A 107047-nucleotide genomic window follows, 5' to 3' on the forward strand; every position below is an offset into this window, starting at 1 on the left:
CGGCAGCTCCCAGATCACCGATCTGCAAACGACTTCGTTCGAGGAACCCAATGCGGAGAGCTACCAGTTTCTGGCCAAGACCTTTGTCGACCGGAAACTGGTCGAGTCGACCCGCGGGACCGCGCGTGCCGGCGAGGGAGGCATAACCGTCGAGTTGAAGGAACCGTCCGAAAAGTCGGTCCGGATCGGCAGCGACGTGCTGTTTCCGACGGAGCATCTTCTCTCGATCATGAAGGCCGCCGATGACGGGGTTCACTTCGTCGCCGCCGACATTTACGACGGCGCGGAAACGGGCGAGAAGGTCTATGCGACAACGACGGTGATCGGGACGAACGCCCGCAACGATGTTGCGGCTGACAGCGCCGGAGGCGTGGCGTCGCTTGACGGTCTTGCCTACTGGCCCGTGACGGTCGCCTATTTCGATCCCGAAAAGGACGATGCGTCTGGTGAATTGATGCCGGTCTACCAGCTTTCCTTCAGGCTCTTCGAGAACGGCATCAGCGGCAGGCTGAACCTGGACTACGGCGATTTCACAATCCAGGGACAGATGGCATCGCTCGAGTTGTACGAGGAGACGGAGTGCCCCCGTCCGTGACAGGCCGGTAGAGACGTCACCTTCCGGGGCGGCCTGGGTCCATTCACTTGGAGTCCTTGCCGGCCCGGGCGGCATGGATGAGGCCGAGTTCGACTGCTGACTTGCCGAACTTGTCTCTCAGGCGGTCCACCGCCAGTTCGGCATTCTTGCGCCGTTCCGCCGACGGGTCGACCAGATCCTGCGGGTCGGCCTGATCCGCCGATTCCAGATCGGTGACACCAATCCCGATAAGGCGGAAGCGCCGTCCGTCGGCCTCGTTTTCGAGCAGGCTTTCACCCGAGGCATAGATCCTGTCGGCGAGCTGGGTCGGATCCTGCAGATGGCGGGCCCGGGTGATGGAGCGGAAATCGGCCGTCTTCAGCTTCAGCGTGACACCGCGCCCCGACAGCCCTGCCTTCTTCAATCTGGCCGAAACTTTTTCAGACAGGTCGCGCAGGATCGGCCGCAGCGTTTCGAAACTGGAAATATCCGTTCTGAATGTCGTTTCCGAGGAGACGCTCTTGGCGCCGCGCGACGGTTTCACGTCGCGGCTGTCCTCGCCCTTCGACAGCTGCGCCAGGCGCAGGCCGATCGACCCGTAGCGGCGCGCGAGGTCAGCTGCCTCCATCGTCTGCAACTGACCGATCGTGCGAATTCCGTCCCCGTCGAGTTTTTTCTGAAACACCTTGCCGACGCCCCAGATGCGGCCCACCGGCATGGCGGCCAGAACCTCCCGGGCCTCCGCCGCGCCGATGACGGAAAAGCCGCGTGGCTTTTCCAGGTCCGACGCCAGCTTTGCCAGGAACTTGTTGGGTGCCAGACCGACGGAGGCGGAAATGCCGATGTCGGCTTCCAGGTCCCGCAGGAACCTGGCAAGCGTCTCGGCGGGGCTGGACCGGTGCAGGCGTTCGGTCCCCGTCAGGTCCAGAAACGCCTCATCGATGGACAGGGGCTCCACCAGAGGGGTCAGCGCACCCATCCGCTCCCGGATCTGCTTTCCGACGCGGACATATTTCTCCATGTCCGGCTTCACGACCACGGCCTCCGGACAGGCCTCGAGGGCCTTGAACATGGGCATGGCGGAGCGAACCCCGTAGATCCGTGCGATGTAGCAGCAGGTCGACACCACGCCGCGCTGTCCGCCACCGACAATGACCGGAACGTCCTGAAGTGCGGGATTGTCGCGTTTCTCGATGGCGGCATAAAACGCGTCGCAATCGATGTGGGCGATCGACAGGCTGTCCAGCTCCGCATGGGAGACCAGGCGCGGCCCCCCGCACCGGGGACAGCGCTCGCCCGTTGGCGGCGGCCGGAAGCCGCAATCTCGGCAAAGGGCACGGTTTGGCGGTGTGTCTTGTGTCACGGTCCTGGCTTCGACAAATCTATGCGCGGCGGCTCAATCGGCCGGCTCCGGTCGCCGGGCGCCTGGAACAATACCGCCGATGAAGGCCGACGTCTCCTGCCAATCGCCGGTCACGAGGCTGATGTGCCCGGCCGGATCGACGGTCTCGCGGAACCGGGCATCGGCGATGAACTGGATCTGCATCGCGGAGGGCAGGGACGCGTGAACGGAGGAATGGTTTGTCGGGCTGTCGTCGATGAAGACGACGGGCGCGGGGCGCCCGGCGGCCAGGGCTGCCACGGCCCCGCCCTTGGGACCGGAGTTGGTCAGCACGGGAAAGGTCATGCCCATCTCCGCCAGTCGCTTTTCCCGGACCGGCTTGTTGTGTCCGCCGGGCAGGTTGGTCAGAAGGACGATGTCCCAGTCGCGCGCGAGTGCATGCAGGGCCTCATCTGCGCCCGGCACCAGATCCTGCCGGGGGCAGATTTCGTCGAAAAATACCTGCAGGTGCCGGCGGACGTCCGCCGCCGGCAGTTCCCTCCGCTCATTCCGTGTGCCGATGTTTCCGGTCAGCCGGTATTCGTGCTTCAGGAACATCAGGTCCCTGGCGTGCAGATAGTCTTCCAGATGCGCGATCAGGTGCAGAACGACCTCGTCGACATCGCAGACGATGAGCGGCCGCCTGGAGACGGGCAGAGCGCGGATCTGGCCCAGGACCTCGGGAAGGACCTGTGTCGGCTCAGGCATGGTCTTCCAGTCCGCCGGCAAGCGCATAGCGGGCGGCGGCGATCATGGTAGGCCGGATGCCGGCGTTCTCGCACAGGGCAAGCAGAAGCGGCTCGTCGGTCATGTAGAATTCAAGCACTCCGGCAAGAAATCCCGGTTCTGCCGCCGCCTGTCGAATCATTTCCGGTCCTATTCCCGAAAAGGCAAGGAAACGGCCGATCTGATCCGGGTCCCGGCTCAGGCGCAGAAGTGCTTCCGTGGCAATCCCTGCCGCTTCCTCAGCGGACAATGACTTTCCTTGCATATTTTTCATTGTGTTTTTTTGCCTTTCTGAAACGATTCCGGGTTAGAAGAAACCTAATGCGGACCGGGGATGGGTTCTACCGCGGACAAAAAACGCTGCGACAAGTTAATTGGGGACGGCGACGAGCCGGGTGAAGGGCCAAATCAATGGCAAAAACGGTGTTGATCGTAGAAGACAACGAGCTGAACATGAAGTTGTTTCATGATCTGCTCGAAGCACACGGCTACAACACCCTGCAGACCCGGACCGGCATCGAGGCGTTGAGCCTGGCGCGTGAGCACAAACCCGACCTGATCCTCATGGATATCCAGTTGCCGGAAGTCTCCGGCCTTGAAGTGACCAAGTGGATCAAGGAAGACGAGGACATTGCCTCCATTCCGGTGATCGCGGTCACTGCCTTCGCCATGAAGGGCGACGAGGAACGTATTCGGCAGGGCGGTTGTGAAGCCTATATTTCCAAGCCGATCTCGGTCGCCAAGTTTCTGGAAACCGTCCGCGCCTATCTCGGCGAAGCTTGACGGCCGTGCCGGCCGGTCCTGACCGGAGTTGTGGACACCTGCATCCCGCGCGAGCGAAGGTCTGCCCAAGTTTTTCCCGGACTTCTCTCCGGTCGCAGCTCAATTTTCCGCGATTTTCAGTCTGATTCGGTGTGTCGATTTCCTGTTAAGGTTACGATTTTACTAAAGCTGCATTGTTGCTGTGCATATTTCACAGAAAATATTGCATTCAGGTTGCAATAGGGTAGTGTGACCGCAGATCAGGAGTTTTCCGGATCGCCTCATTGACGAAGTCAAATTTGACTCTGCGTCAATCGGGCAAGACAGTTTCCCCTCGGAGTGCTCAGGTCCGCCGCATCTCCTGGGTCCGTGGGGTAGGTCGGCTGGGAACCGGCCGATGAGTGGCCTCCTCGAATGCCGTGTTCCCGCCGACCACTATTTTTCACCATCATCGCGACCGGATGCCGCAGCCTTGCGGCATCCGGACAAGCGTGCGCGTCGCTCGACGCGCGCGATGCATTCCTGTGCCGAACAACCTGTATCGCATAAAAAAACCCGCCGTCGCCGGCGGGCTTTTTTTTAAATGCGATGAAAGCGGATCTTACTTGATCTTCGCTTCCTTGAACTCGACGTGCTTTTTCGCAATCGGGTCGTATTTGTTCTTGACCATTTTCTCGGTCATCGTGCGGGAATTCTTCTTGGTGACATAGAAGAAACCGGTGTCCGCCGTGGAGAGCAGCTTGATCTTGATTGTTGTCGCCTTGGCCATGGCCTTGGTTCCTGTTCTTTGTTGTCGGGCAAAAGGATCGTGTGGCCAGATGGCTGGCGAGGAATCTGCCCCAATGTCTGAAATCAGCGCGAAACCTACTCATCGCAGCGCGAAAGTCAAGCGCTGACGTTGCCACCGCGTCTTTTTGAAAGGATCTATCCGTCCGTGTCCAGAACGGAGATGTGACGGAGGATCGCATCGACGGCCTCTTGCGTGCTCAATGCAGCGCTGTCCAGTCGCAGACGCGGCTCCGACCAGGGTTCATAGTGCCGTTCCACGACCTGTTGCCAGGTTGGCAGGGTCAGGCCCGCGATATCGCCGGTCCGGGCTTCCACGCGGCTGCGATGAAGATCCGCGTCCGTGCAGACGACTTCGACACTGACGAGCGTGGCGGCAGATGATCGTGCCGTTTCCGCCCAGAGCCGGCGGGAAGCCTCGACCGGGTTCACGGTATCGGCCACGACGGAATGTCCGAGCGCAAGATTGCCGGCGGCGATCGCGGCAATCGCCTGGTATCCCGCGTCCTCGGGCGCATCAAGCCGCAGCATGCTCCGCTTCAGCGCTGCTTCCACGGCGTCGACCCGCAGCAGGATTGCGGGCAGGCGTCGGCAGAGCGCTGTTGCGATCGTCGACTTGCCGACGCCAGGAAGCCCGGAAAAGGAAATCAGATGGGATATGGCCGGACCGTCCTTGTCTGGCGCCTGTCCGAGCTGCGCCCCAGATGCCTCAGATTTGTTCCTTGACGAAGCCGCCCTTGCGGAAAAAATAATAGGGCACGCTGGTGGCCGGAGACAGGTCGGGATCCGCCTCCAGGCGCTCTTCCAGGTCTGCGAGTATCGTTGTGGTGATCATCGGCAGTTCCTTGCCGCGCGCCTCTTCGAGCGTGAGCCAGGCGCAGTCCTCAAGCTCTCCGGAGGGGCCGTGGCCGCCGGGAAGCCGGTCGGCGACGGCATCGGCCCAGACAGCCAGAAAACGCGTGTCGAAGCGGCGTGGACGCTGGGGGGGCGTGATCGCCCGGGCGATCATGCGCATCCCGCCGAGGTCCGGCTGGATGCCGCGTTCCGCGAAGGCCTCGAAGCCGGTCCCCAGATGCAGCGGCGCAGTGGCCGTTTTCCGACCGATGAAGAGGCCGGCCTCTTCGTAGGTTTCGCGGATGGCCGCCAGTGCCAGAGCGCGCACGCGCGCCCCGGTTCTGGCGTTCTTGAGATCCTTGAAGAGTCTGGCCTGCACGTCCGGGTGATAGGGCAGGACGTTCGAGATCCGGCTGTCGGCCGGGTCGACCCGGCCGCCCGGAAACACGAACTTGCCGGGCATGAACGTGTGCCGCATATGACGCCGCCCCATCAGCAGGCGCACCTTTCCGTCGTCGCCGCGATCCAGAATGAGCAGCGTCGCGGCATCCTTGGGCCGGATATAGGGGAAGTCGCCGGCCTTCTCGTCTTTCGCCAGCCGCTGTTCAAACGAACCGGTCATGAAACCCTTTCGGCCGGCATCGGTACCGGTGGCGGCAGATCTTCCTCCGCATCCGGATCGAACCCATGCATGTACAGAGCCCATTGCAGACCGACCAGGGCGCCCTTGATGGGCCGCATCAGGCCCAGACTGAGGGCCAGCGTGAGCGGAAACCAGATCGACATGTGGATCCACAAGGCCGGATGCCACATGACCTCGACGGCCAGCAGCGCCGGGATGATGATGTGCCCGACGATGGTGATCGTGAAATAGGGCGGGGCGTCGTCCGCGCGATGGTGGTGGAATTCCTCACCGCACACCGCGCAGGCATGCCTGGTCTTCACAAATCCGTCGAAGATGCCGCCTTCTCCGCAATGCATGCATTTGTTGGACATGCCGCGCAGAACTGCGGGCAGGACCTTGCGGTGCAGTTTCCTTGGCGCTGCTTCCGGCGCTCTCGATTGTTCGTGCACTTCGTAGTGAATTGTCACGAGGTTCTCCTTCGACCCTTGTTCTTTGGAGAGGTCGTGCTGCGGTTGCCTTTCGGCGGCCCGCGCCGCGCCTTGGGCGCGGCCTTGCGGATACGCTTGCCGGCAATGCGTCCGGGACTGAGCAGTTCGAATGTCAGTGCGCCCGCGAATGGCGCGGCTTCCACCAGTCTGACCTCCACCTGGTCACCAAGTTGGTAGGTCTCGCCGGTTTTGTCACCTATCAGGGCGTGCGACCCTTCGTCATAGCGGTAATAGTCGGCGCCGATGGTCGAGGCGGGCACGAAGCCGTCCGCCCCGGTCTCCTCCAGGCGCACAAACATCCCGGATTTCACCACTCCGGCGATCCTGCCGCGGAACGTCGCGCCGATATGTTCGCTCATCCAGAGGGCAATCAGCCGGTCGATCGTATCGCGTTCCGCCAGCATGGCGCGGCGTTCGGCCGCGGATATTTCAGCCCCGATGGCTTCAAGCCGGCTTTCGATCCCTTCCGGCAGACCGTCCTTGCCAAGTCCAAGGGCCGAAATCAGGCCCCGGTGGACAATGAGATCGGCGTAACGGCGGATCGGCGAGGTGAAATGCGCATAGCGGCGCAGGTTGAGGCCGAAATGGCCGATGTTGTGCGGCGCGTATTCTGCCTGAGCCTGACTGCGCAGAACCACTTCATTGACGAGATTGGCCTGCGGCGTGTCCTTGACCTTGGCCAGGATGCCGTTGAACACCGAAGGCCGCAGCCCTCCGGAAGACGGCAGTTTCATGCTGATCGTGGACAGGAAATCCTTCAGGCTTTCCAGCTTTTCCGGCGTCGACGCATCGTGGACGCGGTAGAGCAGGGGAGATTTCTTCCGTTCCAGCGTTTCGGCCGCGGCGACGTTGGCCTGGATCATGAATTCTTCGATGAGCTTGTGCGCGTCAAGCCGTTCGGGCACGTAGACACTGTCAACCGTGCCGTCTTCCTTGAGCTTGATCTTGCGTTCCGGCAGGTCCAGTTCGAGCGGTTCGCGCGCGTCACGGCCCTTCTTGAGGACGGCATAGGCGGCCCAGAGCGGCTTCAGGACGCCCTCCAGAAGCGTTTCCGTCTTGTCGTCCGTGGTGCCGTCGATCGCCTTCTGGGCCTGAATGTAGGACAGTTTGGCGGCCGAACGCATCAGCACCCGGTGGAAGGTGTGCCCGGTCTTGCGCCCGGTCTTGTCGAACACCATCCGGACGGCAAGCGCCGGCTTGTCTTCCTTTTCCCTGAGAGAACACAGCTGGTTGGAAATGCGTTCCGGCAGCATCGGGATCACCCGGTCCGGAAAATAGACCGAATTGCCGCGCAAGGCGGCTTCCCGGTCCATCGCCGAGCCCGGGGTAACATAATGCGCCACATCCGCAATCGCGACATAGGCAATGTAGCCGCCGTCGTTCTGCGGGTCCTCGTCCGGTTCCGCGTAGACCGCGTCGTCGTGGTCCTTGGCGTCCGGCGGGTCGATGGTGATCAGCGGGATCTGCCGCCAGTCCTCGCGTTTGCCGAGCTTGTCGACCGGTTTCGCCGCCTCCGCCTGTGCCTCGACGCTTGCCGGGAAGACGTGCCGGATGCCATGGGACTGCAGGGCGATTTCCGAGACAGCCTTTTCCGACTTCAAAGAGCCGAAGCGTTCCACGACCGAGGCGCGCGGATGTCCGTAGCGTCCGGATCGGGACACCTGGACGCTGACCAGGTCGCCGTCTTCGGCTTCCTTCAGGTCTGTCGCATCGACATCCAGCTCGCGCTGCTTTCTGTCAATCGGTTCCAGATAGGGCGGCCGGTTTCCGTCACGGCTTCTCAGAATGCCCAGGATCGCGCCCTGACGTTTTTCCAGAACCTTGATGACCCGTGCAGCATGCTCCGCTTCGCCGCCGGCTTCCACGTCGCTCAGCCGGATCAGGGCCCTGTCGCCCAGGCCCGGCTGGGTTGTCTTGGTTTTCCCGGTCAGTATGAGAATTTTCGGCGGTTCGCCGGCGTCCTCATCCCAGTCCACGGGAACACCGAGCAGCTCACCGTCCCGGTCCCTTGCGACAATATTGGCGACAAACACCGGTGGCAGGTCGCCCGGCCGGATCATGCGCTTGTTGCGTTTCTCCAGAAACCCCTCGTCGGAGAGGTCCTTGAGCATTTTTTTCAGGTGTATGCGCGCGCCGCCGACGATGCCGAAATGGCGGGCGATCTCACGTTTGCCCGCGCGTCCCGGGTTGTCGGCGACAAAGGCCATGATATCTTCGTGCGACGGCATCTCGCCAGGAACCTTGGCGTGCTTGCGGGTTGAATGCTTGCGCGGGTTGGCCCGTTTGACGTTCAAGATTCATCATCCCAGGGGACTGCGTCGGACGATGCATCGACAGCGGTCTTGGCCGTCTTCTTCGCTGCGGGTTTCTTGGTCGCGGTCTTTTTGGCCGCCGGTTTCTTTGCAGCCGTTTTCTTTGCCGCCGGCTTCTTGGCCGCGGCCTTGCCCTTGCCACTCTTGGCCGCTTTTTCCGCGATCAGTTCTAGCGCCTTTTCGAGCGTTATCGCCTTCGGGTCGCTGTCCTTGGGAAGCGTGGCGTTGATCTTGCCGTGTTTGACATAAGGCCCGTAGCGGCCGTCATACACGTTCACGGGGCCGCCGCCGTCCGGGTGCTCGCCCAGCTCCTTCAGCGGCGTTGCCGCAGCACCGCGGCGACCGCCGCCCTTGGCGCGTTTCTCCGCAAGCGCATCGACCGCCCGGTTGATGCCAACGGAAAAGACTTCGTCCGGTGTGGACAGGTTCGCATAGGTGCCTTCATGCAGAACGAAGGGGCCGTAGCGTCCGATCCCCGCACTGATCATCTTGCCGTCTTCGGGATGCGGACCGACTTCGCGCGGCAGCGAAAGCAGTTGCAGCGCCTTGTCCAGATCCAGGTCGGCCGCCGACCAGCCCTTGGGCAGCGAGGACCGTTTCGGCTTGGCTTCCTCGCCAAGCTGCACATAGGGACCGAAGCGTCCGTTGCGAAGGGAAACGTCGAGCCCCGTTTCCGGGTCCTGTCCCAGCACCTTCGGACCTTCGTCCGCCTCGCCGCCTTCACCGTTCGGCTTGCCCAGCTGGCGGGTATAGCCGCACTCGGGATAGTTGACGCAGCCGATGAAGGCGCCCCAGCGGCTGACTTTCAGGGACAGCTGGCCGTCTTCGCAGGACGGGCACTTTCTCGGATCGGAGCCATCTTCCTTGGGCGGGAAGATATGCGGACCAAGCAGCTCGTTGAGGGAGTCGATCACCTGGGAGACACGCAGATCCTTGATCTCGTCGACGGCGCCCGAAAAGCCGGTCCAGAAATCCCGCAACACGTCGGTCCACGTAAGTTCGCCGGCCGAAATCTTGTCGAGCTGTTCTTCCAGGCTCGCGGTGAAGTCGAATTCCACATAGCGCTGGAAGAAGCTTTCCAGAAAGGCCGTCACGATGCGGCCCTTGTCCAACGGCACAAGCTGCTTCTTGTCGAGCTCGACATAGTCGCGGTCGCGCAGGGTCTGCAGCGTGGAGGCATAGGTCGACGGCCGGCCGATGCCGAGTTCTTCCATCTTCTTCACCAGGCTCGCTTCGGTATAGCGCGGCGGCGGCGTGGTGAAGTGCTGGCTGGATTCGATGGCGGAGGATTTGTCGTCTACCGAGGCCGCGGTCAGGGCCGCGCCTTCGTCGACAGCAGGCAGACGCTTGGCATTGTCGTCTTCCTCGTCATCGCGGCTTTCCTGGTAGAGTGCCAGAAACCCGTCGAAACGAACCACGGACCCGCTGGCGCGCAGGTTGGCGCGCTTGCCGGAGCCATCTGCGAGAATCTCGATCGTGGTGCGTTCCAGAACGGCCGATTCCATCTGGGAAGCCATGGTCCGTTTCCAGATCAGCTCATAGAGTCTGGCCTGGTCCGGATCGAGAAAGCTCGCGACATCCTTGGGGCGGCGCGACAGGTCCGTCGGGCGGATGGCTTCGTGCGCTTCCTGGGCATTCTTTGCCTTGGTGGAATAAAGTCGGGGCTTTTCGGGAACGTATTTGCTGCCGAAATCCTCGCCGATCACGGACCGGGCGGTGTCGATGGCCTCGCCGGCGATCTGCACGCCGTCGGTACGCATGTAGGTGATCAGACCGGACGTCTCACCACCGATGGAAATGCCTTCGTAGAGTTTTTGCGCCACCTGCATCGTGCGCGATGCGGCAAAGCCGAGCTTGCGCGAGGCTTCCTGCTGCAGGGTGGAGGTGGTGAAGGGGGCCGACGGATTTCGCCTTGCCGGCTTGGAGGCCACACTGTCGACCTTGAAGCTGGCGTTTTCCAGCATGGTTCTGATCGCGGTGGCGTCCGCCTCGTTGGCGATGTCGAGCCGGCCGATCTTCTTGCCGTCGAAACCGGTCACGCCGGCCTGAAACATGTCGCCGCCCGGCGTCTTCATGTTGGCGAGGATCGACCAGTATTCCTGCGGGCGGAAGACCTCGATTTCCATTTCACGGTCGCAGATCAGCCTGAGCGAGACCGATTGCACGCGGCCAGCGGACCGGGCGCCGGGAAGCTTGCGCCACAGGACGGGCGATAGAGTAAAGCCGACCAGGTAATCGAGTGCCCGGCGGGCGAGATAGGCATCGACAAGCGGCACGTCGAGTTCACGCGGATTGTCCATCGCCTCCAGGATTGCCTTCTTGGTGATGGCATTGAAGACAACGCGTTCAACGCGTTTGTCCTTGAGGACACGCTTCTTGCGCAGAACCTCGAGAACATGCCAGGAAATCGCTTCGCCTTCGCGGTCGGGGTCGGTCGCGAGAATGAGGCGGTCGGCATCCTTGACCGCATCGGCGATTTCGCTCAGACGCTTTTGGGATTTCGAATCGACCTGCCAGCTCATCGCGAAGTCGTCGTCAGGCTTCACGGAGCCGTCCTTCGGCGGCAGATCGCGCACGTGACCGTAGGAGGCAAGGACCGTGTAGTCGGGACCGAGATATTTGTTGATCGTCTTGGCTTTCGCCGGCGATTCCACAATGACGACGTTCATTCTTACCCAAATTTTTTTGCCGGAAACGGAGACCCCTGTCCGGTGGAGAAGGTGCTGAAACAGCTTGGCTGATGGCGCAGACGATCACGGATCATGCGCCGCCTGTCAAATGGACCTTTGACTCTTTGCGGTCAAGCCACCCGCTCCACATACGGGTTATCCACTGAGATTCAAGACAAATCGACATTTCACATCAGCGCGGAGATTTTATTGCCCCGATGCCGCTCGATGCGCCCGGCAAGTTCCAGTTCGAGCAGCAGGATGTGGACGGAACGGGCATCTCCGTCCGCGAAACGGATCAATTCGTCAAGATCGACCGGGGTCGGTCCGAGTGCTGCAAGGACACGGTCCCTGAGCCGGGTGTCCGGGTCCGCGGGCACCGGCGGGAGAGGGGACGCGGTCTCTCTCATTTCCCGGGGGGCGAGTGGCAACGTTGGTTCGAGGCGGCCTGCAAGGCTCTCAAGGACGTCGCCGGTCGATGTCACCAGCGTCGCGCCCTGACGGATCAGCCCGTTCGCGCCTTCAGAACGGGGATCGAGCGGTGAGCCGGGAACCGCGAAGATGTCCCGGTTCTGTTCCAGGGCATAACGTGCCGTGTGCAGGGAGCCGGACGCCTTGGCGGCCTCGATGATGATCACGCCCAGAGACAGGCCCGAAATCAGCCGGTTGCGGCGGGGGAAATCCCGCCCGCGTGGTTTCCAGCCGAACGGCATTTCACTGATGACCGCGCCGCCTGCTTCCAGAAGGGCGCCCAGAAGCCGGTCGTGTTCGGGAGGGTAGAGCACGTCTATGCCGCCGGCAAAGACCGCGACCGTGCCTGTGGCGATGGAAGCCTCATGTGCCGCGGCGTCGATGCCGCGGGCAAGACCCGACGCGATGGCAAAGCCCTCCGCGCCGAGGCCACGCGCGAACAGGCCCGCGAGTTTCCGGCCGGAAAGAGACGCGTTCCTCGCGCCGACGACCGCAAGCATCCGCTCCCGGCCGGTCACGTCGCCGCCCTTCACGGACAGCAGCGGCGGCGGCCCGTCGATGTGCTTCAGGTGAGGGGGATAGTCGGGTTCGCCAAGGGCGACCAGGCGGGCGCCAACACGGGCATGCGCCTCCAGTTCGGCTTCCGCATCCTCGCGCGTACAGAGCCGGTAGCTCTTGCCGCCGCCCCGTCTGGACAACTCGGGAAGCAGCGCCAGCGCCCTGTCCGCCGTCCCCGCATGGGCGACAAGCTCCGCGAATGTAACGGGGCCGACATTTTCTGAGCGTATTAGCCGCAGCCATGCGAGCCGTTCCGCCTCTTGGAGGCGGTGTGTTTTACGGGTCGCCGGGCCGCTCACGTGTCTCCGTTGTCGGACGCGGCCGCAGCGTCCGGAACGGGTTTGGACTTCGAACCGATCTTGCTTTCCTGGCCACGCAGGAGACGGCCGATATTCTCGTGGTGTTTGGCCCAGAGCAGGACCGTCAGGACGACGAACAACTCCGCCATCTGGGCGTGATGGAAGACAAGGAACAGCAGAACCGGGGTCAGCAGGCTCATGGACAGCGCCGACAGAGAGGAGTAGCGGAAGGCAAAGGCCATGGCGACCCATATCGCCGCGGCCAGCAGGAACATCGGCCAGAAGACACCGAGCAGAATGCCGAGATAGGTGGCGACGCCCTTGCCACCCCTGAACTTCAGCCAGACCGGGAAGAGATGACCGAGAAAAGCCCCCAGACCCGCGATCAGAGCCATTTCCTGGCCGTAGAAAGTGCCGACGATCAGAACTGCCACGGTCCCCTTGAGCGCATCGCCGACAAGGGTGGCCGCCGCCAGTGATTTCCGGCCCGTGCGCAGGACGTTGGTTGTGCCGATGTTTCCGGAACCGATCTGGCGGATGTCGCCAAGCCCGGCCAGGCGGGTGACAATCAGCCCGAACGGAATCGATCCGAGCAGATAGCCGAAGGCGAGGGCGGCGAGATAGTAGGGCCAGGCGAATTCCCAGCTGATCGGATCGGGCACGCGAAATTTCCCCGGGGTGAGTGCTTTTTCAAATGAAGTTCCATAGCCCGGACCTGGCATTCATGCCATGGCCTTGACCGAAACACCTGTCTTGTTCGTGGCACTGTAGCGGCATGGATCGCCGGATCAAGTCCGGCCTCGACGAAATTGCCGGGCAGGATCAACGCGTCAGCCGTCAGGCATAGGTGTAGACCGTCCTGCCGGCGACCACGGTGCGCAGCACCCTGCCGGAGAACCGGGCGTCCTCGAAGGGGGAATTCTTCGAACGCGACCGGATCGCGCTCTTTTCCAGGACCCAGGGCCTGTCCGGGTCGAACACGGTGACATCCGCCGGAGCGCCCTTGGTAAGACGGCCTGTCTCCAGCCCCAACCGGTCGGCGGGCCGGCAGGTCATCGCGGCAAGCAGCGTGATCAGCTCGACCTGATCGGAATGGTACAGCCTGAGAGCGGCTGCGAGCAGCGTTTCGAGGCCGATGGCGCCATCCTCGGCTTCCGCCCAGGGATGGCGCTTGGTCTCCACGTCCTGGGGATCGTGGTTGGAGCAGATGATGTCGATCGTGCCGTCCGCGACGGCGGCGATCGTCGCCTGGCGGTCGTCCTCGTCCCGCAGCGGCGGCGACATCTTGAAGAAGGTGCGGTAGGCACCGATGTCGTTTTCATTGTGGGTGAGGTGGTTGATCGAGACCCCGGCGGTGATATCCAGGCCGCGCGCCTTGCCGGCGCGGATGACATCGGCGCTGTCGGACGTCGAGATCAGGTTCGCGTGATATTTCCCCCTGGACATGCCGACCAGGCGCAGGTCCCGTTCCAGCATGATGATCTCCGCTTCGCGCGGTACGCCGGACAGGCCCTTCCAGCTTGCGTTCAGGCCGGCGTTCATGACGCCGCCGGCCAGATCCGGATCCTCGGTATGATGGATCACCAGTGCGTCGAAGTCCCTGGCATAGGTCATGATGCGCCGCATCACCTGGGCATTCTTGACGGACTTGTGCCCGTTGGTGAAGGCGACCGCGCCGGCTTCCTGCAAAAGCCCGATCTCCGCCATCTCGGTGCCTTCCAGCCCCTTGGTCAGGGCCGCCAGAGGCAGAACGTTGACGCTGGCCGTGTCGCGGGCCCGCCGGAAGATGAAATCGACCAGGGCCGGGTCGTCGATCACGGGATCGCTGTCGGGCATGGTGCAGATCGTGGTGACCCCGCCCGCGGCGGCGGCTCCCGAGGCGCTTGCCAGGGTTTCACGGTGTTCCGCGCCGGGTTCCCCGACCGACACGCAGAAGTCGATGAGACCCGGGCAGGCGATGGCGCCCTTGCAGTCGACGACCTCTGCGCCATAGGGCGTGCCCTGGTTGGCGGCTTCCGGGCCGGCGGCCAGAATGGTGCCGTCGGCGATGATCACCGAGCCGGCGGCGTCCAGGCCGCGCGCCGGGTCGATCACCCTGGCGTTGGACAGGACCAGAGGTTTGGGTGTGTCGGGAGCCACGGATGCAATCCTCTAGTTGTTCGGCAGGTTGGCCGCGAGCGCTTCCAGAACGGCCATGCGCACGGCCACGCCCATTTCCACCTGTTCGCGGATCAGGCTTTGCGGGCCGTCCGCAACCGAAGGGTCGATCTCGACACCGCGGTTCATCGGACCGGGATGCATGACAAGCGCGTCGTCCCTGGCGAAGGCGAGCTTGTCCGCGTCGAGGCCGTAATAGCGGTAATACTCGCGTACCGAGGGAATGAAGGCCCCGTTCATGCGTTCGCGCTGCAGGCGCAGCATCATCACGATGTCGGCGCCCTTCAGGCCTTCGCGCATGTCCTGGAAGACCTCGACCCCCATTTTGCCGATGCCGGACGGCAGCAGCGTTGAAGGCGCGATCACGCGCACACGGGCACCGAGCGCATTCAGGAGAATGATGTTCGAGCGTGCAACACGGGAATGGGCGATGTCGCCGCAGATCGCAACCGTCAGGCGCGCGATCTTGCCCTTGTGACGGCGGATGGTCAGGGCATCGAGCAGAGCCTGGGTCGGATGCTCGTGCGGGCCGTCGCCGGCATTGACCACCGAGCAGCTGACCTTTCGCGCCAGGAGTTGCACCGCGCCGGCCGCATGGTGGCGCACGACCAGAAGATCCGGGTTCATTGCGTTCAGCGTGGCGGCGGTGTCGATCAGGGTCTCGCCCTTCTTGACCGACGACTGGGACACGGCCATGTTCATCACATCCGCTCCGAGCCGCTTGCCGGCCAGCTCGAACGAGCTTTGAGTCCGGGTGGAAGCTTCGAAGAACAGATTGATCTGCGTGCGCCCCTCAAGGACGTGCTTGCGCTTGTGGACCTGACGGGAAACCTCGACGGCTTCCTCGGCCCGGTCCAGAAGGCCCAGAATTTCGTGGGGGTGAAGTCCCTCTATGCCCAGCAAATGACGATGGGGGAAAGGGGTCTCTCGATGGGAATGTGTCGCGGTCATCGAGACCATCCCTTTATGGGGAATCGGTGTTTCTGACAAGCACCGAATGCAGGTCATGCCCGCTGTCCACATACTGGCGAGCTATTTGAACGGTTGGACAAAAACGGGTCGCCCGCCCAAAAATCCGCGCCGGTTCCGCCGGTGGATGCGGTTTCAGGTGAACAGAAGCAGCGCCAGGGGGATCGAAACCATCGCAACCAGGGTCTGCAATGTGATGATTTCCGCCATCAGCTTGGCATCGCCGCCCATTTGGCGCGCAAGCAGATAGGAGTTGCTGGCGCAGGGAACGGCACTTGCGATGATGACAATCGCCAGCGCCGGGCCGGTGACGCCGAACAGGCTTGCAAAGGCGAACGCCAGAAGCGGCATGAAGACGGGCCGCAGGAAGGTGCCCATGGTCAGGGCCGGACCCGGGCGGCGCAGCGAGCGCAGGTCCAGCCCCGCGCCGACGCAGATGATGCCGATGGGCAGGGCCGCGCGCGCGAAAACAGCCAGCGTGTCGTCGATCACGCCCGGCAGCGCGAGGCCGCTGACATTGAGAAGCACACCGGCGCCGATCGAGATGATGAAGGGGTTGGTGCCGAGGTCCTTCAGGATCCTGGCGCCGCTCGGCGCGGTACCGCTGGCATAATGCGACAGCACCAGGATGCTCAACACGTTGAGCACCGGGATCATGAACACCATCGCGACGGCCAGCATGGCAAGGCCGGTGTCGCCGGCGACATTGTCCGCGATCGCGAGCGCGACCATGGCGTTCCAGCGCAAGGTTCCCTGAAAGATGGAGGTGAACCGGCCCGGATCGATCCCCCACACCCGTTCGATGGCGGGTCGGGCGAGCATCAGCAACACTGCCATCGCGAAGATCGAGGCCAGCAGGCTCGCGCCCATGTTCAGGGTCGGAAAACTGGCGAAATCCGCCTGAGAAATGGTCCGGAACAGCACCGCGGGAAACAGGACGAAATAGGCCAGCCGCTCGACCCCGCGCCATTGCTCGCCTGTGATCAGCCCGGTGCGGGCGATCAGATAGCCGGAGGCGATCACGAGGATCACGGGCATCAGGGCGGTCAGCGTGGTCAGCATGCGGGCGGTCTCGCGATTGACGGAAAACCGGATGTCTCCTGCCAGGGCGGGGACGTCGGGTGAACGCCGGGGCTGGCGGAGGAACGCATTATTCCCGTTCCAACCCCATGAATCTCAGTCGGTCCAGGAAGCCCTGCAGAATGTAGGCGGCGGCCATCTTGTCGACGACGTCGGCGCGTTTTGCCCGGCTGGTGTCGGCCTCCAGCAGCGTGCGGGTGACGGCGGCCGTCGACAGGCGTTCATCCCAATAGGTGATCGGCAGGGACGTCTTTTGAGAGAGGTTGCGCGCGAAGGCGCGGGTCGCCTGGGCCCTGGGTCCCTCGCTGCCGTCCATGTTGAACGGCAGGCCGAGAACGATACCGCCGATGACATGCTTGTCGCAGATCTCAATCAGTTTTTCCGCATCCAGCGTGAACTTCTTCCGCCGGATCGTCTCCATGGGCGAGGCAATGCCGCGGCCGAGGTCCGACAGGGCCAGGCCGATGGTCTTGGTGCCGAGATCGAGCCCGATCAGCCTGCCATTGTCCGGGATGGCGGCAAGGAAGTCGTCAAGTGAAAGTGCGGGGTCGTTGGCCATGGCAAGGCTCTAGCAGGACCGGCGCGTTTGATCCAGCGGGAATGAAACCGCAAGGTCGGGCGCCAACCTTAAACCGCTACGAATTCGGGTTTCAGATAGGCGTGGCCGGCGTCGGTTTTCTGGAGTTCCAGCCAGGCCATCAGGTCCGTAAGCGGCAGACTGCCGGTGAAATACCGGCCTTGCAGGCCGTTTGCGCCAAGGTATGTCGCGAATTCGGCCTGATCTTCCGTCTCGATGCCCTCCGCGATGGTCTTGCATCCCAGTTTTTTCGCCATGTCGATGGTCGACGCAAGAATTGTCCGGACGCGCGGGTCTGCACTGGCGCCCGAGATCAGGGAATGGTCGAGTTTCAGGTAACCGGCCGGCAGGCCGGCAAGGCGGGTGATGTTCGAATAGCCGGTGCCGAAATCGTCGATCGACACCCTGTAGCCCAGTTCGTGAAGACGCGTGAAGGTCGTCAGCGCGCGCTGCTCCGATGTGAACAGGGCGTCTTCGGTCACTTCGATTTCCAACCGGTCGCTTTCGAACCCCACGCTGGACCGGATCGACTCGAGGGCGTCGATGAAATCGGGTGAAATGAAATGGTTCGAACCGATGTTGACCGACATCCAGAGGTCGTGGCCTTGCGCCGCGAGCAGCGCGTGGTCGCGCATGGCCTGTCCGGTGACCCATTCGCCCAGTCGGTTCAACGCTTGCGATCCCTTGAGCAGGGGCACCCAGTAGCCGGGCAAAAGACGCCCGAACTCCGGATGGTCCCAGCGCACGAGCGCCTCGACACTGACCACCTTGCGTCGGGTCGTGCAGATCTTCGGCTGGTATTCCAGACACAGCCGGTCGTTTTCTATCGCCGTGACCAGATCGCGCCGGATTTCCGCCGCCGACTGCCTGTCGATCGCCGGTGAATAGACATGTGTGCGGTTCTTTCCCGCGCGCTTGGCGTGATACATGGCGACGTCTGCACGTTTCGTCAGTTCTTCAAGCTGCAGGCCGTGCTCGGGAAACAGCGCGCAGCCGATGCTGGCACTCGGAGGAACACTGAGGTCGGCGTTCGGCGCTGCAAGTGCCGCCAGAACGGACTTCAGAAAGTCCCGGACCTGGCGATCGGACACCAGGCCCTGGATCAGCATGATGAATTCGTCGCCCCCGATGCGGGCCACCAGGGGCGGCGCGAACGGTCTGCCCGGACCACCGTGATCCACCTGCACGCCGTCAGCCACCTGCAAAAGTGTCGCGGCACAGGCCTTGAGATGAAGATCGCCGGCATGATGACCATGCAGGTCGTTGACTTCCTTGAAGTTGTCCAGGTCGATCAAGACGAGGATGCCGCCACGCTCTGGGTCGCTGGCTTCTGCCAGGATCGGATCGGCGACGGTTTGCAGATGATCGCGGTTCGGCAAGCCAGTCACGTGATCGCTGTAGGCAAGCCTTTCTATCTGTTCGCCAGCCCTGGTCATGCGGGAGACCATCGTGTTGTAGCTGTCGCAGAAGTCGGCGATCTCGGTGAACCGGAACAGGCTGCCGCGTGTGGAGACCGGGGCCAGCTTCTGGTTCCGGGTGCTGGTATGCGCCGCCAGCGCCAGGTCTTCGAGCGGTCGTGACAGGGACCGTGCCAGGAACCAGCCGATCACGATGGTCGCCAGTGCGGCACCCGCGACAATGAGCAACAGGGAGGACTGGTTCCAGGCCACCTTCTCATAGATCTCCGAAACCGGCTGCGGCACCATCACGCCCCAGCCGGGGCCCGCCACCGTCGTGAAACCGGCGATCATCATCTTGTTCACCGCAGGCGAGTAAAATTCCCCGATGCCGGTTTCGCCGTTCATCATGCGCGCGACCGTCGGGATTTCCGAGATATCCTTCCGGCTGTCGACCCATTCCTGCCTTGGGTGGGCGATCACGCAGCCCGACTTGTCGACGATGGCAGCGTGGCCTTTCTCGCCGAAGGTGATGTTCTTGCCGAGGTTGATGAAGTAGTCCGGGGAGATCCGGCCGATGGCATAATGTTGCTCCAGTTCCCGGACCAGGAAAATGGAATTCTGATTGTCGCTCGAGAGCATGACATTGGAGAATACCGGGCGATCCTGCCGGGCGATCTGTTCGAGCCGGGCGAACAGGTCGGCCGGAACCTGGCTGATGATCTGTGACCCGGGTGTCCGGATACTGCTTTCGACCCTGCCGTCCGACTTGTCGGTGATGAAGACGCAGCACATATCGAGCCGGGCGAGCAGGCCGGAAAATTCCTCCGGGCTCTTGCCCAGAACCAGGCTCGAGCTCACGGCCTCGAAAGTGGTGATCAGATTGCGCTGGTAACGGTCCAGAGCAAGGCTGGTCTTGCGGGCGAGCAGGAGGTGCCGGTCCTCGACCTCGGCGAATTCCCGCGACACCGCGTCGCGATAGGACCAGAGGCTGAAAATGAGCGTTGGCAAGAGGGTCGCGACGAGTAAGAAGAAGACAAGATAGCTACGGATCTTCATTCCGATATCCTCTCCCCAGCCGACTCGGATACAGAAACTGTCATTTAGTAATTTCGGTCAGTGTGTCTTTCAACTCAAAGACAGACCTGAACGCGGTCCCGGCAAATTCCGGAACCTGTTTCGCGCAACCGTATCAAACAATGTCGTCCCATGAGAACTCAGCAAAATTTGCATTGTAGTTTATGGCAGAAAATCGGTTCGGATTCCATCAATCGGAAAGATGTCCGGGCTCTTGCATGCGTTCTTGTGGTGTTTTGCCTTTTCCAGGACCCTTTTTTCTTTTCTTATGAGACACGGACCGTGTCCGAACATAGGTAACATGAACACATGAAACTCACATGGTATGGCCATTCCGCCTTCAAGATCGAAATCGAGGGTGCCTCCATCCTCATGGATCCGTTTCTGTCCGGCAATCCGTCTTTTCCGGACCATCTGAGTGTCGACCAGGTTGCCGAGGGGGTGACCCACGTCATTCTGACCCATGGTCACGACGACCATGTCGGCGATGCCGTCGACATTTTGAAGAAGACCGGTGCGCAACTCACCGCCAATTTCGAGATCTGCATGTGGGCGACCCGTCAGGGCGTTGACAACATCAGTCCGATGAACACGGGCGGCATGGTCAATGCCGGCCCCTTCAAGGTGGCGCTGACGGCAGCTGTTCACTCCTCCTCCAAGCAGGGCGAGGGCGAAGCGATCTACCTGGGAAACCCGCATGGCGTGATCGTCGAGGTGCCGGGCCAGAAAGTGCTGTATCACATGGGTGACACGGATATTTTCACCGACATGGGGCTCATCAACGAGATCTACCGGCCACAGATCGGCATTGTCCCGATCGGAGACCGCTTCACCATGGGCGGCAAGGTCGCGGCGATGGCGTGCCGGCGGTTCTTCAATTTCGACACGATCGTGCCCTGTCATTTCGGTACATTTCCGATAATTGATCAGACGGCCGATACATTTGTCGGGGCAATGGGGCCGGATGCGGATAAGATTCGGGAAATTGCACCGGGCACCGGCCTCGACGTTTGAGTCGCCTCGGAAATCGGAACAAACGACGGATGAAATGACAATGTCCCTGTTCAGACTGACTGCTGGTATTTGCCTTGCCACCTTTCTGGCCGCCATCCTGGTCTCCGGACCGGTCCTCGCGGCCGACAAGTCCATAACGCCCGACGGCAAGCCCGCGCCCTCGCAGCCGGCCGCAAAGCCTGGTTCCAAGGCTGCGCTCGATGCGGCGGCCGCGTCATCGACACCTTATGAAAAGGTGGTTGAAATCTTTGCGGGCGACGAGACGGTGGCCGGCGAAAAAGTCGCCTTTCCGCAGCAGAACCCTTCCGTCCGGGCCATCGAGATCACCATGGCACCGGGCGAGGTCACGGCCTGGCATCAGCACCACGCCCCGCTCTTCGCCTATATCCTTGAGGGCGAGATCACGGTGACCTACGAAGAAATCGGCAAGAAGGTCTATCGTGAGGGGGAGGGCATCCTGGAAGCCATGGATGTGACCCATCGCGGCGAAAACACCGGCGCCGTGCCGGCGAAGATCCTAGCGGTGTTCCTGCTGGGAGACGAGGGCAAGCCGACCGTACTGGAGCCGGCGCCCGGGGACGACAAGGCCAAGGTCGAATAGGCGCTTTCCAGCCTCATCGCCCGCATGCCTGACCGATGCGGGCCGTGGTGATGCCGGCAGTTCGATGCCGTGACTGGAACAACTTGCCCGCGTTCAGTGGCACGCGGGCAAGATGCTCGGGTCCAGTTGGACCCCGCCAACAAACCTAGAGCCTGTTCAGCAATGCCGGAGTGGGCCAAGCGTCTGCGGGCATGCCGAGCTTCTGCTGGACATCCTGAATGGCGGCGCGGGTGCCCGAGCCCAGAATACCGTCGATCTTGCCGACATCGTAGCCCTGGTTGCTGAGTTTGGTCTGAAGCTGCTTCATCTGCGCGTCGTTCAGGCCCGGTTCCGGGTTGCCCTGACTGTAAACCGGCGCGCCTGCCAGCCGTGTCGCGAAATAGGCGGCCGTGGTGGTGTAGATGAACGACTGGTTCCATTCCAGATAGATGTTGTAGTTCGGATAGGCAAGGAAGGCCGGACCCTTGCGCCCCTGCGGCAGCAGCAGGGAAGCCGGGAGATTGCCGGAAATCTGCCCCCAGCGCGGCTGTACGCCAAGCGATGCCCACTGGGCCCCGGTCCGGGTCTTGTTGAGACCCGTTGCCGCCCAGTCGAGGCTTTGCGGAACCACCACTTCCTGGAGCCACGGCTCGCCTCGGCGCCAGCCGAGATGCTGGATGAAGGCCCCGGCGGTCATGATCGCATCGGCGGCGCTTTCCTTCAGCTTGACATGGCCGTCGCCGTCGCCGTCCTTGCCGAACTTGATGATGTCCTCGGGCAGCATCTGCACCATGCCGATTTCACCGGCCCAGGCGCCGGTCGTGCGCTGCGGATCGAGATCGCCGTGCTGGACCATTTCGATGGCCGCGATCAGTTGCGGCCGGAACAGATGCGGCCGGCGGCAATCATGGGCCAGCGTCGCCAGCGCATTGACCGTATTGAAATCGCCCTGAACGGCGCCGAAGTCGGTCTCCAGGGCCCAGAACGCGGTGATGACCGGGGCGGGGACGCCGTATTGCGCCTCTTCGCGCTGAAACACACCGGCGTATTTCTTCATGTTGGCGGCGCCGTTTTTCATGCGGTAGCCGGAAATGACGCGCTTGGAGAAATCCAGGAAAGTCATCTTGAAGACACCCTGGGCCCGGTCGCTCGACAGAACCTTGCGGTCGATCCGGGCGCCGGCCAGCGTCCGGTCGGCTGCCTGCGCAGAAAGCCCTTTGGAGACAGCTTCCTGTTTGACACCCTCCAGGAACTGCCCGAAATCGCCACCGCATTGCTGGGCCAGGGCGGGTACCGGAGACATCAGCAGGCCGGTCAGGACGGCAATTGCGGAGGTCGGGAAAAGGCGGGCACGGCTCATCATGAAAAAGTCCTGTCGTTCTGAATGCGAGAGGCAGGCCGAAGCCTGAAAAAATCGGCCACAGTTGACTGTGCTTCGCGCTCAAGGTCAACCGTTCACAGGCCTTTCCAGGGGTCTTCCACGAGGCAGTGTGCCGGCACTGGCCGATCAGCAGGGAGGTTCTACCGGCAGTCGCCCATGCCCGAACCCGCGATGATGCCGCCTTCGGGCGTACGTCTCAGGGGCGCGTTGACGCTGGCTGATGAGCGGCAATCGGAACCGGAAGGTGCCAGGCCGGGCTCGGGATAGTAGGGCGCGGCCGCGGCGCCGGAGGTCTGCTGCTGACACATCTGATAGGCCATGTCGTAGAGTGCCTGCCAGCCGCCGGGCAGGGAGCCGAGATTGTCCAGAACGCCGAGGGCGCCACCGGCGCGCGCACCGCGGCGGGCGCCGCCGGGGCCGCGCCAGGCGCCACCTGCAACCGCGCCGGTCATGCCGCCGGACACCGCGTCGCCAACCATGTCGCCGCTGCCCATACGGGCGTTGGCGTAGTCGGTGGCGTAAATGACGCAGTCGGTGCCGTCCGCCAGGGCTGCCGGTGCTCCGGCACTTGAGGCCACGAGTGCAATCGCGAGGGTGCGGGCGCGGGATCGGCAAGCCATGAACTGTCTCCTGTCGGCAATGCAGCAACCGGGCAGCAACCGGAATGAACAGGAAGCCTCCCGCCTTGGTGATCGCGGCGGGGGCCCGGAATGCGCGCATTCTAGCGGGTTGCGCTTAACAACGTTCTACCGGTATCGGGACAATGTGTCCGAAGTCACTGTGCCTTTTCAAGGAACGACCGGCCGACAAATCCCCGCTGCCCCTGATAGGCGATGCCGCACCACCAGGTTCCGCAGCTATCGTAGGTCACGCTTGTGCCTGCCGGGACAACCGCCAGAACGGCCGCATCATTGTCGTCCGATTGCCGAAGATTGACCGAAGCGGTGATCGTGCCCGTGTTGGGGTAGGTGCCGGTGTTGGGGTAGGTGGCAGGGGCCGGGGAGGCTGCCTCAAGGGGCGGGGCCGTCTTCGTGGTGCTGAAGGCGTCGTCGGCAACAGCGGGTGCCGAAGGAGGGACCTGGCCGGAACCCGCGGCTACCGGTTCCTGTTCGGGCAGTTCTGTCTGCCGGGACAAGGTGGCGACCTGCGTGGGTGTACCGGGGGCCGCGTCCGTCGCAATAGACCGGAGCGAAGGCGGCGTGGCGGTTTGGCCTGCAACCTGCCGGGGCAAGGTCAGCCGCGCCTGGATCTTGCTTGTCTCCTCGATCCCCGGCCGATTGACCACGGAGCCGGCAAAAGCTTCCTGGATGCGGATCTTCGCGTTGGCGATCTGCGCCGGGCTCGGGCCGTCGGTGCGCGCGTTCTGCCGGGTGGAGACGTCGGCTGCGATCAGCCCCTCGATTGTCGGATTTACCGCGATGTCCTGGGGGATGACTGTCAGGGTTCCTGAAGTGCTGCCGGAAAAACCGCCGATGCCCAACAGAACGGCGGTGCCAGCCGCCGCAATCGCAAGAGTGCCTGCGAGCACGACCTTGATACCGGGCCGGCGATGGATGGCGGCCGGCGCCGTATCGGGCACTTCCGGCAAGGGAGCTTCGGATGGATCCGTCTGCGCGTGACGCCTGAGAATTCCCTGCATGTCGAAATCATGAGCGCCCGAGGTTTCCGAACCTTCTACATCTTCTGAATCTTCCGGGCCGTCCGCGAGCCGGGGAGGTCGGCAGGTCGTCGCGTTTTCGTCCTCTGCGCCCGCATGCAGATCCAGGATCCGCGCGGCGAGTGTTTCCGGGAAGATCTTCGGCCCGTAAGGGGAAGCCGCCGGGAAAACGTCGGGGGAGGCCATGGGTCCGGTAACCAGTTTCAGACCGGTTTTGGGCGTCGTCTCCGGGACAGGGGCTGGACCGGTGGCGTGGAATTTGTCGCAAGCCGCGGCTGACACGGGTACAAAATACATGAAACCCTCCTTGTGGTGCGGTTGGGGCGCGCTTGAAGCGGACAGGAGTGTATTAACCTTCGCCATTGCGTCGCGACACGGGCCGGATTGCGGCGGCTCTGGGGAAATTTCGGGAAAATATGACAGGGATGTGATCGGGTTTGCGGCAAGTCGCCTGCCGTTTGCAAAAGCCTAACCGTTGTTTGCCATAATGGCCGAAAGTCGTCCGGCTCAAAGACCGGCCGCGGGCGTGCCGGGCCGGTCGGGATCGGTTCTTCGGCGCAATATTGAACGGGCAGATCATGATGAAACGCGGGCTTTCGCACTTTTTCTCTCTCCTGGCAGGCGCTGCGGCCGGCCTTGTCGTCGCCGGCCAGACTGTTGCCCAGGACATTCCGGAACTGAAGATCGGCCTGATGGCCACCCTGTCGGGACCGGCGGCCATTTACGGCCAGCACATGCGGGACGGCTTCATGCTTGCGGTTCAGCAATCGAATGGAGCGCTTGGCGGCCTGCCGACCAACGTTCTCGAGGTCGACGACAAGCTGGACCCGGACTATGCGCTCGAACAGGCCACGAAGCTTATCGAGCAGAACGGCGTCGATCTCATTGTCGGCGTGAATTTTTCCAAGGTCATGCTTGCTGTTCACGATCCGATCGTGCGCACGAAGACGCTTTTCATCGGCACCCATTCCGGACCGGCGCCGATCGCAGGACGCAATTGCAGTCGCTATTTCTTCTCGACCGCCTCTCAGGATGACCAGGTCCACGAGACCATGGGACGCTACGCCAGTTTGAAGGGCTATCAGCAGGTGGTCACCATCGCGCCGGATTTCGAGGCGGCCCGGGACGCCATCGTCGCCTTCAGGCGGCATTTCAAGGGACAGATCGCCCGGGAATTGTTTCCCAAGCTCGGCGCCACGGATTTTTCCGACGAATTCAAACAGGTCGAGGAAATCGAACCAGATGCGGTCTACGTCTTCATGCCCGGCGGCATGGGCGTTGAACTGGTCAAGCAGTTCCACACCTCCGGCCTGAAAGGCCTCATTCCGTTCCTGTCCTCCAATACGGTGAATGCACTGTCGCTGCCTTACACGTCCGAGATGGCGGAGGGATTGTTTTCGGCCTCTCAATGGGCTCCCAATCTGGACAACCCGGCAAACAAGCAGTTCGTGCGCGATTTCGGCCGGGCCTACAGTTATGCACCGTCGGTCTATGCCGCTCAGGGCTACGATGCGGGCAAGCTGATTCACTTCGCCCTGGAATTGACCGGCGGTATCAAGGACATGGAGGCCCTGCTGTCCGCGATCAGTGCGGCGCCGTTCGAAAGCGTTCGTGGCGATTTCCGGTTCAATTCCAACCAGTTTCCGATCCAGGACTTTTATCTGGTCGAAGGTGTCCGGCGCACAAGCCGGCTTTACGAGATGGAGGCCGTCGCCCGGGTGTTCGACGATGTCGGCGACGCCTTTGCCGGGTCCTGCCGGATGTGACCGGGCCGCGGCACCACGGTCTCCGGTCTTTCTGAAACGCTCGGTCCAGAAACATCTGCCGGCTCTCTTGCATTCTGGACCTCGCGGTCCATATCAGGGACATGACCGAGACAGAGGCACATGCGGGATCAAATAGCGGAGGCGCAACCAGGCGCACTCCCGGACCCGGTCGTCCGCGCAGCTTCGACGAAGCGGCGGCTCTGGACGCGGCGATGCGTGTCTTCTGGCAGAAAGGCTTCGAGGCCACGTCCCTGGATGACCTGACCGGGGCCATGGGCTTGAGCCGCTCGAGTTTCTACGGAACCTTCGACAGCAAGCAGACGTTGTTCCTTCGAGCCCTGGAACACTATTCCAGAAACGGGCTCAGGAACCTGAAGGAGGTCGCGGATACCGCGGAAGGCGACGCGGTGGCTGCAATGATGCAGGCGCTTTCGGATCCGAACGGGGGTCCGAGAGGGTGCCTGCTGGTCAATTGCATCACCGAACTTGCTCCGCACGATGAGAAGGTGGCCGCGATCGGACGCCGTCACCTTGAAAGTATCGAGGAATTGTTTGCCAGGGCGATCGACCCCGATAACCCGGATGCGGTCCGTGACAGGGCAAGCGCCTATTCCTCCCTGGCGATCGGGACGCTCGCGCTGCGCAAGGCCGGGGTCCCCGCGGACAGGATCGACAGAACCCTTCAACAAGCCAGGTCGGTGCTTTCTCCCTGACCGTCCTGTTTCTCAAAACGCACTCCGGAAACACTTGCGTCTAATTTTGGACTGAAGGGTCCGGAAACAACAACCAAGTCAATGACAGTCAGAAGGATGAGTGATCATGTCGGAAGTCAAACTTTTTACGCCCTTCACGGCGGGGGCCATCGCGCTTTCAAACCGTGTCGTCATGGCCCCGCTCACACGCAATCGGGCGCGGCCCGAAGACGATGCGCCGCATGACCTGACCGTGGAATACTATGAGCAACGCGCCGGCGCGGGTCTCATCATCACCGAAGCTTCCCAGATCTCGCCCCAGGGCAAGGGCTATGCCTGGACGCCGGGCATCTACTCCGATGCCCAGGTGGCGGGGTGGAAAAAGGTGACCGATGCTGTTCATGCCAAGGGCGGCAAGATCGTCATCCAGCTTTGGCATGTCGGCCGGATTTCACATCCGGTCCTGCAGCCGGATGGCGTGGACCCGGTCGCCCCGTCCGCGATCGCTGCCGCCTCCAAAACCTTTGACGGTACCCAGTTTGTCGACACACCGACCCCGCGGGCCCTTGAGGCAAGCGAGATCCCGGGCATTGTCGAGGATTATCGCAAGGCGGCCGAAAATGCCAAAAAGGCAGGGTTCGACGGCATCGAGGTTCATGCGGCGAACGGTTACCTGATCGACCAGTTCCTGCGTGACGGATCCAACAAGCGCGATGACACTTACGGCGGCCCGATCGAAAACCGCGCCCGGTTCCTGAAAGAAGTGATGGACGCGGTCGTCGGTGTCTGGGGAGGGGATCGGGTCGGTGTACGCCTCAGTCCGTTCTCCGGTGCAAACGACAGTGCCGATAGCGATCCGCAGGCGACCTTCTCCCATGCGATCAGGCTGCTCAACGGCTACAGGCTGGCTTATCTGCATCTGGTCGAAGGCCAGACCGGCGGATCGCGCGACATTCCCGAGGGAGGCGATCTCTCGGCGCTCTACGGACTGTTCGACGGCGCACATATGGGCAACAACGGATATGACCGGGCAACCGCGATAGATGCCGTGGCGAGCGGGAGGCTCGACCTCGTCGCCTTCGGCCGGCCCTTCATTTCCAATCCGGATCTCGTCGACAGGCTCCAGAAGGATGCGCCGCTGAACGAGTTGGACACGGACACGCTCTACGGCGGCGGTGCGCATGGCTACACGGACTACCCGTCTCTCGCGGAAAGTGCGGAGGCGGCCGAATAAGGAAGCCGGACGAGCGATCTGGGTTTCGGGCCGGCTGACATCCACACTGTCCATGCGGCCCGAAGGACAGCCGGTGCCGATCCTCGGGTCTGCACCGGCTTTCTCTTTCCAGGCGGTCATGACCTGCCTGGCAGTTTCAGGGGGCCGCGCCCGCGGTCCGCTTCGGTGAGCCGGTTCGGGGCGGCGGCATCAAGGCAACCGTACCGGAGCGTACACTTTTCCTTCAATCCGCCCTTTCGCCGGATCGAAAAACCTGTCAAACCCTCCGACAGAGTTACATTCGGGCGCGGTAAGCTCTCCGGACCGGCTTGCTAAGGAAGGCCGGTACCCGAGAGCGGTCAGCACATGTAGGGAGAGACCACTATGCCCCCTTATCGTTCCAGAACGTCGACCCATGGTCGCAACATGGCCGGCGCGCGCGGCCTGTGGCGCGCCACGGGCATGAAGGACAACGATTTCGGCAAGCCGATCATCGCGATCTCCAATTCCTTCACACAGTTTGTTCCCGGTCATGTTCACCTGAAGGACCTGGGTCAGCTGGTTGCGCGGGAAGTGGAAAAAGCCGGCGGTGTCGCCAAGGAATTCAACACCATCGCGGTCGATGACGGCATCGCCATGGGCCATGACGGCATGCTCTATTCGCTGCCCTCGCGCGAGGTCATTTCCGACTCGGTCGAGTATATGGTCAACGGCCATTGCGCCGATGCGCTGGTCTGTATTTCCAATTGCGACAAGATCACGCCGGGCATGCTGAACGCCGCCATGCGGCTGAACATTCCGGTGGTGTTCGTTTCCGGCGGTCCCATGGAAGCCGGCAAGGTGGTTCTTGAAAACGGTGTCGAGAAATCGGTCGATCTGGTCGATGCCATGGTGGCGGCAGCCGACGACCGCATGTCCGATGCCGATGTTCTCGCGCTGGAACAAAATGCCTGTCCGACATGCGGCTCGTGTTCCGGCATGTTCACCGCCAATTCCATGAACTGCCTGACCGAGGCGCTGGGCCTGTCGCTGCCGGGCAACGGCTCGACACTGGCCACCCATGCCGACCGCGAGCGTCTCTTTGTGGAAGCGGGCCACCTGATCGTCGATCTGGCCAAGCGCTACTACGAACAGGACGACGAAAGCGTTCTGCCGCGCAACATCGCCAGTTTCAAGGCGTTCGAAAACGCCATGAGCCTCGACATCTCGATGGGCGGTTCGACCAACACCATCCTGCATCTGCTTGCGGCCTCCCACGAGGGCGAAATCGGCTTCACCATCGATGACATCGACCGCCTGTCCAAAAGCGTGCCTGTCCTGTGCAAGGTCGCTCCGGCGGTCGAGAACATTCACATGGAGGACGTGCACCGTGCCGGCGGCATCATGTCGATCCTCGGTGAACTCGACCGCGCGGGACTGCTGCATGCGGACGTGCCGACGGTCCATGCATCGACCATGAAGGAAGCACTGGCCCGCTGGGACATCCGCCAGACCAATTCCGAAAGCGTGCACCGGTTTTTCAGTGCCGCACCGGGTGGTGTGCCGACCCAGGTGGCCTTCAGCCAGGAACGGCGCTGGGATGACCTCGATCTGGACCGGAAGTCCGGTGTCATTCGCGAACTTGACCATGCCTACAGCAAGGATGGCGGACTGGCGGTGCTTTACGGCAACATCGCCAAGGACGGCTGCGTGGTGAAGACGGCGGGCGTCGACGAGAGCATCCTGAAGTTTTCCGGCCCGGCGCGTATCTTCGAAAGCCAGGACAGCGCCGTCTCCGCGATCCTGACCAACAAGGTCAAGGAGGGCGACGTGGTGCTGATCCGCTACGAGGGCCCGCGCGGCGGCCCCGGCATGCAGGAAATGCTCTATCCGACCAGCTATCTCAAGTCGAAGGGCCTCGGCAAGGCCTGCGCCCTGGTCACCGACGGACGTTTCTCGGGTGGGTCCTCGGGGCTCTCCATCGGCCATATTTCGCCGGAAGCCGCAGAGGGCGGTGCCGTCGGTCTGGTGGAAGACGGCGACATGATCGTTATCGACATCCCGAACCGGGTGTTGAAGGTGGACCTGTCCGACGGCGAACTTGCCCGGCGGCGGGCGGAGATGGATGCCAGGGGCGAAGCTGCCTGGAAACCCGTCGAGAAACGCACCCGCAAGGTGACAAAGGCGCTGCGCGCCTACGCCAAAATGGCCACCAGCGCTTCGAAAGGCGCGGTCCGCGAAGTGGACTGAGTTTCAAAGCATGTTTTTGCTTGAACAGGCGGGTTTCGAGACCCGCCTGTTCCGTTTCAGGGCAGGGCCGCGTCTTCGGCCCTGCCGCACATGACGGCGCACTTTCCCAATCGATCATGCTACGGTTCTGCGATGGATTCTCTTACCCAATTCGTGCTCGGCGCTGCCGTTTCCACCGCACTCCTCGGCAGGAAAATCGGCCCCCGCAAAGCCGCTCTTGTCGGCGGCGCACTCGGCACTCTGCCGGATCTGGACGTGTTCATTCCGTTCGATGATCCAGTCGACAGCTTCGTCTACCACCGGGGCTGGACCCATTCGGTCTTCGTGCATGCTCTTGCCACACCGATCCTGGGGGAGGGGCTGCTGCGTCTCTTCAGGGGCCTGCGCGCGCATCGCTGGCTGGTCTGGACGGCCGTGTTCCTGTGCCTGTCGACCCATGCGATCATCGATACCATGACGGTCTACGGGACGCGGATCTTCTGGCCGGTCTATTCCGATCCGGTGGGCATAGGCTCCGTGTTCATCATCGACCCGCTTTACACCCTGCCGTTGCTGGCGGTGGTGGTGTGGTCTCTCTTCAAAAAGACGTGGACGCCGCGTCTTCGGAACTGGGTCGCCGCCGCTCTGGTCGTGTCGACCGGTTACCTTGCCCTGAGCGCCGTGATCCAGCAGTTCGTGACCTGGAAAGCAAACCGGATCTTCCTTGAAAACGGCACCCCTCCGGACGAGATCTACGCACTCGCCACACCCCTCAACATCCTTGTCTGGAAAGTGATCGGACTTCGGGAAGACAGCTATGACAACCTGTATATTTCGCTGCTGGACGGACCAGGTCCGGCGGAAATCTACACCCATCCTCGAAATCCGGAGCTGCTGTCCTGCCTTGAGGAAACCGGTTCATTTCAAAAACTGAACTGGTTCAGCCGCGGGTTTTTCACAACAGACCTGATTGACGGCAACGTCGTCCTGTCCGATCTGCGCATGGGTTTGACACCGGGCTATGCCTTCCGGTTCGTCATTGGGGAGATGGGCGACGCCGGCATTCGGCCCGCCGGCCCGGAACGGCTGCTGGATACCGTCCGGGTGGAGGAGGGCGACTGGGCCTGGCTCCAGGCCCGCTTGCAGGGCAGGTCGGGCATTCGGCGCGCCGAAGCGGATCTCCCGGACCTGTCCGGCGACAATGTGGTCGCCAGCTGTTCATCGGGTGGACCGGCTGCAGGCTGAAAAGGACGAAAGACCCGCTCTGAGAATCTGGAGCGTGCCCCAATTTTGAGCACGATTTCAGAGCCTCCTCCTAGCTTCTGAGCGACGGCATCAGGTGATTTCCAAAATTAGGCATTGTTTTTCAGGTGCTTGTTTTTTGTCCGCGGCCGGTCTGGGAACGGACCTGGTTGATGAAGAAATATGCAGAATTTTGCCGGTGAAAACATCGGTAGAATTAGCAAGTAAGAATTAACTGTTCCCGGAAATCATGCCTCTGTATTTGTTTGACGGGACAGTTTCATGATCAAGCGGACGGCCGCTGCAACAGCCGGTCTTTGCATCGCCGGATTTATCCAGGCTGACTCGGCCCGCGCTGCGGACTTCGCGGCGTCGGCAACCTTTCAGCAAAGCCTCGATATGGTCTGGGTTCTGTTCGCGGCAAGTCTCGTGCTGCTGATGCAGGTCGGCTTCATGCTGCTGGAAGCGGGCCTGGTCCGGTCGAAGAATTCCATCAATGTCGCGCAGAAGAACCTGCTCGACCTTGCCGTCTCCGTGCTGATCTTCGCGATCTTCGGCTTTTCACTGGCATTTGGCACGGGCGGTGGCTGGTTTGTCGGTTTCGACCCGCGCCTGTTCGGACTTTCGGGTCTCGATCCCTGGGGTCTGACGGTGTTTGCCTTTCAGGTCATGTTCTGCGGCACCGCCGCGACCATCATATCCGGCGCGGTCGCCGAGCGCATGCGGCTGTCGGCCTATATCTGCTGCTCGGTGCTGACCGCCGGGCTCATTTATCCCGTCTATGCGCACTGGGCCTGGGGTGGCGCGCTTTTCGCGGATGCAAGGGCGGTCCTTGCCGACGCCGGGTTCGTGGATTTCGCCGGATCGACCGTGGTCCATGGAACCGGGGCCTGGATCGCTCTGGCCGCCTGCACCATTCTGGGCCCGCGCAACGGGCGCTTTGCTTCCGACGGACAGGTATTCCGGATCCAGGGACACAGTTCGGTCCTGGCCACATCCGGAGCGCTGATCCTGTTCGTGGGCTGGCTCGGTTTCAATGGCGGCTCAACCCTGGCCGCGTCCTGGGATGTGCCGCAGATCCTGGCCAACACGGTGCTGGCAGCGGCGGCCGGAACCGGCGCGGGCTATGTGATGGGTCGGCTGAAGGATCAGGTCATCCTGCCTGAAAACTCGATCTCGGGACTGCTGGGCGGCCTGGTCGCCGTTACGGCCGGATGCCATGTGCTGACGCCTTTGGGGGCGATTGCCGTCGGCGGTGCCGGTGGCACTGTCGCCATCCTCGGTGCCATGTTCCTCGAGCGCAAACTGAAGATCGACGACCCGGTCGGTGCCATCAGCGTCCACGGCTTCGCCGGGGTCGTGGGAACGCTGGGTCTTGCCCTGCTGGCGCCGGTGGATCAATTGCCGCTTGGGGCGCGTCTGCCGCAACTGATGGTCCAGTTCGCCGGGGTCGTGGCCTGTTTCATCTGGTGCTTCGGTGCCGGCTGGATCCTTCTGTCGCTCGTGAACCGGTTGCAGCCCCTGCGCCTGGATGCGGCCAGCGAGGAACTCGGCCTCAACGAAGCCGAGCATGGCACACGCCTGGGCATCGGTCACGTCGAGGACGCGCTCGACCGCCTGATTGCCGGCAAGGCGGACCTGTCCATGCGGCTCGATGTGTCCAAGGGGGATGATTCAGAACGTCTGACGCGCCTGTTCAATGCCCTCATGGACACGGTGCAAAGCGAGGAGCAGGCCCACACAAGGGTCGCGGACGCAAAGCGGACACGCGAGGAGGCCGAACGCCTGTCGGCGCTCGCCAACGCCACGTTCGACGCCATCGTGATCTCGGTGGAAGGCCGGATTCTGGACGGCAACAGGACATTCGAGGAATTGATCGGCTATGACATCAACGAACTCGAAATGCGCGGCCTCTACGAATTCGTCGACAACGAACTTGCCGGAACGCTTGAAGAGCATCTGATCAAGGCCGAAAAGGAACCGCGCGAGGTCACGCTGATCAGCCGTTCCGGCGAACGGGTGCCGGTGGAGATCCGCACGAGGGTGATCTCCTATCGCGGGATTCCGACCCGGGTTTCGGCGCTGGTCGACCTGAGGGAACGCAAGAAAGCGGAAGCCCAGATCCTGCATCTGGCGCAACACGACCCGCTGACGGACCTGCCCAATCGCGCGGTCTTCAACGCCGAACTGAACCAGGCGATCAGCCGCTGCGAGTTGAACGGGCAGTTCGCTGCCCTGCTGCTCATCGATCTGGACCGCTTCAAGGACATCAACGACCTTCACGGCCACCCGGCCGGGGATACCGTGATCCGGGTGACGGCGGACCGGCTGAGGCAGGCGTGCCGGGACGGGGATACGGTCTCGCGGCTCGGCGGCGATGAATTCGCGGTCATACAGAACGGCATCCAGTTCTCGAACCAGGCCGAGGACATGGCATTGCGCCTTGTGCAGAAACTGTCCGAGCCGGTCGACTGCGGCCAGGGTCTTGTCCTGAAGCCGAGCGCGAGCATCGGCATCGCTCTGGTCGGTGGCCAGGATGCCGAGGATCAGGTGATCTCCAACGCCGATATCGCCCTTTACAATGCGAAGAACCTGGGCCGGAACACCTATTGCCTGTTCCAGACGGGCATGGGCGATGAGGTTCGTCAGCGCCGCGCCCTTGAAAAGGATCTGAACATGGCCCTGTCGGACGGGCAGTTCGAGCTGTATTTCCAGCCGCGCATGAGCCTGTCCGCGCCCAGGATCGTCGGCTACGAAGCCCTGATCCGATGGAACCACCCCGAGCGCGGCATCGTCAGCCCGACGGAGTTCATTCCCGTCGCGGAGGCATCGGGACAGATCGTGGCGATCGGAAAATTCGTTCTGGCACAAGCGCTGCACATAGCCTCCCGGACCATCCTGGAAGCAAATATCAGCATCAATGTCAGCCCGGTTCAGTTCCGCGACAAGAATTTTGTCGACGACGTCGAGCGCGCGATCGAGAGCTCCGGGGTGCCTGCGGGCCGCATCGAACTGGAAATCACGGAAAACACCCTGATCGAGGACAATGCCAGGGCGCTGTCCGTCCTGACCAGGTTGAAGGCGATCGGGGTGAAGATCTCTCTCGATGACTTCGGCGTCGGCTATTCCTCCCTGAGTTACCTGAGCCGGTTCCCGTTCGATTGTATCAAGATCGACCGGTCCTTCGTGTCCGAGGCCAAGCGGAACTACGGCTCGCTGGCCATCATCGAAACCGTGGTGCGGCTCGGCAAGGCCCTCAACATGCGGATCGTGGCGGAAGGCGTCGAGGATACGGAAAAGCTCTGCATGCTGGCACAACGCGGCTGCCATGAGGCGCAAGGATACCTGATCGGAATGCCCATGCCGACCAGCAAGCTCTCCCGTGACATCCCCGAAGAGGTCTCCAGGGCGCTCGAGGATCTGAAGTTCGGCGGCTTGCAGGTCTTCGAGGAAGCCAACAAGAAGAATATTGCCAGCTGATCGCTGCCCGGGCGTCGGTCAGAACCATCGCCGACTGCGATGCACCGCAACGCGCTTTGCGGCCCGTGGTGCCCGGTGCGCCTTTTCAGGCTCCCGGGCGGTTCAATAGGGTCGGGAAGTGCGCTAGTTGAGATCGGTTTCGGAGATCGGGATCAGCATGGTCCGGCTCAACAGAGTTTCAGGATCGTGAATTTCCGGAACCTGCGCGCATTCGGTTTGTGGACCGCTGGAAAGCGCCAGCGTTCCTTTCAGGTCCGCGCAGATCGGGATCGCCGCCTGGCGCGTGCCGCCGGCGGCGACCGTCATGACATCCAGCAGGGAACCGTCCGTTTCCTCAAGAGCGATCGAGAAGTGTTTGGCAAACAGGGAAATTGTCCTGTCCGCCGAATAGTTGGCCGCCTGTCCGGGCCCGGAGGAGATCACCAGAGCCTCGGGACGGTCCTTGTGGTCGACGCTGTGGCTTTCCAATAGACCGATATCGACCGCATGCGGATTGTTGGTGTCCAGAACCAGAACGACTTCGCCGGCCGGAATGGCATGCACGAGCGCCGCAAAGGCGGAGGCCGACATCCAGGTGCCGTCGCTGATGGCCTGAACGGTCGTTTCCGGCTTTGCTTCCGCCCACAGTTCAAGCGCGTAACTGCTTGCACTGTCGGCGCTGGCGCTATCCGTCAGGCCGAGCGGCAGGTTTGCATAGATAACCAGGCGATCCCGCGGCCCGAGCGTGTTGGCAAGTTCGGTGGCCTTGAGCTTGAGCGCATGCGCACTGGCGCCTTCATTGACGAGAACATGCCTGTTGGCGGGGTCGGCATCCAGTCTTGGCGCCAGCGACGTCATCACCTTTTCCAGGCTGTGCCGGCACACCTCGACGGATTGAGTGTGCCAGGGCGGGCAGATGCCGATCGCCAGGACGTGGTTCTGGCTTGAAGGCTGGTCCTGCGCCTGAGCAGGCACGGGCGGGGTCACCAGCATGGCGAGCATGACTGGAAGGGGCGCAAGCAGCGCCGCCCGGCGCGAAGCGCGCGTCCGCCCGATCATTCCCCTGTTGGTTTCCGCCATCTGTTCTCCCAGTTTCACCGGATGTTCCATGACGCGGGCGGGAACACCTGAAAGTTGCTCCCGGCCGATCTGATAGAGCATGTCGGCCGCGAGACAATCAACGTAAAATGCAGCATCCTGTTATACATCAGAATTCGGAAAACATACTGACTTCACGTGAAGACGGTCTAAATTGAAAAGCGTATATCCATTGAAATTTGGTGCTGTCTGTTAATCAATATTATTTCGGTTTTACAGAAATTGCTGCCGCTGAATCCTGAAGGCAAGAAAGTCCCTGTCGAAAGCTGCGCGTTAAAGGGCCATGTGGCGTTCGATTGGCGCTCTTAACCTCCGCTGGCCGCCGGCACATCGCGCAAGGCGCCGCAGGCCGGGAAACCTGCGGCTTGCCGATTGGCACTGCGTGCCCAGGCCATCAGAGCGATGCGGCGGCCAGTTCGCTCTTCCGGATCACCAGGCGGCTGACGACGTTTTCCACGATCTTGTAACCGGCTTCCTGGTCCAGCGACATGATCGATTCGGGGTGAAACTGAACTGCCGCGATCGCTTCGCTCTGGTGTTCGATCGCCATGACCACGCCGTCCTCCGTTTCCGCCGTCACCCGCAGGTCCGCCGGCAGCGTGTTTCGCTTGGCAAACAGCGAGTGGTAGCGGCCGACAATGACCGGCGCGTCCAACCCGTCGAACAGCAGCGAATTGCCGGCGACCGTGACGGCAGACGGTTTGCCGTGCATCGGAATGTCCAGTTGGCCCAGCTCCGCGCCGAAATATTCGGACAGGGCCTGAAGTCCCAGACAGACGCCGAAAACCGGCAAGGCACGAGCCCGGGCGCGCCCGATCGTGGCCGCGCAATCGAAGTCCTGCGGTTTGCCGGGGCCGGGCGACAGCACCACCAGGTCCGGATTGACGTCGTGGAAAACATGGTCCGCCACAGGCGACCGGTAAGTGACAACCTCCGCGCCGGTCTGCCGGAAATAGTTGGCAAGCGTGTGCACGAAGCTGTCTTCGTGGTCGACCAGCAGGATTTTCAAACCCTGGCCCGGCTTCTTGTTTTCCCGCTTTTCCGCGGCCCGTGTCGCCAGACCGGCTTCGCGCACCGCCGCGCGCATGGCCTCTGCCTTCAGTTCCGTCTCCGCTTCCTCGTCTTCCGGAACACTGTCGTAGAGCAGCGTTGCGCCGGCGCGGATCTGCGCCAGGCCATCCTTGATGCGCACGGTCCTGAGCGTCAGCCCGGTGTTCATGTCGCCGTTGAACAGCACGGCACCGATGGCACCGCCATACCAGGCGCGGGATGATTTTTCATGGTCCTCGATGAACTGCATCGCCCAGCGTTTCGGGGCGCCGGTGACTGTCACGGCCCAGGTGTGCGACAGGAACGCGTCGAGCGCGTCCATGTCATCGCGCAGGATGCCCTCGATGTGATCCACGGTATGGATCAGGCGGGAATACATCTCGATCTGGCGGCGACCGATGACCCTGACCGACCCCGGCACGCAGACCCGGCTCTTGTCGTTGCGGTCGACATCGGAACACATGGTCAGTTCCGCCTCGTCCTTGGCGGAATTCAGAAGCTTGCGGATCTGGGCCTCGTCCTCGATCGCATTCTTGCCGCGCCGGATGGTGCCGGAAATAGGGCAGGTTTCCACCCGCCGGCCACCGGTCACGCGTACATACATTTCCGGTGAGGCGCCGACCAGGTATTCCGCGTTGCCGAGATTGAAGAAGAACGCATAGGGCGACGGGTTGATCTGGCCAAGGCGGCGGCAGACCGCGGAAGGCGGGTTGGGGCAGGGCTCGTAGAAGGTCTGGCCGGGAACCGTCTCGAACAGGTCTCCGCGGCGGAAGTAGTCCTTCGCCTGGTCCACCAGGCGCGCATATTCGCCCGGCTCGTGATCGCCGCGGCCCGGGTCCCGGTTCGCGGGGGCGTAGGGATGCTGCTCGCCGCTCCGCTCCATGCCCCTGGTTGTCCGGCCGTTCACGACAAAGTCGTATTCCAGCACATGGGCGCGCTTGCCGTGGTGATCGACGATCAGGATCTCGTCCGGCAGGAACAGCACGACGTCGCGCTGGTCGTCCGGCCTTTGCAGTTTCAGATCGATCGGCTCGAACTGGAAGGCGACATCGTAACCGAAGGCACCGTAGAGGCCGAGTTGGTCGTCATCGCAGGCAAACATGTCCCGCATCGCCCGCACGATCGAGAAGGTCGAGGGCTGACGGGACCGCTCTTCCTCGTTGAACAGCCTGTCCGGTGTCTTCACGCTCAGGTCGATCCGTGTATCGCCGGCCTCGAAGGTTGCTATGTCCGGATGGGATTTCAATGCTGCAGCGACAGCGGGCAGCAGCAGCTTGCCACGCTCGTTGAGGGCCCGGATTTCCACCCGCCGGTCGGCCGCCTCCAGCACCAGCGGTGGATTGACCAGGGCCATGTCCCAGCGCGTGTAGCGGCCGGGATACTCATAGGACGAGGACAGGACCGCACCGAGTTCGGTGTCCAGACGGTCGATCCATTCGGACGTTCCCGTTTCATAGTCGGACGGACGCGAGGTTCGCAGGATGGTGATCCCGCTGGCGGTTTCATAGGTCTTGTCGGCCAGCACCGGCATGTTCTTCAGGTCCCGTTCTGGTGGCTGCCTGGAAGCGCCGGCGGCCTTATAAAGCACCAAGGCCGCCAGCGGTATCCCGCGGCGGCCTTTGGTTTGATCTATGTTCCGTTCAGAGCATGACTGATCGCTGGCCGCCTATTTCGCGCCGCGCCACCACCATGCTGCCTTCTGGATCGTGTTCATGTCATGAGGCATAGCCGAAGGGGCCTGAAATGGCAACGGCTTTGTTGGCTGCGCGCGCCTCTCGCCGGGCGCAATCAGGTCTCGGGCGCAGTCGGCGCAGCGGCCGTTTTCCAGTCTCCGGTTCGCAATTGACCGGACCCTCATCTTCGCGCCGGATGGAGGGCTCGGCTGTCCTGAAGTCGCGCGCCGGGGCATTGAGGGTCGTGGTGCTGATCGTCTGGGCATTGAGCGAACAGGCCGCTACAAACGGCTGCGAACAGGCTCAAGCGCATGAAAGCCACCGCGTCCACTTCGATTTGTCGTGTTGCTGTCGGCATTTTAACGAAAGATACCGCAAACTCCACAGATCGAAGCAGGTCAAGCTGGTGCGATTCCAGGTCCCGGCTTGACCGATTGGCAAGGATGCGGTCTTTGCGATGCAACAACACCAGGGAATGCACAGGTGCGTGTCCGGCACCTGTCCGGCGCGTGGTGCCGGTGAAGAGTGCGGCGGACAGGGCATGATGAGGGGCGCATGGAACACTACGAACTGATTGTCATCGGCAGCGGACCGGCCGGTCGGCGTGCCGCGATTCAGGCCGCCAAATTCGGCCGCAAGGTTCTCGTGGTCGAACGCGGGCTGCGCGTCGGCGGCGTGTCGGTCCATACCGGCACCATCCCCTCCAAGACCCTGCGCGAGACGGTCCTGAATCTGACCGGTTGGCGCGAGCGCGGCTTTTACGGCCGGGCGTATCGTGTCAAGGACGACCTGACCGCCGCAGACCTGCGCGCGCGCCTCCACATCACCCTTGATCACGAGGTCGAGGTGCTGGAACACCAGTTTGCCCGCAACAAGGTCGACACGATCAGCGGCGAAGCCCGCTTTGTCGATCCGCACAAGATCGAGGTCGAAGGGGATGCGGGCGAAGTCCACACGTTTTCCGCCGACAGGTTTGTCATCGCGGTGGGCACAAAACCGTTTCGCCCGGACTATGTGCCGTTTGACGGTCAATATGTCCTCGACAGTGACGATATCCTGGACCTGAACGAGCTGCCGCGATCGATTGCGGTCATCGGGGCTGGCGTCATCGGCGTCGAATACGCCTCGATCTTCTCCGCGCTGGATGTGCATGTCACGCTGGTGGAACCGCGCGAGACCATGCTCGATTTTCTGGACAAGGAACTGGTGGCGGATTTCACCCATCAGTTGCGCGACCGCGGCATGGCATTGCGTTTCGGCTCCAAGGTGGACCGGATCGAGAAACACGGACCCGGCAATTGCGAGATCACACTGGAAGGCGGGCGATGCGTGCGCTCGAACGTGGTCCTGTTCGCCGCCGGGCGGATGGGAGCAACGCCCGCCCTCGAACTCGAGAACTGCGGCCTTGAGGTCGACCACCGCGGCCGGCTTCAGGTGGATCCGATGACCTTCCAGACCAATGTCCCGCATATTTTCGCCGCCGGTGACGTGATCGGCTTCCCGAGTCTTGCCTCGACCTCCATGGAACAGGGTCGCATTGCCGCCTGCCATGCGCTCGGCGAAAAGGCCTACGATCCGCCGGAGTATTTTCCCTACGGCATCTACGCGGTCCCGGAAATCTCCACCGTCGGCATGACCGAGGAAGAAATCCGTGAACGCGGCATTGCTTATGAATGCGGCGTCGCCCGGTTCCGCGAGACCTCGCGCGGACATATCATGGGCCTGGATACCGGCCTCCTGAAAATGATCTTCTCACTCAAGACGCGGCGCCTGCTGGGCTGCCATATTGTCGGGGAAGGGGCGACCGAGCTGGTGCATATCGGCCAGGCGGTTCTCAATCTGCGCGGCACGCTGGAATATTTCGTCGAGAACACCTTCAACTACCCGACACTCGCCGAAGCCTACAAGATCGCCGCCCTCGACGCCTGGAACCGCATGCCGCCGCAGGAAGAGTGAGACGGAAGCCGAACGCCGATCCGGAACGCTCTGTCGCCTTTCACAAGAAACAGCTTCAACTTTCGCAAAATGGCGCCGGGCCGTGCGACCGGTTAGCTTGAACAGTGAAGTTTCCTTTCTTTAGGCCCATCCAAGGATCGACGATGCCGCAGACCCTGCTTGTGAAAAACGCCGAGATGCTGGTCACCATGGACGGTGCCCGCCGCGAGATCGCCGGTGGCGGGCTTTATGCCGAGGACGGCATCATCCGGCAGGTCGGCCCGACGCAAGACCTGCCGGAAACGGCGGACCGGGTGATCGACGCCTCGGGACAGATTGTCCTGCCGGGCCTCGTCAACACCCATCATCACCTCAACCAGACGCTCACACGCAACCTGCCGGCGGCCCAGAACACCAACCTGTTTCCTTGGCTGCAGGCCCACTACAGGGTCTGGGCGCGAACCAATCCCGATGCCTCGCGTGCCAGCACCCTCGTGGGTCTCGCCGAACTGGCGCTGTCGGGATGCACCACCGTCTTCGACCACACCTATCTCTTTCAGAGCGGCAACAAGGTCGACTACCAGATCGAGGCGGCACGGGAGATCGGCGTGCGCTTTCACGCCAGCCGCGGTTCCATGTCGCTTGGCGAGAGCAAGGGCGGTCTGCCGCCGGACGATTGCGTCGAGGACGAGGAAGAGATCCTGAAGGACACCGTCCGGGTGATCGACCGGTATCATGACGCCGGCCCGGGTGCGATGACCCGCGTTGTCGTGGCGCCCTGTTCACCCTTTTCCGTCTCCCGGGATCTGTTGATCGAGAGCGCGCGTCTTGCCCGCGACAAGGGCGTGATGCTGCACACCCATCTGTGCGAAACCTCCGACGAGGAACGTTACACGCTGGAGCGTTTCGGCAAGCGGCCGGTGGACTGGATGGAAGGGCTGGAGTGGACCGGTCCGGATGTCTGGTACGCCCATGCCATTCATGTGAATGATGACGAGATCCGTCTGTTCGCGCAGACCGGCTGCGGCGCAGCCCATTGCCCCTGTTCCAACATGCGGCTGGCGTCCGGCATCGCCCCGGTCAAGAAATACATGGCCGCGGGTGTCCGGGTCGGCCTCGGCGTCGACGGCTCGGCCTCCAATGACGGCTCGGGCATGTTGGCCGAGGTGCGTCAGGCGATGCTGCTCGCCCGACTGGAACTGGGCCTGAGGCCGGCGGAAGGGCCGGACCGGCAAGCCCTTCTGCCGCCGTCACATCCTTCCAGGGCCGGGGAATGGATGACGGCCCGCGAGGCCCTGGAACTGGCAACACTGGGCGGTGCCTCCGTTCTCGGCCGCGAGGACATCGGCTCCCTGGCGCCGGGAAAATGCGCCGACTTCTTCACGCTGGACCTGACGACGCTGAGTTACGCGGGGGCTCTCCACGATCCTGTCGCTGCCACAGTCTTCTGCGCCCCGCAGGCGGCGAAGACAACGGTTGTCCACGGGCACGTGATCGTTCAGGACGGAGAGGTGGTCACATTGGACATGGAGCCTGTGATCCGGGAACACAATCGTCTCAGCCTGGCGCTGGCGGCGGGGGAATAGACGGCTTCGCTTCGGAGAGGTTCAGGACCCGTCGGCACGTGTTGCCGGCAAGGTCATCGCGAAGTTCTCTGTATTTGCCATCCCGAACGGCAGCGGGTCGCTCCACGGGACTGTGTTCAGCCGTTCAGCACAACCAGCAATTTTCCGGTGCCTGCGCGTCCGTGACCTCGCCGCCGTCCTGGATCCAGCTGGTGATGCCCTTTTCGACATTGGCAACCCTGGTGAAGCCTGCCTGGCCGGCCAGATACTCGGACAGCATCTGGCTGCGCCGGCCGGTGCGGCAGATGAGGACGAGTTCGTCGGCCGGGCCGGAGATCAGTTTCTGCAGCTCCGCGCCGAAACCGGGGTTCACCTTGCCGTCCTGGTCGAAAAAGGTCAGCAGATGGCTGCCCGGGATGACCCCGGTTTCGCGCCATTCCTCCGGCCGGCGTATGTCGATCACGGTGGTGCCCGCCGCAAGCTTCGCCTTCAGGTCCTCATTGCCGATGTCGGAGAACTTCTTCGCCTTGACGTCAAGTAGCTCGATCTCGAATTTCAGCGTGGCATCGGGCGGGATGACGCCACCGGCGCCCTTTGAGCCATAGGCCATGTCCGGCGGAATGATCAGCTCTCGCTTGCCGCCGACCTGCATGCCTTCGACGCCCTGTTCCCAGCCCGGGATCACCCGGCGCTCACCGAGCGTGAAGGAAAACGGTGTGCCGCGGTCGACACTGCTGTCGAACTTGGTGCCGTCCATCAGCCAGCCGGTGTAATGCACCACCACCGTCTCGCCGACATTGGCCTCCTCGCCGGTGCCTTTTTCGATGTCGCGTATCTGCATCTCTTCCTGGGCGGCGGCGGATACCGTCAAAAGGGCGGGAAGGGCGAGGGCGGCCAGCCATTTCTTGATCATCGGGTCATCACCTGCTTGCGGTCTGCGTCTTTGCGCGAAAAGTTGCCGCCAAGGTTCACGATTGGCGGCGGGATTGCAATTCAACGCTATTTGATGGCGGATCTTTGACAAGAGGACGGGACGACGCAGCCGTGAGAGAACCGGGCACCCTCAGGTGAGCGGTACGTGGATCGGCCCCGGGAAAACCTCATCAGGAGAAGCCGCGGCAGGTCCACAGCCTAAGGCAACTTCTTTTCTCCCGCCGAGCGAAGGAGTTTTTCAAGCAGGCCGGACAGGTGCTGCTGTTCTTCCGCGCTCAGTCCATTGACCGCCCCGTGCTGAACCTCGATATAGTCCGGGATCTTCGTTTTGATCAGGGTCAGGCCTTTCGGGCTCAGGCAGACCGACAGGGCACGGCGGTCGCCCGGATGGGGTGTCCGCTCAATCAGACCGGCCTTTTCAAGCTTGTCGAGACGGGCGGTCATGCCCCCGGAACTCATCATCGTGGTCCGGTACAGTTCGGTGGGGGTCAGCTTGTAGGGCGGACCCGAGCGCACCAGGGTCGCCAGAACATCGAACTCGCCGGTCTTGAGCCCGATCTCCGCATAGGCCGGAGCCAGATAGTCACGGCTCATGACCTGTGCGGCTTCGCTCAACCGGCCGAGCAGCACCATCGGCGACAGCCGGTCACGGACTTCCGGCATTTCCTTTTGCCATTGCCGCCGGGCCCGCTCGGCACGGTCGGTGAGGAGATCTTCCGGATCCCCGAACAGGGCTTCCTTGGAAGGGGCCGGATCTCGTGTTTGCTTGCTCATGGAAAAGTGTCCGATCCAGTCAGTCCGCGCATCCGGGGAACCTGGATCCCGGTATGTGCCGGATGCGGTTCAACACGCTGAAAACAGGTTGTTTCCTTGCCGGAAACCTGACCGCAGCACCGTCGAATGTCAATGAAAATCAAGAATCTTTAAATCAAGAATCTTGAAATAAAGATAAAATAGGTTATCTCATGTCCGAAGCGCGCGGAACTGTGACGGCGCTGACGAATGTCATGAAAGGACAGTGCGATGACAGCCCCGATCAGATCCGTACGGACATTGAAAGCAGATGGTTCCGGTCACGGACAAATTGATACCCCGTCCGGGGCCGTGAAGATGTTTGAACAGCCTGTGGTGCTGCTCCTTGTCGTCGGCAGCTTTCTCGCGGTTTCCACGGTGATTGCCAAGGCGGCACCTGCGGCCGGGTGGCATCCCCTGGCCCTGTTGCAATGGTCCATTCTCGGCGGTGCGGCCGGTCTCTTCGTGATCACACGGCTTGCCATGCCACGATATCGCCGCGCCGGACTGGCGCGCGCACGGCCGGACACAGGGCAACTTGCCGTCTATCTCATTGTCAGCGGGGTGTTGTTCATCGCGCCGAACATGATCGCCTTCTCAGCCGCTCCCAGGGTCGGCGCGGGGTTCGTGTCACTGAGCTTTGCCTTCCCGCTGGTCCTGACCTATGCCTTTGCCGTGCTGCTGCGTCTCGAACGGCTTCAGGCGTTGCGCGGGGCAGGGGTGCTGGCCGGTCTCGCCGGCGCCGTGCTGCTGGCGGTTTCAGGCAAGGACCTTGATGTCGACGCCTCCTGGTGGACGATGTTTGCCCTGACGATCCCGGTTTTCCTGTCCGTTGGAAACATCTACCGGACCCTGCGCTGGCCGGTGGGCGCGCGACCGGTGGATCTCGCTCTCGGCATGATGGCGGCCGGTTTCACCGCGCTCGCCCTGTTCAATGCGATGGCGGGTATCCCGCTGACGCCGATTGCCTGGAGCTTTGACAGTTTCGGCCTCCTGATCGCCCAGATGGCGATCTTTGCCTTGCAGTACGGGCTCTATTTCAGGCTGCAACAGACGGCAGGTCCTGTCTATCTCAGCCAGATAGGGTCAGTGGCGGCTGTGGTCGGCCTCGGTTTGGGGTATCTGGTGTTCGGCGAGGTGCCGGACATGGCGAAACTGGCCGCCGTCGCATCGGTCGGTGCCGGGATCGTTCTTGTGTCCCTGCGCCGTGGCGCGTCCTGATCAGGCGTATCGCGGTCTGCCTACGGCCTCAGCCCCACAACCAGGCCGCACCGCGCACGCCTGAGCTGTCACCATGAACAGCCTTGCGGATAGGTGTTTCGAACGTATCGGAAAAGATGAAGGGCAGCATGGCCGCCGGCAGGTCGTCATAGAGTTCGTCGATGTTCGACATGCCGCCGCCAAGTACGAACACATCCGGGTCCAGCAGATTGGCGGACATGGCCAGGGAGCGTCCGAGACGGCTGACATAAGCCTCGTAGACGCTCACCGCCGTTTCATCGCCGGTGCGTTTCAGCGCCATGATCTCATGGCCCTTCAGAAGGTGTCCGGTCCTGTCCTTGTAGTCGAGCTGAAACCCGGTGCCCGAGCACCAGCGGTCGATAACGCCCTTGTGCCCGATCCAGCTGTTCGGTCCGGGAAATTCCTCCGCTGTCAGCCAGGGCACGGTGATCGCGCCCCATTCGCCGCCAATGCCGTTGGCGCCAAGATGGGCTTTGCCGTCGATCGCGATGCCGGAACCACAGCCCGTGCCGATAATGATGGCATGAACGACATGTTCCCCGGCGCCTGCGCCATCGGTTGCCTCCGAGACAGCCAGGCAGTTGGCATCGTTCTGGATGCGCACGGGCCGGCCAAGGACCGCCTGAAGGTCCTTGTCCAGCGGCTTGCCGTTCATCCAGGTGGAATTGGCGTTTTTCACCAGACCCGTTTTGGGGGACAGTGACCCCGGAATGCCAAGGCCGAGCGTGCCGGTTTCGGCCGTGGCCTGTTCTGCCGCCTCGACCAGATGCCGAACGGCGTGCAGACAGCCGTCATAATCGTCGCGGGGGGTGTCCAGCCGTTGCCGGAACATCTCCGCGCCCGCGTCTGACAGCGCGATGATCTCGATTTTGGTCCCACCCCAGTCAATACCCAGGCGCATGTCAGTCCATCCGTGTTGGCAATTCGAAAGCTGCGGGCCCACCGGCGAGTTCGTGCGCCTGTTTGCCGTAGCTTTTGAATTTGGTCAGGATTTCGGCCATTTCCCGATCATCGAGCAGGACCGGATCTCCAAGGGAAAGCGCGGACAGATACTGGTCCGCCAGATCCTCGACGCCCTCGGCGACCGAGAGTGCCTTCCTGAGCGTCGGCGCACCGGCGATCTGTCCGTGATTGGCAAGGAGGCAGGCATTGCGCGGACCGAGCGCCGCGACCATGGTTTCCGACAGGGCTTTCGTGCCGAAGCTGGCGTAGTCCGCGCACGCGATCCGGTCGCCCCCCGCAAGCGCGACCATATAGTGAAAGGCCGGAATTCCACGCCGGTGGCAGGACAGGGCGGTGGCGCGGGGGCTGTGGCAATGAACGACCGCGCCGCACTCCGGCCTGGCGAGATAGAAATCCAGATGCATGCGCCATTCGGAAGAAGGCAGAATGTCCCCCCGGTATCGTCCCTGGAAATCAAGGGCGACGATGCTGTCGTCGCGCAGCTCTTCATAGGGTGTTCCCGACGGGGTCACCAAAAAGCCGGAATCTGTACGTGCACTGACATTGCCGGAGGTGCCCTTGGTCAGTCCCAGCCGGGGCAATGCGCGCGCGGTCTCGATGATTTCGCGGCGCAGATCGGCTGAGTCGACTGGGAAGGTGGACATTCTGAACCTTGTAGGCTGAATCTGCGGACCTGTGCACATGTGCTCGGACCGGATTGCAGGAGGATCGTTGAACAGGTGCCTAAATGACAGCTATCCGGTTGCGTTTTCAAGAGTTTGCTTCGATAAATTCTCAATCCTCGGCCCTCCGGTCGGGTGGCAAGGCGAGTTGAACGGAAATGACGGGACTCGCGAACAGGGTCTGGGAGCGGCTCAAGGCCTGGAGACCGGTACCGGGTGATGGCCGCGAAGACCTGCGCCCCGGCGGACGGCCCGCGGCGCGCGGCACCGGCCCGCGATGGGCCGAGTCCGAAGCAGACGACCTCCAGGCCCCTGCACGGGACAAGCCGGACAACCTGGCGCACCCGCCGGCTGCCGGCAGGCCTCAGGTAACGGCCTTTTATGTCTGGGGAACACTGGCGCTGCTCATGATGGGCTTCGCGCTGGCGGGGATTGCCCTGCATCTGCGGCAGGACGTGGCGGGGGACACCGCTCCACGCCTGGCCGATCCGCTGTCACCTCTGCCGCAAAGGGAGCGCGAGGCCCTTCTCGATCCGGCGCCGGAGCTGGCCGCCGAATTGAAGCGCGGATTTCACGGCGCGCCGGATACGCTGTGCGACGAGTTGCGCGCGCTTGGTCTCGCAAATCAGGGCTGGCACAGGGCACCGTTCCAGACAGGCCGCTGGCAGTGTGCGTCCGATCTGGTGCCCCTGACGACACCGAGCGTGGACTACGGTTCCACGACCCTGTTTTTCCTGTTGCGTGGTTCGTCCGAGGACAGCATCGACTATCTCCGTATCAAGCTGGTGGTCGAGGATCCGCGCCAGAAGCAGATCGGGCTCGATGCGGTCTGGCTGGTGATCGACGCGCTCGCGGACCGCTATGGCTGGACGATGCCGGACAGGTTTCGCGCCGCGGTCGGCGGGTTTCGGCAACTGGAAACAAGCCACCACGGCGTACGTGTGTCCGTGGCACCCGAGGATCCCGCCCTGACGGGAGATCCGCTTGCCAGCGGGCGCCTGAACATCATCATGAATTTCGGCGAGTCGGACCTGATCCGCCCCGCGGACAAGTTCCGCCAGGCGCCGCCGCTTGAAAGTGGCTGGGAGGTCAAGGACCGGACCGGTCGGGCAGGGGAATGAACTCCTCCGCGTCGCCCGGAACAGTATCGAAACGGCCTGTGCGCCAGTCCTCCTTGGCCTGTTCGATGCGTTCCCTGGACGAGGACACGAAGTTCCACCAGATGTAGCGCCTGCCGTCCATTGGCTCGCCGCCGAGCACTACGAGGCGGGCGGGTACCGGGGTGTTGTTCTCGATGACGAGGTGATCGCCCGGCTTGAAGACAAGCAGTTGCGCCGGATCGAAGCTCTGGCCGGCGATGGTTATCCGGCCGGAAACCGTGTAGAGCCCGCGTTCCTCCCAGCCGGCGTCGAGCGGGATTTTCGCGCCGGGGTCAAGACAAATGTCCGCGTAGAACATGTCCGAAGCGGTCGTCACCGGAGCCTTGTGGCCATAGAGTTGGCCGGCGATCAGCTTGACGGAGGCGCCCTTGTCTGAAAATTCCGGCTGCTCCTGAGTCCCGAAATGCTGGAAGGACGGCTCGCCTTCCTCAAGATGCCTTGGCAGGGCAACCCAGCTTTGCAGTCCGAACAACGTCCGGTTCAGCATCTTGCGGTCAGGTTGCTCCCGCTCGGAATGAACGATGCCCTTGCCCGCGCTCATCCAGTTCAGCGCGCCCGGGGCAATCGCGATTTCAGTTCCCAGACTGTCACGGTGATACATTTCCCCTTCGAAGAGATAGGTCACCGTTGCAAGACCGATATGGGGATGCGGGCGCACGTCGATACCGCCGCCGACAAGTAGTTCCGCCGGTCCCATCTGGTCGAAGAAGATGAACGGACCGATCATGCGCCGCCGCGCGGACGGCAGCGCCCGACGCACGGAGAAGCCGCCGAGATCAGAGGTTCGCGGCACGATGACCATGTCAACGGGATCGCAGCTCGCGGCGTCGCCCGCGACCGGATCAGGGGTGTTCAACCAACTCATCTGCCATTCCTTCACTGTGAATGTGCGTCTGAAAGTCAGATAAGGTCTTCTCCGTCAGAATGTCCATTGAACAGTGCGTTTCCGTCTTTTCAATCCTGCAGGCATCGTTATAAAGGCCAGCCCTTCGCGCAAATTTGGATAGCTCATTATGAAACGCGTCATGATCGTCGGTGCCCCAGGATCCGGCAAGAGCACGCTCGCGCGTGCGCTTGGCAAGAAAACCGGTCTGCCGGTCCATCACATGGACAAGATCCACCACGGGCCGGACTGGGCCGCACGCCCGGAAGTGGAAAAGGACCGGCTCATCCGTGAAGTGCATGTTCTGGACCGCTGGATATTCGAAGGTGGACACTCGAAGACCTACAAGGAAAGGGCCGCCCGCGCCGACACCTTCATCTGGCTTGATGTGCCCGTTGGCCGGCGCTTGTTTCGTGTGTTGCGCCGATCCGTGAGATTTCGTGGCCGCAGCCGCCCGGACCTCCCGGACGGCTGTGTGGAACGTTTCAACCTGCAGACCCTCGAGTTTTTTTATTTCATCTGGCGGACACGTCACAGCTCCCGGCGCAAGTTGGAGGCTATTTTTCGAGCGCCGCCGGCTCATCTGACGGTCCACCGGCTGGAAACGTTCGCCGACGTCCGTCAATACCTGGACGGTGTCGCAGAACTGCAGTCATAGCGCCGTCCCGCCTTGACAGCAGGCGCGCCGGGCGACATGGCAGTCCCGCAACATCTTTTACCGGCAGGACGGCGCCAGCATGAAACTCGATCCGTTTTACCTCATCCTCGACAGCTCAGACTGGATCGCGCGGCTGGTGCCGCTTGGCGTCAAGCTGGTTCAACTGCGCATCAAGGACATGCCAGAAGGCGAACTTCGTAGGGAAATAGCCGCCTCGAAGGCGGTCTGCGAGGACCATGGCTGCCGGCTGATCGTCAACGACCACTGGCAGCTGGCCATCGAGGAAGGCTGCGATTTTGTCCATCTGGGGCAGGAGGATCTTGCCGACGCGGACCTCGCCGCCATTCGCAATTCCGGTCTCAAGCTGGGTGTTTCCACCCATGACGGCGATGAACTCGACACGGCCCTTGTCGCCGAACCGGACTATGTGGCGCTGGGCCCTGTTTACCCGACCGTCTCGAAAGACCTGAAATGGGCCCCCCAGGGGCTGGACAGGATCGGCGGATGGAAGAGACGTATCTGCGGACTGCCTCTTGTCACGATCGGTGGCCTTACGCTGGAAAGGGTGTCGGGCGTTTTTGAACACGGCGCCGACGCGGCCGCCGTCATTTCCGATGTCACCGGAAATCGGGACCCGGAATCCCGGACACGGGCGTGGCTTGCGCTGACCGAAACATGGCGGTGAAGGCCGGGGCGCCCGACCAGAAAGACAGTCGGCTTCGGGTGCCGCTCAGGCGAATATCGCCTTGTCGCACGCGACCTGATCGCGCAGGAAATCCCTGACGGCGGCCACATGGCGCAAGGGCCGCGAGCTTTCATGGGTCACCATCCAGTAGGCCCGGTGGATCTTGATTTCCGGCAGTATCGCAACAAGGCCGGGATCTCCGCGGGCGATGAAATCGTGCAGGATGCCGATGCCTGCGCCTGCGCGCACCGCCTCGGTCTGGCCGAGGGCGGAGGCGATTTCGAACCGGGCCGACCAGTTGCGCGTTATCTCCGTGCCATAGCTGAGCGAGGGCGAATAGAGAATGTCCTCGACATAGCCGATCAGGTCGTGCGCGCTTAGATCGCCGGCATTTCCGGGCGTGCCGCGCCGGTCGAGATAGCTCCTGGAGGCGTAAAGGCCGAGCGCGTAGTCCACCAGTTTGCCCGCGACGAGGCGCCCGGTTTCCGGCCGGTCGACCGTGACCGCTATGTCGGCTTCCCGACGTGACAGCGAGAAGGAGCGGGGCATGGGGACGAGCTGGATCGTCAGGCCCGGATGCCTTTCGGTGAGCTTGCCCAGGCGCGGTGCGAGATAGGCAACCCCGAACCCGTCCGGCGCGCCGATACGCACGGTGCCGCCAATGCCGGGCGTGTCGCCCGCAAGATCCGCCTGGGCGGCGACGGCTTCCGCTTCCATGCGTTCCGCCCGTTCAAAGAAACGGCTGCCGCCTTCGGTCAGAACACATCCGGACGTCGATCGGTCGAAAAGGCGGGTGCCCAGGCTTTCTTCCAGGGCCGTGAGCCGACGGGCAACCGTCGCGTGGTTCACGCCCAGCCGCCGGGCGGCCGCAAGGATCTGTCCCGTGCGGGCGATGGCCAGGAACACACGGATATCATCCCAGTTCATTGCAAAAGGGCTCCATGACAGGCGGGCTTAGCCTCGGTCCCCGATCAACCCGAACCGGTGGTTTTGTTCGGCAGACCATGTCTTGACCGCGCGATCGGTCGAGACCTGCGGATGACAATCGGGGGGGATTGCATCTATCGTTCTGGAAGACGGGTGTATTTTCGGGCGAGCGCATTTGGAAATTCTGCCATAACTATAAAAATTGCACAACAGAACCGGAAATCTGCGGCTTGTTTGATGCAAAAATAAAAGTCAGAAAGACGGCATACAGAACGCACAAGAGCTTGGCCTGCGCGTCAGGACATTTGGGAGCAACGGAAAATGCAGAAGATCGGTCATTTTATCGGCGGCAAGCGCGTGGAAGGCACGTCTGGCCGTTTTGCGGATGTCTTTAATCCGGCAACGGGCGAAGTGCAGGCACAGGTCGCACTCGCCAGCCAGCAGGAGATGGACGCTGCCATCGCCAATGCCGCCGCCGCGCAGCCGGCCTGGGCAGCGACCAACCCGCAGCGCCGCGCCCGCGTAATGATGAAGTTCGTCGACTTGCTCAACCGCGACATGGACAAGCTGGCCGAGGCGCTCTCCCGTGAACACGGCAAGACCCTGCCGGACGCCAAGGGCGACGTGATCCGCGGCCTGGAAGTTGCCGAATTCTGCATCGGCGCGCCGCATCTCCTGAAGGGCGAATATACCGAGGGCGCAGGGCCGGGCATTGACATGTATTCCATGCGCCAGCCGCTCGGTGTTGTCGCCGGCATCACGCCGTTCAACTTCCCTGCCATGATCCCGATGTGGAAATTCTGTCCGGCGATCGCGGCCGGAAACAGCTTCATCCTGAAGCCGTCCGAGCGCGATCCGTCCGTGCCGATCATGCTTGCCGAACTGATGATTGAGGCCGGTCTGCCCGCCGGGATCCTGAACGTCGTCAACGGCGACAAGAGCGCCGTGGATGCCATTCTGGACGACGAGACGATCCAGGCGGTCGGCTTCGTCGGCTCCACCCCGATTGCACAATATGTCTATTCCCGCGCGACGGCCTCCGGCAAGCGCGCCCAGTGCTTCGGCGGTGCCAAGAACCACATGATCATCATGCCGGATGCCGACATGGATCAGGCCGCCGACGCGCTCATCGGCGCCGGCTACGGCGCGGCCGGCGAACGCTGCATGGCCGTTTCCGTGGCGGTTCCGGTCGGCGAAAGCACGGCGAACGCGCTGATCGAGAAACTCGCACCGAAGGTCGAGGCCCTGAAGATCGGTCCGTACACGGCCGGCAATGATGTCGACTTCGGTCCGCTGGTCACGAAGGAGGCGCTTGCGCGCGTCAAGGGCCTGGTCGAGCAGGGCATCAAGGAAGGTGCCAAGCTCGTCGTCGACGGCCGGGATTTCTCCATGCAGGGCTATGAGGACGGCTTCTTCATGGGCGGCTGTCTGTTCGACAATGTCACGAAAGACATGGACATCTACAAGACCGAGATCTTCGGACCGGTGCTGTCCGTTATCCGCGCCGAGACCTACGAGGAAGCCCTCGACCTGCCGATGAGCCACGAATACGGCAACGGCACGGCGATCTTCACAAGGGACGGCGACACCGCCCGTGACTTTGCCTCCCGCATCAACATCGGCATGGTCGGCATCAACGTGCCGATCCCGGTGCCGCTTGCCTATCACACGTTCGGCGGCTGGAAGAAATCCGGCTTTGGCGACCTCAACCAGCACGGTTCCGACGGGTTCAAGTTCTACACCCGCACCAAGACCGTGACCTCCCGCTGGCCGTCGGGCCTGAAGGACGGTGCCGAGTTCTCCATTCCGACGATGAAGTAGACATCGCTGCGCGTTGAAGTCCGAATGGCGCTTCCGGCCTCGGCCGGGAGCGCCATATTTCGTTGATAAAGCGGATCGGCTTCAGGAAACGGACTGGATCGCGGTCCCGGGCAGATACCACCACGCCCCGGCGATCAGGGCCAGAATCAGGACGCCGTAAAGCCAGAAGAAAAACCAGAAAGCAGTCGTCTGCCGCGCACGGTGGAGGTAAGCCGGGGGCAGCAGGACTTTTCCGGCGGCAAAATCCCTGATCAGGCAACTCGTCCAGAATGCCAGGAACAGGAACAGGATCAGACCGACTGCAGCCTGCACGTAGGCGCCCGAAAACGACAGCACGACTGCCAGGGTCACGCCAAGCGCCAGGACCAATGAGGCAAGCGCACGCGCCATGATGATGAAGGTATAGTCACCGATACCGGGTTTGCTGCTGCTCATGACGCTCTCCCGCCGGGAGGGTGTCGAGTGCCCGGCTCGCGGTATTGGCGGTCAATTGGCGGACAGATGCAAGCCGGCACGGTGCTGTCAGCGCTGGAAAACGCACCAAGTCTGCAACAAAGGCGGATAAATTCAGTCCGCTTCGCCTCAAACCGTGGCAATCTGCCGCTTGAATTCGCGAGGGGAGCGCGACATCAAGAGCCAATGAAACAAAACGTTGAGCAGGGTGGGGGCGCCGGAGCCGGACCGGTGGCGACAACGCACACGAATACGAATTCGGATTCGGATTCGGATACGGGCATCGGTCATCCGGTTGAAGGTGAGCGAAAGGCCTTGTCGCGGGGGGGCGTCTTGCTGGCGGTCGCCGATCTTCTCTGGATTCCCCAGGCCGGACTGATCGCCTTTGCCTTCGGGGTCATGGTGACATCCCTTCATGGAACGGGGCATGGCCTCCCGCCGGACAGCATCCGCTCCGCTCCGCTGGCTGGATCCCTTGCGGGATCCTTGGCGGGACTTGTGCTCCTTGCGATCGTCCGGGTGGTGCTGCAGAAGACCGGCCTGGATCTGGCCCGGAAAGCCGCGCGCAGCCTGCAGAGCCGTGCACGCGCCGAGTTGCTGGCGGCGGCGGCCGACTGCTCGCCCGCGGCGGCGTTTCCGGCTTCGGGTACCTTCGCAGCCCATGTCACCGAGCAGGTCGGCCATCTGGGTCCATATTACGGCAATTTCGTCCCGCAGACGGTGCGCTTGAAACTGGTGCCGCTCGGAATCGTTCTTGCAACGGCCTGGTTCAGTTGGCTTGCCGCCCTGATCCTGCTGATCTGCGGTCCCCTGATCCCGGTGTTCATGGCACTCATCGGCACGAAGGCCAAAGCTGCCAGCGCGGACCAGCAGGAGGAACTGACTCGCCTGAGCGGGGTTCTGCTCGACCGCATCCGGGGGCTCGAAACCCTGGAACTGTTCGGGGCGCTGCAGCGAACCCGCGAGGACATTGCCGGCGCGGGAGAGAAATTCCGGACAGGCACGATGCGTGTCCTCAAGATCGCCTTCCTGTCATCGACGGTTCTGGAACTTTTTTCCGCGCTCGGCATCGCCTTTTGCGCCGTTTTCGTCGGCTTTTCCCTTCTCGGTGAAATATCGACCGGAACCTGGGGGCAGCCGCTCGGCTATGCCACCGGCCTGTTCATCCTGTTGCTCGCGCCGGAATTCTTCTCGCCGCTCAGGGCCTATGCCGCGGCCTATCACGACCGGGCCGGGGGGCTGGCCGCCCAGGACAAACTGTCCCGGATCCTGATGCAAGGCCGGGCAGGGGCCGCGCCCGTGCCCATATCCGTACCCGCGCAAAGGAAGATCTTCAGGGCCGGGGAAGAAACCCCTGCGTTGATGCATCCGCCGGCAATCTCGTTGCGGTCCGTGAGCCTCGTTCTTGGGGCACGGACGGTCTTCGAAGATCTCACTCTGGAAATCGAACCGGGAGAAACCGTGTTTCTGACCGGGGCAAGCGGCAGCGGCAAGAGCAGCCTCCTGGACACAATTCTGGGCTTTCACCTGCCAGGCAAGGGGCAGGTCAGGATCGGCGGCCTCGCGCCCGGGCAACACGGCCCGGACTTTCTGCAATCCGTAAGCTGGCTCGGTCAGGCACCGCGGCTGTTTCACGGCAGCCTGAGAGCGAATCTTCTCAAGGGCGCGGGCGACCCCGCAGCAGTCGGCGACGCGGACATCCGGACGGCACTTGATCTGGCCGGGGCCCTGCCACTGGTCGATCGCCTGCCGCAGGGACTGGCGACACGTTTGGGTGAAGACGGCTTCGGCCTTTCGGCCGGAGAAATCCGGCGCGTGGCACTGGCTCGGGCCGCCCTGAGACACCATTCCAGACTGTTTCTTGCCGATGAACCGACGGCAGGCTTGGACGAGGACACCGCCGCAGCGGTGATCGGTGGCCTGACCGGGCTCGCGCAGGGCCGAACGACGGTCATCGCAACCCACGATCCGGCTGTTCTCGACCTGCCGGGACGGGTGATCGACCTGGGCGCGTATCCTGTCGCCCGGCAACAGGGAGCGGCGACATGAGAGCCGTCCGGGAAATTATTCGGGCCCAGTTTCGCCATGACCGCGTCGCCTTCATGCTGGCGATCCTGGTTGCACTGCTGCCCGCAGCTGCGGGCCTTCTCCTGCTGGGTGTTTCCGGCTGGTTCATAACGGCGGCCGCAATCGCCGGCCTGACCGGTGCGTTCCTGAACATCTTCGTACCGAGTGCGCTCATTCGCGGGCTGGCAATCCTGCGCACCGGGGGGCGATACGGTGAGCGAGTGCTGACCCATGACGCCACGTTCCGGTTTCTGGCAAACTTGCGCAATCAGGTCTTCACCGGGTTCACCGCCAGCCGCAAGCGTGGCGTGCGGTCCGGTCTGCTGCTCAACCGGCTGACGCTCGACATTGCCGCTCTCGACACGGTGTATCTGCGGATTGTCGTACCCGCCGCGCTCGCTGCGGTTCTTGCTCCTGCACTGCTGTGGTGGTGGGCGGGCATATCCGTGCCGGTGCTGATCACCGGCATCGCATTCTTGAGCGCATGGGCGATGCTGGCCTGGCTGTCCTTTGCGCGCGCGGACAGGAAAGCCGCCCGGCGGGCGGATGCGGCGCTGGAGGCCATGCGCCTGCGCACGGCGGACCTGGTCGCCGGCCGGCGGGATCTTGCCATCTACGGCGGCCTGGATGTGGCCGCGCAAGCTGTGCTGTCGGCCGGAGAGCGCCTTGAAGCTGCGGAAGACACGGAGGAGCGGCGTATCTTGATCCTTGGCGCAGTCTCCGGCCTGATCGGGCAGGTGTTTCTGGCAGCGGCCCTGGCGGTTGCCATCTGGGGCGCGGCATCGGGTGAGATTGGCGCCGCCCTTGCCGTTGCCCTGGTTCTGGTGGTGATGGCGCTGCCCGAAGTGGCCGCGCTCCTGCTCCCGGGCCTGTCCCGGTTGCCGCGTATCGCACTTGCCGCTGACCGCACGGTCGGATTGCTCGGGGACACTGGGGCGGTGGACACAGGCACTGCGGACACAGGCACTGCGGACACTGGCACCGCGGATACCGGTCCGCAGGATGAGCCAGGCGAATTTCAGCGAGAGGGCGAGGCGGAAGTCCTTGCGTTTCGGAATGTATCCTTTGGCTACCCAGGAGCGCGGCGTGACGTTCTGGAGAAGCTATCCTTTCACATCGACACGTCCGAAGTGGTCGCGATTTCGGGGCCAAGCGGTTGCGGAAAATCCACGGTCGCGGCGCTGTCCGCCCGGATGCTCACTCCTGAAACCGGGCGTATCCTGCTGCAAGGCAGGAACCTGGCAGACATTCCCGAAGCGACCCTGCGCGGGACGGTGACGGTTCTCGGCCAGCGTCCCTACCTGTTCAACGACACAGTGGCCGCAAACCTGCGCATCGCCAGGGCAGAGGCGAGCGACGCAGAGCTCTGGACGGCTTTGGAACAGGCGGCCCTGTCGGAGCGGATTGCCGGCAATGCGCTGGGACTGGAAACTGTGCTCGGGGAAGGGGGGATCGGTCTTTCCGGAGGCGAGCAGCGCCGCCTTGCCCTTGCCCGCGCCATGCTGACGCAGCCGGCGCTGTTCATTCTGGACGAAATGACGGAAGGCCTGGATGCGCGGACCGCCGCCGAGGTTCTCGACCGGTTCTTCGCAGCCAGAGGCACGGCTGCGGTTCTGATGATAGCGCACAAACGGCGGGAACTCTCAAGGGCAGACCGGATCGTGCGGTTTCCGGTCCGATCGGCACCGGGGGCAGGCCGGCACGAACAGGCCGTCCTGTCCGCTCCGCAGGCCTCGTGATGCGTCTGCGGGTCTCAGCAAATGCAGAGTGTGGTGTGCGAAGAGTCGCATTGACCTTGTCAGGCCCCTGCGCCACCATCCAGGCAACAGAAGACTCGGTATTTCAGCCGGTTCATCGATGGCATATGCCTGCGGTTCGACATGTGGGATCGCCGGGGCTGTCTTGACCGGACCGGAGTGAAATTCACAAGTTCCGGCTTGTTACATGCTCAGGTCCGGCCGGACCTGAAAAGGGGAAATACGATGGAACTAAGCGTCGTTGACCTGTCACGGCTCCAGTTCGCCATGACAGCGCTCTATCACTTTCTGTTCGTGCCCTTGACGATCGGGTTGTCGATCCTGCTGGCGACCATGGAAACGGTCTATGTGATGACGGGCCGCGAGGTCTGGAAGCGGATGGTCAAGTTCTGGGGAACGCTGTTCGGCATCAACTTCGTGCTGGGGGTGGCGACCGGACTGACCATGGAATTCCAGTTCGGCATGAACTGGGCCTATTTCAGCCAGTATGTCGGCGACGTCTTCGGTGCGCCCCTGGCGATCGAGGGCCTGATGGCGTTTTTCCTGGAAGCCACCTTTGTCGGCCTGTTCTTCTTCGGCTGGGACAAGCTTTCAAAGCGCCAGCATCTGGCCGCCACCTGGGCGGTTGCCATCGGAACCAATTTTTCCGCGCTCTGGATCCTGATCGCGAACGGCTGGATGCAGCACCCGGTGGGGGCGGAATTCAATCCCGACACCATGCGCATGGAAGTCACCAGCTTCTTCGACGTGCTGTTCAATCCGGTCGCCCAGGCCAAATTCGTGCACACCGTATCCGCCGGCTATGTCACCGCTGCCATGTTCATGATCGGCATCTCGGCCTGGTACATGCTGAAAGGCCGCCATCTCCAGATCGCCAAGCGGTCGATCGCGATTGCGTCCGCCTTCGGGTTTGCATCGGCCCTCTCCGTCGTCGTGCTCGGTGACGAAAGCGGCTATGAAGCCAACCTGAACCAGAAAATGAAGCTCGCGACCATCGAGGCCATGTGGGACACCGAGCCCGCACCGGCCGCGTTCAACGTTGTCGCCTGGCCGGACATGGCCAAGCGGGAAAACATGTTCGCGATCGAGGTTCCCTATGTCATGGGGCTGATCGCGACCCGGTCTCTCGACACGTCCATTCCGGGTATCAAGGACCTGGTGGAGCGCACCAAGGACCGAATCCGTCAGGGGGCGATCGCCTGGGACGCGCTTCAAAAGATCCGTCAGGACCCCGCGAATGCCGGCGAAGACGTGCGCGAGACCTTCCGGCAAAACGAGAATTCGCTCGGATATGCCTACCTGCTGCTGCCCTTCACCGACAATCCCATGGAAGCGACCACGGAACAGGTGGACGCGGCGGCCTGGACGACCGTGCCGGAAGTCTGGCCGATGTTCTATGCCTTCCGGATCATGGTGGCCTGTGGCTTCTTCTTCATTCTGCTGACCGCCGTGTTCTTTTACTATTCCTCGTCCGGAAAGCTCGACGGATTGCGTGACAACCGCCGCTGGCTGCTGCATGTCGCGGTCTGGTCGATCCCGCTTCCCTGGATCGCCTGCGAGATGGGCTGGTTCGTTGCCGAATACGGCCGCCAGCCCTGGATTATCGAGAGCATGCTGCCGACGTCGGTCGGCGTCTCCAGTCTCAGCGTCACCGAGGTGCTGATGACACTCGTGGGCTTTGTCGTGCTCTACAGCGTTCTGCTGGTGATCGAGATCGCCCTGATGATCAAGTACATCGGGATCGGTCCGGAGGACGGCGACACCGAACAGGCATCTCCTTCACCCGCCCGGCCGGTCGCCGGCGTGGCCCCGGTTCCAGCGGAGTGATTTGAAATGGTTCTCTATGAATTGATCGACTACTCGGTGCTGAAAATGATCTGGTGGCTGCTGCTCGGCGTGCTCCTGATCGCGTTCGCGGTCATGGACGGGTTCGATCTGGGCGTCGGCACGATGCTGCCCTTCATCGCCGAAACCGACATAGAACGGCGTGTCGTCATCAACACGATCGGCGCGACATGGGAAGGCAACCAGGTCTGGTTCATTCTTGGCGGGGGAGCGATCTTCGCGGCCTGGCCACCGCTTTACGCCATCAGCTTCTCGGGTTTCTATCTGGCCATGTTCGTGGTGCTCGCGGCGATGATCCTGCGGCCTGTCGCCTTCAAGTATCGCTCCAAGCGCCCCGATCCGTCCTGGCGGACAGCCTGGGACTGGGCGCTGTTCACCGGCTCCTTTGTTCCGGCGCTGGTGTTCGGCGTTGCCGTTGGCAACGTGCTTCTGGGGATACCGTTCACGCTCGACAATGACCTGCGCATGACCTACGAGGGCTCGTTCTTCGGCCTGTTCTCGCCGTTTCCGCTCCTGTGCGGCGTGCTCTCCGTCACCATGCTGGTCATGCATGGCTCCGTCTGGCTGGTGATGCGCGCGTCTGGCGATATCGCCAGACGCGCACGCCGGACCGGAACCCTGGCCGCCGTTCTGGGGATCGCGTTGTTCGCGCTCGGTGGCTATCTGATCGCATCGGGTTATGTCGAAGGCTTCCGCATCACATCCGTGGTGGACCCGGACATGCAGGCCAATCCGCTTGCCAAGCAGGCGGTCATCGAGGGCGGTGCCTGGCTTGCAAACTATGCGGCCCACCCGATCCTTTGGCTGGCTCCCGGACTCGGCTTTTTCGGCATGCTCGGCACGCTGGCCCTGCTCCAGACCCGTCTCGAGATGCTGATTTTTCCATTTTCGAAACTGGCGGTGCTCGGGATCATCTCGACCGTCGGCGTGTCGATGTTCCCGTTCATTCTGCCGTCTTCGGTTCAGCCCGAGGCCAGCCTGACCGTCTGGGACGCGTCCTCCACCCATCGAACCTTGTTCAACATGCTGGTGGCGACAGCGATCTTTCTACCGATCATTCTCGTCTACACCGCCTGGGTCTACAAGGTCCTTTGGGGCAAGGTGGACGAGGAAACCATCGAACGCGACAATCACACAGCTTACTGAGGACACCGAAACATGTGGTACTTTGCCTGGATCCTCGGAATGCCGCTGGCCTGTTGCGTGGCGATCCTGAACGCCATGTGGCTGGAATTGCGCTCCGAGGACGAGCGCCGCCGGCTGGAAGAGCAGCAATAGCCGCTGGTGGGTGCGTCCCGTACCCGGATCCGTCCCACCAGGAATTCGGCAACAAAAAACCCCGGCTGGTAAGCCGGGGCCGTTTGTCTCGTGAGGCAGTGTGCCCTCAGGCCGCCTGGACCTTGGCGGCACGCAGCTTCTCGAGGATGTTCTGCGGCGACGACACCCCGTAAGGGTCGCTTTCGCAATTGTCGGAAAAGCCTTCTTCTTCGAACCACTGCTCGACAAGGCCGTCATTGACGACCGCGCCGTAGCGCCAGGAACGCATGCCGAAGCCGAGATTGTCCTTGGCGACAAGCATGCCCATCTTGCGGGTGAATTCTCCGGAGCCGTCCGGAATGACGCTGACGTTTTCAATGCCCTGAGCCTTGGCCCAGGCATTCATGACAAAGGCGTCGTTGACGGAGACGCAGTAGATCGCGTCAACACCTTCTGCCCTGAAATCTTCGAAGAGCTTCTCGAAATCCGGCAGTTGGAACGTGGAGCAGGTCGGGGTAAAGGCCCCCGGGAGGGAGAACAGAACGATCTTCTTGCCCTTGAAATAGTCGTCGCTGGTCTTGTCTTCCCAGCGGTACGGGTTCGGGCCCTCGATGGCCTCGTCACGGACGCGCGTGCGGAAGGTAACGGAAGGAACTTTTTTGCCGAGCATCTCTCACTCCAGAATTGGTTGTAGTCGGGATATTCAGGACCCTGGATCGTGCCTGCGCCGCGGGAGGAAATGCGGGGGGAAGCTCCGGGACCCTGAAGCGGAAGAGGACTCTCGCGTAGCGCATTTGTTGCGATGCCGCAATTCATTTTGCTCTGCAATATCCGGCAAGGCCGGACGCGGGCGGAAGAATGTGGTGCCAAGGCCGGGGGCTTGGCGGATCAACGGCCTGTGCAGCGCAATTCACCGTTCGTCGGCTTTTCCCTCAAATCATTGTATACATGAATAATTCCGCCATCTAATGTGGCGGCAGCGCGCGCCTTGCCACCGGGTGGCGGGGAGCGCAATCTATCGGGTGCCTCAGGATTTCAAGGGTCGATGCGAACAGTATTCCGGGCAGTGAAACGGCTCTGCATGATCTTGGCCGCCATCGTGTTTTTCGGGCAGCTCGCCATGGTTCTCATGCGCTATCTGCTCGGCTTCGGCTTCCTGGAAATGCAGGACGCGGTGAATTATGCCTTCGCGGCCCTGGCCGCCTTGTCGGTCACGATTGCCTTTGACGAGGACAGGCACGTGCGGGTGGATGTATTCCGCCAGAATTGGTCGGAGCGCACCAATGGCATCATTGATGTTCTGGGAAGTCTTCTGCTCGCCTTGCCGGTGTTCGCGCTGATGGCCTGGACGGCCTTCCCGCTGGTGCGCGGGTCCTGGGCGATCCTGGAAGGATCCCCTGAAACGGGCGGGCTTCCCGGTCTGTTCCTGGTCAAGACCTGCCTGCTTGTGCTGCCGGTTCTGGTGGTTCTTCTTGTCCTGCGACAGTTGATCGGCGCTTTTCGGCGGACGGCGCCATGAGCGCGGACATTCTCTGGCTGGTCTTCATGGCGATGGCCGTGTTCGCCTGTATTCTCAGCGGGGTCCCGGTTCTGCTTGCGATTGCAGGCGCCCCGGCACTGGTTGCGCTGCTGGCGGCGGCCTGTGGTGATTTCGATCTTCTGTTCTTTCAGGCCGTGCCGCAGCGCGTCTTCGGCATCATGTCCAATCCGCTGCTGCTGGCGGTGCCGCTGTTTATCCTCATGGGTCTCCTGATCGAGAAATCCGGCCAGGCGGAAAAGATGCTCAAAAGCATGAGCGCGGCGCTTGGAGGCAACCAGGCGGGGCTGGCGCTCTCGGTTGTCCTCGTCAGCGCGCTCATAGCGGCCTCGACCGGCATCATCGGTGCCACGATCGTCATGCTGGGCACGATCACGCTGCCCGCGCTGCTGGCAGCCGGCGTGAACAAGCACCTGAGCAGCGGCCTGATCTGCGCCAGCGGCACGCTCGGTCAGATCATTCCACCCTCGATCGTGCTGATCCTGTTGGGGGACCAGATTTCCAATGCCTATTTCGAGGCGCAACAGGAGGCCGGCAACTTCGCGCCCGATCCGGTCACCGTCGGGGATCTGTTCGCCGGCGCGCTCCTGCCCGGGCTGTTGCTGGTCGTCCTTTACGGCGCCTACGTTCTGTTGAGGCTGCGGGGGGCCGCAACGCCTGGGCAGCAGGCCGTTGCGCGGCGGCAGGTTCCAGCGCTCGAGCTGATCGGAAACATCGCACCGACGCTCGGTCTCATCGTCGCGGTGCTCGGCAGCATTCTTGTCGGCATCGCCACGCCGACCGAAGCCGCCAGTGTCGGGGTCGCGGGCGCGATCCTGATTGCCGCCGCGGGCCTGGGAGGGCGCGCCGCCCGCCTGGCCATTGCCTGTGCCGGTCTCGCGGTGGTGCTGTTGCTGCTGCGCCGGGCAGGGGGCTTCGGCCTGGAGTTCAGCGGTGGCCACATCGACTTCTCGGCGGCGACGGTCCTGTCTCTGGTCCTGACCGGCTCGGCTTTCGCGTTGTTGCTGGCGGCAAGCGGGGCGGTCCTGCGCGGTGGCATGTTGTTGCCTGCGCTGCGGGAGACCGTGACGATCACCGGCATGATTTTCGGCATCGTGATTGCGGCCAGCATTCTCTCGCTGGTGTTTCGCGGGTTCAACGGCGACGAACTCGTGGCCGATTTGCTGCAGTCCCTTCCGGGCGGCGCCTGGGGCATGCTGGTGCTGACCATGCTGGTGATCTTCCTGCTCGGGTTCATTCTGGAATTCGTCGAAATCATCTTCATTGTCGTGCCGATTGTCGGACCCATCATCCTGCAATCCGACATCAGTCCGGTCTGGTTCGCCGTGCTGATCGCGATGAACCTGCAAACATCCTTCTTGACGCCGCCCTTCGGGTTTGCGCTGTTTTATTTCCGGTCCGTGGCACCGGCGGAAATACGCACGACCGACATCTATGTGGCGGTGATACCGTTTGTTGCCATTCAACTTCTGGCGCTTGGTCTGGTCGCCGCCTTTCCGGCACTTGCGACGCTGTTGCCCGAGGTTCTGTTTTAACTGTTGAGGAGTGGAGGAGAACACCATGAAAAGACGCGAATTCCTTAAGGCCGGGGCGATTGCGGCACCGGCCGGCCTGCTGGCGGCTCCGGCCGTCGCCCAGGGCAAGATCGAGTGGAAGCTGCCGACGTCTTTCCCTGCGAAAGCGCCGGGTGTCGGCACCAATGTCACCACTTTCGCGGACCGGGTCGCGGCCATGTCCGACGGGCAACTGACCTTCAAGGTCTTTTCCGGCGGTGAACTGGTGCCGCCCTTCGGTGTCGAGGATGCCGTCGAACAGGGCACCGCGGAAATCGGTCATTCGACACCCTATTACTCGGCGTCGAAAAACTCCGCGCTGCATTTCTTTTCCGCCGTTCCCTTCGGCATGACGGCAGTGGAGACCACCGCGTGGCTGCGTTATGGCGGCGGCCAGGAACTCTGGGACGGCATTTACGCCGAACGCGGTTTGAAACCGTTTTATTCGGGCAGCTCAGGCGTGCAGGCGGCCGGCTGGTTCAAGAAGCCGGTGGAAAGCCTGAACGACCTGGCCGGTCTCAACATGCGCATCGCCGGTCTCGGCGGCGAGGCCATGCGCAAGGTCGGCGTCAACGCCGTACTGCTGCCGCCTCCGGAAATCTTCCCGGCGTTCCAGTCCGGTGCCATCGATGCAGCCGAATGGGTCGGACCGATGCTGGACCAGGCCTTCGGCCTGCAGAAGGTCGCCAAATACTGTTATGTGCCGGCCTTCCACGAGCCGTCCGCCGCCCTGGAGATCGTCGTCAACCAGGAAGCCTATGACAGCCTGCCGCCCAATCTGCAGGCGATCATCGCCAACGCGGCCGAGGCTGCCTCGAGCGAGACCACGGCGCAGTTCGACTATTACAACGCGGTTGCCATGCGCAAGCTGAAGGAAGACGGCGTTACCTTCGCGGCGTTTCCGGACGATGTCATCAAGGCATTGAAAACAGCGGTCGCCGAGGTGATGGCCGAGAATGCGTCCGCCAACCCGGCGTTCGCCGAAGTCCAGAAAAGCTACGATACGTTTCTGGAACTGGCCAAGGACTACGCCTCTCTGGTGAAGGCCGCGACCTTCACCCAGAGGCTCTAGAAGAACCGACTGGCCGTCGTTTTTCGTTCGGTCGCGTTTATCAGCGGCCTCTCCCTGGCGCGTTGTCAGGGAGAGGCTGCCGCGAAGACACCGGTCCAGGCGCCGGATCATCCGGCAACGACGTGCCGGAACGCTCCCCTCAAAATCATCCGAATTTTCCGAACCGCGAAGCGTGCTGGAGCGCATTGGTCATATAAACAACCTATGATAGATTTATGGAATAATCACAATCAAAAGACTTTTCTCGACACCATTTTTGGAGGAAGACCATGAAGGGCCTTTTCGCAACAATTGTGCTGATGCTGGGCATCGGGTACGCCCCGTTTGCCGCGGTCGCCACGGAAGATCTGCCACCGCCTCGATCCGACGGCTGGACCGTGCCGACGCAGTTTCTCGCCTGCCGCGGCAATGCCTACGCGCTTTGTTATTACTCCGGACCGGAAATCGCGACGCCGAGCCGGCGTTACTCCAATCCTCCGGTCATGCCGTGCGAGATGGACGCCGACGGGGCCGAGGCCGCCGCGTGCACCTGTTATGCGGTGACCGACCTTCCCGCCATTCCCGACGAGAGCCCTCTGGGACCGGCGCTTCAGTTCAATTATGTGCTGATGACCAGCATTCTGCAGAAAGACGTCAACCGGGCAACGATCGAGGAATGCGGACCGCTGGGAGACAAATGCCTCAACCTGGTAAACCTGGGCACGTGCGCCGGATCGGAGTTTCAGGGGGAGGGCTGTCAGCAGGCAGACGTCTGTTCAATGCTCGGCGACGCCAGGACCGGCGCGCGGCAGACCCTTTATGAGAACCTGACGGATGTGACGCTGATCTCGACATTCAGCTTCGAAAACGCTTCCCAGCACGCCTTCGGGTCGACCTCCTGCGATGGCGGGAAATACGCGGGCTGCATGACGGCGCCGTGCAAGCAGGACGAAAATGGCCTCACGACATGCCAATGTCCAGTTTTCGACGGCCCTTACCAGGTCGGCCAGCGGTCGGAACGGCTCAAGGAACTCGGCCTGGGTTGCGATATCTCGCCCAATGTCTGGTCCGCGGCCAACCGCATCGCCTTGCCGTAGGGACAGGGCAGGCGGCCGGACCTTTCAACGCTGGCGTGGTTGCCGGCGGAAAGGTCAGGGTTCCGCCTGCCGCTCGCGGTAGACGATGTAGATGCCGCTCGCGATGATGACCGCTGCGCCGATATAGGTGGCCAGATCCGGAATTTCTGCCCACAGAAGATAGCCCAGCAGGGTCGCCCACAGAAGCGCGGTGTAGTCGAACGGGGCCACCACGACGGCCGGCGCCAGCCGGAACGCCTGGGTCATCAGGGTGATGCCGGTTGTGCCGAACAGGGCGATACCCAGAAAAAGCCAGATGTCCCCGGGCCGGAGCTGCACCCAGAAAAACGGCATGGCCAGCGCGCTCAGGAGAGCGCCCGCCCCAACCAGATAGACCATCAGTGTCCACACGCTCTCGCGCGGATCGACCCAGCGGGCGCTGAGCATCAGCAGCGCGTAGACAAATGCGGTTGCCACCGGCAGAAGCGAGGCGGTCTGGAAGGTTCCCGAGCCGGGGCGCACGACGATCAGAACGCCGGCAAACCCGACAAGAACGGCCGACCAGCGCCGCCAGCCGACCGGTTCGTGCAACACCAGTGCCGAAATCGCCGTCACGAAAACAGGCATGGCGAAAATGAGCGCCGTCGCCTCTGCCAGTCCGAGATAGAGGAAACTGGTGAAGAACATCGTCGCCGCCAGCAGCCAGAGCAGGCCGCGCAGCAGATGGGCGGCGGGCCGGACGGAGCGCAATGCCGCGGGGCCTCCCATCGTGAGGGCAACCAGGACGGCGACGGGCAGGGCGATGACGTTGCGTAGAAAGAGGATCTGCACGGGCGGGTAGCCCTCCGTCAGCGCCTTGCCGATGGCATCGTTGATACACAGGCAAGCCACACCCGCGGTCATCATCACGATGCCGATAGTGACCTGGTTGCGATTGACGGATGCGGCAGATTGCATGACTTGGCCTCCCCCGGAACCGGCAGATAAACATCGCCGGTTCGGGGTGGCAAGCCGGGTTTCGACCACAAATGGAGGGTGCGCGACCTGTTGGTCTGCTCCCACTAGATGCCTTCGATTTGAGTGAGAGTTTTCCGCGAGGATTTTCCTGGCTGGGAAGGAGCGGAATTGATGAAGGCATCGAAGTTTTCGGAGGCGCAGGAGGCGTTCATTGTGAAGCGTGGCGAAGAAGGTGTTCCTGTTGCGGAGATCTGCCGTGAGCCCGGGATCATTCAGGCAACGGACGTCAACTGGCGCAAGAAGTACGCGGGGCTGATGCCGTCGGAGATGAAACGGCTCCGGGAGCAGCAGAATACCCGGCTCAATGAGATCGTCGCGGACCTGTCTGTGGACAAGGAAATGCTCCAGGTATCGTCAAACGGAAGCCCTGAGGCCTGTCGACGCGTTTCCCGTGCAATACGAGATCAAATAAGGTAAAAGCCCGTGCAACTTGAGCTAATTCCGCGCACGTCACTCTCCGCCTGAACTCATTGAAATGTATCATAAAGCTCTGAAAAATAACGCGAAAATATTCGCCATCGCGCCCATGATGGAGTGGACCGACCGGCATTGCCGGGCGTTTCACCGGGCGTTGACGCGGCACGGTCTGCTTTATACGGAGATGGTGACCACCGGGGCGGTGATCCACGGCGACCGGCAGCATCTGCTCGGCTTTTCCGATATCGAGCACCCGATTGCCTGCCAGCTCGGCGGTTCGGATCCGAAGGACATGGCCGAGGCTGCGCGGATCGTTCAGGACTTCGGCTATGACGAGGTCAACATCAACGTTGGCTGTCCCTCGGACCGGGTCCAATCCGGCCGGTTTGGCGCTTGCCTGATGACGGAGCCGGACCTGGTGGCGGCCTGCGTCGCGGCAATGAAGGCGGCGGTGGACATTCCCGTCACCGTCAAGTGCCGGATCGGCGTCGATGACCAGGACCCGGAGGAAGCGCTCGACCGCATGGCGGATGCTGTCTTCGGGGCCGGTTCCGACGCACTCTGGGTGCATGCGCGCAAGGCCTGGCTGCAGGGGCTGAGCCCGAAGCAGAACCGGGACATTCCGCCACTCGATCATGACCGCGTCGTCAGACTGAAACAGCGCCTGCCGGAAAAATTCATCGGCCTGAATGGCGGGTTGCAGACCCTCGACCAGGCGGAGCCTTTAGCGGATACGCTCGACGGGGTGATGTTCGGACGCGCCGCCTACCACACGCCGCAGATCCTGGGCGAAGTCGACCGCCGGCTCTATGGCACGGGCGAGCCCGATGTGTCGCCCTGGGAGGCTGTCAGGGCGCATCTGGCCTATCTTGATGGTCAACTGTCCAGCGGCGTCAGGCTGGGGCACATGACACGGCACATGCTGGGCCTGTTTCACGGCCGTCCCGGCGCGCGCTCGTGGCGGCGCATCCTGACTGTGGACGCGATCAAACCGGGGGCAGGCCTGGAAGTGGTCGAACGGGCGCTTGCAGCCGTCAGCCCCGCCAACGCGGAGCTTGCTGCCGCGGAATAGGCCGCACGCTCCGGGGACGCGCTGCTGTCACGGCGACAGGACCAGCCTGTCACCCTCGATCCGCCAGCCTTGCAGCCGGTCCAGCGCGCTCATGCCGAACAGGCTTGCCTCCAGCGAACCCTGGCGCGCGACGAAACCCCGGATATTGCGCAATGTGTGATCGCCGATCGTGATCGCCTCGATCTGCACTGGTGCGACCATCGTCCGGCCGTTGGCGGTCGACACGGGCACGGTGAAGGACAGATCCTGTTCCCGGAAGCCGGCGCGGCGGGCATCTTCAAAGGTCAGCACCACAGCGCTGGCGCCCGTGTCGAGCAGGAACTGCGTTCTGGTGCCGTTGGTGCGTCCGTCCAGAACGAAATGCCCACCGGCATCCCGGACGATCAGGATGGTGCCGTCCGGCTGGCTCACTGCAAGACCGGGCGACAGAGCCCCCAGGACCCTGTAACCGACCTGGACCAGGTCTGTTCGGTAGGTGTAGCCGGTGACCAGCAACAGGCAAAGCCCGCCCCAGAACAACGTTCCCTGGATGATTTCCCGGACCCTTGGCTGGCCGAAGATGAAACTTCCCAGGAAGACGAAGGCAAGAGCGGATAGCGCGACGAAGCGCGGGCCGGTGTCGTCGAAATTGACATTCGTGGGATCGGTGGGATCACCGAAAAACGCATAGTACGCAGCGATCGCCATGACAGCGATCAGCACTACCACCACAAATCCGCGAAAGCGTTTCGGGCCGCTCATCGGCGCCCGCCTGCAGCGTCGCCCGGCAGGTGCCGGTCGGCAAGGTCCGCCATGATGTCGGCGCGCTGCCGGTCACTGTAACTTGCCCAGGACGCGATCTCGCTGGCTGTGCGCAGACAGCCCGCGCACAGGCCGCTTTGCCGGTCGATGAGGCAGGTTTTGTTGCAAGGTGACTTCATCAGGCGCATATGGCGGCAGATTGTGGCTTTGCCAAGACTGAAACGGGCGGAATTGTGCGAGACATGGGACCTGTCACAGACCTCCGGCAGCATAGGTGAAGGGGGCCGTGATCACGCGGATGGGCAGGGTGACGGCGGCCTCGGCGGTCTGTCCGACGAAACTGCCGAGATCACCTCCGAGACTGGCGCCCCGGTTCTGGTCGGTATTCGAGGCCACGGCCGACTGGCTGAAGGTCGTGAGGAATTCCGGTCGGAACTGCGCCAGTTGCGCGAACTTGGTATGATGGGCCCCGTCAAGCGACTCCAGTTCGGTGACATCGACCACCACGGCGCCCAGTTCGGCGAGTTCCTGATCGTCGGAATACGCGCCGACGCGTTCCTTGCCGCCGGCAATCCTGCGCGACAGCCGCAGGGCCCTGTCATCCTTGGAGACGATCACGGTGTAGGGTTTTGCCGGTTTGCCGATCTTCTTCAGTTGCGCCTTGAACAGGTCGACATCGATGTCGGGCGCGGCCAGCACGATGTTGTTGATCTCGCGGCTCAGCAAGTGGCGGTTTTCGGGCCGGATCTGGACAGCCGTTTCCATCAGCAGCCAGTTGCCCATCGAGTGGGCCAAAACGGTGATGGTGTCCGCCTTTGAGCGGGCAAGCTCGACGAGCGTTTCCTCAAGCGCACTGCGTGCGATCGCCGCACTGTTCAGGTCATAGACGTAGTCCTGCAACTTGCCGCGCGAGGCCCATGTGAACAGCACCGGCACGCCCTCGAATTTGGAATCGTGAACGATCTGGGTGAAGCGGTAGAGGCTTTCCGGAAAGCGCGTGTTGTAGCCGTGGATGAACACCAGGATTTCGCGTTTTCCCGGTGGCATGGCCGCCAGACGTTCGTTGATCTCCTGCCGGAAAGCAGTCTTGTCGGCAATGTAGCCGGCATCCCGGGCAACAAACTCCTTGTCCGGGTTTCCGGGCAGGCTTGCGGGCCATTCGATCTCTCCGGCGACGTGTGACGGCGGTACCGAGATCGAGGCTTCCGCATAACTGACTGCGGTCGCGCGTTCACCGCTGAAATAGCTGCCCGGGCGGCTGTCCCGCTCTCGGGTTGTCGCGATCAGGATATCGCTGACCCGCGCGTCGGGCGCCGGATCCGTGTTCAGGGCAAGCGCACCGGCTCCGGGCCGTCCGCTGCAGGCCGTTACCAGCGCCAGTGTCACGACAAGGGCTGTGGCGGTGAGCGCTTGTGTGACCGGGCGTCTGCGCTGATGGGTCCGGTTCAATTTGAGCATGAATGCGATATGTCCTGAAGGCATTGTGCCGCTGGTCACGGCAACATAAGCACGCCGGTGAGAAAACCAAGTCCGCTGAGTTGTTGAATTGCGCCCAAAACATCCCCCGTGACACCGCCGACCCTGGTCAGGGCAAGCCGTCCGGTCATGTGCGCGATCCCGGCCGCGAGCAGCAGGCCGAGCGACAGGGCGGGCAGAGGCAGGAGCAGAGCGGCCGGCAAGAGCAGGATCAGGGTCACTAAGATTGCCTGGCGCGCGGTTTCAGGCAGGGGTTTGCCGAACCGGGCGGCGAGGCCATCAGGGCGGGCCGGGGGAAGGACCTGCCATTGCCAGACCAGCACGGCACGGCTCAGCGCCTCGCTGCCCAGCAGGATGAGGGCTGCGTCTGCCGGACCGAGCCGTTGCCAGAGCGCGGCAAGCAGCGCGACGCGCATGACTGTCGTCACAATCAGCGCAAGAGCGCCATAGGCGCCAATGCGGCTGTCCTTCATGATCGTGAGCCGCTTCTCGCGGCTTGCTGCGCCGAAAAAACCGTCGGCGACATCGCCCAGGCCGTCCTCGTGAAGCGCTCCTGTTGTGAGCGCGAGCAGGCCGATCGTGATGGCGGCCACGGCAAGCTCGGGAAGGTGGGAAAATCCGAGCAGCATCCCGAGCGCCGCTGCCGGCAGCGCGATGGCGGTGCCAGCCAGCGGTGCGGCGCGCGCGATCCGGGCAAAATCCGGCAGGGCTGCTGGATCATCCGACGCATTGACCGCCGGAAGCGGCAGGCGGGAAAAGAATCGGATACAGGCGGCCGTGTCGGCGGCGAAGCCTGTAAGCACTCCTGTGAGCGCCTTGGCAAAGACCACCGCCTGATCCCGGGTTTTGTCGGACCGTGTTTTCTGTCCTGAATCAGGTGTTTGGTCGGATTCGGAGGTCATCAGGCCGGTCCCGCGCTTGAGTTTTTCAAGGACGGGTTATAGATCACCTCCCTAGCGAGACCAAGTGCCGGCGCGTTGCCGCCGCTCAAACCGGAACCAGAACCCAATGTCCCTCTCCGAGACCGCGCTTCCCTTTCAGGATATCCGCAACCTGGTGCATTCCATGCCCGGACCGGACGAGGAAGCCCTCGCCAGGGTCAGGGCGCGGGATGCCGAATTGACCAAACCGGCCGGATCGCTCGGTCGGCTGGAGGAAATCGCCGAATGGCTCGCTGCCTGGTCCGGCAAGGCGCCGCCAAAAATCACCCGTCCGCTCGTCGGGATCTTTGCAACCGCCCATGGCATCGCCGATGAGGGCGTATCGGCGTTTCCCAGCTCGGTCAACCGCCAGATGGTCGAGAACTTCGCCGCCGGCGGTGCGGCGATCAACCAGTTGTGCCGGGCTTATGACATTGGCCTGAAAGTGTTCGATCTGGCGGTGGACATGCCGACCCCGAGCATCACCCGCGAAGATGCCATGGACGAAGCCAACTGCGCGGCCACCATGGCCTATGGCATGGAGGCGCTCGCGGGCGGTATCGACCTGATCTGCCTTGGTGAAATGGGCATCGGCAACACCACGGTCGCGGCGGCGGTCCTCAACGGGCTGTTCGGCGGCGAGGCCGGCGACTGGGTCGGGCGCGGCACAGGTGTCGATGACGAGGGTCTTGCCCGCAAGCGCGACGCGGTCGCGGCAGCTGTCGCGCGTCTGGGTGGTGAGAAAGACCCGCTGGAAATCCTGCGCCGCATCGGTGGCCGTGAAATTGCCGCCATGGCCGGGTTGATCATAGCGGCGCGTCTGCAGCGCGTACCGGTCATTGTCGACGGCTTTGTGACAACGGCGGCGGCAGCCGTGGTGTATGCCATGGATCCTGCCGGCCTCGATCATTGCCTGTTCGCCCATGTTTCCGCGGAACAGGCGCACTCCAGGGTGCTGGACCACATGGGCAAGCAGGCCCTGTTCGATTTTGGCATGCGTCTGGGGGAAGGATCGGGCGCCGTGCTGGCGGCCGGGATCGCCAAGGCGGCCGCCGAAATGCATTCCGGCATGGCGACCTTTGCCGACGCGGGTGTCGCGGAAAAAGGCGCCTGAGTCCCGGTCAGTGGACCTGACTGGTTCCGTCTCCCGATGAAGAGGGATGTTCAGGTCGGGTCCAGGGCGCCGCTCACCTGAATGCGCCCGGCGCTCTGTGGGTCAGGCGGAGCGGGCCTTGTCGGCCGGAGGCCCGTCGTCGCGGTTTTCCGGTTCGGCCCAGTCCACGTCCAGCGAATAGTTCATGATCCGGGCCCGCGGCAGGGTCACCGTCACTTCGGTGCCTTCGCCCGGTTTCGATTTCAGGGCGAACCTGCCGTCATGCATGCTCACCAGGGCCTGCACGATGGACAGGCCGAGACCGGTTCCCGGTTCTGCGCTCTTGATCGCGTGGGATCCCTGGCCGAAGGCCTCGAGCACGGTCGGAATTTCATCTTCCGGAATGCCCGGGCCGCTGTCCCTGATGGAGACATGCTGACCGCCGTCCGGTGTCGTCCCGACCATGATCCGCACGTCGCCGCCGACAGGTGTGAATTTGACCGCGTTGGACAGAAGGTTCAGCACCACCTGCCGTATGGCGCGCTCGTCCGCCCACACCCGGGGCAGGCCCGGCTCGTGGGTGTGGTGAAGCGCGACCGACTTGGCCTTGGCACGCACATTCATCATGCTGGCGCATTCCTCGACGATGTCGTCGAGATAGAGCGATTCCTCATGCAGTTCGTGGCGCCCGGCTTCGATCCTCGAGAGGTCGAGGATCTCGTTGATGAGGTTCAGCAAGTGCTGCCCGGAGCCGTGAATATCGCCGGCATAGGACCGGTAGGTCTTGTTGTGCATCTGGCCGAGCACTTCATCCTTCATGATTTCCGAGAAACCGAGGATGGCATTGAGCGGCGTGCGCAGTTCATGGCTCATGGTCGCCAGAAACCGTGACTTGGCAAGGTTGGCCGCTTCCGCGCGCCGCCGCGCCTCGTCCGACGAGGCGTTCGCCGTCTCCAGCTCCGCGATCAAATGGTCCTTGTCCGCCCGGTATTCCAGCATGGTGTTGGCATTCTTGAGCAACTGGTTGCCCAGAATGAAGAAGAACCCCTGGGCGCCGATGGCCATCGCGGCGAGCGTATAATGGATCGGGTCGACCTGTTTCAGGAAACTGACGGTCACCACAAGGGTCATCGGCAGGGTGCTGGCCAGAAGGCATTTCGGCAGCGTCGCCGATTGCATCGTGTTCATGGCGACCACGATCAGCAGGGTCGCGAAGTGAAAGATCACCAGACCGTCGCTGGCTTCACCGACTTTCGGCATCAGGAAGAACAATGCCCAGCTGCAGCCATAGATGAAATCGCCGAGTGCGAAACGCCGCCGCCAGTAGATGCGGGCCTTCTGGTCGGAGGGCGCTTTCTCGAAGGCATGGCTGGTGTAGACCATGAGAAAATGGGTGCACAGGGTTAGGGTGAACCAGACACCGATGAAGACCGGATCGAGCCACAGGACGGAGATCGCCGCGACGATCAGGGCCAGCAGCGGAACGGCATAGGCAGCATTGATGCGGGTGTCCGCGAACAGGTGCTGGCGATCGAGATCGAAAGTTGTGTGCCGGTTGTCCTGCGCCCCGAGGCGGCTGTGAACAGACCGCGCGGACCGTGCCATTGCCCGCCGGCGAATGGCTCGCTGTTCGTTGATGGCGTCTTTGTCGGCGCCTGAATCTGACGCAAGGTTGCCCATGTGCCACCCGGATGTTTTGATTTTGTTATTGTGATACTGCGTGTTTTTTCAATCTGACTCACCATTCCTTAAGATCGTCCTCAGGATCGTGGTAAGGGAACGGTTAACCGCCTGTACCAAGGTGCAACTACTTGCCGGAAACGATGAAGCCAGCGGACCTTGAAGCTCTTGTCAGCGACGTGCGCGCCTGCCGCATCTGCGTCGATGCGCCCGAGAAAACGCCGTTGCCGCACGCGCCCCGGCCGGTCCTGCAGGTATCGCGGACGGCCCGGCTGTGCGTTTGCGGTCAGGCCCCTGGAACACGCGTGCACCGGAGCGGCCGTCCGTTCACAGATCCCTCCGGCGACAGGCTGCGTGCCTGGATGGGGATCGGCGAGGACGTTTTCTACGACGCGGAAAAACTTGCGATCGTGCCGATGGGGTTCTGTTTCCCGGGGCTCGACGACAAGGGCGGCGACCTGCCGCCGCGGCGCGAATGCCGCAAGGCCTGGCATGACAGGCTGTTCGCGGCAATGCCCCGGATCGAGCTGATCCTCGTCATCGGACAATATGCGCAGGCCTATCATCTGGGTGGGGAACGGCAGAAGACAATGACGGAGACGGTGGCGAACTGGCGCGCTCATTTCGACGTTGGACGCGCCGGCAGGCCTGCGGTGCTGCCGCTCCCGCATCCATCCTGGCGCAACAATGCATGGTTGAAAAAGAACCCCTGGTTCGAGACCGACCTGCTGCCAGTGCTCCGGCGCGAAGTGGCGCGCCTGACGTGATCCCTCGGCACACTGCTGGATGTTCGAAAATAATTCTCAAATTGGCTTGAATTGACAATTCGGTTGAAATTCAGGTACGGATTTTCATCTTCAGGTAAAATGATTTCCCAAGAGCGCGAATTGCCTCAGGTGGGGAAATCGCCGCCGAAACCGGATTTGTGAGCAATGATCGACCGTATCGACCGCCGTATCCTTTCCATCCTGCAGGAAGACTGCACCGTCCCGGTGGCCGAGGTCGGCCGTCGGGTCGGTCTGTCGACCACGCCGTGCTGGCGCCGTATTCAGAAAATGGAAGAAGACGGCGTGATCACCGGACGGGTCGCCCTGCTGGACCCGGGGAAAGTCAATGCCAAGGTCACGGCCTTCGTCGCCATCACCACCAACCAGCATTCGGAAGACTGGCTGAAGAAATTCGCAGACGTCATTCGCGAGTTCCCGGAGGTGGTCGAGTTCTACCGCATGGCAGGCCAGGTCGACTATCTTTTGCGGGTTGCCGTGCCGGATATCGAGGCCTATGACGAATTTTACAAGAAACTGATCTCCAAGATAGACATCTCGGATGTCTCGACGACTTTCGCCATGGAGCAGATCAAGAACACGACGGCCCTGCCGCTCGCCTATGTCGCGGCGGAGAAGCCCAAGTCCAAGTAACGGCCGGGGAGACCGCCAGATGCCGGACAGGTCGTTCCGGGCACGTTCCGACGGGTCATCGATCCAGGGGACCGGGCAGCGGTGACCTCATGTCTCCGGGTGAAGGGGATGGCGTGCAAGGAAGCGGGCGCGTTCGGCATTCGAAACCGGCTGGCCGGAAAAGATCTCCGCGTAAGTGGGCATGCGCCTCAGGCGCGGTTCCAGCGGTTCGCTCGGTCCGTCCTTGATCATTGATATATACCCGATCTGGGTCTGATAGATCGTGTTGGCCCGGATGTTCGCGTGGGCCGGTTCGAACCCGAAGCGGCTGAACATCGCTTCGAGGGACGCGACCCTGATCGTGTCGGCTTCCTCCAGCATCTTCGCCAGGTCCGGATCCGTGTGCGCCCAGTTGCGCATCGCAAATTCTAGGCGCGTGTCGAACAGGTCGGGCAGCAGCCAGAGATCGAAGACATTCAGGATCGCCTCGGTGATCGTTTCCGCGTAATCCTCGGTCCGCCTGATCAGGTTTCCCGTATTCTTCGATTGCCACAGTCTTATCAGACCATTCAGCAGATCCTCGCGATCCGAAAAATGCCCGTAAAAACTGGTGCGGGACAGTCCGAGGCGTTCGGCCAGGGGCATCACCTTGACCGCGTCGATCCCGCTGTCAAGCAGCACCTGATAGGCCGCTTCGATCCAGATCTCGCGGGACCCGCGCCAGCCGGATGTCTTTTCGATCAGGGCAGTGTTCATGAGGCTCCGATACCAGAGCCGACAAACACCGGCAATCAAAATAGACACCTATGTCGACAAAAACGACATGAATGTCGTTTTTGTGTCTTTTCAACCGCATCGAACTGTCCCTAGTGTCGCAGGCAGAGGGTTTCCGCACTGCGGCACAACACAGGAAGAGGGACGCGCATGTCGAAGGATCCGTTGCTGCAGCCTTACAAGCTCAAGCATCTGACGCTGAAAAACCGGATCATGATCACCTCGCACGAGCCGGCCTATCCGGAAGACGGCATGCCCAAGGACCGCTACCGGGCCTATCACGAGGTGCGTGCGCGGGCGGGCGTCGCCTTGACCATGACGGCCGGATCGGCCGCGGTCTCGCGAAATTCCCCGCCCGTCTTCAACAACATCCTGGCCTACAAGGACGAGGTCGTGCCCTGGATCAGGCGTCTGACCGATGCCTGTCACGATCATGGCTGCGCGGTGATGATCCAGCTCACCCACCTGGGGCGCCGGACCCACTGGAACAAGGGGGACTGGCTGCCGGCGGTGTCGTCGAGCCATCAACGTGAAGCGGCGCACCGGGCCTTTCCCAAGAAAGTGGAGGACTGGGACATTGCCCGCATCATCGAGGACTATGCCGATGCCGCGGAGCGCATGAAGGCGGGCGGCATGGACGGCATCGAGCTGCAGGCTTACGGCCATCTGATGGACCAGTTCTGGTCCCCGGTGACAAACACGCTGGACGGGCCCTATGGCGGGTCGCTGGAGAACCGCATGCGGTTCTCGCTGGAGGTGATCGATGCGGTTCGCCGGCGCGTCGGCGACGACTTCATCGTCGGTGTCCGCTTCACCGCCGACGAGGACCTGGAAGGCGGCATTGCGCCGGAGGAGGGACTGGAAATTGCGCAACGCCTGAAGGCGACGGACCAGATCGACTTTCTCAACGTCATCCGGGGGCATATCGACACCGATCCGGGGCTGACCGACGTGATTCCGGTGCAGGGCATGCGCAACGCACCGCATCTGGACTTCGCCGGCAAGATCCGCCGGGACATCGGCTTGCCGACCTTTCATGCCGCCAAGATCCCGGATGTGGCGACGGCCCGGCACGCGATCGCGGAAGGATTGCTCGACATGGTCGGCATGACACGGGCGCATATGGCCGATCCGATGATCGTCAGGAAGATCGCGGAAAAGCGGGAAGGCGACATCCGGCCCTGTGTCGGCGCCACCTATTGCCTCGACCGCATCTACCAGGCGGGCGATGCCCTGTGCATCCACAACGCTGCAACGGGCCGCGAACTGACCATGCCGCACGAGATCCCTGCGGCGGATATAAAAAAGAAAGTCGTCATCGTCGGGGCAGGGCCGGCAGGCATGGAAGCCGCGCGGGTTGCCGCCGAACGTGGACACGATGTCTGCGTGTTCGAAGCCGCGCCTGATGCGGGAGGTCAGGTGCGCCTGACGGCCCAGTCGGAGCGGCGCCGGGAAATGATCTCGATCATCGACTGGCGTATGCAGCAATGCATGGTACGCGGGGTAAGGTTTCGCTTTAATACATTCGCAGAAGCAGAAGATATAAAACAGGAAAATCCGGATGTAGTTATCGTAGCGACCGGCGGTCTGCCTCACACCGAAGTCCTGAGCGAAGGCAACGACCTGGTGATTTCGTCCTGGGATATCATCGCCTCGGATGTGAAACCGGGCAGGCGGGTGCTCGTCTATGACGACGCGGGCGACCACGCGGCGCTGCAGGCCGCGGAAATCATCGCGAAATCCGGCGCGCATGTGGAGATCATGACACCGGACCGTTCGTTCGCGCCCGATGTCATGGCCATGAACCTTGTTCCCTATATGCGGGCGCTTCAGGACAGGGATGTCCGTTTCACCGTGACCTATCGGCTGAAGGCGGTGCGCCGGTCCGGCAACATGCTGACCGCCGTGATCGGCACGGACTACTCCGCGCATTGCGAAGAACGGGACTTCGACCAGATTGTCGTCAACCATGGCACCATCCCGATGGACGACCTCTATTTCGAGCTCAAACCGTTTTCCAGAAATCTCGGTTCGGTCAGTCAGGACGCGCTGATCTTCGGGCGGCCGCAACCGCTGGACGCCAATCCTGAGGGTACGTTTGCGCTGTTTCGCATCGGTGACGCTGTGTCCGCCCGCAACACCCACGCGGCGATTTACGACGCGCTGCGCCTTGTGAAGGATGTCTGACGAATGCTGCGCTGCGGCAAAAAATCATCCGTGCGTCTGACAGGGATAAGCGGATGCCGCTTTTGCGCAATGCGCCAGGGGGCCTGTGAGCCTAATTTTCGCACCAGGGATCGGCCGGAAGACTCGGCCGGAAAGGATGGGTCACCATGCTCAGCGATGCAGATATTCATTCTCTGTTGATGAGGCGCCGCGCGGGGTATTCCCTGCCGCAGGCCTTTTATACCGACGCCGATGTCTACCAGGCGGATCTCAAGAACATCTGGCAGAAGGACTGGATTTTCGCCGTTGCCGCTGCCGAGCTGCCCAAAACAGGCAATTACGTCACGCTGCAAATCGGCGCCTGTTCGCTCATCATTGTGCGTGGCGCGGACGGTGTCATCCGGGCTTTCCACAATTCCTGCCGGCATCGCGGCAGCCGCATCTGCTCGGCTGGCAAGGGTTCGGCGCCCAAGCTGGTCTGCCCGTATCATCAATGGACCTATGAACTGGACGGCAAGCTGTTGTGGGCGCGCGAGATGGGGCCGGACTTCAAGCCGGAGAACCACGGCCTGAAGACCGTCCATTGCACGGATATTTCCGGCATGGTGTACGTCTGCCTGGCGGACGAAGCACCGGATACGGGCGAGTTGGCAAGACAGGCGGCGCGTTATCTCGGGCCGCATGATCTTTCCAACCTGAAGGTCGCGCACCAGTCCACCATTCTTGAAAAGGGCAACTGGAAACTGGTGCTGGAAAACAACCGCGAATGCTATCACTGCTCCGGGTCCCACCCGTCCCTGTGCCGCACCTTTCCCGACGACCCGAACCTGGTGGGCGGTGACGACGCCTCCACGTCCAATGTCGGCAGGGCGCATGTGGAGCGCTGTGAAAACGCCGGACTGCCCGCCAGCTACCGGATCGCGCCCTCCGAACAATGGCGCCTGGTGCGCATCCCGTTTCTGGGCGATGCGGTCAGCTACACGATGGACGGCAAGGCGGCCGTGTCGAAACGCATCGGTACGGTTCCGTTCGACAACGCCGGCACCTGCCTGTTCTACCATTACCCGAACACCTGGAACCATTTCCTGTCGGATCATGTGCTGACCTTCCGCGTCCTGCCTGTGGGGCCGATGGAAACGGAGGTCACAACGACCTGGCTTGTGCGCAAGGATGCGGAGGAAGGCGTCGACTACGATCTCAAGCGCCTGACCGATGTCTGGATCCATACCAACGACGAGGACCGACGGATCATCGAGGAGAACCAGGCGGGAATTCTGTCGCCTGCCTATGAGCCCGGACCATATTCCCCGGTCCAGGAAAGCGGCGTCATCCAGTTTGTCGACTGGTATGCACGCGCGCTGGAAACCGGCCTTGTCGGACGCTTTCGGGTAGCAGCGGAGTGACACCATGATTCCGATGCCCGGTCGTGATACCCCGCCCTGGAACGCCAGCGAGGTGCTGGAATGCGTCAGCGTGTTGCCCGAGGCTCCGGACGTGAAGACCTTCACGTTCCGGCCGCCGTCCGGAGCGACCTTCGTCTACAAGGCCGGGCAATTCATCACGCTGGATCTGCCCGTGCCCGGCGGCAATGTGCAGCGCACCTACACCATCTCCTCCACGCCGATGAGCAGCGCCTACATCTCCGTGACGGTGAAAGCCGGGCAGGGCAGCGTCGGCACCCGCTGGATGCTGGACAGCCTCTCACCCGGAATGCGTCTCAAGGCGTTCGGACCGGCGGGCCTGTTTCACCTGCCGCCTGACCCGGACGGCAAGTTTCTCTTCATTTCTGCCGGTTCCGGTGTCACACCGATGATGTCCATGGCAACCACGCTGTTCGAGCGGGGGGAGGAGCCCGATATCTGCTTCATCCAGTGCGCCAACAGACCGGTGGACCTGATCTTCCGCAAGCGGCTGGAATACATGGCCAGCCGCGTCAACGGGCTGCAACTGCATTTCGTGGTCAGCCGGAACGACCCCTATGAGGTCTGGACCGGATACCGCGGCCATTTCAATCAGTTGATGCTCGGCCTGATGTGCAACGACTATCTGGAGCGCGAGGTCTATTGCTGCGGGCCGGAAGGTTTCATGGAGTCTGTCCGCGAGATCCTGAATGCCCTTGGCTATGACATGGACCGCTATCATCAGGAAAGTTTCCAGGCGCCCGCGGAAACCACTGCAGAACTCACCGAATTCGACGATGTCGTGCCTCAGGACGATGTGCAGGCACAGATCGTCTTCGCGGATTCGAAAGTGACCGCCTGGTGCGCCGAAACCGACACGGTTCTGACGGTGGCCAAGGAAGCGGGGCTGAATATTCCTTCCGGATGCACCTTCGGTGTCTGCGGGACCTGCAAGATCAAGAAGCGCGCCGGTGAGGTTCACATGGTGCATTCAGGAGGGATCAGCGATGACGATATCGCCGCAGGATACATCCTGGCCTGCTGCTCCAATCCCATCGGCACGGTGGAAGTGGACGTCTGATGCCGCCGCCCATCGGTCATGGTGCGGGAGAAGGTTGGAAATATGCAAAATTTGCGATGTGTCAATGGCATCCTGCCGCTGGTGAGCGTAGTCTGCGTCCATCACAGAGAGGATGTCGCATGATGAACACGTTTCAAACTGCCATGCTGGCCGGGGTCGCACTGCTTGTGGGGGGAGCTGTTCCGTCGGCGGCGCAATCCGCTCCGGAAGGCGTCAGGACCTACCAGGTCGAGGCTGCCTTCGAGGATGTGCGCTTCGATCTTGAAAACGCCATCGTCAACCGCGGTCTTGTGATCGACTATGTTTCCCACATCAGCACGATGCTGAACCGGACGGCAGCGGACGTGGGCAGCGAAACCGAGGTGTTTTCGAACGCGCAGTCCATGCTGTTCTGTTCGGCCGACCTGTCGCGCAAGGCCATGGAGGCCGATCCGCTCAACATCGCCTATTGCCCGTATTCGGTGTTCGTATACGAGCAGTCCGGGAAGCCCGGTACGGTCACGATCGGTTACCGTCAGTTGAGCGAAACCGGTTCGGACGCCTCCAGGGCAGCGCTTGCCAATGTCAATGCGTTGCTGGACGCCCTTGCAAGGGAAGCGGCCGACCAGTAGCCGGGCGCGCGAGCTGCCCCCTCCCTGCATTCTCCCACCGGGCGCTTCGTCCCGGTGGCGGTTCGTCATGGCCGGTGACGTCCCGATTGCCTTTTGTTCTCAGGCAACCGCTCCCCCCCAGATCCTTCTGTCTTCACGAACACAGGCCCGGTCATTCAGGGCCCGGCCAATCAACCCAGATTGACCCACCGGAGCAGGTGAAGCCTGTTGCGCCACCGCTTCGTGCTTTGGGCCTCGAGGACCTTCTGCGTGTGCGGGCCAGGGCGGGTGTTCGGTGTGAAACGGGTTGCTTCCAGAAAGCTGTGCGCGTAGATGTTAAACATTGACTTACATCCTCTTGCCGGTGGTGTGACGGTAATCTGGCAACAAACCGGGGGATATGCGAGTCAGGAAGATTTTTGATATGTAAGGTGGAGTAACAGATGGATTGGCGTTCCCTGCCGTCGCTCAACAGTTTGCGGGCCTTCGCCGCGGTCGCGGAAACCAAAAGTCTTTCGGCCGCGGGACGCGAGTTGAATGTGACGCATGCGGCTGTCAGTCAGCAGGTTCGTGCCCTGGAAGGGGTTCTGGGTCTGCAACTGGTCGCCCGGGAAGGCAGGGGCGTTGCGCTCACGCCCGAGGGTGAACGTCTCTTCGAAGGATTGAGCAGCGGCTTCGAAACCATCCGCGAAACCGTAGATGAACTCCTGCAGGACGACGTCGCCAGGCCGCTCAACATCACCATGACCCCGTCTTTTGCGGTCAGCTGGCTGATGCCGCGGATCAATGATTTCCGTCTGCAAAATCCTGATATCGAGCTGATGCTCAACCCTTGCGCGGATGTCGTGGAACTCCGGCCGGGCGGTGTGGATCTCGCCATCCGCTTCGGAAAAGGACAATGGGCAGGACTGGACTCGGAACTGTTTCTGGAAACGAATTTCGCCATTGTCGGTGCAAGTTGCCTGATCGGCGACCGGAGGATCGATCAACCCGAAGACCTGCTGGACTTCCCGTGGCTGCAGGAATACGGCACCAACGAGCTTACCATCTGGATGGAGCGGCAGGGAGTTGTGCCCAAGGGCAAATTGAACATCACCCATCTGCCGGGCTACATGGTGCTGGAAGGCGTGCGCCGGGGCAACGGGATTTCCGCGACCGCCAAGACGTTCCTTGAGGCGGACATCGCTTCCGGCAGCATGAAGGTGCTGTTCGAGGAGGGTGTCTATCCCGGAACGGGGTACCATCTGGTAACCCGCCCGGGTGTCAAGCGTCCGCCGCTGAAGGCCTTTCTTGGCTGGATGCGATCCTTGCGATCCGAGCAGGCGCAACGCGACGGTGAGGGCGGCTGAGCCTCACAGCCTCGCGAGCGCCTGGTCGAAATCGGCGATCTGATCATCGGAGTGTTCGATTCCGACGGACAGTCTGAGCAGGTTCTGCGGTATGGCGGAGTTCGCCCCTTCGATCGTGAAGCGGTGCTCAACGAGGCTTTCCGTGCCGCCGAGCGACGTTGCCCGCTGGAACAGGTCCAGCGCGCCGGCCACGCGCAGGGCTTCTTCCTTGCCGCCGTTGACCTGCACCGACAAAAGCGATCCGAACCCGCCGGTCATCATGGATTTGGCAAGCTCGTGCTGCGGATGGCTGACAAGTCCCGGATAGAGGACGGTTTCGACCTTCGGGTGCGCATCGAGAAAAGTCGACAGCTTGCGAGTGTTTTCATTCATGCGCTCGACGCGCAAGGACAGTGTTCTGAGGCTACGCAGCAGCAGCCAGGCCTCGAAGGATCCCAGCACGGCACCGGCCAGTTTACGTTCTTCCTTGATGAACGCCCAGGCTTCGCTGCCGGCGTCACGGGAGGTGACGACACCGCCCAGCAGATCCGAATGGCCGTTGAGGACCTTGGTGGCCGAATGCATCACCAGATCCGCGCCGAGGGCCAGCGGCTTCAGGATCAGCGGCGTGGCGGCGGTGGCATCCACGCATGAAACCGCGCCTACCTGGCTGCAACGTTCGGCAATGCTGCGGATATCGGCGACTTGCAAAAATGGATTGCTCGGCACTTCCAGCCAGACAAGGTCAGGCCTTGTCACCGAAATCTCCTCCAGAAAGACCTCAAGGTCGCTGGTCCCGGCTTCGACAAGGGCGACGTTGTTGCGGGCGCAGAGCTTGCGCAGGAACAGCGTGGTCCCCCAGTAAATTCCGGACTGGACCAGCAGAGTTCCGCCGGGCCGCACCAAACGGGTGATCGCCGCGATAGCGGCCATGCCCGAGGCAAACAGCCGGCTTTCGGCCCCGCCCTCGAGCGCCGCGATCAGACCCTCGGTCTTTTGATAGAGCGCGTTGTCGTCACGGCTGTAGAGATGCGTGGCGCTCACCAGTTCGTAGTTCTCGTCCCGGACAAAGGTTGTCGCTGTCTGGATCGGCGGCACCACCGCCCCGGTCGCGGCGTCGTGACCACCACCGCCGTGGGCCAGCAGGCTGTCGACATGGAGGCCGGAGTCGGCCAATGGCATTTTGGGCATGATAAACTATCCGTTTGTAGGGAGCGGTGGGCAGTCGGGAAAACGGCGGCGGGTTACCGTTTCAGATGACGGGTAAGACGGGCTTCGATCCTGTCCCAGACCCGGCGGAGAACCTCGACGATCATGAGATACAGCACGGCAGCCCAGATATAGGCCTGGAAATCGTAGGAGCGCGAATAGGCCCGTCTGGTTTCGCCCATCACGTCGTAGATGGTGATGATGGAGGCAATGGCGGAGCCCTTGATCATCAGGATGATTTCGTTTCCATACGGGCGCAATGCGACCATCAGGGCTTGCGGCAGGATGATCTTGAAGAACGTGACCGGTCTTGACAGGCCGAGCGCCTCGGCGCCTTCCCACTGGCCCCTGGGCACGTTCTGTATCGCCCCGCGCAGGATCTCCGCTTGATACGCCGCCGTATTGAGTGAAAACGCGAAAATCACGCAATACCAGGCTTCCCGGAAGAAGCCCCAGAGCCCGACTGCTTCCAGTTCCGGCCGGAACGAGCCGGCGCCGTAGTAGATCAGGAAGGTCTGCGCAAGCAGGGGGGTGCCGCGGAAGAAATAGACAAACGCGTATGCCGGGGCGGAAAAAATCTTCCACCTGGACGCCCTCGCAATCGCGACCGGAAGGCTCAGCAAGGCACCGATGAGGAGCGAGAGGCTGACGATCTGCAGCGTAATCACAAAGCCGTTGACGTAATTGGGCCAGTACTTCAGCACGAACGGGCTGGCGATATTGGACCCGAGGTAATGGACCAGCGAGATGCCGGAAACGATCCAGAGCGCCATCAGCACATGCCCCAGGATCCGGGCGTTGGTCCAGCGGCGAGGCCGTGCCGGGGGGCGTTGCATGCCTGTTTCGGGGGCGGCCGCGATCATCGTGGGCTGTCTCCCCGTTTGCTCCAGTGTTCAATCCGGGTGAGACCAGCGGACGAAATCATCGCCAGAACCAGATAGACAAGGCACGCAACGCCGAAAAACAGAAACGGTTCCTTGGTCACGCGCGCTGCTATGCCCGCCTCCCGTACCAGATCGGCCAGCCCGATGACGGAGACCAGGGACGTTTCCTTCACCAGGATCAGCCACAGGTTTCCGAGGGCTGGAAGAGCAAGACGGATCAGTTGCGGCAGAATGATGAGCCGCATTGTCTTGAAGCGCGACATGCCGAGCGCCTTGCCGCCCTCGTACTGGCCTTCCGGGATGCCGCGAAAGGCGGACAGAAAAGCCTCGGACGCATAGGAGGAAAAGACCAGGGCCAGGGCAACCATGCCGGCCACAAAGGAATTCACTTCGAAATAGGCATCGTAGCCGATCAGTTTCAGACCCTGCTGAATTCCGATCTGGACACCGAAATACACCAGGAACAGGGTCAGAAGTTCCGGCAGGCCCCTGAAAATCGTGGTGTAGATGTTGGCAGCGAGCTTGAGGCTCGGCTCGGACGAGTTCTTTGCAAGTGCAATCAGGAAGCCCAGGATCAGACCGAAGGGCAAGGTCGCGAGTGCCAGAGACACTGTTACCAGAACGCCGAGCGCAATGGTATCGCCCCAGCCGCCTTCGCCAAATGACAGCAGCGTCAAAGCTTCGTTCATAAGCCGGCGCGTCTTTCTTGCTTGTTGGAGTTGGTCAGGCCGCCGCTCTGGCCGCCACTCTGGCCGTTCCGCAGGTCAAGTCCCGCAGCAACAGGGTGCGGCACGTCTATGCGCCGCACCCGAATTTGGTCAACGAGGCTCGGTTCAGCCGCCGTAGACGTCGAACGTGAAGTGCTTGTCGTTGATTTCCTTGTACTTGCCGCTCGCCAGGATGCCCTCGATGGCCGTGTTGAACATTTCCTTGAGGTCGCCGTCGTCCTTGCGGATGGCGATCCCGGCGCCTTCGCCGTTGATGACCGGATCCGGGGTCAGGGTGCCCAGCAACTTGCAGCAGGCGCCGTCATCGGTCGCGAGCCAGTCGGACAGGACAACGACATCGTCGATCACGCCGTCGATGCGGCCGCTGGCGACGTCAAGCTTGTACTCGTCCGGGGTCGGATAAAGCTTCAGCTCTGCCGAGCCAAGCTTTTCTTCGGCATAGTTGGAGTGGGTGGTGGAGGACTGTGCACCAAGAGTGACACCCTTGAGATCGGCGTCGGATGTGCCGGCGATCTTGGAATCCTTCGGCACGGCGATTGCCGGCGGGGTGTTGTAGTACTTGTTGGTGAAGTCGACCTTCTGCTTGCGCTCCTCGGTGATCGACATGGACGCGATCACGGCATCGAACTTGCCGGCCTGAAGAGCCGGGATCATGCCGTCCCAGTCCTGGGTGACGAATTCGCACTCGACCTTCATTTCCTCGCAAAGGGCGTTGGCGATATCGATGTCGAAGCCGACCAGTTCACCATCGGCTGTCAGTGAGTTGAAGGGAGGGTAAGCGCCTTCGGTGCCGATGCGCACCTTGGACCAGTCTTTCGCCTCAGCGCCACCCACGACGGCCAGCACTGCAACAGCGGCCGCAGCCATACGCAAAACACGCATATTCAGTTCCCCTAATAGTGACTTCGCGGCGCAAGCGGGTTCTTCCCGCCTTTTTGCCCGAAAGCTCTATTCCATACACTTCAGCCCAGATTTCAAGCATGCCTATGAAAAAAACACTTGGCCATTTCTTCCGCAACGCGATTTTTCCGCAATGCCGCTTGGGAAGCCTCGCCGTGTTGTGGAAAATTCCCGCCGTTGTGCGTACCCGATCAGGCGATTGGCAGAATTTGCGACCGGGCGGGCAGGGGGGCGGATATTCGCAAACGCGATGAATGTCATGAACTTCTTGAATTGGAAGCCTGGCGCGCGGCAGCGTAGGAAACAGGACCAGACGAAGCCCTGCACCTTGCCTGCCGCCCGCAAAGGAATACCGCGATGCCCGATCTTGAGCTTTTCATTGGCAACAAGAACTATTCCTCCTGGTCGTTCCGGCCGTGGATAGCGCTGACACACAAACGGATCCCGTTTCGCGAAAATCTGGTTCCCTTCGATTTCGAAGCCGGCAACCCGGATTTCGCGGCATTTTCCCCGAGCCGGAAAGTGCCGGTTCTGAAGGATGGCGACCTGACGGTCTGGGACAGTCTTGCGATCCTGGAATATGCCGCGGAGCTTTTCCCGGAAACCGGCCTCTGGCCGGAATCGGGCGCGGCGCGCGCGACGGCGCGCTCCGTTTCCGCCGAAATGCATTCCGGCTTCGCAGCATTGCGCGAGGCGTGTCCGATGAACATGCGTCGGGAAAGAACCGCGCTTGCAGTCGATGACGCCGTCAAATCTGATATTGCCCGGATTGTCGATATCTGGAGCGACTGCCTGAACGTGTCCGGAGGGCCGTTTCTCTTCGGCGAGTTCACGATCGCAGACGCGATGTATGCCCCGATTGTGAGCCGCTTCGACAGCTACCGGCTCTCAGACGATGCGGTCGCGGGCCGGTACCACGATACAATGACCGGCACCGCCGCCTGGACGGCCTGGGAGGCGGCAGCGGTCAGGGAGCCGTGGACCATTCAATCCGAAACCGTTTAGGGCGCTGGCAGACCCACGTCGTTCTATCGCATGCCGAAGCTGGAAAAGGGCAGGAAGGTGACCAATCCCCCCTGGGTCACGGAGGTCGCTTCCTCCGGGATTTCCACCAGCCCGTCAGCCTCCCGCAATCCGGTGATCAGGCCGGATCCGTCACGCATGAACTTGTGCGCTTCCGGTTTGCCATCGGGGCCGGGTTTCAGAAAAGCACGGTAAAACTCCCGCCGGTCAGGTTTCTTGCGGGGAATTTCAAACGCGGCCGGAACCTGAAATGACTGCGGGGCGAGAAAAGGCCCGCCTCCCAGAACGCTCATGACCGGCCGCGCATAGAGCAGGAAACAGACCATTGCGGCAACGGGGTTGCCCGGCAGTCCCAGGAAAACGCAGTTGCCGATGCTGCCGAACATCATCGGGCGGCCGGGCTTGATGGCCAGTTGCCACATATGCCGTGTTCCCAGACCGTCGAGCGCCCGAAGAACGTGATCCTCTTCGCCCCGGCTGGCGCCACCGGTGGTCAGGATGACGTCGAAGCGGTCGGCGGCCTCCTTGAGTGTTGCCGTCACAAGCGCGCCGTCGTCCCTGACGATGCCAAGATCCTCGATCTCGACAGGCAGGGTTGCGCACAATGCACGCAGCAGAAAATGGTTGGAATCATAAACGTCGCCGACGGTGATCAGGTCGCCTGGACGGCGCAGCTCGTCTCCCGTCGAGACGAGAGCCACCTTCAGCTTGCGGAAAACGGGGACTTCGGCGCGGCCCGCCGAGGCGATCGCGGCCAGATCCTGAGCGCGCAGGCGCTGCCCGGCGCTCAGGATGGTCGTGCCTTCGGCCACATCCTCGCCTGCCAGTCGGCAATTGGCGCCTTTCCTGAGGCCCTGCGGTACGATCACGAAATCCTGGCCGTCCTGCTGGTGCTGTTCGCAATCCTCCTGCATGGCCACCGTATCCGCTCCCGGCGGCATGACGGCTCCGGTGAAGATCCTGGCCGCGCCCCAGGGCGCGAGGCCGGCCCCGCCGGACTGGCCTGCGGCGATTCTCTGCTCAAGGCGAAAGAAGCCGCCAGCTTCGTCGAAATCACCGTGGCGGAAGGCATAGCCGTCGACCGCGGAATTATCCGCCAGGGGAATATTGCGCGGCGCGGACAGATCGTCAGCCAGCACCCGTTCCAGCGCCGCTTCAAGCCGGACCGTTTCGACAGTGGCAACGGCCGTCAACCGGTCCTTCAGGATCGTCAGCGCTTCATGGTGCCGCAGGCGGTCCTTGTCATGCAGGAAACAGTCGTCAAGGAGCTGTTTGCCCGTCATGCGGGAAGCCTTTCAAGACCAAGCCGGACCTGGATGAAGTCCGCCATGGCCGGTACATCGTCCAGATCGAACACCGGCAATGGCTCGCCCGGAAGCGTGTGATCCGCCGCGATCGCAAGAATGTTCGGGTCAAACGACGCCAGGGGGCCACGATCCCTGGTTTCAAGGCGTCGTGTCTCGATCTTGGGATGGTTTTCCCGCTTGTAGCCTTCGATCAGAACGAGATCGCACGGGGCCAGACGGGCGAGAATGTCCTCAAGGGGCGGTTCTTCCTCGTCCCGCAATTCATGCATCAGGGCCCAGCGGCGGCCGGAAACAAGGGCAACTTCCATGGCGCCCGCTTCCCGGTGGCGATAACTGTCGGCCCCCGGCTTGTCGATGTCGAAATTGTGGTGGGCGTGCTTGACGGTCGACACCCTGAGGCCGCGCCGCGTGAGTTCGGCGACAAGCCGGCTCACGAGTTGGGTCTTGCCGGAGTTCTTCCAGCCGGTGATGCCGAAGACGGGAGTCGTTTTCATCTGGAATGCTGGCTCAATGCGTTTCGGACGGTGGTCAGGTCGTCAGGACTGTTGGCGTTGAAGAACGGATCCAGGCCGGTGGCCGGATCGGTGCCGAAGGCGACCTCTATGCTGTCGTGCCGGTCGACAAAAGCAAGGACCTTGCCGTTCTTTCCTGTCTCCAGCCAGTCTTGCAGGTCAGGCCGCAAGGCCACAGGCCACAGTCCGAAAACAGGGTGCAGCCTGGCCGCGGAGGAAGCCATCGCCACCACCGGCCTGTCGACCGGGACGGCAGTGCAGAACCGGTCCACGAGGTCTTGCGGAAAAAACGGCGTGTCGCCGGCGATGGAAACCACATGGGTCACGCCGGGCCGGTTGTCCTGTGCATAAGCCAGACCCGCCAGCACACCGGCAAGCGGGCCTGCATGGTCACCGACCGGATCGGCGATCACCGGAAGTTCGAACCGTTCGAACCGCTCCGGATCGCCATTGGCGTTCAGGACGATATCCGTGAGCTGCGGGGCGAGCCGGGCGAGAATGAGGTCCAGCATCGACTGACCGCCAAGATCCATCAGGCTTTTGTCACCACCGCCCATGCGGCGGGACTGACCGCCCGCCAGAACGCAGCCCAGCATCTTGTCCCGGGTCAATGTCGCGCGTGCTGTCGTCATCGTGCCGGTACACTCCCTTTCCGCCGGTTTCTGTCCGGCTCCTCCTCGACGTGGCCGGGATCCATGTCGAAGTCTATGCGGTCCTGTCCCGCCAGCGTGACGAAACGCTTGCCGCGGGCGCGGCCGATCAGGGTCAGTCCCGCCTGCCGTGCCAGCTCCACGCCCCACGCCGTGAAGCCGGACCGGGATATCAGAATGGGAATTCCCATCATGACCGTCTTGATGACCATTTCCGAAGTCAGGCGTCCGGTGGTGTAGAAAATCTTGTCATGGGCCGGTACGTCATTGAGCACCATCCATCCGGCGATCTTGTCGACGGCATTGTGGCGGCCGACATCCTCCATGTAGACGAGGGGCCGGTCCTCTTCGCACAGGACGCAGCCATGGATTGCACCGGCTTCCAGATAAAGGGAAGGGGTGGTGTTGATCGTTCTTGTGAGCGCGTAGAGCCACGACGTCTTCAGCCGTGCCTCGCGGGGCAGCGACACGGTATCGAAGCCCTCCATGACATCGCCGAACACGGTTCCCTGCGCGCAGCCGGAGGTCCGCACCTTCTTCTTGAGTTTTTCCTCGAAGTCGGTTTCCCGCTCGGTGCGCACGATCACCACATCCAGGTCGTCGTCGAAGTCGATGTCCGTGATCACGTCGTCATCGGCAAGCATGTTCTGGTTCTTCAGATACCCCACCGCCAAAAGGTCCGGGTGATCCCCGATGGTCATCATGGTGACCACCTCCTGCGAATTCAGGAAGAGGGTCAGTGGCTTCTCGGTCACCACCCTGGTTTCGACGGGGTCCCCGTTCTGGTCGATACCGCTCACCGTGGTCGACAAGCCCGGGACCGACGGATCCGGTTGCAGGATATAAGGGCCTGTCACAGCCGCGCGACTCCATGCTCTGTTGTTTTTCCAACACTATTGGAGGCGCTTGCGCCAGGGCAAGAGATTACTTTACCGCTTCGGTTCGGGAGAGAGCCATCATGGCGCCGCCAGCCGGACGCCGCCGGAACCGCGCCGGACATACCGAAAAAACCGGCGCCGGAAGCGGAACCGGGACATGGAGGTCACAGCAAACGCAATAAAAAGATCGCTGCCTCTTTGCAAAGGCGTTTGGTGAGCCGGCGGCTCAGATCATGAGCATGTCGTTGGTCAGGCGGCCTTGCTGCAGTTCATTGGCGAAATGACTGAACGCGAGATAGGCTTCGTCGCGTGTCACGTCGCTCGGGTGGTCGAGCAAGGGCCGCAAAAGCTCGTTTCCGGCAGCGGCCACGCCGTCAGTCAGGTCACGGAAGAACATCAGCGAATTCGGAAACAGCCTGAAATCGGCCGGTTCGTGAATGATGCCCTCGATATCGTGCAGACGGGAATCGTTCATCACGCAATACACGGTCTCGAGCACCGGGCCGGTGCGTCCTTCCAGGATCTGGATGATGTGCTGGTCGACAAGCAGCAGCGCCCCGGTGACGCCGGCCTTCCGGTTGATACGGCGAATTCGCAGCAGTGTCTTGTCGATTTCATCGGGCAGGGGCAGACGCATCTCGTTCCATCTGATCTTGCTTCTGTAGCAGGCTCGATAAAGTTCCATGACGTGTCCCATCCGTTGGCCGATGAATCCAGCCTGCGCTCCAATTCCTCACATTTGCTTAAAATTTGAATCAAATTGGAAGAAGACCGATGAGGGTTACCCATCCGTTGCCAAGATTTGCGGAAACATGTGCTTGAGCGCCCAGGCGGCGGATCAAGAAATTTGTGTAAAACAACGAAGGTTCATCTTTGTGGGGAGAAGGCGTTTGAATCGCAGGCGGCCTCTTGAATAGTCGGACTTTTTTGAGACGGAAATTCTCCGGTGGTGGAATCAGCCCTGCGGTCGTTCAGAAGGGCCGTTCCTCGCCCGACCACTTGAAGAACTTGCCGGTGTCGGCAAGTGTGAGGCGTTCGCCGATCTTCAGAATGCCGGCGGCGACATCGACCGGAGAATTGTCCGCCTGCGGTCCGCCCATATCCGTGCGCACCCAACCCGGATCGACCAGTGCCACCGGAATGTTCTGAGGCTCAAGCTCGGTTGCGAGCCCTTGCATGACCTTGTTGATCGCGGCCTTCGACGCGCGGTAGGCGATCGTGTCCGGTTTTCGGTAGCCCATCCAGGACATCTGGCTGGACACCGTCAGGATGCGGCCGTTTGCAGACTGCTTCAGGGGCGCGAGAAACGCCTGCGACACGGCCAGCGGCGCGAGCGTGTTGACGCTCAGTGTTTCGGCGAAACCGTCGAAATCCATGTCGAGCGGTGTTTGCCGCTTCGGACCGATGATACCCGCATTGTTGATCAGCAGGTCCAGCGGGCCGGGCAGCGGTGCGGCGGCCGCGCGAACGGCGTCGTGATCGGTCACATCGAAGACCAGCGGCCGGAAATCTCCTTCCGGGAACTCGGCTTCAAGGAGATTCGCCGTGTCCGTTGCCAGGTTTTCGCTACGCACCGATCCGTAAGCAGTCCAGCCGGTGGAAAGGGCGGCACGCGCAAGTTCAAGTCCGATGCCGCGATTGGCAGCGGTGACGAGGCAGACGGGCATGTTCAGGTCCTGATGTTCTGGGTAGCGGGACGCAGCCGGTGAAGATCGTGCCGGCCACCAGTCCACGGTTTCATGAATGGCAAGAAATGATGTGAGTTGGAGTGGCCCTCGTCAAGGCGCGCAAGCGGAGAATATGCGGCGCATTTTCGGATCTTTCACAACGCGCGTTACAAGAGAGCTTTCGGTCGGGAAAAGGACCGCGCCTGATCCGCGCTTCCGCCGGTGGGCTTGTATCGGCCATGCATCACTTCTAAGACTGCCTTCAAATGGAAAATCGCATGTGCTTCAGTTTGGCAGCTTGCGGCGGCGATGCGGCGATTTACATTTCGCACAAGCCGGTGATCGCGCGTGACGAGGCGGCGGCCGGCGATTTCAACAGGGCGGAATTATGAACGACTCCATCAAGAACGCGGTCATGGACCGGCTCGGACAGATCAAGGGACCCGATCTGGAGGGCGATATTGTTTCCCTGGGGCTGGTGTCGGATGTCTTTGTCTCCGACGGCCGTGTGGCTTTTTCCATCACGGTGCCTGCGGAAAGGGCCCAGGAACTTGAGCCGTTGCGCCAGGCCGCCGAGAAGGTCGTGCGGGAAGTGCCCGGTGTTGAAACGGCGATGGTTGCGCTGACGGCCGAGCGTGCGCCCGGAGCCAGGCCCAATGCCGCTCCCAAGGCGCCGCCGCCGCCCGCTCGCGCAGCTCCGGAAGAAAAGGCGCCGGCAAAACCGGGTGTTCCGGGCATCACCCATATCATCGCGGTCGCCTCCGGCAAGGGTGGTGTCGGCAAGTCCACCACCACCGCCAATCTTGCCCTTGCCATGGCCGCTTCCGGCAGGAAGGTCGGCGTACTGGATGCCGATATCTACGGCCCTTCCGTTCCGCGCCTGTTCAACGTTTCAGGCCGTCCGGAAGCGCTTTCCGGCAGGACCTTGAAGCCGCTGGAAGGCTACGGCGTCAAGGTGATGTCGATGGGCTTCATGGTCGAGGAGGAGACGCCCATGATCTGGCGCGGACCCATGGTCATTTCCGCGCTGACACAGATGCTGCGCGAAGTGGCGTGGGGCGAACTGGATGTTCTGGTTGTCGACATGCCGCCGGGCACCGGTGATGCCCAGTTGACAATGGCGCAGCAGGTGCCGCTCGCCGGCGCCGTCATCGTGTCCACCCCCCAGGACCTGGCGCTGATCGATGCGCGCAAGGGACTCAACATGTTCAAGCGCGTCGACGTGCCAGTGCTCGGCATTGTCGAGAACATGAGCTACTTCCTGTGTCCCGATTGCGGTGGCCGCCACGATATCTTCGGGCATGGCGGGGCCCGTGCCGAGGCGGAACGGCTCAACGTGCCGTTTCTCGGCGAAGTTCCCCTGGCGATGAAGATCAGGGAAACGTCCGATGCGGGAACACCGATCGTCGTCTCCGATCCGGAAGGTCAGGTCGCGGCAATCTACAAGTCGATTGCGGCGAGTGTCCTGGCAGGGATCGAATCCGAACAGTCGGCTGCCGGCCGGTCGGCACCCGACATCGTGTTCGAATAGGCCATTTTTCAAAAATTGCCTCGGTCGTCACGAACGGACGGCCGAGGCCTGAGCACCGCTGAGCGGTCGCCCCGTTTTCACGGGACCGGCTTGCATGACATCTGTGGTATGCCAACTGCTTAAGTGCGCTGCAGCAGCGTGTTCGATCGCATTTGACTACAACCAAAAATTGCGCATTTTCATTGAATTGCGATTAGTGCCAATGCCAGGCAATTCGCTCAAAGTGCCGTTGCGGAATCTTGAGTCTTCGGGGCTTCCGCTCTGCTTCTCACCGGTGAAACAGTGGGGAGGCCGGTCGGGTCGACCTGAATCAGCGTCGATTTTCGGGCAGGCATCTCCGAAAAAATCCCTTGATGCGAGCAAGGGTGAAATCGGCACTTTCAGATTGATAAAACCCGTGAGGGTTTGTAACAATTGGGCTTTTCACGTCCGGATCACGGGTGCCGTGTATTCTGTGCAATCGAATTCGGTATTTGAATCCTCAAAACGATAAAGGCTCATTCCACGGCATGATTTCCGGCCGCGCTCAATCAAGTGGTGATGACGCCAAACCATCCCTGGGGGTTCTCGTCGCGATCTCGACGGTGGGGCCGCTTGCGATGCAGATCTATTTGCCGTCGCTTGCCGGCATGATGATCGTGTTTTCTGCAACCGCGGGTGAAATCCAGCTGACGATGTCCGCTTTCTTTGTTGCGGTCGCCGTGTCCCAGCTCTTCTGGGGGCCGTTGTCGGACCAGTTCGGACGTCGGCCCGTGATCATCGCGGGTCTGTCGCTGTTCGTTCTGGGAAGTGTTCTGTGCCTTGTTGCGCCGACCATCGAAACCCTGATTGCAGCGCGGGTGCTTCAGGCTGCGGGCAGTTGCACCGGCATGGTGCTCGGGCGTGCCATCATACGGGATCTTCACGGGCCCGAACAGGCTGCCAGCATGATCGGCTATGTCACAATGGGCATGGCGGTGATGCCGACGCTTGCGCCTGCGGCCGGTGGCCTGCTCGACCAGGCCTACGGCTGGCAGGGCGGATTTGTGCTGATGCTGGTCTTCGGGATCGGCGTTCTGTGGGCCAGCATCTACTTCCTGCCGGAAACACATCACAAACGCTCCTCGGTGGGAATTGGACAGATCCTGCGGTCCTACGCGGTTCTTTTGACGGAACCTTTGTTCTGGAGCTACGCCCTTACCTCAGCGTTCAGCGCGCTCACCTATTTCGCCTATCTCGGTGGAGCGCCGTTCATTGCCTCGGGTCTGCTGTCGCTGAGTGCTGCGGAAATGGGGTTCTATTTCATGTTCGTCGCACTGGGATACATTGCCGGAAATTACATTTCCGGCCGGTTCGCCGAACGGGTCGGATTGTACCGGATGATGCTGAGCGGCACCTTGATCGGAATGGCGAGTGTCGTGCTGATCACAGGGTTCGCCTATTTCGGAGCGTTGACCGCACCGAGCCTTTTCCTGCCGATGTTCCTGCTCGGGCTCGGCAATGGCGTGTGCCTGCCGAGTGCGATCTCGGGTGCCGCCAGTGTCCGTCCGGAACTGACCGGAGCCGCATCCGGCCTGACGGCCTCTCTGCAGGTCAGCACGGGAGCGGTCGCAGGCACGCTGGTCGCCTGGCTCTATGCCGACAGTTTTCTGGCCGGCACGCCCTGGGGCATGATCATCGTAATGGCGATCGGGATGAGCCTCAGTCTCGTCGCGGCACTCACCGTTCGCACACATGTGGCGCGAGCCAAATTTGTTCCCGCAGGATAAGACGGAACAGCGCGCGCGAAAACACCGGTGATTGCGTCAGCCGCCGGTCACGCTCATGTGGCGGGCGACCGCCGGCTGCTTGCTGTTTCTTTCGATCACGAAATCATGGCCCTTGGGTTTGCGGCCGATGGCTTCGTCAATCGCGCTGTTGAGAAGTTCGTTGCCTTCGGACGCCCGCAAGGGCGCGCGCAGGTCCGCCATGTCGTCCTGGCCCAGGCACATGTAGAGCTGGCCGGTGCAGGTGACGCGGACCCGGTTGCAGCTTTCGCAGAAATTGTGGGTCATCGGCGTGATGAGACCGAGCCGCCCGCCGGTTTCCTCAATTGTGACGTAGCGCGCCGGGCCGCCGGTCTTGTAGGGAATGTCCGTCAGCGTGAAACGCTCGGCAAGGCGCGCGCGCACGGTGGATAGCGGCAGGTACTGGTCCGTGCGGTCGCCGTCGATTTCACCAAGCGGCATGGTTTCGATCAAGGTGAGATCGTGACCGTGTTCATGGCACCATTTCAGCATGGGCACGATCTCGTCCTCGTTGACGTCCTTGAGCGCGACCATGTTGACCTTGATTTTCAGACCGGCTTCGGTCGCGGCACGGATGCCGTCCATGACCTTGCCGAGATCTCCCCAGCGGGTAACCGTCTTGAATTTCTGCGGATCGAGCGTGTCGATGGAAACATTGATCCGGCGGACACCGCAGTCGCGCAACTCGGTTGCAAATCTGGCGAGTTGCGATCCATTGGTGGTCAGCGTCAGTTCCTCAAGCGCACCGCTGTCCAGATGGCGGCCGAGACTACGGATAAGGCTCATGATGTTCTTGCGCACCAGCGGCTCGCCGCCGGTCAGGCGCAGCTTGCGCACACCCTTGTCGATGAAGGAGGTACACAGGCGATCAAGTTCTTCAAGGCTCAGAACTTCCCGCTTGGGAAGGAAAGTCATGTCCTCGGCCATGCAATAGACACAGCGGAAGTCGCAGCGGTCGGTCACCGAAACGCGCAGATAGCTGACCGCGCGTCCGAACGGATCGATCATGGGCGCACCCGGGGGAACAGGTGTGGCGGATGTACCGGCTGCCGCCAGTTCCTTCGCCGCCGGTTCCGCTGACTTTGGGTTCGGCACCAGGATCTTGCCTTCAGACACGTTGCGCTCTCCCTACGCGTTTTCTTGTGTCCCGATCATATGGCGCCGATCGGTCCAAGATCAATCGAAACCGGACCTAAAACGCCCGCTGTGCGGTAACGGGTTGCAAAATCGATACAAATGAGCCGCGGCATGATCGCACAACGCGGAAATATGTGTGCGGAACGCAGGCCGGATTGATCCGTTTGCCGCCAGGGGCGTATTGCAGTTGCAACAAAGGCAAGGGGCATCATGTCAACACTGGTCTGGTTCCGTCAGGACCTGCGCATTCAGGACAATCCGGCGCTGTTCGAAGCTGCCGGAAAAGGAGCGGTTCTTCCGGTCTTCATTCTGGAACCACCGGAACACGCGGGGGACACCCACCCGATGGGGGGCGCCAGCCGCTGGTGGCTGCACCACAGTCTGGCTGCATTGAAACAGGTTCTGCCGGAACTCGTTCTGTTGCGCGGCAGCGCCCGCCACCTCATCCCGGAACTGGTCCGGGACTGCGGCATCCGCGCGGTTTACTGGAATCGTTGCTATGAACCCCACGCCATCGAACGCGACACGGACTTCAAGACGGCGCTGACGGAGGAGGGGGTTGAAGCCAGAAGCTTCAAGGCTTCCTTGTTGTTTGAGCCCTGGGAACTGGAAACGAAAACCGGTGGTCCCTACAAGGTCTATTCGCCCTTCTGGAAGGCGGCCCTGGACCGTGATGTGCCGGCGCCGCTGCCTGTCCCCGAAGCCCTCGAACCGGTCGTCTATGACGGTGGTGAGGGGTTGGAAAACCTTGACCTTCTGCCCGGCAGACCGAATTGGGCGGCGGGTTGGGAAGACCTCTGGACACCGGGAGAGGCCGGGGCGACAAGGCGGCTGGCGGAGTTCCTGGAGGGAGGGCTGAAGGACTATGGGACATTGCGTAACCGTCCTGATCTGGACAGTGTTTCCAGATTGTCGCCGCATCTCCACTTCGGCGATATTTCACCGCGCCAGATCTGGCAGGCGACGCAGCAGCGCATCGCCGCGGACGGAGCGGAAGCGAAGGATGGCATGAAATTTCTGTCCGAGATCGGCTGGCGCGAATTCTCCCACCATCTGCTGTTCCACTATCCCGCGCTGCCCTCGGAAAACTGGCGCCGGACCTTCGACGCCTATCCCTGGCGGGAGGCGCCAGAGGATCTGGTGCGCTGGCAGAAAGGCCTGACAGGGTATCCCATCGTCGATGCAGGCATGCGCGAACTCTGGCACACAGGCTATATGCACAACCGGGTGCGCATGGTTGCGGCAAGCTTTCTGGTCAAGCATCTGCGTCTCCACTGGCACCACGGCGAAAGCTGGTTCCGCGACACGCTGCTCGATGCGGATCTTGCCAACAATTCCGCGGGCTGGCAGTGGGTCGCGGGGTCCGGGGCCGATGCGGCACCGTATTTCCGGATCTTCAACCCCATCACCCAGGGAGAAAAGTTCGACCCCGAGGGAGATTATGTCAGGCGCTGGGTACCGGAACTGACCGATCTGGAAACCCGGTACCTCCATGCGCCCTTCCAGGCGCCGAAAGAAGCCCTGAAGGCGGCCGGCGTGGTTCTGGGGCAAACCTATCCGAAGCCGGTTGTCGATCATGCGCGCGCCCGCCAGGCCGCCCTTGAAGGCTACGAAGCGGTCAGGGCGGCGGGACAAAACGCGGCTTGACGGCGGCCGGTGGCGCGGTATCGTCCGCGTCTTCCGCCGGGGTGCAATCGCCCGGTGTGCCTGAAAGGATCTGCCGATGACCGACAAGACCGCGCCCTGGCCGACCGAACTGCGCGTTTCAAAGGACAGGCGAGTGCTGTCCGTTGCGTTCGATTCGGGGGAACGACACGACCTTTCCGCGGAATATCTGCGGGTCTGCTCGCCGTCGGCGGAAGTCAAGGGTCACGCGCCTTCGCAGAAACAGACCGTGCCAGGCAAGCGGCAGGTGGAGATCATGAAAATCGAACCTGTGGGCAACTACGCCGTCCGTATCCATTTCGACGACATGCACAATTCCGGGATCTTTTCCTGGACCTACTTTCTTGAACTCGGCAGGGACAGGCAAACCCATTGGGATGGATATCTCGGTGAACTTGAGCAGAAAGGCCTGCGCCGGGACCGCTGAATTCAGGCCCGGAAGCACTTGTGGCGCCGCGCATTCAGAATCAGCTATCCTGCACGCGGCTTGACCCGCGCCTTCCCCCTCCACCCGGAGCAGCAGCCGACCTGCAGGGCAGTTTTTTCATGCTTCCGGACCGTGCGTTCGCATAAGGAGGGATTGCGTCATTCGCACGTGGCATGGAGGTCGCACATGAAATTGACAATCCCGATCCACCGATTGAAACGCCGGGCGCGGCAACTGGCACGGCAAAACAGGATGCCGCTCCACCGGGCCCTCGATGAAACCGCCTCCGCTGAAGGTTTCGATAGCTGGAGCCATCTGGCGCGGACCTGGCGCCCGCGCGGACCGGCGCGTGTGCTTCTGGATCGCCTTTTGCCGGGGGATCTGCTGGTGCTTGCTGCCAGGCCCGGGCACGGAAAAACGGTCCTCGGCCTGGAGATTGCCGCGGAAGCACCGGCTGCGGGCCGCGCATCGGTGTTCTTTTCCTCGGAGTGCACGGAACGGGACGTGCGCGACAAGCTTGTCGAAAGCGGGTTCGACGCCACGCCGGGCTCCCACGGGCCGCATGTTGATCTCGCCGACAGCCTCTGTGCGCGGCACATCATGACTGAGCTTGCACAGGCCCGGTCCGGTACGGTCGCGGTGATCGACTATCTTCAGGTCATGGACCAGCGCCGTCACGAACCGCCGCTGGAGCGGCAGATAAAGGAACTCAAGCAGTTTGCCCGTGCGCGCGGCCTTGCGTTCGTCTTCCTGTCGCAGGTCTCCAGGACCTTTGACCCGCAGGTGAAACCGCTCCCGGATTTTTCCGACGTCAGGATTGCAAATCCGGTGGACCTGTCGGTCTTCACCGGCGGATGTTTCCTTCACGGCGGGGAACTTGCCATGGTTCCAAACGCTCTCGGCTGATCCCAAGGGGTATAAACGCGAAAAGCCGGACACGAAGCCCGGCTTTTCGTCAGATGCTCAATCGCGTCAGCGCTTGACGACGACCCTCGAGCCAACCGCGACGTTGTTGTAGAGATGAATAACGTCCTTGTTGGCAAGGCGGATACAGCCGGAGGAAACGGCCGAACCGATTGTCCACGGTTCGGTTGTTCCATGGATGCGGTAAAGGGTGGAGCCGATATAAAGCGCGCGGGCGCCCATCGGGTTGTTCGGACCGCCCGGCATATGTGCCGGCAGGATACGGCCCTTGCGGCGCTCGCGCACACGCATCTGCGGCGGCGGTGTCCAGCCCGGCCATTCCGCCTTGCGCGTGATGCGGTGCGTACCGGCCCACTGGAAACCTTCCTTGCCGACGCCGACGCCGTATCTCATCGCCTTGCCGTTTGGCAGAATGTGATAGAGGCGGCGCTCGGACGTGTCGATGACGAGGGTGCCCGGCTTGTACGGACCGTCATACTTGACGCGCTTGCGCTTGACCGGAGACGGGCCGCCAGGATGATACTTCGGCGTTACCCAGGTGTTCGTGCTGTGATCGAAAAAGCCGTATCGCGGAGCTGCCTGAGCCGTCAGCGCGAACGCGCTCGCGACCAAAGCCACCACGATGAAGAAAATCTTGTTCATTCTAATCCCCCATTCGCACCGGGTCCACTGCCCCACGGGTGCCAGTCACAGGAGTGACGTTACGAAAATGTCCTTGCCGCACTGTTAATAAACATGTCCCAGATCGTTCGCAAAAGGAATTTCACGTTGATGTGAGCAGGCCCCGGAGTGTTCGAATGTGCTGAATTTGCAACGTTTTGCTCGCGTCTTGCTTGAAGAGGCGAGTGGCTCACGCTCAGGTTGCTGAAGTTGTCTCTCCGAAGGCGCCGAACCCGCCGGTTTCTTCTCCGGCAAGCGGTCGGACCAGGGACAAATCCGATTCGCCCCTGACGCCGACCCGGTTCCGGGCAGTATCTGAGGATACGCGCACCCGGTATCGGGCCGGACCGGGTCGCCCCCCTGTGCCGGGGACTGGCCTATCCCAGGTTCAGTTCCTTGAAGAAATCATTGCCCTTGTCGTCGACGACGATGAAGGCAGGGAAATCCTCGACCTCGATTTTCCAGATGGCTTCCATGCCGAGTTCCTCGAACTCGACCACCTCGACCTTCTTGATGCAGTCCTGTGCAAGGCGCGCTGCGGGACCGCCGATGGAGCCGAGGTAAAAGCCGCCATGTGCCTGGCAGGCCCTGCGGACCTGGGCGGACCGGTTGCCCTTGGCCAGCATCACCATCGAGCCGCCGGCGGCCTGGAACTGGTCCACATAGGCATCCATCCGGCCGGCCGTGGTCGGGCCGAACGAACCCGACGGCATGCCTTCGGGGGTCTTGGCGGGGCCGGCGTAATAGATCGGATGGTTCTTGAAATAGTCGGGCAGGGGCGCGCCGCTCTCCAGCCGGTCGCGCAATTTCGAATGCGCCAGGTCACGAGCGACGATCAGTGGACCTGTCAGGGACAGGCGGGTCTTGATCGGGTGCCGGGTCAGTTCTCCCAGGATTTCGGACATCGGCCGGGTCAGGTCGATCTTGACCACGGTGTCGGACAGGTGTTCGTCGGTGACTTCGGGAAGGTATTTTTCCGGATGCATTTCCAGCTGTTCCAGAAAAACGCCGTCCTTCGTGATCTTGCCGACGGCCTGACGGTCCGCGGAACAGGACACGGCGAGGCCGATCGGCAGCGACGCGCCGTGCCGCGGCAGCCGGATGACGCGCACATCGTGGCAGAAATACTTGCCGCCGAACTGGGCACCGACACCGGTGGCCTGGGTCAGCTTGAGGATCTCCTCCTCCATCTCAAGGTCGCGGAAAGCGTGGCCGAGTTCGGAACCTGCCGTCGGCAATCCGTCGAGATAGCGCGCCGAGGCGAGCTTTGCCGTCTTCAGGTTCATCTCCGCCGACGTTCCGCCGATGACAATCGCCAGATGGTAGGGCGGGCAGGCGGCGGTGCCGAGCGTCAGGATCTTTTCCTTCAGGAAATCGATCATGCGGTCATGGGTCAGCAGCGAGGGCGTGCCCTGAAACAGGAAGGTCTTGTTGGCGGAGCCGCCGCCCTTGGCCATGAACAGGAACTTGTAGGCGTCCTCGCCGTCGGCATAGAGTTCGATCTGCGCCGGCATGTTGCTCTTGGTGTTGGCTTCCTCGAACATGGAAATCGGCGCGAGCTGGGAGTAGCGCAGGTTCTTCTTGTAATAGGCATCGCGCGCGCCCTCACCGAGGGCGGCCTCGTCCGAGCCGTCGGTCCAAACGCGGCGGCCCTTCTTGCCCATGATGATCGCAGTGCCGGTGTCCTGACACATGGGCAACACGCCATGGGAGGAAATATTCGCGTTTTTCAGGAGGTCGAAGGCGACGAACTTGTCGTTTTCGGTGGCTTCGGGATCGTCGAGGATTTTCTTCAGCTGCTCCAGATGTCCCGGACGCAGATAGTGGTTGATGTCCTTGAAGGCTTCCTCGGCAAGCAGGCGCAATCCTTCCGGCTCGACCATCAACACTTCTTCGCCGTTGAACTCTGCCGTCTTGACGAAGTCGGAGGTCAGCTTGCGGTAGGGGGTTTGGTCCGCGCCTTGCGGAAACAGGGCGCTGTGGTGGTAGTCGGGGGGCGTGACGGGAGCGTTCATGGGACGGCTTTCCTGATCTGGCTGCTTTCCGGACATCAGGGGTCGAAAAGCGCTGGAACATTCTGGTGAGGAACTCATACGGTAAAAAGGCCACGAGCGCCAAGGGGCGCGGCCTGATCAAATGGTCTCACGCAGGAAAGATATCGCATTACCGCGAGGCGGACAGATCCAGCGTCACCGTCACCGCATCGCCCACCGTGTCCGTTCCGACACCGGAACCGAGCTTGTAGGCGAGACGATTGACGGTGGCAGTGCCCCTGGCCCTTGCGGTGTCACCGTCGATTTCCAGCGAGAAGTCGAGATCGACCGGTTGGGACACGCCCTTGACCGTCAGGGTTCCGCTCGCGCGATAGCTGTTGCCTTCCACCAGTGTGGCACTATTGGCTGTGAACTCGGCTTCCGGAAAGGCGTTCACGTCGAACCAGTCCTTCGCCGGCAGCGTGCCATCGAACTGGGGATTGCCCGTTGAGGCACTCGCGGGACGGATGATTGCCGTAATCGCGGCCGTTTCAGGGGCGGCCGGGTCGAAATCGATCCTGGCCTGCCACGTGGCAAAGAAACCCTTCACCGTGCTCGTGCCCTGCTTGACCTCGAAGCCCAGCCGGCTCTGGTCCGCATCGACCGTCCAGACGTCCGCGGCAACCGGTGTTGCTGACCATGCGACCGATAACAACACAAGGGCAGGGAGACTGTTTTTCAAAAGCATGTCGGGTTTTCCTGAATCGATCTGTTAGAAATCCGCCTTGGCGGGTCCGGTTGAAATCATCCGTTTCAGCGTGTCGTCCCGGGCGATCAGATGGTGCTTGAACGCAGCGGCAGCGTGGACGACGATCAGCGCGATCAGCAGGTAGGCGCCATATTCGTGAAGGTTCTTGAAAAAGGCTTCTGCCTGCTCCTGGCTTCCAAGGGAGGCGGGCACGGGCAGATGCGGGACCGGCAGAACGTTGAAAAGAACCGTCGGGATGCCCCAGGGCGACGCGGAGACCATCAGCCAGCCGGTCAGAGGCAGCGCGAAAATCATGGCATAGAGGCCGATATGTCCCAGGTGCGCACCGATCCTCTCCAGGGGATGCATGCCGGCGGGAAGCTTCGGGGGCGGGTTGAACAGCCGCCAGAGCAACCGCAGGCCGGCAAGGGTGAGAACCACGAATCCGATGGACTTGTGCAACTGGAAGAGCTGAAACGTGGCCGGCTCGGTGAGCGGCAGACCGCGCATGTAGAGCCCCAGTGTCAGCATGCCGAGGATCAGCACGGCCATCGTCCAGTGAAACAGGATTGCCACGAGGCCGTATCCCGATTTGGTGTTGCGCAGCATTGACGGCTCCATGGATGGGACGGAGGCCGCGAGCAACGGCCTCCGCTTTGGTCAGGATCAGTTGGTCGCGTCGGCCTTCAACGTTTCCGCGTGGAAGGTCACGGTCACTTCATCGCCGACATATGGCACATACATGTCCATTCCGTAGTCGGATCGTTTGATAACGGTGGAAATCGCGAAGCCGGCGGCTTCCTTCTTGGCCATGGGATGTTCGCCGAAGGTCGTGACGGTCACCTGGAGCGTTGCAGGTTTGGTGATGTCCTTGATGGTCAGGTCGCCGGTCACTTCAAGCTGGTTCTCGCCGACCTGCTCGACCTTGGTGCTCTTGAACGCGGCTGTGGGAAAGGCCTCCGCGTTGAAGAAATCGGCGCTGAGGAAATGCTTGTCCCTGTCTGCGAAGAAGGTGTCGATGCTGGACACATCGATCGTGAACTCGACGGTGGAATCGGCCGGTGTTTCCTTGTCGATAAGCAAGGTGCCGTCCCATTCGCCGAAACGGCCTTCGGTGGTGGAGTAGCCGAGATGGTTGTAGGAAAACGCCAGGTTGGCGTGGGACTTGTCGAAATCGAACGCGACAGGCTCTGCGACGGCGGTGCCGGCAAGCAGGGACAGGGCGAAGGCGGAAGCTGCGATGCGGATCATTGTCAAACCTCTGGTAGCGGTGTCCGGAGCGTTCTTTCATGAACGCCGTTTCCCCTAGATAATCGAATTCGCGCGGAGTGCTATTTGACTGACTGTTCGTACTGGATGAACAATGTCGGTCCGGCAGACCGGTATTGGTCGAAGAGGCTATCGGTATTAATTTCCAAGTCTTTTGAATGTCTTGATTGCCGGATGCATGGACGAATCAGGCCGCGCTCGGCAAACTGGCTTGCTGCTGATCCTGTTTCAGCCGGAACCGCCGTTTTCTCGGGATTTAAACGCATGAATTCATGCGGAAAGTTGCGATGTCATCAAGACATCAAGAAGATCAGGCAAAGCAGGGATAACTTTTCCTTCAACTGTGGCTTGCAAAGAAGCCCGGTAAGCTCCGAATGGTAGGTTCGGAGACACAGGAGTATTGAACGTGAAGCAAGCGGTCATTGTCTGTCACAGGGGCGCCAGCAAGATGGCTCCCGAGAACACTCTGGCATCCCTTGAGAAAGCCATCGAGCTTGGCGCCGGTGTTGTCGAACTGGACGTGCGGCCATCGAAGGACGGTGTGCTTTATGTCATGCATGATGTCACGGTGGACCGGACAACGAACGGGACAGGCAGGTTCTCGGACCTGTCGTCCGCCGACATCGATCTGCTGGATGCCGGATCTTGGTTCGGCGCCGCGTTCGAAGGCGAGCGGGTGCCGCGTTTCGATGTGTTTCTGGACAGCTGCAAGGGACGCATCGCGACCTACGTGGAAATCAAGGAAGGCGATCCGGCCGAGGTGCGCGACATGCTGGCCGTGCGTGGCATGCTCGGCGACGCCTGGACGTTTTCCTTCGACCAGTCCATCCGCGCCGAGGCAAGGGCCAAGGTGCCGGATCTTCGGCGCATGGTGCTCTACATGCATGTCGGTTCCGTTGACCGTGCGGTTGCCCAGGATGCCCATATTCTGGAATTCCACGAAGACAACCTGGATCCTGATGCGGTCGCCGCCGCCAGGCGTGCGGGGCTGATCACGCAGATGTTCTATGCCGGACAGGATCGGGCGGTGTTCGAAAAGGCCGTGCGCTGTGGTGTCGAGCAGATGAACATCGACGAGGTCGAAATTTTCAGGTCGGTGGAAAAAGATCTTCTGGCCATCGTCTGACCTGCAAATAATCAGAGTTCGGTTCCTGCCTGTGCCCGTGTTCCGGATGTGGCGGCGGGTACAACGCCGACTGAATCCGTACGTGGTTGCGAAGCACCCGGATATGCCTGCAAGGCACATTATGGGCTTGGCCGGATCGCGTGATCTGCATGGGTGCGCATTACGCAGGGTTTCCTCAACAAGAAGCCTTCGCTGACCCAGATGCAGGAAACGTTGGATTGAAAACTACGTATGTAACTTGATCGCAAATTGGGCCGGGTGAAGAAACCGGATTTTAGCCGATGAATTTCACCTGAAATTAAACAACAACCAGATAGATTTGTCGCCGTTATCTAACAGGCGGCATACGATGGACCATAGTAAAACAACGTCTCCATGCGTGACGTTAAAGAGAAAAATCGTTCATTTCGTATTAGGTTTCTCTCGATTGGCTCGAACGACCGGGATGCTGGCCGGTATTCTGCTGGCGCTCCAGGTTTGTGATGCGCAGGCGGCATCCGCCGGCGAATGGGTGGTCAAACGTGTGTCGGGGATCTCCTATTTTGTCGCGCCGAATATTCCGGCCTTTCGGGTAAAGAAGGGCATGGTGTTCCACAAAGGCTACACTCTGGGAACACGATCGGGATCGAGAGTGCTCATCGTGCGCGGAACCGATTCCATCGCCGTGGGCCCGAACACCACGTTTGCACTCTCGAAGTACCGAAGCCCTGGAACCACGACCACACTCTTGCAACGCAAGGGAACCCTCGACGTGGACGTGCAAAAGCGCCGCCGGCCGCATTTTTCCGTCGAGACGCCGTATTTCGCGGCCGTTGTGAAAGGGACCAGGTTCAGGGTGGGCTTGCGAGGCGGGAAAGGCGACGTATCCGTTCAGCGTGGTGTTGTCGGCGTGGCAGACTTTGCCTCCGGTGATACGGTCGATCTGGGCGCGGGGCAAAGCGCATCGAGCGCACCTTCCCGCAAGGTGGGATTGACTGTCGGCGGTCGAACGAAACCGACAGTCCGCCCCGGCAAGAAACGTGCCCCGGTCTTCGAAACACCGGCTGTCCAGATTGTGCCGGCCAGTGATGCGGCTTCTAGCTCGACGAGCAATTCAAGCAATGGTGTCCTCGGCAGCGTTCTTGGCAGCAGCAACAGCAACAGTAATTCCGGCGGCAACGGCAACGGCAATTCCGGCGGCAACGGCAAGGGCAACTCCGGCGGCAACGGCAACGGCAACTCCGGTGGCAATGGCAACGGCAACTCCGGCGGCAACGGCAACGGCAACTCCGGTGGCAATGGCAACGGCAACTCCGGCGGCAACGGCAACGGCAA

95 protein-coding genes and 1 pseudogene (1 of these 96 cut by a window edge) are annotated in these 107047 nt (G+C 62.0%); 44 read left to right on the forward strand and 52 right to left on the reverse strand.

Annotated features, from left to right (window positions below):
• Positions 1-595 carry the 3' portion of a cell envelope integrity EipB family protein gene (locus tag WNZ15_RS17435; RefSeq protein WP_342894270.1) on the forward strand. It extends 284 nt beyond the left edge of the window, so the window shows 595 of its 879 coding nt (coding positions 285-879); its start codon lies off the left edge, out of view; its stop codon occupies positions 593-595.
• A 43-nt stretch (positions 596-638) separates the two neighbouring features.
• On the opposite strand, the gene WNZ15_RS17440 is transcribed toward WNZ15_RS17435, so the two are convergent.
• The 3 genes from WNZ15_RS17440 to WNZ15_RS17450 are packed head-to-tail and all read right to left on the reverse strand — an operon-like array spanning position 639 to position 2931.
• Entirely contained in the window at positions 639-1937 is a 1299-nt protein-coding gene (locus WNZ15_RS17440) for a DNA polymerase IV (RefSeq protein WP_342894271.1), read from the reverse strand.
• Between the two features lie 33 nt (positions 1938-1970).
• Complete coding sequence (locus tag WNZ15_RS17445; protein ID WP_342894272.1) at positions 1971-2663, reverse strand: hypothetical protein; 693 nt, start codon at positions 2661-2663, stop codon at positions 1971-1973.
• Complete coding sequence (locus WNZ15_RS17450; RefSeq protein ID WP_342894273.1) at positions 2656-2931, reverse strand: DUF3572 domain-containing protein; 276 nt, start codon at positions 2929-2931, stop codon at positions 2656-2658. The genes WNZ15_RS17445 and WNZ15_RS17450 overlap by 8 nt, the downstream gene beginning before the upstream one ends.
• 161 nt (positions 2932-3092) lie before the next feature.
• Between WNZ15_RS17450 and WNZ15_RS17455 the strand changes: the two genes are divergently transcribed.
• A complete protein-coding gene (locus tag WNZ15_RS17455) occupies positions 3093-3464 on the forward strand; it encodes a response regulator (protein ID WP_342894274.1) in 372 nt (123 codons plus the stop codon).
• Positions 3465-4044: 580 nt separating this feature from the next.
• Here WNZ15_RS17455 and rpmG read toward each other — a convergent pair.
• From rpmG to WNZ15_RS17520, 13 genes are all read right to left on the reverse strand, one after another.
• The gene (rpmG, locus tag WNZ15_RS17460; RefSeq protein ID WP_269582543.1) at positions 4045-4212 is read right to left on the reverse strand and encodes a 50S ribosomal protein L33; all 168 of its coding nucleotides are present in this window, start codon (positions 4210-4212) and stop codon (positions 4045-4047) included.
• Positions 4213-4367: 155 nt separating this feature from the next.
• Entirely contained in the window at positions 4368-5015 is a 648-nt protein-coding gene (locus tag WNZ15_RS17465; protein WP_342894376.1) for an AAA family ATPase, read from the reverse strand.
• Positions 4939-5685, reverse strand: coding sequence for an NUDIX hydrolase (locus tag WNZ15_RS17470; protein WP_342894275.1), 747 nt, complete (start codon positions 5683-5685; stop codon positions 4939-4941). The genes WNZ15_RS17465 and WNZ15_RS17470 overlap by 77 nt, the downstream gene beginning before the upstream one ends.
• The gene (locus WNZ15_RS17475) at positions 5682-6155 is read right to left on the reverse strand and encodes a DUF983 domain-containing protein (RefSeq protein ID WP_342894276.1); all 474 of its coding nucleotides are present in this window, start codon (positions 6153-6155) and stop codon (positions 5682-5684) included. Before WNZ15_RS17475 ends, WNZ15_RS17470 begins: the two co-directional genes overlap by 4 nt.
• On the reverse strand, positions 6152-8404 hold the full coding sequence (rnr, locus tag WNZ15_RS17480) for a ribonuclease R (RefSeq protein ID WP_342894377.1): 2253 nt from the start codon (positions 8402-8404) through the stop codon (positions 6152-6154). Before rnr ends, WNZ15_RS17475 begins: the two co-directional genes overlap by 4 nt.
• 62 nt (positions 8405-8466) lie before the next feature.
• Entirely contained in the window at positions 8467-11157 is a 2691-nt protein-coding gene (topA, locus tag WNZ15_RS17485) for a type I DNA topoisomerase (RefSeq protein ID WP_342894277.1), read from the reverse strand.
• Positions 11158-11345: 188 nt separating this feature from the next.
• Positions 11346-12485, reverse strand: a complete 1140-nt coding sequence (gene dprA, locus WNZ15_RS17490; protein WP_342894278.1) for a DNA-processing protein DprA — start codon at positions 12483-12485, stop codon at positions 11346-11348.
• Positions 12482-13147 (reverse strand): glycerol-3-phosphate 1-O-acyltransferase PlsY, encoded by a 666-nt coding sequence (plsY, locus tag WNZ15_RS17495; protein ID WP_342894279.1) that lies wholly within the window; start codon positions 13145-13147, stop codon positions 12482-12484. Before plsY ends, dprA begins: the two co-directional genes overlap by 4 nt.
• Positions 13148-13322: 175 nt before the next feature.
• Positions 13323-14624, reverse strand: coding sequence for a dihydroorotase (locus tag WNZ15_RS17500; RefSeq protein WP_342894280.1), 1302 nt, complete (start codon positions 14622-14624; stop codon positions 13323-13325).
• Between the two features lie 12 nt (positions 14625-14636).
• Entirely contained in the window at positions 14637-15602 is a 966-nt protein-coding gene (locus tag WNZ15_RS17505; RefSeq protein WP_342894281.1) for an aspartate carbamoyltransferase catalytic subunit, read from the reverse strand.
• 144 nt (positions 15603-15746) lie between these two features.
• A complete protein-coding gene (locus WNZ15_RS17510) occupies positions 15747-16673 on the reverse strand; it encodes an AEC family transporter (protein ID WP_342894282.1) in 927 nt (308 codons plus the stop codon).
• An 88-nt stretch (positions 16674-16761) separates the two neighbouring features.
• The gene (gene ruvX, locus WNZ15_RS17515; protein WP_342894283.1) at positions 16762-17250 is read right to left on the reverse strand and encodes a Holliday junction resolvase RuvX; all 489 of its coding nucleotides are present in this window, start codon (positions 17248-17250) and stop codon (positions 16762-16764) included.
• 68 nt (positions 17251-17318) lie between these two features.
• The gene (locus tag WNZ15_RS17520) at positions 17319-19724 is read right to left on the reverse strand and encodes an EAL domain-containing protein (protein WP_342894284.1); all 2406 of its coding nucleotides are present in this window, start codon (positions 19722-19724) and stop codon (positions 17319-17321) included.
• Positions 19725-20051: 327 nt separating this feature from the next.
• On the opposite strand from WNZ15_RS17520, the gene WNZ15_RS17525 reads away from it, so the two are divergent.
• Together WNZ15_RS17525 and WNZ15_RS17530 are read left to right on the forward strand one after the other, a co-directional pair.
• On the forward strand, positions 20052-20756 hold the full coding sequence (locus WNZ15_RS17525) for a metal-dependent hydrolase (RefSeq protein ID WP_342894285.1): 705 nt from the start codon (positions 20052-20054) through the stop codon (positions 20754-20756).
• Positions 20757-20796: 40 nt separating this feature from the next.
• Positions 20797-21357 carry a cupin domain-containing protein gene (locus WNZ15_RS17530; RefSeq protein ID WP_342894286.1) on the forward strand — a complete coding sequence of 187 codons (561 nt, stop codon included), beginning with the start codon at positions 20797-20799 and terminating at the stop codon, positions 21355-21357.
• A gap of 145 nt (positions 21358-21502) precedes the next feature.
• On the opposite strand, the gene WNZ15_RS17535 is transcribed toward WNZ15_RS17530, so the two are convergent.
• The 3 genes from WNZ15_RS17535 to WNZ15_RS17545 all read right to left on the reverse strand — a co-directional run bounded on the left by WNZ15_RS17535 (position 21503) and on the right by WNZ15_RS17545 (position 24671).
• Entirely contained in the window at positions 21503-22639 is a 1137-nt protein-coding gene (locus WNZ15_RS17535) for a lytic murein transglycosylase (protein ID WP_342894378.1), read from the reverse strand.
• Positions 22640-22857: 218 nt separating this feature from the next.
• Positions 22858-23337 (reverse strand): hypothetical protein, encoded by a 480-nt coding sequence (locus WNZ15_RS17540; RefSeq protein ID WP_342894287.1) that lies wholly within the window; start codon positions 23335-23337, stop codon positions 22858-22860.
• Positions 23338-23492: 155 nt separating this feature from the next.
• Positions 23493-24671 carry an SH3 domain-containing protein gene (locus tag WNZ15_RS17545; protein ID WP_342894288.1) on the reverse strand — a complete coding sequence of 393 codons (1179 nt, stop codon included), beginning with the start codon at positions 24669-24671 and terminating at the stop codon, positions 23493-23495.
• A 281-nt stretch (positions 24672-24952) separates the two neighbouring features.
• Here WNZ15_RS17545 and WNZ15_RS17550 point away from each other — a divergent pair, with 281 nt between their 5' ends.
• From WNZ15_RS17550 to amt, 6 genes are all read left to right on the forward strand, one after another.
• Positions 24953-26140: an ABC transporter substrate-binding protein gene (locus WNZ15_RS17550; protein ID WP_342894289.1), complete on the forward strand. Its 1188-nt coding sequence runs from the start codon at positions 24953-24955 to the stop codon at positions 26138-26140.
• Positions 26141-26352: 212 nt separating this feature from the next.
• Complete coding sequence (locus tag WNZ15_RS17555) at positions 26353-26853, forward strand: TetR/AcrR family transcriptional regulator (protein WP_342894290.1); 501 nt, start codon at positions 26353-26355, stop codon at positions 26851-26853.
• A 106-nt stretch (positions 26854-26959) separates the two neighbouring features.
• Complete coding sequence (locus WNZ15_RS17560; protein ID WP_342894291.1) at positions 26960-28066, forward strand: alkene reductase; 1107 nt, start codon at positions 26960-26962, stop codon at positions 28064-28066.
• A gap of 363 nt (positions 28067-28429) precedes the next feature.
• Complete coding sequence (ilvD, locus tag WNZ15_RS17565) at positions 28430-30274, forward strand: dihydroxy-acid dehydratase (protein WP_342894292.1); 1845 nt, start codon at positions 28430-28432, stop codon at positions 30272-30274.
• Positions 30275-30406: 132 nt separating this feature from the next.
• The gene (locus tag WNZ15_RS17570) at positions 30407-31498 is read left to right on the forward strand and encodes a metal-dependent hydrolase (RefSeq protein WP_342894293.1); all 1092 of its coding nucleotides are present in this window, start codon (positions 30407-30409) and stop codon (positions 31496-31498) included.
• Positions 31499-31777: 279 nt separating this feature from the next.
• Complete coding sequence (amt, locus tag WNZ15_RS17575) at positions 31778-34975, forward strand: ammonium transporter (protein ID WP_342894294.1); 3198 nt, start codon at positions 31778-31780, stop codon at positions 34973-34975.
• 123 nt (positions 34976-35098) lie between these two features.
• On the opposite strand, the gene WNZ15_RS17580 is transcribed toward amt, so the two are convergent.
• Entirely contained in the window at positions 35099-36115 is a 1017-nt protein-coding gene (locus WNZ15_RS17580; protein ID WP_342894295.1) for a hypothetical protein, read from the reverse strand.
• Between the two features lie 331 nt (positions 36116-36446).
• Positions 36447-38633 (reverse strand): anthranilate synthase component I, encoded by a 2187-nt coding sequence (locus WNZ15_RS17585; RefSeq protein ID WP_342894379.1) that lies wholly within the window; start codon positions 38631-38633, stop codon positions 36447-36449.
• A gap of 697 nt (positions 38634-39330) precedes the next feature.
• Here WNZ15_RS17585 and sthA point away from each other — a divergent pair.
• The gene (gene sthA / locus WNZ15_RS17590) at positions 39331-40731 is read left to right on the forward strand and encodes a Si-specific NAD(P)(+) transhydrogenase (RefSeq protein ID WP_342894296.1); all 1401 of its coding nucleotides are present in this window, start codon (positions 39331-39333) and stop codon (positions 40729-40731) included.
• 143 nt (positions 40732-40874) lie between these two features.
• Complete coding sequence (locus tag WNZ15_RS17595; protein ID WP_342894297.1) at positions 40875-42296, forward strand: 8-oxoguanine deaminase; 1422 nt, start codon at positions 40875-40877, stop codon at positions 42294-42296.
• 124 nt (positions 42297-42420) lie between these two features.
• On the opposite strand, the gene WNZ15_RS17600 is transcribed toward WNZ15_RS17595, so the two are convergent.
• Both WNZ15_RS17600 and WNZ15_RS17605 read right to left on the reverse strand, forming a co-directional pair.
• Positions 42421-43188, reverse strand: coding sequence for an FKBP-type peptidyl-prolyl cis-trans isomerase (locus WNZ15_RS17600; RefSeq protein ID WP_342894298.1), 768 nt, complete (start codon positions 43186-43188; stop codon positions 42421-42423).
• A gap of 218 nt (positions 43189-43406) precedes the next feature.
• The gene (locus tag WNZ15_RS17605; protein WP_342894299.1) at positions 43407-43982 is read right to left on the reverse strand and encodes a MarR family winged helix-turn-helix transcriptional regulator; all 576 of its coding nucleotides are present in this window, start codon (positions 43980-43982) and stop codon (positions 43407-43409) included.
• Between the two features lie 336 nt (positions 43983-44318).
• On the opposite strand from WNZ15_RS17605, the gene WNZ15_RS17610 reads away from it, so the two are divergent.
• Positions 44319-45221, forward strand: a complete 903-nt coding sequence (locus WNZ15_RS17610) for a DMT family transporter (RefSeq protein ID WP_342894300.1) — start codon at positions 44319-44321, stop codon at positions 45219-45221.
• Positions 45222-45249: 28 nt separating this feature from the next.
• On the opposite strand, the gene WNZ15_RS17615 is transcribed toward WNZ15_RS17610, so the two are convergent.
• Entirely contained in the window at positions 45250-46143 is an 894-nt protein-coding gene (locus WNZ15_RS17615) for an ROK family protein (protein WP_342894301.1), read from the reverse strand.
• Between the two features lies 1 nt (position 46144).
• Positions 46145-46849: a class II aldolase/adducin family protein gene (locus WNZ15_RS17620; protein WP_342894302.1), complete on the reverse strand. Its 705-nt coding sequence runs from the start codon at positions 46847-46849 to the stop codon at positions 46145-46147.
• 176 nt (positions 46850-47025) lie between these two features.
• On the opposite strand from WNZ15_RS17620, the gene WNZ15_RS17625 reads away from it, so the two are divergent.
• A complete protein-coding gene (locus tag WNZ15_RS17625; RefSeq protein ID WP_342894303.1) occupies positions 47026-47988 on the forward strand; it encodes a DUF6030 family protein in 963 nt (320 codons plus the stop codon).
• On the opposite strand, the gene WNZ15_RS17630 is transcribed toward WNZ15_RS17625, so the two are convergent.
• Positions 47957-48892, reverse strand: coding sequence for a pirin family protein (locus tag WNZ15_RS17630; protein WP_342894304.1), 936 nt, complete (start codon positions 48890-48892; stop codon positions 47957-47959). The genes WNZ15_RS17625 and WNZ15_RS17630 overlap by 32 nt on opposite strands.
• 148 nt (positions 48893-49040) lie before the next feature.
• Between WNZ15_RS17630 and WNZ15_RS17635 the strand changes: the two genes are divergently transcribed.
• Both WNZ15_RS17635 and WNZ15_RS17640 read left to right on the forward strand, forming a co-directional pair.
• Positions 49041-49568: an AAA family ATPase gene (locus WNZ15_RS17635; protein ID WP_342894305.1), complete on the forward strand. Its 528-nt coding sequence runs from the start codon at positions 49041-49043 to the stop codon at positions 49566-49568.
• A 79-nt stretch (positions 49569-49647) separates the two neighbouring features.
• The gene (locus WNZ15_RS17640) at positions 49648-50253 is read left to right on the forward strand and encodes a thiamine phosphate synthase (RefSeq protein WP_342894306.1); all 606 of its coding nucleotides are present in this window, start codon (positions 49648-49650) and stop codon (positions 50251-50253) included.
• Between the two features lie 45 nt (positions 50254-50298).
• On the opposite strand, the gene WNZ15_RS17645 is transcribed toward WNZ15_RS17640, so the two are convergent.
• Positions 50299-51180 carry a LysR family transcriptional regulator gene (locus WNZ15_RS17645; RefSeq protein WP_342894307.1) on the reverse strand — a complete coding sequence of 294 codons (882 nt, stop codon included), beginning with the start codon at positions 51178-51180 and terminating at the stop codon, positions 50299-50301.
• A 321-nt stretch (positions 51181-51501) separates the two neighbouring features.
• Here WNZ15_RS17645 and WNZ15_RS17650 point away from each other — a divergent pair, with 321 nt between their 5' ends.
• On the forward strand, positions 51502-53001 hold the full coding sequence (locus tag WNZ15_RS17650) for a CoA-acylating methylmalonate-semialdehyde dehydrogenase (protein WP_342894308.1): 1500 nt from the start codon (positions 51502-51504) through the stop codon (positions 52999-53001).
• A gap of 81 nt (positions 53002-53082) precedes the next feature.
• Here WNZ15_RS17650 and WNZ15_RS17655 read toward each other — a convergent pair whose 3' ends face one another.
• A complete protein-coding gene (locus tag WNZ15_RS17655) occupies positions 53083-53436 on the reverse strand; it encodes a hypothetical protein (RefSeq protein WP_342894309.1) in 354 nt (117 codons plus the stop codon).
• A 204-nt stretch (positions 53437-53640) separates the two neighbouring features.
• Here WNZ15_RS17655 and cydD point away from each other — a divergent pair, with 204 nt between their 5' ends.
• The 5 genes from cydD (at position 53641) to cydX (ending at position 60401) form a co-directional block, all read left to right on the forward strand.
• Positions 53641-55503 carry a thiol reductant ABC exporter subunit CydD gene (cydD, locus tag WNZ15_RS17660; protein ID WP_342894310.1) on the forward strand — a complete coding sequence of 621 codons (1863 nt, stop codon included), beginning with the start codon at positions 53641-53643 and terminating at the stop codon, positions 55501-55503.
• A complete protein-coding gene (gene cydC, locus WNZ15_RS17665) occupies positions 55500-57260 on the forward strand; it encodes a thiol reductant ABC exporter subunit CydC (protein WP_342894311.1) in 1761 nt (586 codons plus the stop codon). The genes cydD and cydC overlap by 4 nt, the downstream gene beginning before the upstream one ends.
• Before the next feature lie 243 nt (positions 57261-57503).
• Positions 57504-59105 carry a cytochrome ubiquinol oxidase subunit I gene (locus tag WNZ15_RS17670; RefSeq protein ID WP_342894312.1) on the forward strand — a complete coding sequence of 534 codons (1602 nt, stop codon included), beginning with the start codon at positions 57504-57506 and terminating at the stop codon, positions 59103-59105.
• Positions 59106-59111: 6 nt separating this feature from the next.
• Positions 59112-60269 carry a cytochrome d ubiquinol oxidase subunit II gene (gene cydB / locus WNZ15_RS17675; RefSeq protein ID WP_342894313.1) on the forward strand — a complete coding sequence of 386 codons (1158 nt, stop codon included), beginning with the start codon at positions 59112-59114 and terminating at the stop codon, positions 60267-60269.
• Between the two features lie 12 nt (positions 60270-60281).
• A complete protein-coding gene (gene cydX / locus WNZ15_RS17680; protein ID WP_342894314.1) occupies positions 60282-60401 on the forward strand; it encodes a cytochrome bd-I oxidase subunit CydX in 120 nt (39 codons plus the stop codon).
• A gap of 106 nt (positions 60402-60507) precedes the next feature.
• Here the strand turns inward: cydX and WNZ15_RS17685 are convergent, their stop codons facing one another.
• The gene (locus WNZ15_RS17685) at positions 60508-61050 is read right to left on the reverse strand and encodes a peroxiredoxin (protein WP_342894315.1); all 543 of its coding nucleotides are present in this window, start codon (positions 61048-61050) and stop codon (positions 60508-60510) included.
• A gap of 411 nt (positions 61051-61461) precedes the next feature.
• Here WNZ15_RS17685 and WNZ15_RS17690 point away from each other — a divergent pair, with 411 nt between their 5' ends.
• From WNZ15_RS17690 to WNZ15_RS17705, 4 genes are all read left to right on the forward strand, one after another.
• Positions 61462-61899, forward strand: a complete 438-nt coding sequence (locus WNZ15_RS17690) for a TRAP transporter small permease subunit (protein WP_342894316.1) — start codon at positions 61462-61464, stop codon at positions 61897-61899.
• Entirely contained in the window at positions 61896-63452 is a 1557-nt protein-coding gene (locus WNZ15_RS17695) for a TRAP transporter large permease subunit (RefSeq protein WP_342894317.1), read from the forward strand. Before WNZ15_RS17690 ends, WNZ15_RS17695 begins: the two co-directional genes overlap by 4 nt.
• A 25-nt stretch (positions 63453-63477) precedes the next feature.
• The gene (locus WNZ15_RS17700) at positions 63478-64542 is read left to right on the forward strand and encodes a TRAP transporter substrate-binding protein (RefSeq protein ID WP_342894318.1); all 1065 of its coding nucleotides are present in this window, start codon (positions 63478-63480) and stop codon (positions 64540-64542) included.
• 269 nt (positions 64543-64811) lie between these two features.
• Positions 64812-65618 (forward strand): hypothetical protein, encoded by an 807-nt coding sequence (locus WNZ15_RS17705; RefSeq protein ID WP_342894319.1) that lies wholly within the window; start codon positions 64812-64814, stop codon positions 65616-65618.
• Between the two features lie 54 nt (positions 65619-65672).
• On the opposite strand, the gene WNZ15_RS17710 is transcribed toward WNZ15_RS17705, so the two are convergent.
• Positions 65673-66554 carry a DMT family transporter gene (locus WNZ15_RS17710; protein ID WP_342894320.1) on the reverse strand — a complete coding sequence of 294 codons (882 nt, stop codon included), beginning with the start codon at positions 66552-66554 and terminating at the stop codon, positions 65673-65675.
• A gap of 171 nt (positions 66555-66725) precedes the next feature.
• Between WNZ15_RS17710 and WNZ15_RS17715 the strand changes: the two are divergent.
• Together WNZ15_RS17715 and dusA are read left to right on the forward strand one after the other, a co-directional pair.
• Positions 66726-66962, forward strand: a pseudogene (locus tag WNZ15_RS17715) (transposase); the annotation flags it as partial.
• A 127-nt stretch (positions 66963-67089) separates the two neighbouring features.
• On the forward strand, positions 67090-68103 hold the full coding sequence (gene dusA, locus WNZ15_RS17720; protein WP_342894321.1) for a tRNA dihydrouridine(20/20a) synthase DusA: 1014 nt from the start codon (positions 67090-67092) through the stop codon (positions 68101-68103).
• Between the two features lie 27 nt (positions 68104-68130).
• Here the strand turns inward: dusA and WNZ15_RS17725 are convergent, their stop codons facing one another.
• The 4 genes from WNZ15_RS17725 to cobS all read right to left on the reverse strand — a co-directional run bounded on the left by WNZ15_RS17725 (position 68131) and on the right by cobS (position 71222).
• On the reverse strand, positions 68131-68844 hold the full coding sequence (locus WNZ15_RS17725; RefSeq protein WP_342894322.1) for a TIGR02281 family clan AA aspartic protease: 714 nt from the start codon (positions 68842-68844) through the stop codon (positions 68131-68133).
• Positions 68841-69023: a DUF1289 domain-containing protein gene (locus tag WNZ15_RS17730; RefSeq protein WP_342894323.1), complete on the reverse strand. Its 183-nt coding sequence runs from the start codon at positions 69021-69023 to the stop codon at positions 68841-68843. Before WNZ15_RS17730 ends, WNZ15_RS17725 begins: the two co-directional genes overlap by 4 nt.
• A 73-nt stretch (positions 69024-69096) precedes the next feature.
• On the reverse strand, positions 69097-70302 hold the full coding sequence (locus WNZ15_RS17735) for an alpha/beta hydrolase (RefSeq protein ID WP_342894324.1): 1206 nt from the start codon (positions 70300-70302) through the stop codon (positions 69097-69099).
• A gap of 35 nt (positions 70303-70337) precedes the next feature.
• The gene (gene cobS, locus WNZ15_RS17740; protein WP_342894325.1) at positions 70338-71222 is read right to left on the reverse strand and encodes an adenosylcobinamide-GDP ribazoletransferase; all 885 of its coding nucleotides are present in this window, start codon (positions 71220-71222) and stop codon (positions 70338-70340) included.
• A 106-nt stretch (positions 71223-71328) separates the two neighbouring features.
• On the opposite strand from cobS, the gene cobT reads away from it, so the two are divergent.
• On the forward strand, positions 71329-72354 hold the full coding sequence (gene cobT / locus WNZ15_RS17745) for a nicotinate-nucleotide--dimethylbenzimidazole phosphoribosyltransferase (RefSeq protein ID WP_342894326.1): 1026 nt from the start codon (positions 71329-71331) through the stop codon (positions 72352-72354).
• Positions 72355-72456: 102 nt separating this feature from the next.
• Here the strand turns inward: cobT and WNZ15_RS17750 are convergent, their stop codons facing one another.
• Entirely contained in the window at positions 72457-74013 is a 1557-nt protein-coding gene (locus tag WNZ15_RS17750; protein ID WP_342894327.1) for a HAMP domain-containing sensor histidine kinase, read from the reverse strand.
• A gap of 143 nt (positions 74014-74156) precedes the next feature.
• Between WNZ15_RS17750 and WNZ15_RS17755 the strand changes: the two genes are divergently transcribed.
• Together WNZ15_RS17755 and WNZ15_RS17760 are read left to right on the forward strand one after the other, a co-directional pair.
• Positions 74157-74780, forward strand: coding sequence for a uracil-DNA glycosylase family protein (locus WNZ15_RS17755; protein WP_342894328.1), 624 nt, complete (start codon positions 74157-74159; stop codon positions 74778-74780).
• Between the two features lie 168 nt (positions 74781-74948).
• Positions 74949-75431, forward strand: a complete 483-nt coding sequence (locus WNZ15_RS17760; protein WP_342894380.1) for an Lrp/AsnC family transcriptional regulator — start codon at positions 74949-74951, stop codon at positions 75429-75431.
• An 87-nt stretch (positions 75432-75518) separates the two neighbouring features.
• Here the strand turns inward: WNZ15_RS17760 and WNZ15_RS17765 are convergent, their stop codons facing one another.
• Positions 75519-76166 (reverse strand): TetR/AcrR family transcriptional regulator, encoded by a 648-nt coding sequence (locus tag WNZ15_RS17765; RefSeq protein WP_342894329.1) that lies wholly within the window; start codon positions 76164-76166, stop codon positions 75519-75521.
• A gap of 168 nt (positions 76167-76334) precedes the next feature.
• On the opposite strand from WNZ15_RS17765, the gene WNZ15_RS17770 reads away from it, so the two are divergent.
• From WNZ15_RS17770 to WNZ15_RS17790, 5 genes are all read left to right on the forward strand, one after another.
• The gene (locus tag WNZ15_RS17770) at positions 76335-78371 is read left to right on the forward strand and encodes an FAD-dependent oxidoreductase (RefSeq protein ID WP_342894330.1); all 2037 of its coding nucleotides are present in this window, start codon (positions 76335-76337) and stop codon (positions 78369-78371) included.
• A 146-nt stretch (positions 78372-78517) separates the two neighbouring features.
• Complete coding sequence (locus tag WNZ15_RS17775) at positions 78518-79753, forward strand: aromatic ring-hydroxylating dioxygenase subunit alpha (RefSeq protein ID WP_342894331.1); 1236 nt, start codon at positions 78518-78520, stop codon at positions 79751-79753.
• 4 nt (positions 79754-79757) lie between these two features.
• Complete coding sequence (locus WNZ15_RS17780; protein ID WP_342894332.1) at positions 79758-80831, forward strand: hybrid-cluster NAD(P)-dependent oxidoreductase; 1074 nt, start codon at positions 79758-79760, stop codon at positions 80829-80831.
• A 119-nt stretch (positions 80832-80950) separates the two neighbouring features.
• Positions 80951-81442 carry a DUF302 domain-containing protein gene (locus WNZ15_RS17785; protein WP_342894333.1) on the forward strand — a complete coding sequence of 164 codons (492 nt, stop codon included), beginning with the start codon at positions 80951-80953 and terminating at the stop codon, positions 81440-81442.
• A gap of 422 nt (positions 81443-81864) precedes the next feature.
• Entirely contained in the window at positions 81865-82770 is a 906-nt protein-coding gene (locus WNZ15_RS17790; protein ID WP_342894334.1) for a LysR family transcriptional regulator, read from the forward strand.
• 3 nt (positions 82771-82773) lie between these two features.
• On the opposite strand, the gene WNZ15_RS17795 is transcribed toward WNZ15_RS17790, so the two are convergent.
• The 4 genes from WNZ15_RS17795 to WNZ15_RS17810 all read right to left on the reverse strand — a co-directional run bounded on the left by WNZ15_RS17795 (position 82774) and on the right by WNZ15_RS17810 (position 86452).
• Positions 82774-83940, reverse strand: a complete 1167-nt coding sequence (locus WNZ15_RS17795) for an aminotransferase class V-fold PLP-dependent enzyme (protein WP_342894335.1) — start codon at positions 83938-83940, stop codon at positions 82774-82776.
• Positions 83941-83993: 53 nt separating this feature from the next.
• Positions 83994-84821 (reverse strand): ABC transporter permease, encoded by an 828-nt coding sequence (locus WNZ15_RS17800; RefSeq protein ID WP_342894336.1) that lies wholly within the window; start codon positions 84819-84821, stop codon positions 83994-83996.
• The gene (locus WNZ15_RS17805; protein WP_342894337.1) at positions 84818-85531 is read right to left on the reverse strand and encodes an ABC transporter permease; all 714 of its coding nucleotides are present in this window, start codon (positions 85529-85531) and stop codon (positions 84818-84820) included. Before WNZ15_RS17805 ends, WNZ15_RS17800 begins: the two co-directional genes overlap by 4 nt.
• 144 nt (positions 85532-85675) lie before the next feature.
• On the reverse strand, positions 85676-86452 hold the full coding sequence (locus WNZ15_RS17810) for an ABC transporter substrate-binding protein (RefSeq protein WP_342894338.1): 777 nt from the start codon (positions 86450-86452) through the stop codon (positions 85676-85678).
• Between the two features lie 375 nt (positions 86453-86827).
• Between WNZ15_RS17810 and WNZ15_RS17815 the strand changes: the two genes are divergently transcribed.
• Positions 86828-87475, forward strand: a complete 648-nt coding sequence (locus WNZ15_RS17815; RefSeq protein WP_342894339.1) for a glutathione S-transferase family protein — start codon at positions 86828-86830, stop codon at positions 87473-87475.
• A 23-nt stretch (positions 87476-87498) separates the two neighbouring features.
• On the opposite strand, the gene glp is transcribed toward WNZ15_RS17815, so the two are convergent.
• From glp to WNZ15_RS17845, 6 genes are all read right to left on the reverse strand, one after another.
• Positions 87499-88776: a gephyrin-like molybdotransferase Glp gene (gene glp, locus WNZ15_RS17820; protein ID WP_342894340.1), complete on the reverse strand. Its 1278-nt coding sequence runs from the start codon at positions 88774-88776 to the stop codon at positions 87499-87501.
• A complete protein-coding gene (gene mobB / locus WNZ15_RS17825; protein ID WP_342894341.1) occupies positions 88773-89294 on the reverse strand; it encodes a molybdopterin-guanine dinucleotide biosynthesis protein B in 522 nt (173 codons plus the stop codon). Before mobB ends, glp begins: the two co-directional genes overlap by 4 nt.
• Positions 89291-89944 carry a molybdenum cofactor guanylyltransferase MobA gene (mobA, locus tag WNZ15_RS17830; RefSeq protein ID WP_342894342.1) on the reverse strand — a complete coding sequence of 218 codons (654 nt, stop codon included), beginning with the start codon at positions 89942-89944 and terminating at the stop codon, positions 89291-89293. Before mobA ends, mobB begins: the two co-directional genes overlap by 4 nt.
• Positions 89941-90819 carry a formate dehydrogenase accessory sulfurtransferase FdhD gene (gene fdhD, locus WNZ15_RS17835; protein ID WP_342894343.1) on the reverse strand — a complete coding sequence of 293 codons (879 nt, stop codon included), beginning with the start codon at positions 90817-90819 and terminating at the stop codon, positions 89941-89943. Before fdhD ends, mobA begins: the two co-directional genes overlap by 4 nt.
• 247 nt (positions 90820-91066) lie before the next feature.
• The gene (locus tag WNZ15_RS17840) at positions 91067-91525 is read right to left on the reverse strand and encodes a BLUF domain-containing protein (protein ID WP_342894344.1); all 459 of its coding nucleotides are present in this window, start codon (positions 91523-91525) and stop codon (positions 91067-91069) included.
• A gap of 286 nt (positions 91526-91811) precedes the next feature.
• Positions 91812-92507, reverse strand: a complete 696-nt coding sequence (locus WNZ15_RS17845) for an SDR family NAD(P)-dependent oxidoreductase (protein ID WP_342894345.1) — start codon at positions 92505-92507, stop codon at positions 91812-91814.
• Between the two features lie 388 nt (positions 92508-92895).
• Between WNZ15_RS17845 and WNZ15_RS17850 the strand changes: the two genes are divergently transcribed.
• Positions 92896-94038, forward strand: a complete 1143-nt coding sequence (locus WNZ15_RS17850; RefSeq protein ID WP_342894346.1) for an Mrp/NBP35 family ATP-binding protein — start codon at positions 92896-92898, stop codon at positions 94036-94038.
• A 509-nt stretch (positions 94039-94547) separates the two neighbouring features.
• Positions 94548-95786 (forward strand): multidrug effflux MFS transporter, encoded by a 1239-nt coding sequence (locus WNZ15_RS17855; RefSeq protein ID WP_342894347.1) that lies wholly within the window; start codon positions 94548-94550, stop codon positions 95784-95786.
• A gap of 36 nt (positions 95787-95822) precedes the next feature.
• Here the strand turns inward: WNZ15_RS17855 and moaA are convergent, their stop codons facing one another.
• Positions 95823-96812, reverse strand: a complete 990-nt coding sequence (gene moaA, locus WNZ15_RS17860) for a GTP 3',8-cyclase MoaA (protein WP_342894381.1) — start codon at positions 96810-96812, stop codon at positions 95823-95825.
• A 339-nt stretch (positions 96813-97151) separates the two neighbouring features.
• Between moaA and WNZ15_RS17865 the strand changes: the two genes are divergently transcribed.
• The 3 genes from WNZ15_RS17865 (at position 97152) to WNZ15_RS17875 (ending at position 99939) form a co-directional block, all read left to right on the forward strand.
• The gene (locus tag WNZ15_RS17865; RefSeq protein WP_342894348.1) at positions 97152-98588 is read left to right on the forward strand and encodes a deoxyribodipyrimidine photo-lyase; all 1437 of its coding nucleotides are present in this window, start codon (positions 97152-97154) and stop codon (positions 98586-98588) included.
• Between the two features lie 76 nt (positions 98589-98664).
• Positions 98665-99033, forward strand: coding sequence for a DUF971 domain-containing protein (locus tag WNZ15_RS17870; protein ID WP_342894349.1), 369 nt, complete (start codon positions 98665-98667; stop codon positions 99031-99033).
• A gap of 186 nt (positions 99034-99219) precedes the next feature.
• Positions 99220-99939 carry a DNA helicase gene (locus WNZ15_RS17875; RefSeq protein WP_342894350.1) on the forward strand — a complete coding sequence of 240 codons (720 nt, stop codon included), beginning with the start codon at positions 99220-99222 and terminating at the stop codon, positions 99937-99939.
• Between the two features lie 66 nt (positions 99940-100005).
• Here the strand turns inward: WNZ15_RS17875 and WNZ15_RS17880 are convergent, their stop codons facing one another.
• The 5 genes from WNZ15_RS17880 to WNZ15_RS17900 all read right to left on the reverse strand — a co-directional run bounded on the left by WNZ15_RS17880 (position 100006) and on the right by WNZ15_RS17900 (position 104589).
• Positions 100006-100599, reverse strand: a complete 594-nt coding sequence (locus WNZ15_RS17880) for a L,D-transpeptidase (RefSeq protein ID WP_342894351.1) — start codon at positions 100597-100599, stop codon at positions 100006-100008.
• A 395-nt stretch (positions 100600-100994) separates the two neighbouring features.
• On the reverse strand, positions 100995-102632 hold the full coding sequence (locus WNZ15_RS17885; RefSeq protein ID WP_342894352.1) for a fumarate hydratase: 1638 nt from the start codon (positions 102630-102632) through the stop codon (positions 100995-100997).
• Between the two features lie 148 nt (positions 102633-102780).
• Entirely contained in the window at positions 102781-103338 is a 558-nt protein-coding gene (locus tag WNZ15_RS17890; RefSeq protein WP_342894353.1) for a YceI family protein, read from the reverse strand.
• A 24-nt stretch (positions 103339-103362) separates the two neighbouring features.
• Positions 103363-103947, reverse strand: coding sequence for a cytochrome b (locus WNZ15_RS17895; RefSeq protein WP_342894354.1), 585 nt, complete (start codon positions 103945-103947; stop codon positions 103363-103365).
• A 57-nt stretch (positions 103948-104004) separates the two neighbouring features.
• Positions 104005-104589 carry a YceI family protein gene (locus tag WNZ15_RS17900; RefSeq protein WP_342894355.1) on the reverse strand — a complete coding sequence of 195 codons (585 nt, stop codon included), beginning with the start codon at positions 104587-104589 and terminating at the stop codon, positions 104005-104007.
• A gap of 424 nt (positions 104590-105013) precedes the next feature.
• Here WNZ15_RS17900 and WNZ15_RS17905 point away from each other — a divergent pair, with 424 nt between their 5' ends.
• Both WNZ15_RS17905 and WNZ15_RS17910 read left to right on the forward strand, forming a co-directional pair.
• A complete protein-coding gene (locus WNZ15_RS17905) occupies positions 105014-105733 on the forward strand; it encodes a glycerophosphodiester phosphodiesterase family protein (RefSeq protein ID WP_342894356.1) in 720 nt (239 codons plus the stop codon).
• Between the two features lie 349 nt (positions 105734-106082).
• Positions 106083-107047 (forward strand): FecR family protein (locus WNZ15_RS17910; RefSeq protein WP_342894357.1); only part of this gene is annotated, 965 nt, incomplete at its 3' end.

Origin of the sequence: Roseibium sp. AS2 (genome assembly GCF_038900065.1) — a bacterium.
Lineage (GTDB): Bacteria > Pseudomonadota > Alphaproteobacteria > Rhizobiales > Stappiaceae > Roseibium.

Bases quoted from the DNA above. Each gene is read 5' to 3' on its own strand.
- WNZ15_RS17445 (WP_342894272.1), bottom strand. From the start codon at position 2,663: ATGCCTGAGCCGACACAGGTCCTTCCCGAGGTCCTGGGCCAGATCCGC.
- WNZ15_RS17455 (WP_342894274.1), top strand. From the start codon at position 3,093: ATGGCAAAAACGGTGTTGATCGTAGAAGACAACGAGCTGAACATGAAG.
- rpmG (WP_269582543.1), bottom strand. From the start codon at position 4,212: ATGGCCAAGGCGACAACAATCAAGATCAAGCTGCTCTCCACGGCGGAC.
- WNZ15_RS17470 (WP_342894275.1), bottom strand. From the start codon at position 5,685: ATGACCGGTTCGTTTGAACAGCGGCTGGCGAAAGACGAGAAGGCCGGC.
- rnr (WP_342894377.1), bottom strand. From the start codon at position 8,404: ATGCCGTCGCACGAAGATATCATGGCCTTTGTCGCCGACAACCCGGGA.
- topA (WP_342894277.1), bottom strand. From the start codon at position 11,157: ATGAACGTCGTCATTGTGGAATCGCCGGCGAAAGCCAAGACGATCAAC.
- WNZ15_RS17505 (WP_342894281.1), bottom strand. From the start codon at position 15,602: ATGGTCTCGATGACCGCGACACATTCCCATCGAGAGACCCCTTTCCCC.
- WNZ15_RS17510 (WP_342894282.1), bottom strand. From the start codon at position 16,673: ATGCTGACCACGCTGACCGCCCTGATGCCCGTGATCCTCGTGATCGCC.
- ruvX (WP_342894283.1), bottom strand. From the start codon at position 17,250: ATGGCCAACGACCCCGCACTTTCACTTGACGACTTCCTTGCCGCCATC.
- WNZ15_RS17520 (WP_342894284.1), bottom strand. From the start codon at position 19,724: ATGAAGATCCGTAGCTATCTTGTCTTCTTCTTACTCGTCGCGACCCTC.
- WNZ15_RS17525 (WP_342894285.1), top strand. From the start codon at position 20,052: ATGAAACTCACATGGTATGGCCATTCCGCCTTCAAGATCGAAATCGAG.
- WNZ15_RS17530 (WP_342894286.1), top strand. From the start codon at position 20,797: ATGTCCCTGTTCAGACTGACTGCTGGTATTTGCCTTGCCACCTTTCTG.
- WNZ15_RS17535 (WP_342894378.1), bottom strand. From the start codon at position 22,639: ATGTCTCCGGTACCCGCCCTGGCCCAGCAATGCGGTGGCGATTTCGGG.
- WNZ15_RS17540 (WP_342894287.1), bottom strand. From the start codon at position 23,337: ATGGCTTGCCGATCCCGCGCCCGCACCCTCGCGATTGCACTCGTGGCC.
- WNZ15_RS17545 (WP_342894288.1), bottom strand. From the start codon at position 24,671: ATGTATTTTGTACCCGTGTCAGCCGCGGCTTGCGACAAATTCCACGCC.
- WNZ15_RS17550 (WP_342894289.1), top strand. From the start codon at position 24,953: ATGATGAAACGCGGGCTTTCGCACTTTTTCTCTCTCCTGGCAGGCGCT.
- WNZ15_RS17555 (WP_342894290.1), top strand. From the start codon at position 26,353: ATGCGTGTCTTCTGGCAGAAAGGCTTCGAGGCCACGTCCCTGGATGAC.
- WNZ15_RS17560 (WP_342894291.1), top strand. From the start codon at position 26,960: ATGTCGGAAGTCAAACTTTTTACGCCCTTCACGGCGGGGGCCATCGCG.
- ilvD (WP_342894292.1), top strand. From the start codon at position 28,430: ATGCCCCCTTATCGTTCCAGAACGTCGACCCATGGTCGCAACATGGCC.
- WNZ15_RS17570 (WP_342894293.1), top strand. From the start codon at position 30,407: ATGGATTCTCTTACCCAATTCGTGCTCGGCGCTGCCGTTTCCACCGCA.
- amt (WP_342894294.1), top strand. From the start codon at position 31,778: ATGATCAAGCGGACGGCCGCTGCAACAGCCGGTCTTTGCATCGCCGGA.
- WNZ15_RS17580 (WP_342894295.1), bottom strand. From the start codon at position 36,115: ATGCTCTATCAGATCGGCCGGGAGCAACTTTCAGGTGTTCCCGCCCGC.
- WNZ15_RS17585 (WP_342894379.1), bottom strand. From the start codon at position 38,633: ATGCCGGTGCTGGCCGACAAGACCTATGAAACCGCCAGCGGGATCACC.
- sthA (WP_342894296.1), top strand. From the start codon at position 39,331: ATGGAACACTACGAACTGATTGTCATCGGCAGCGGACCGGCCGGTCGG.
- WNZ15_RS17595 (WP_342894297.1), top strand. From the start codon at position 40,875: ATGCCGCAGACCCTGCTTGTGAAAAACGCCGAGATGCTGGTCACCATG.
- WNZ15_RS17600 (WP_342894298.1), bottom strand. From the start codon at position 43,188: ATGATCAAGAAATGGCTGGCCGCCCTCGCCCTTCCCGCCCTTTTGACG.
- WNZ15_RS17605 (WP_342894299.1), bottom strand. From the start codon at position 43,982: ATGAGCAAGCAAACACGAGATCCGGCCCCTTCCAAGGAAGCCCTGTTC.
- WNZ15_RS17610 (WP_342894300.1), top strand. From the start codon at position 44,319: ATGTTTGAACAGCCTGTGGTGCTGCTCCTTGTCGTCGGCAGCTTTCTC.
- WNZ15_RS17615 (WP_342894301.1), bottom strand. From the start codon at position 46,143: ATGCGCCTGGGTATTGACTGGGGTGGGACCAAAATCGAGATCATCGCG.
- WNZ15_RS17620 (WP_342894302.1), bottom strand. From the start codon at position 46,849: ATGTCCACCTTCCCAGTCGACTCAGCCGATCTGCGCCGCGAAATCATC.
- WNZ15_RS17625 (WP_342894303.1), top strand. From the start codon at position 47,026: ATGACGGGACTCGCGAACAGGGTCTGGGAGCGGCTCAAGGCCTGGAGA.
- WNZ15_RS17630 (WP_342894304.1), bottom strand. From the start codon at position 48,892: ATGAGTTGGTTGAACACCCCTGATCCGGTCGCGGGCGACGCCGCGAGC.
- WNZ15_RS17635 (WP_342894305.1), top strand. From the start codon at position 49,041: ATGAAACGCGTCATGATCGTCGGTGCCCCAGGATCCGGCAAGAGCACG.
- WNZ15_RS17640 (WP_342894306.1), top strand. From the start codon at position 49,648: ATGAAACTCGATCCGTTTTACCTCATCCTCGACAGCTCAGACTGGATC.
- WNZ15_RS17645 (WP_342894307.1), bottom strand. From the start codon at position 51,180: ATGAACTGGGATGATATCCGTGTGTTCCTGGCCATCGCCCGCACGGGA.
- WNZ15_RS17650 (WP_342894308.1), top strand. From the start codon at position 51,502: ATGCAGAAGATCGGTCATTTTATCGGCGGCAAGCGCGTGGAAGGCACG.
- WNZ15_RS17655 (WP_342894309.1), bottom strand. From the start codon at position 53,436: ATGAGCAGCAGCAAACCCGGTATCGGTGACTATACCTTCATCATCATG.
- cydD (WP_342894310.1), top strand. From the start codon at position 53,641: ATGAAACAAAACGTTGAGCAGGGTGGGGGCGCCGGAGCCGGACCGGTG.
- cydC (WP_342894311.1), top strand. From the start codon at position 55,500: ATGAGAGCCGTCCGGGAAATTATTCGGGCCCAGTTTCGCCATGACCGC.
- WNZ15_RS17670 (WP_342894312.1), top strand. From the start codon at position 57,504: ATGGAACTAAGCGTCGTTGACCTGTCACGGCTCCAGTTCGCCATGACA.
- cydB (WP_342894313.1), top strand. From the start codon at position 59,112: ATGGTTCTCTATGAATTGATCGACTACTCGGTGCTGAAAATGATCTGG.
- cydX (WP_342894314.1), top strand. From the start codon at position 60,282: ATGTGGTACTTTGCCTGGATCCTCGGAATGCCGCTGGCCTGTTGCGTG.
- WNZ15_RS17685 (WP_342894315.1), bottom strand. From the start codon at position 61,050: ATGCTCGGCAAAAAAGTTCCTTCCGTTACCTTCCGCACGCGCGTCCGT.
- WNZ15_RS17690 (WP_342894316.1), top strand. From the start codon at position 61,462: ATGATCTTGGCCGCCATCGTGTTTTTCGGGCAGCTCGCCATGGTTCTC.
- WNZ15_RS17695 (WP_342894317.1), top strand. From the start codon at position 61,896: ATGAGCGCGGACATTCTCTGGCTGGTCTTCATGGCGATGGCCGTGTTC.
- WNZ15_RS17700 (WP_342894318.1), top strand. From the start codon at position 63,478: ATGAAAAGACGCGAATTCCTTAAGGCCGGGGCGATTGCGGCACCGGCC.
- WNZ15_RS17705 (WP_342894319.1), top strand. From the start codon at position 64,812: ATGAAGGGCCTTTTCGCAACAATTGTGCTGATGCTGGGCATCGGGTAC.
- WNZ15_RS17710 (WP_342894320.1), bottom strand. From the start codon at position 66,554: ATGCAATCTGCCGCATCCGTCAATCGCAACCAGGTCACTATCGGCATC.
- dusA (WP_342894321.1), top strand. From the start codon at position 67,090: ATGTATCATAAAGCTCTGAAAAATAACGCGAAAATATTCGCCATCGCG.
- WNZ15_RS17725 (WP_342894322.1), bottom strand. From the start codon at position 68,844: ATGAGCGGCCCGAAACGCTTTCGCGGATTTGTGGTGGTAGTGCTGATC.
- WNZ15_RS17730 (WP_342894323.1), bottom strand. From the start codon at position 69,023: ATGAAGTCACCTTGCAACAAAACCTGCCTCATCGACCGGCAAAGCGGC.
- WNZ15_RS17735 (WP_342894324.1), bottom strand. From the start codon at position 70,302: ATGCTCAAATTGAACCGGACCCATCAGCGCAGACGCCCGGTCACACAA.
- cobS (WP_342894325.1), bottom strand. From the start codon at position 71,222: ATGACCTCCGAATCCGACCAAACACCTGATTCAGGACAGAAAACACGG.
- cobT (WP_342894326.1), top strand. From the start codon at position 71,329: ATGTCCCTCTCCGAGACCGCGCTTCCCTTTCAGGATATCCGCAACCTG.
- WNZ15_RS17750 (WP_342894327.1), bottom strand. From the start codon at position 74,013: ATGGGCAACCTTGCGTCAGATTCAGGCGCCGACAAAGACGCCATCAAC.
- WNZ15_RS17755 (WP_342894328.1), top strand. From the start codon at position 74,157: ATGAAGCCAGCGGACCTTGAAGCTCTTGTCAGCGACGTGCGCGCCTGC.
- WNZ15_RS17765 (WP_342894329.1), bottom strand. From the start codon at position 76,166: ATGAACACTGCCCTGATCGAAAAGACATCCGGCTGGCGCGGGTCCCGC.
- WNZ15_RS17770 (WP_342894330.1), top strand. From the start codon at position 76,335: ATGTCGAAGGATCCGTTGCTGCAGCCTTACAAGCTCAAGCATCTGACG.
- WNZ15_RS17775 (WP_342894331.1), top strand. From the start codon at position 78,518: ATGCTCAGCGATGCAGATATTCATTCTCTGTTGATGAGGCGCCGCGCG.
- WNZ15_RS17780 (WP_342894332.1), top strand. From the start codon at position 79,758: ATGATTCCGATGCCCGGTCGTGATACCCCGCCCTGGAACGCCAGCGAG.
- WNZ15_RS17785 (WP_342894333.1), top strand. From the start codon at position 80,951: ATGATGAACACGTTTCAAACTGCCATGCTGGCCGGGGTCGCACTGCTT.
- WNZ15_RS17790 (WP_342894334.1), top strand. From the start codon at position 81,865: ATGGATTGGCGTTCCCTGCCGTCGCTCAACAGTTTGCGGGCCTTCGCC.
- WNZ15_RS17795 (WP_342894335.1), bottom strand. From the start codon at position 83,940: ATGCCCAAAATGCCATTGGCCGACTCCGGCCTCCATGTCGACAGCCTG.
- WNZ15_RS17800 (WP_342894336.1), bottom strand. From the start codon at position 84,821: ATGATCGCGGCCGCCCCCGAAACAGGCATGCAACGCCCCCCGGCACGG.
- WNZ15_RS17805 (WP_342894337.1), bottom strand. From the start codon at position 85,531: ATGAACGAAGCTTTGACGCTGCTGTCATTTGGCGAAGGCGGCTGGGGC.
- WNZ15_RS17810 (WP_342894338.1), bottom strand. From the start codon at position 86,452: ATGCGTGTTTTGCGTATGGCTGCGGCCGCTGTTGCAGTGCTGGCCGTC.
- WNZ15_RS17815 (WP_342894339.1), top strand. From the start codon at position 86,828: ATGCCCGATCTTGAGCTTTTCATTGGCAACAAGAACTATTCCTCCTGG.
- glp (WP_342894340.1), bottom strand. From the start codon at position 88,776: ATGACGGGCAAACAGCTCCTTGACGACTGTTTCCTGCATGACAAGGAC.
- mobB (WP_342894341.1), bottom strand. From the start codon at position 89,294: ATGAAAACGACTCCCGTCTTCGGCATCACCGGCTGGAAGAACTCCGGC.
- mobA (WP_342894342.1), bottom strand. From the start codon at position 89,944: ATGACGACAGCACGCGCGACATTGACCCGGGACAAGATGCTGGGCTGC.
- WNZ15_RS17840 (WP_342894344.1), bottom strand. From the start codon at position 91,525: ATGGAACTTTATCGAGCCTGCTACAGAAGCAAGATCAGATGGAACGAG.
- WNZ15_RS17845 (WP_342894345.1), bottom strand. From the start codon at position 92,507: ATGCCCGTCTGCCTCGTCACCGCTGCCAATCGCGGCATCGGACTTGAA.
- WNZ15_RS17850 (WP_342894346.1), top strand. From the start codon at position 92,896: ATGAACGACTCCATCAAGAACGCGGTCATGGACCGGCTCGGACAGATC.
- WNZ15_RS17855 (WP_342894347.1), top strand. From the start codon at position 94,548: ATGATTTCCGGCCGCGCTCAATCAAGTGGTGATGACGCCAAACCATCC.
- moaA (WP_342894381.1), bottom strand. From the start codon at position 96,812: ATGATCGATCCGTTCGGACGCGCGGTCAGCTATCTGCGCGTTTCGGTG.
- WNZ15_RS17865 (WP_342894348.1), top strand. From the start codon at position 97,152: ATGTCAACACTGGTCTGGTTCCGTCAGGACCTGCGCATTCAGGACAAT.
- WNZ15_RS17870 (WP_342894349.1), top strand. From the start codon at position 98,665: ATGACCGACAAGACCGCGCCCTGGCCGACCGAACTGCGCGTTTCAAAG.
- WNZ15_RS17875 (WP_342894350.1), top strand. From the start codon at position 99,220: ATGAAATTGACAATCCCGATCCACCGATTGAAACGCCGGGCGCGGCAA.
- WNZ15_RS17880 (WP_342894351.1), bottom strand. From the start codon at position 100,599: ATGAACAAGATTTTCTTCATCGTGGTGGCTTTGGTCGCGAGCGCGTTC.
- WNZ15_RS17885 (WP_342894352.1), bottom strand. From the start codon at position 102,632: ATGAACGCTCCCGTCACGCCCCCCGACTACCACCACAGCGCCCTGTTT.
- WNZ15_RS17890 (WP_342894353.1), bottom strand. From the start codon at position 103,338: ATGCTTTTGAAAAACAGTCTCCCTGCCCTTGTGTTGTTATCGGTCGCA.
- WNZ15_RS17895 (WP_342894354.1), bottom strand. From the start codon at position 103,947: ATGCTGCGCAACACCAAATCGGGATACGGCCTCGTGGCAATCCTGTTT.
- WNZ15_RS17900 (WP_342894355.1), bottom strand. From the start codon at position 104,589: ATGATCCGCATCGCAGCTTCCGCCTTCGCCCTGTCCCTGCTTGCCGGC.